The 115,343-nt window shown below is 64.1% G+C and carries 94 protein-coding genes and 1 tRNA gene (2 of these 95 running past the window's edge); 56 read left to right on the top strand and 39 right to left on the bottom strand.

Annotated features, from left to right (window positions below):
- Positions 1-2,665: the 5' portion of a DEAD/DEAH box helicase gene (locus F8197_RS21125; RefSeq protein WP_152883462.1), read on the bottom strand. Its footprint begins 488 nt before the window's first position; only the first 2,665 of its 3,153 coding nucleotides appear in the window; it begins with the start codon at positions 2,663-2,665; the stop codon falls past the left edge of the window.
- A gap of 226 nt (positions 2,666-2,891) precedes the next feature.
- Between F8197_RS21125 and F8197_RS21120 the strand changes: the two genes are divergently transcribed.
- The 3 genes from F8197_RS21120 to F8197_RS21110 all read left to right on the top strand — a co-directional run bounded on the left by F8197_RS21120 (position 2,892) and on the right by F8197_RS21110 (position 6,248).
- Complete coding sequence (locus F8197_RS21120; RefSeq protein ID WP_152883461.1) at positions 2,892-5,240, top strand: Tex family protein; 2,349 nt, start codon at positions 2,892-2,894, stop codon at positions 5,238-5,240.
- An 83-nt stretch (positions 5,241-5,323) separates the two neighbouring features.
- A complete protein-coding gene (gene grxD / locus F8197_RS21115) occupies positions 5,324-5,635 on the top strand; it encodes a Grx4 family monothiol glutaredoxin (RefSeq protein WP_019924147.1) in 312 nt (103 codons plus the stop codon).
- On the top strand, positions 5,628-6,248 hold the full coding sequence (locus tag F8197_RS21110) for a UbiX family flavin prenyltransferase (protein WP_152883460.1): 621 nt from the start codon (positions 5,628-5,630) through the stop codon (positions 6,246-6,248). Before grxD ends, F8197_RS21110 begins: the two co-directional genes overlap by 8 nt.
- Positions 6,249-6,352: 104 nt before the next feature.
- Here F8197_RS21110 and F8197_RS29200 read toward each other — a convergent pair whose 3' ends face one another.
- Together F8197_RS29200 and F8197_RS21105 are read right to left on the bottom strand one after the other, a co-directional pair.
- On the bottom strand, positions 6,353-6,484 hold the full coding sequence (locus F8197_RS29200; protein WP_255473013.1) for a hypothetical protein: 132 nt from the start codon (positions 6,482-6,484) through the stop codon (positions 6,353-6,355).
- 315 nt (positions 6,485-6,799) lie between these two features.
- Positions 6,800-7,207 (bottom strand): hypothetical protein, encoded by a 408-nt coding sequence (locus F8197_RS21105; RefSeq protein WP_056142892.1) that lies wholly within the window; start codon positions 7,205-7,207, stop codon positions 6,800-6,802.
- Positions 7,208-7,474: 267 nt separating this feature from the next.
- Here F8197_RS21105 and F8197_RS21100 point away from each other — a divergent pair, with 267 nt between their 5' ends.
- The 6 genes from F8197_RS21100 to F8197_RS21075 all read left to right on the top strand — a co-directional run bounded on the left by F8197_RS21100 (position 7,475) and on the right by F8197_RS21075 (position 14,088).
- Positions 7,475-7,882, top strand: coding sequence for a MerR family DNA-binding transcriptional regulator (locus F8197_RS21100; RefSeq protein ID WP_152883459.1), 408 nt, complete (start codon positions 7,475-7,477; stop codon positions 7,880-7,882).
- 94 nt (positions 7,883-7,976) lie between these two features.
- On the top strand, positions 7,977-9,161 hold the full coding sequence (locus F8197_RS21095) for an isovaleryl-CoA dehydrogenase (protein WP_152883458.1): 1,185 nt from the start codon (positions 7,977-7,979) through the stop codon (positions 9,159-9,161).
- Between the two features lie 33 nt (positions 9,162-9,194).
- Positions 9,195-11,021, top strand: coding sequence for a bifunctional isocitrate dehydrogenase kinase/phosphatase (aceK, locus tag F8197_RS21090; protein ID WP_152883457.1), 1,827 nt, complete (start codon positions 9,195-9,197; stop codon positions 11,019-11,021).
- Positions 11,014-12,234 (top strand): acetyl-CoA C-acyltransferase, encoded by a 1,221-nt coding sequence (locus F8197_RS21085; protein WP_152883456.1) that lies wholly within the window; start codon positions 11,014-11,016, stop codon positions 12,232-12,234. The genes aceK and F8197_RS21085 overlap by 8 nt, the downstream gene beginning before the upstream one ends.
- A complete protein-coding gene (locus F8197_RS21080; RefSeq protein WP_152883455.1) occupies positions 12,219-12,887 on the top strand; it encodes an SDR family oxidoreductase in 669 nt (222 codons plus the stop codon). Before F8197_RS21085 ends, F8197_RS21080 begins: the two co-directional genes overlap by 16 nt.
- Before the next feature lie 73 nt (positions 12,888-12,960).
- Positions 12,961-14,088: an acyl-CoA dehydrogenase family protein gene (locus F8197_RS21075; RefSeq protein WP_152883454.1), complete on the top strand. Its 1,128-nt coding sequence runs from the start codon at positions 12,961-12,963 to the stop codon at positions 14,086-14,088.
- A 3-nt stretch (positions 14,089-14,091) separates the two neighbouring features.
- Here the strand turns inward: F8197_RS21075 and lepB are convergent, their stop codons facing one another.
- A complete protein-coding gene (gene lepB, locus F8197_RS21070) occupies positions 14,092-14,979 on the bottom strand; it encodes a signal peptidase I (protein ID WP_193333499.1) in 888 nt (295 codons plus the stop codon).
- 94 nt (positions 14,980-15,073) lie between these two features.
- Between lepB and F8197_RS21065 the strand changes: the two genes are divergently transcribed.
- Positions 15,074-15,655 (top strand): flavin reductase family protein, encoded by a 582-nt coding sequence (locus F8197_RS21065; RefSeq protein ID WP_152883452.1) that lies wholly within the window; start codon positions 15,074-15,076, stop codon positions 15,653-15,655.
- 361 nt (positions 15,656-16,016) lie between these two features.
- Here the strand turns inward: F8197_RS21065 and F8197_RS21060 are convergent, their stop codons facing one another.
- Positions 16,017-16,934, bottom strand: a complete 918-nt coding sequence (locus F8197_RS21060; RefSeq protein ID WP_152883451.1) for a YihY/virulence factor BrkB family protein — start codon at positions 16,932-16,934, stop codon at positions 16,017-16,019.
- Positions 16,935-17,083: 149 nt separating this feature from the next.
- On the opposite strand from F8197_RS21060, the gene F8197_RS21055 reads away from it, so the two are divergent.
- The gene (locus tag F8197_RS21055; RefSeq protein ID WP_056142874.1) at positions 17,084-18,322 is read left to right on the top strand and encodes a nucleoside recognition domain-containing protein; all 1,239 of its coding nucleotides are present in this window, start codon (positions 17,084-17,086) and stop codon (positions 18,320-18,322) included.
- Positions 18,323-18,333: 11 nt separating this feature from the next.
- Positions 18,334-19,944 (top strand): D-alanyl-D-alanine carboxypeptidase/D-alanyl-D-alanine-endopeptidase, encoded by a 1,611-nt coding sequence (dacB, locus tag F8197_RS21050; protein ID WP_193333498.1) that lies wholly within the window; start codon positions 18,334-18,336, stop codon positions 19,942-19,944.
- Between the two features lie 157 nt (positions 19,945-20,101).
- Here the strand turns inward: dacB and F8197_RS21045 are convergent, their stop codons facing one another.
- From F8197_RS21045 to F8197_RS21025, 5 genes are all read right to left on the bottom strand, one after another.
- Positions 20,102-20,836, bottom strand: coding sequence for an MFS transporter (locus F8197_RS21045; RefSeq protein WP_152883450.1), 735 nt, complete (start codon positions 20,834-20,836; stop codon positions 20,102-20,104).
- A gap of 100 nt (positions 20,837-20,936) precedes the next feature.
- Complete coding sequence (locus F8197_RS21040) at positions 20,937-21,803, bottom strand: N-acetylmuramoyl-L-alanine amidase (RefSeq protein ID WP_152883449.1); 867 nt, start codon at positions 21,801-21,803, stop codon at positions 20,937-20,939.
- A gap of 34 nt (positions 21,804-21,837) precedes the next feature.
- Positions 21,838-22,800: an N-acetylglucosamine kinase gene (locus tag F8197_RS21035; RefSeq protein WP_227012335.1), complete on the bottom strand. Its 963-nt coding sequence runs from the start codon at positions 22,798-22,800 to the stop codon at positions 21,838-21,840.
- 209 nt (positions 22,801-23,009) lie between these two features.
- Positions 23,010-24,626: a glycoside hydrolase family 10 protein gene (locus F8197_RS21030; RefSeq protein ID WP_152883448.1), complete on the bottom strand. Its 1,617-nt coding sequence runs from the start codon at positions 24,624-24,626 to the stop codon at positions 23,010-23,012.
- Positions 24,627-24,709: 83 nt separating this feature from the next.
- The gene (locus F8197_RS21025) at positions 24,710-25,990 is read right to left on the bottom strand and encodes an MFS transporter (RefSeq protein WP_019924167.1); all 1,281 of its coding nucleotides are present in this window, start codon (positions 25,988-25,990) and stop codon (positions 24,710-24,712) included.
- A 143-nt stretch (positions 25,991-26,133) separates the two neighbouring features.
- On the opposite strand from F8197_RS21025, the gene F8197_RS21020 reads away from it, so the two are divergent.
- From F8197_RS21020 to F8197_RS20975, 10 genes are all read left to right on the top strand, one after another.
- Positions 26,134-26,574 carry a YchJ family protein gene (locus F8197_RS21020; RefSeq protein ID WP_152883447.1) on the top strand — a complete coding sequence of 147 codons (441 nt, stop codon included), beginning with the start codon at positions 26,134-26,136 and terminating at the stop codon, positions 26,572-26,574.
- 39 nt (positions 26,575-26,613) lie between these two features.
- Positions 26,614-28,236, top strand: a complete 1,623-nt coding sequence (locus F8197_RS21015; RefSeq protein ID WP_152883446.1) for a carboxyl transferase domain-containing protein — start codon at positions 26,614-26,616, stop codon at positions 28,234-28,236.
- 9 nt (positions 28,237-28,245) lie between these two features.
- Complete coding sequence (locus F8197_RS21010; RefSeq protein ID WP_152883445.1) at positions 28,246-29,031, top strand: enoyl-CoA hydratase/isomerase family protein; 786 nt, start codon at positions 28,246-28,248, stop codon at positions 29,029-29,031.
- 23 nt (positions 29,032-29,054) lie between these two features.
- Positions 29,055-30,383: an adenosylmethionine--8-amino-7-oxononanoate transaminase gene (gene bioA / locus F8197_RS21005; RefSeq protein ID WP_193333497.1), complete on the top strand. Its 1,329-nt coding sequence runs from the start codon at positions 29,055-29,057 to the stop codon at positions 30,381-30,383.
- Position 30,384: 1 nt separating this feature from the next.
- Positions 30,385-31,584: an 8-amino-7-oxononanoate synthase gene (gene bioF / locus F8197_RS21000; protein WP_152883444.1), complete on the top strand. Its 1,200-nt coding sequence runs from the start codon at positions 30,385-30,387 to the stop codon at positions 31,582-31,584.
- The gene (gene bioD / locus F8197_RS20995; protein ID WP_152883443.1) at positions 31,575-32,432 is read left to right on the top strand and encodes a dethiobiotin synthase; all 858 of its coding nucleotides are present in this window, start codon (positions 31,575-31,577) and stop codon (positions 32,430-32,432) included. The genes bioF and bioD overlap by 10 nt, the downstream gene beginning before the upstream one ends.
- 43 nt (positions 32,433-32,475) lie before the next feature.
- Positions 32,476-33,525, top strand: coding sequence for a biotin synthase BioB (gene bioB / locus F8197_RS20990; RefSeq protein WP_056142848.1), 1,050 nt, complete (start codon positions 32,476-32,478; stop codon positions 33,523-33,525).
- 109 nt (positions 33,526-33,634) lie between these two features.
- Positions 33,635-35,659, top strand: coding sequence for an acetyl/propionyl/methylcrotonyl-CoA carboxylase subunit alpha (locus tag F8197_RS20985; protein ID WP_152883442.1), 2,025 nt, complete (start codon positions 33,635-33,637; stop codon positions 35,657-35,659).
- Between the two features lie 14 nt (positions 35,660-35,673).
- The gene (locus F8197_RS20980; RefSeq protein WP_152883441.1) at positions 35,674-36,606 is read left to right on the top strand and encodes a glyoxylate/hydroxypyruvate reductase A; all 933 of its coding nucleotides are present in this window, start codon (positions 35,674-35,676) and stop codon (positions 36,604-36,606) included.
- Between the two features lies 1 nt (position 36,607).
- Complete coding sequence (locus tag F8197_RS20975) at positions 36,608-37,519, top strand: hydroxymethylglutaryl-CoA lyase (RefSeq protein ID WP_152883440.1); 912 nt, start codon at positions 36,608-36,610, stop codon at positions 37,517-37,519.
- A 140-nt stretch (positions 37,520-37,659) separates the two neighbouring features.
- Here F8197_RS20975 and F8197_RS20970 read toward each other — a convergent pair whose 3' ends face one another.
- The 3 genes from F8197_RS20970 to F8197_RS20960 form a co-directional block, all read right to left on the bottom strand.
- Positions 37,660-38,397, bottom strand: a complete 738-nt coding sequence (locus tag F8197_RS20970; RefSeq protein WP_152883439.1) for a LytTR family DNA-binding domain-containing protein — start codon at positions 38,395-38,397, stop codon at positions 37,660-37,662.
- Positions 38,394-39,638: a sensor histidine kinase gene (locus F8197_RS20965; RefSeq protein WP_152883438.1), complete on the bottom strand. Its 1,245-nt coding sequence runs from the start codon at positions 39,636-39,638 to the stop codon at positions 38,394-38,396. The genes F8197_RS20970 and F8197_RS20965 overlap by 4 nt, the downstream gene beginning before the upstream one ends.
- A 145-nt stretch (positions 39,639-39,783) precedes the next feature.
- Positions 39,784-39,860, bottom strand: a tRNA-Pro gene (locus F8197_RS20960).
- A gap of 123 nt (positions 39,861-39,983) precedes the next feature.
- On the opposite strand from F8197_RS20960, the gene F8197_RS20955 reads away from it, so the two are divergent.
- Positions 39,984-40,670: a hypothetical protein gene (locus F8197_RS20955; protein ID WP_152883437.1), complete on the top strand. Its 687-nt coding sequence runs from the start codon at positions 39,984-39,986 to the stop codon at positions 40,668-40,670.
- 23 nt (positions 40,671-40,693) lie between these two features.
- On the opposite strand, the gene rsmI is transcribed toward F8197_RS20955, so the two are convergent.
- Positions 40,694-41,602 (bottom strand): 16S rRNA (cytidine(1402)-2'-O)-methyltransferase, encoded by a 909-nt coding sequence (gene rsmI / locus F8197_RS20950; RefSeq protein WP_056142826.1) that lies wholly within the window; start codon positions 41,600-41,602, stop codon positions 40,694-40,696.
- Between the two features lie 107 nt (positions 41,603-41,709).
- On the opposite strand from rsmI, the gene F8197_RS20945 reads away from it, so the two are divergent.
- The 5 genes from F8197_RS20945 (at position 41,710) to F8197_RS20925 (ending at position 45,253) form a co-directional block, all read left to right on the top strand.
- Complete coding sequence (locus F8197_RS20945; protein WP_373996929.1) at positions 41,710-43,017, top strand: penicillin-binding protein activator; 1,308 nt, start codon at positions 41,710-41,712, stop codon at positions 43,015-43,017.
- Positions 43,018-43,023: 6 nt separating this feature from the next.
- Positions 43,024-43,398 carry a YraN family protein gene (locus tag F8197_RS20940; protein ID WP_152883436.1) on the top strand — a complete coding sequence of 125 codons (375 nt, stop codon included), beginning with the start codon at positions 43,024-43,026 and terminating at the stop codon, positions 43,396-43,398.
- An 80-nt stretch (positions 43,399-43,478) separates the two neighbouring features.
- Positions 43,479-44,075, top strand: coding sequence for a phosphoheptose isomerase (locus F8197_RS20935; RefSeq protein ID WP_019924185.1), 597 nt, complete (start codon positions 43,479-43,481; stop codon positions 44,073-44,075).
- Complete coding sequence (locus tag F8197_RS20930) at positions 44,068-44,718, top strand: BON domain-containing protein (protein WP_056142822.1); 651 nt, start codon at positions 44,068-44,070, stop codon at positions 44,716-44,718. Before F8197_RS20935 ends, F8197_RS20930 begins: the two co-directional genes overlap by 8 nt.
- Before the next feature lie 4 nt (positions 44,719-44,722).
- Positions 44,723-45,253 carry a peroxiredoxin gene (locus F8197_RS20925; protein WP_056142818.1) on the top strand — a complete coding sequence of 177 codons (531 nt, stop codon included), beginning with the start codon at positions 44,723-44,725 and terminating at the stop codon, positions 45,251-45,253.
- Between the two features lie 3 nt (positions 45,254-45,256).
- Here F8197_RS20925 and F8197_RS20920 read toward each other — a convergent pair whose 3' ends face one another.
- The 7 genes from F8197_RS20920 to lipB all read right to left on the bottom strand — a co-directional run bounded on the left by F8197_RS20920 (position 45,257) and on the right by lipB (position 51,756).
- Complete coding sequence (locus tag F8197_RS20920) at positions 45,257-46,156, bottom strand: DUF3034 family protein (RefSeq protein WP_056142815.1); 900 nt, start codon at positions 46,154-46,156, stop codon at positions 45,257-45,259.
- A 21-nt stretch (positions 46,157-46,177) separates the two neighbouring features.
- Complete coding sequence (locus F8197_RS20915) at positions 46,178-46,657, bottom strand: group 1 truncated hemoglobin (protein ID WP_152883435.1); 480 nt, start codon at positions 46,655-46,657, stop codon at positions 46,178-46,180.
- A gap of 151 nt (positions 46,658-46,808) precedes the next feature.
- Complete coding sequence (locus F8197_RS20910; protein ID WP_152883434.1) at positions 46,809-47,471, bottom strand: uracil-DNA glycosylase; 663 nt, start codon at positions 47,469-47,471, stop codon at positions 46,809-46,811.
- Positions 47,472-47,488: 17 nt separating this feature from the next.
- A complete protein-coding gene (locus F8197_RS20905) occupies positions 47,489-48,184 on the bottom strand; it encodes a RelA/SpoT domain-containing protein (RefSeq protein ID WP_152883433.1) in 696 nt (231 codons plus the stop codon).
- Positions 48,185-48,189: 5 nt separating this feature from the next.
- Complete coding sequence (locus F8197_RS20900) at positions 48,190-49,296, bottom strand: ParA family protein (RefSeq protein ID WP_152883432.1); 1,107 nt, start codon at positions 49,294-49,296, stop codon at positions 48,190-48,192.
- Between the two features lie 735 nt (positions 49,297-50,031).
- Positions 50,032-51,024, bottom strand: a complete 993-nt coding sequence (lipA, locus tag F8197_RS20895) for a lipoyl synthase (RefSeq protein ID WP_152883431.1) — start codon at positions 51,022-51,024, stop codon at positions 50,032-50,034.
- Positions 51,025-51,054: 30 nt separating this feature from the next.
- Positions 51,055-51,756: a lipoyl(octanoyl) transferase LipB gene (gene lipB / locus F8197_RS20890; RefSeq protein WP_152883430.1), complete on the bottom strand. Its 702-nt coding sequence runs from the start codon at positions 51,754-51,756 to the stop codon at positions 51,055-51,057.
- Positions 51,757-51,932: 176 nt separating this feature from the next.
- Here lipB and F8197_RS29295 point away from each other — a divergent pair, with 176 nt between their 5' ends.
- The gene (locus F8197_RS29295) at positions 51,933-52,763 is read left to right on the top strand and encodes a LysR substrate-binding domain-containing protein (protein WP_152883429.1); all 831 of its coding nucleotides are present in this window, start codon (positions 51,933-51,935) and stop codon (positions 52,761-52,763) included.
- A 37-nt stretch (positions 52,764-52,800) separates the two neighbouring features.
- On the opposite strand, the gene F8197_RS20880 is transcribed toward F8197_RS29295, so the two are convergent.
- The 3 genes from F8197_RS20880 to F8197_RS20870 form a co-directional block, all read right to left on the bottom strand.
- On the bottom strand, positions 52,801-53,076 hold the full coding sequence (locus F8197_RS20880) for a DUF493 family protein (RefSeq protein ID WP_019924194.1): 276 nt from the start codon (positions 53,074-53,076) through the stop codon (positions 52,801-52,803).
- A gap of 395 nt (positions 53,077-53,471) precedes the next feature.
- The gene (locus F8197_RS28645) at positions 53,472-55,787 is read right to left on the bottom strand and encodes a DUF6600 domain-containing protein (protein WP_193333496.1); all 2,316 of its coding nucleotides are present in this window, start codon (positions 55,785-55,787) and stop codon (positions 53,472-53,474) included.
- 69 nt (positions 55,788-55,856) lie between these two features.
- Positions 55,857-56,495 carry a LysE family transporter gene (locus tag F8197_RS20870; protein ID WP_152883428.1) on the bottom strand — a complete coding sequence of 213 codons (639 nt, stop codon included), beginning with the start codon at positions 56,493-56,495 and terminating at the stop codon, positions 55,857-55,859.
- A 160-nt stretch (positions 56,496-56,655) separates the two neighbouring features.
- Between F8197_RS20870 and F8197_RS20865 the strand changes: the two genes are divergently transcribed.
- The 7 genes from F8197_RS20865 to ccoS all read left to right on the top strand — a co-directional run bounded on the left by F8197_RS20865 (position 56,656) and on the right by ccoS (position 66,474).
- A complete protein-coding gene (locus tag F8197_RS20865) occupies positions 56,656-57,591 on the top strand; it encodes a DUF808 domain-containing protein (protein WP_056142802.1) in 936 nt (311 codons plus the stop codon).
- 74 nt (positions 57,592-57,665) lie between these two features.
- Positions 57,666-59,759, top strand: a complete 2,094-nt coding sequence (locus F8197_RS20860) for an EAL domain-containing protein (protein ID WP_193333495.1) — start codon at positions 57,666-57,668, stop codon at positions 59,757-59,759.
- Between the two features lie 125 nt (positions 59,760-59,884).
- Positions 59,885-61,534 carry a PAS domain-containing methyl-accepting chemotaxis protein gene (locus tag F8197_RS20855; RefSeq protein WP_152883427.1) on the top strand — a complete coding sequence of 550 codons (1,650 nt, stop codon included), beginning with the start codon at positions 59,885-59,887 and terminating at the stop codon, positions 61,532-61,534.
- 11 nt (positions 61,535-61,545) lie between these two features.
- Entirely contained in the window at positions 61,546-62,976 is a 1,431-nt protein-coding gene (hemN, locus tag F8197_RS20850; protein ID WP_152883426.1) for an oxygen-independent coproporphyrinogen III oxidase, read from the top strand.
- Positions 62,977-62,981: 5 nt separating this feature from the next.
- Positions 62,982-63,707 carry a sulfite exporter TauE/SafE family protein gene (locus tag F8197_RS20845; RefSeq protein ID WP_152883425.1) on the top strand — a complete coding sequence of 242 codons (726 nt, stop codon included), beginning with the start codon at positions 62,982-62,984 and terminating at the stop codon, positions 63,705-63,707.
- Complete coding sequence (locus tag F8197_RS20840; protein WP_152883424.1) at positions 63,689-66,244, top strand: heavy metal translocating P-type ATPase; 2,556 nt, start codon at positions 63,689-63,691, stop codon at positions 66,242-66,244. The genes F8197_RS20845 and F8197_RS20840 overlap by 19 nt, the downstream gene beginning before the upstream one ends.
- On the top strand, positions 66,244-66,474 hold the full coding sequence (gene ccoS / locus F8197_RS20835) for a cbb3-type cytochrome oxidase assembly protein CcoS (RefSeq protein WP_082488772.1): 231 nt from the start codon (positions 66,244-66,246) through the stop codon (positions 66,472-66,474). The genes F8197_RS20840 and ccoS overlap by 1 nt, the downstream gene beginning before the upstream one ends.
- On the opposite strand, the gene kynA is transcribed toward ccoS, so the two are convergent.
- From kynA to kynB, 3 genes are read right to left on the bottom strand one after another with little or no spacing between them, the layout of a single operon-like run.
- On the bottom strand, positions 66,408-67,277 hold the full coding sequence (gene kynA / locus F8197_RS20830) for a tryptophan 2,3-dioxygenase (RefSeq protein WP_152883423.1): 870 nt from the start codon (positions 67,275-67,277) through the stop codon (positions 66,408-66,410). The genes ccoS and kynA overlap by 67 nt on opposite strands.
- Before the next feature lie 25 nt (positions 67,278-67,302).
- A complete protein-coding gene (gene kynU, locus F8197_RS20825; RefSeq protein WP_152883422.1) occupies positions 67,303-68,565 on the bottom strand; it encodes a kynureninase in 1,263 nt (420 codons plus the stop codon).
- 19 nt (positions 68,566-68,584) lie between these two features.
- On the bottom strand, positions 68,585-69,271 hold the full coding sequence (kynB, locus tag F8197_RS20820) for an arylformamidase (protein ID WP_152883421.1): 687 nt from the start codon (positions 69,269-69,271) through the stop codon (positions 68,585-68,587).
- A gap of 138 nt (positions 69,272-69,409) precedes the next feature.
- Here kynB and F8197_RS20815 point away from each other — a divergent pair, with 138 nt between their 5' ends.
- Positions 69,410-69,892, top strand: a complete 483-nt coding sequence (locus F8197_RS20815) for an Lrp/AsnC family transcriptional regulator (protein ID WP_152883420.1) — start codon at positions 69,410-69,412, stop codon at positions 69,890-69,892.
- On the opposite strand, the gene F8197_RS20810 is transcribed toward F8197_RS20815, so the two are convergent.
- Positions 69,889-71,178 carry an amidohydrolase family protein gene (locus tag F8197_RS20810; RefSeq protein WP_152883419.1) on the bottom strand — a complete coding sequence of 430 codons (1,290 nt, stop codon included), beginning with the start codon at positions 71,176-71,178 and terminating at the stop codon, positions 69,889-69,891. The two genes, F8197_RS20815 and F8197_RS20810, sit on opposite strands and share 4 nt — an antisense overlap.
- Positions 71,179-71,361: 183 nt before the next feature.
- Positions 71,362-71,832 (bottom strand): Lrp/AsnC family transcriptional regulator, encoded by a 471-nt coding sequence (locus tag F8197_RS20805; protein ID WP_019924208.1) that lies wholly within the window; start codon positions 71,830-71,832, stop codon positions 71,362-71,364.
- A gap of 309 nt (positions 71,833-72,141) precedes the next feature.
- On the opposite strand from F8197_RS20805, the gene F8197_RS20800 reads away from it, so the two are divergent.
- From F8197_RS20800 to F8197_RS20790, 3 genes are read left to right on the top strand one after another with little or no spacing between them, the layout of a single operon-like run.
- On the top strand, positions 72,142-75,105 hold the full coding sequence (locus F8197_RS20800) for a TonB-dependent receptor domain-containing protein (RefSeq protein ID WP_152883418.1): 2,964 nt from the start codon (positions 72,142-72,144) through the stop codon (positions 75,103-75,105).
- A 59-nt stretch (positions 75,106-75,164) separates the two neighbouring features.
- Positions 75,165-76,559, top strand: a complete 1,395-nt coding sequence (locus tag F8197_RS20795; RefSeq protein WP_152883417.1) for a M20/M25/M40 family metallo-hydrolase — start codon at positions 75,165-75,167, stop codon at positions 76,557-76,559.
- A 28-nt stretch (positions 76,560-76,587) separates the two neighbouring features.
- Positions 76,588-77,925: an amino acid permease gene (locus F8197_RS20790; RefSeq protein ID WP_152883416.1), complete on the top strand. Its 1,338-nt coding sequence runs from the start codon at positions 76,588-76,590 to the stop codon at positions 77,923-77,925.
- Positions 77,926-77,997: 72 nt separating this feature from the next.
- Here the strand turns inward: F8197_RS20790 and andAb are convergent, their stop codons facing one another.
- The 4 genes from andAb to F8197_RS20770 all read right to left on the bottom strand — a co-directional run bounded on the left by andAb (position 77,998) and on the right by F8197_RS20770 (position 82,085).
- Positions 77,998-79,218, bottom strand: coding sequence for an anthranilate 1,2-dioxygenase ferredoxin subunit AndAb (andAb, locus tag F8197_RS20785; protein WP_152883415.1), 1,221 nt, complete (start codon positions 79,216-79,218; stop codon positions 77,998-78,000).
- Positions 79,219-79,225: 7 nt separating this feature from the next.
- Positions 79,226-79,699 carry an anthranilate 1,2-dioxygenase small subunit AndAd gene (gene andAd / locus F8197_RS20780; protein WP_152883414.1) on the bottom strand — a complete coding sequence of 158 codons (474 nt, stop codon included), beginning with the start codon at positions 79,697-79,699 and terminating at the stop codon, positions 79,226-79,228.
- A 12-nt stretch (positions 79,700-79,711) separates the two neighbouring features.
- On the bottom strand, positions 79,712-80,980 hold the full coding sequence (gene andAc / locus F8197_RS20775; RefSeq protein WP_152883413.1) for an anthranilate 1,2-dioxygenase large subunit AndAc: 1,269 nt from the start codon (positions 80,978-80,980) through the stop codon (positions 79,712-79,714).
- Positions 80,981-81,056: 76 nt separating this feature from the next.
- On the bottom strand, positions 81,057-82,085 hold the full coding sequence (locus F8197_RS20770; RefSeq protein ID WP_152883412.1) for an AraC family transcriptional regulator: 1,029 nt from the start codon (positions 82,083-82,085) through the stop codon (positions 81,057-81,059).
- Positions 82,086-82,268: 183 nt separating this feature from the next.
- Between F8197_RS20770 and ccoN the strand changes: the two genes are divergently transcribed.
- The 6 genes from ccoN to F8197_RS20740 are packed head-to-tail and all read left to right on the top strand — an operon-like array spanning position 82,269 to position 87,397.
- Positions 82,269-83,693 (top strand): cytochrome-c oxidase, cbb3-type subunit I, encoded by a 1,425-nt coding sequence (ccoN, locus tag F8197_RS20765; RefSeq protein WP_373996928.1) that lies wholly within the window; start codon positions 82,269-82,271, stop codon positions 83,691-83,693.
- A gap of 13 nt (positions 83,694-83,706) precedes the next feature.
- Positions 83,707-84,321, top strand: coding sequence for a cytochrome-c oxidase, cbb3-type subunit II (ccoO, locus tag F8197_RS20760; RefSeq protein ID WP_152883411.1), 615 nt, complete (start codon positions 83,707-83,709; stop codon positions 84,319-84,321).
- A gap of 1 nt (position 84,322) precedes the next feature.
- The gene (locus tag F8197_RS20755) at positions 84,323-84,487 is read left to right on the top strand and encodes a CcoQ/FixQ family Cbb3-type cytochrome c oxidase assembly chaperone (protein WP_056142782.1); all 165 of its coding nucleotides are present in this window, start codon (positions 84,323-84,325) and stop codon (positions 84,485-84,487) included.
- Positions 84,480-85,454 carry a cytochrome-c oxidase, cbb3-type subunit III gene (ccoP, locus tag F8197_RS20750; protein ID WP_152883410.1) on the top strand — a complete coding sequence of 325 codons (975 nt, stop codon included), beginning with the start codon at positions 84,480-84,482 and terminating at the stop codon, positions 85,452-85,454. The genes F8197_RS20755 and ccoP overlap by 8 nt, the downstream gene beginning before the upstream one ends.
- Complete coding sequence (ccoG, locus tag F8197_RS20745; RefSeq protein ID WP_152883409.1) at positions 85,451-86,845, top strand: cytochrome c oxidase accessory protein CcoG; 1,395 nt, start codon at positions 85,451-85,453, stop codon at positions 86,843-86,845. Before ccoP ends, ccoG begins: the two co-directional genes overlap by 4 nt.
- A gap of 9 nt (positions 86,846-86,854) precedes the next feature.
- Complete coding sequence (locus tag F8197_RS20740; protein WP_152883408.1) at positions 86,855-87,397, top strand: FixH family protein; 543 nt, start codon at positions 86,855-86,857, stop codon at positions 87,395-87,397.
- 49 nt (positions 87,398-87,446) lie between these two features.
- On the opposite strand, the gene fnr is transcribed toward F8197_RS20740, so the two are convergent.
- Positions 87,447-88,205: a fumarate/nitrate reduction transcriptional regulator Fnr gene (gene fnr / locus F8197_RS20735; RefSeq protein ID WP_152883407.1), complete on the bottom strand. Its 759-nt coding sequence runs from the start codon at positions 88,203-88,205 to the stop codon at positions 87,447-87,449.
- A gap of 205 nt (positions 88,206-88,410) precedes the next feature.
- Here fnr and F8197_RS20730 point away from each other — a divergent pair, with 205 nt between their 5' ends.
- Complete coding sequence (locus F8197_RS20730; protein WP_152883406.1) at positions 88,411-89,607, top strand: putative peptide maturation dehydrogenase; 1,197 nt, start codon at positions 88,411-88,413, stop codon at positions 89,605-89,607.
- A 15-nt stretch (positions 89,608-89,622) separates the two neighbouring features.
- On the opposite strand, the gene F8197_RS20725 is transcribed toward F8197_RS20730, so the two are convergent.
- Both F8197_RS20725 and F8197_RS20720 read right to left on the bottom strand, forming a co-directional pair.
- Positions 89,623-89,895: an NHLP-related RiPP peptide gene (locus F8197_RS20725; RefSeq protein WP_056142764.1), complete on the bottom strand. Its 273-nt coding sequence runs from the start codon at positions 89,893-89,895 to the stop codon at positions 89,623-89,625.
- Positions 89,896-89,973: 78 nt separating this feature from the next.
- Positions 89,974-94,947, bottom strand: coding sequence for a hybrid sensor histidine kinase/response regulator (locus F8197_RS20720; RefSeq protein WP_152883405.1), 4,974 nt, complete (start codon positions 94,945-94,947; stop codon positions 89,974-89,976).
- Positions 94,948-95,169: 222 nt separating this feature from the next.
- Here F8197_RS20720 and F8197_RS20715 point away from each other — a divergent pair, with 222 nt between their 5' ends.
- The 3 genes from F8197_RS20715 to F8197_RS20705 all read left to right on the top strand — a co-directional run bounded on the left by F8197_RS20715 (position 95,170) and on the right by F8197_RS20705 (position 103,810).
- Positions 95,170-98,709: a response regulator gene (locus F8197_RS20715; RefSeq protein WP_193333494.1), complete on the top strand. Its 3,540-nt coding sequence runs from the start codon at positions 95,170-95,172 to the stop codon at positions 98,707-98,709.
- Positions 98,710-98,870: 161 nt separating this feature from the next.
- A complete protein-coding gene (locus F8197_RS20710) occupies positions 98,871-101,225 on the top strand; it encodes a catecholate siderophore receptor Fiu (RefSeq protein ID WP_152883404.1) in 2,355 nt (784 codons plus the stop codon).
- A 209-nt stretch (positions 101,226-101,434) separates the two neighbouring features.
- Complete coding sequence (locus F8197_RS20705) at positions 101,435-103,810, top strand: PEP-CTERM sorting domain-containing protein (RefSeq protein WP_152883403.1); 2,376 nt, start codon at positions 101,435-101,437, stop codon at positions 103,808-103,810.
- Between the two features lie 42 nt (positions 103,811-103,852).
- Here the strand turns inward: F8197_RS20705 and F8197_RS20700 are convergent, their stop codons facing one another.
- The gene (locus F8197_RS20700) at positions 103,853-104,089 is read right to left on the bottom strand and encodes a hypothetical protein (protein ID WP_152883402.1); all 237 of its coding nucleotides are present in this window, start codon (positions 104,087-104,089) and stop codon (positions 103,853-103,855) included.
- 515 nt (positions 104,090-104,604) lie between these two features.
- Here F8197_RS20700 and F8197_RS20695 point away from each other — a divergent pair.
- On the top strand, positions 104,605-106,533 hold the full coding sequence (locus tag F8197_RS20695; RefSeq protein WP_152883401.1) for a methyl-accepting chemotaxis protein: 1,929 nt from the start codon (positions 104,605-104,607) through the stop codon (positions 106,531-106,533).
- A gap of 113 nt (positions 106,534-106,646) precedes the next feature.
- Entirely contained in the window at positions 106,647-108,902 is a 2,256-nt protein-coding gene (locus F8197_RS20690; RefSeq protein WP_152883400.1) for a TonB-dependent siderophore receptor, read from the top strand.
- A gap of 103 nt (positions 108,903-109,005) precedes the next feature.
- Here the strand turns inward: F8197_RS20690 and F8197_RS20685 are convergent, their stop codons facing one another.
- A complete protein-coding gene (locus F8197_RS20685; RefSeq protein ID WP_152883399.1) occupies positions 109,006-110,304 on the bottom strand; it encodes an aminotransferase class V-fold PLP-dependent enzyme in 1,299 nt (432 codons plus the stop codon).
- A 115-nt stretch (positions 110,305-110,419) separates the two neighbouring features.
- Between F8197_RS20685 and F8197_RS20680 the strand changes: the two genes are divergently transcribed.
- The 3 genes from F8197_RS20680 to F8197_RS20670 all read left to right on the top strand — a co-directional run bounded on the left by F8197_RS20680 (position 110,420) and on the right by F8197_RS20670 (position 113,642).
- A complete protein-coding gene (locus F8197_RS20680; protein ID WP_152883398.1) occupies positions 110,420-111,340 on the top strand; it encodes a LysR substrate-binding domain-containing protein in 921 nt (306 codons plus the stop codon).
- Between the two features lie 221 nt (positions 111,341-111,561).
- Entirely contained in the window at positions 111,562-112,386 is an 825-nt protein-coding gene (locus F8197_RS20675) for a nidogen-like domain-containing protein (protein WP_152883397.1), read from the top strand.
- Between the two features lie 74 nt (positions 112,387-112,460).
- Positions 112,461-113,642 carry an aminotransferase class V-fold PLP-dependent enzyme gene (locus tag F8197_RS20670; RefSeq protein WP_152883396.1) on the top strand — a complete coding sequence of 394 codons (1,182 nt, stop codon included), beginning with the start codon at positions 112,461-112,463 and terminating at the stop codon, positions 113,640-113,642.
- Here the strand turns inward: F8197_RS20670 and F8197_RS20665 are convergent.
- Complete coding sequence (locus F8197_RS20665; protein WP_152883395.1) at positions 113,614-114,528, bottom strand: LysR family transcriptional regulator; 915 nt, start codon at positions 114,526-114,528, stop codon at positions 113,614-113,616. The two genes, F8197_RS20670 and F8197_RS20665, sit on opposite strands and share 29 nt — an antisense overlap.
- A gap of 100 nt (positions 114,529-114,628) precedes the next feature.
- Between F8197_RS20665 and F8197_RS20660 the strand changes: the two genes are divergently transcribed.
- Positions 114,629-115,343, top strand: the 5' portion of a protein-coding gene (locus tag F8197_RS20660) for an aldo/keto reductase (RefSeq protein WP_152883394.1). 296 nt of this gene lie beyond the right edge of the window; only the first 715 of its 1,011 coding nucleotides appear in the window; the start codon lies at positions 114,629-114,631; its stop codon lies beyond the right edge, outside the window.

The following is a 115,343-nucleotide window of genomic DNA, read 5'->3' as shown; positions in this document are numbered from 1 at the left end:
TTTGCATCAGGTCGATCAGCTTGGCCGAACCAGCGGTCTGCTTTTTCGACGACAGCGATTTCACCAGCCGGGGATCGCAGCACACCTGGCGCAGCTTGAGCAGCGCCTCGAGAATGACGATCTGGCTGCGCGCCACGCCCTTGCGGTCGATTTCGTCGCGCACTTTCTGGTCCATGGCCAGGCGCACGGTTTCGTACAGGTCGCGCTGGGCGCCGGTCAGTTCCACGCGACGCACCATCTCGGTCTTCGGCGGCAGTTCCTTGGCCACGTTGTCCTTGGTGCGGCGCAGCAGGAACGGCTTGATGCGGCGGTTGAGCAGGGACCGGCGCAGCGGATCGTCCTGGCGCTCGATCGGGTGGCGGAACACGGTATTGAAGCCCTTCTCGTCGCCGAGCAGGCCGGGCAACAGGAAGTGGAATTGCGACCACAGCTCGCCCAGGTGGTTTTCCAGCGGCGTGCCCGACAGGCACAGGCGGTGGCGCGCGCGCAGCAGGCCGGCGCTCTGGGCGGCCTTGCTGCGGGTGTTCTTGATGTAATGCGATTCGTCAAGGATGACCAGGTGGAAATCGTGCTCGCGCAGCTTTTCCTCGTCGCGCGGCAGCAAGGCGTAGGTGGTCAGGACCAGGTCGGCGCTGTCGATCTGGTCGAACTGCGCCATGCGGTCCTTGCCCTGCAACAGCAGCACTTTCAGGTCGGGGGCGAAGCGCGCCGCCTCTTCCTGCCAGTTGCCCATTAAACTCGTTGGGGCAATCACCAGGGCCGGGGCGGTCAGGCGTCCGGCTTCCTTTTCCACCAGGATGTGGGCCAGGGTTTGCACGGTCTTGCCGAGGCCCATGTCATCGGCCAGGATGCCGCCGAAGTTATATTCGCGCAGGAACTGCATCCACGACAGGCCATCGGTTTGATAGTCGCGCAAGGTGGCGCGCAGGCCGGCCGGGGTGGCGATGCGTTTGACGGCGCCGAACTGGTTCAGGCGCGCGCCCATGTCGCGCAGTTCCTCGCCGCCGGTCCATTGCATCTCGACATTGCGGGCCAGTTCATCGAGGCGCGCGGCATCGAGCGTGGCCATGCGCAGCGAGGTCTTGATCTTGTCGTTGAAATACAACTCGCCCAGGGTACCGAGGATGGGCTTGATGCGCGCCCACGGCAGCGCCACCCGGGCGCCGTCCGGCAAGGTGGCCAGCATCTGGTCCTCGTCGCCGTGGTGAGCAATGGCCTTGGGCGTGAAATCGTTGGGGGCGCCACGGATCAGTTGCACCAGCACGGGCAACAGCGGCACCCGCTCCTGGTCCACCAGGATGCCGAGCTCGAGGTTGAACCAGGTGTTGCCGCCGTCTGCCTCGTCGGGCGCCACGTCGGCATACCAGTCGCCCACGTCGCGCATGTCGTAGCGGTACTTGGCGGTCTTTTCCAGCTTCCAGCCGGCTTCCTTCAGTTCTGCCAGGCCGGCGCGAGCAAAGCGGATCCAGGCGGCCTGGTTGGGCAACAGCAAGCCGCCCTTGAGGCTGCTGAGCGGCAGCGTGGTGGGAGCGCTGAACGCGCGCTCGGCCAGCAGCGCCAGCGCGGCGGCTTCGGCCGCTTCGTCGCGCGCGATGATCTCGGTGACGTCGCCCTTCTGGCGCACCACGCGCTGCGACGGATCGAACGACACGCGCTCGCCGTCGTAGTCGAACGACAGCACGGCAAAGTCGTGCCAGCGTTGCAGCGAACCGTCGGCCAGCATGGCGGCGTCGAGCGTGAGCACGGGGCGCGGCTTGACGTCGTCGCGCAGGCGCTGCGGCAGCGGTTGTGGCAGCGGCATCAGCTGTTGCAGGCCGTGGGCCAGCAGCAATTGCGATACGCGCATCTTGTCGTGGTTGGTGAGCAGCGGCGCCTGCGCCACCAGCGCCTGCAGGTCAGCCAGCGGAATCGCGGCGCCGCCCTGGTTCAGTTGCAGCACGCCGCACGACAGGTTGTCGATATACCACGGCGGATCGGTCGGCAACATGTAATCGACCTGGTCGGCGCCGCTCTGGCTGGCATGGCGCGCGCCGGGCGCCGGTTGCACGGCCCAGCCCAATCGCAATCCTTTACCCTCTTCGCGCCAGGCCAGGTTGGCTTCGCGCAGCACGCCGCCTTTGAGCGGATACACCAGGCCGTTACCGACGTCGGACCAGGAGTTGGCCCACAGCAGCTTGTCCTGGTCGGCCAGCATTTGCAGCAGTGCTGCGCCGATCTTGCCGCGCGGCTCCGTGGCCGAACCGGTCTGCGAATTCTGGCCGCTGCGCATCGCGACAAAAAAGCGCACCAGGTCTTCGTCGCCCGCGACCAGGAAGTTGGGCGGCGCCGACAGCAGCGAGAAGATTTCGCTGACCGGCGTGGCCGCCGCGACGTCGCCGTTGGACCGCAGCCGCGCCTTGTACAGGCACAGCGCCACGTGACGGCCGCCGCTGGTGGGCGCCAGCACGTAGATCAGGCGGTACTGGGTTTGCTTGGGGTCGGCATCGACGGGCGGCGGCGTGAGCTTGGCCTTGGGATGCGCTGCCGCATCGACCCGCTGCAACCACGTGGCAACAGCGTACGAGAGTTGATTCGCAGGGGGCGTCAGGCGCGGAGGCACGGCCGGCGCCGTTGGAACAGCTGGGGCAGCTTTTACTTCGGAAGCGTCGTCGCGGGTAAAATCCATGGGTCGCATTGTTGTTCAAAGATGGTTCAAAAACGGCAACAGGCGATATTATCCGCCATACACGCGTTCGTGTTTGCGGATTCTATCGAAAACCCGCCATTCAATCGGTGTTTCCACGCGCATTAGTCACACAACCGCGCGCACACAGTCTGTTTGGGCTGTCAAGACTGGCACATTCGCCAAGATTGCGTATGATTCCGGGCTTGACTGCTCAGGATACCCGCTCATGTTGCCTTCCATCGAACAACGCCTCGCCCTCGAACTTGCCGCCAAACCGGCCCAGGTTTCCGCCGCCATCGCCCTGCTGGACGAAGGCGCCACCGTGCCGTTCATCGCCCGTTATCGCAAGGAAGCAACTGGCGGCCTCGACGACATCCAGCTGCGCCTGCTCGAAGAACGCCTGCGCTACCTGCGCGAGCTGGAAGATCGCCGCGCCGCTATCGTGGCATCTATCACCGAACAGAACAAGATGACGCCGGTCTTGCTAGATGCGGTCATGCACGCCGAAGACAAGACCCGCCTGGAAGATTTGTATCTTCCATACAAACAAAAACGCCGCACCAAGGCACAGATCGCCATCGAAGCGGGCCTAGCGCCGCTGGCCGACGGCCTGCTGGGCAACCCCGAGCTGAACCCGGAAACCGAGGCGGCCAGCTACCTGCGCGAGGCGTTTACGACGACCGATGGCAACAATCCCGGTGTGGCCGACAGCAAGGCCGCCCTCGATGGCGCGCGCCAGATCCTGATGGAACGCTTTGCCGAAGATGCAACCTTGCTGCAATCGCTGCGCGAATACGTGCAAGAGCATGGCATTGTCCAGTCGAAAGTTATTGAAGGAAAACAAGAAGAAGGCGAAAAGTTCGCCGATTATTTTGATTATTCCGAACCCCTGGCCAACGTTCCTTCGCACCGCGCGCTGGCGCTGATGCGTGGCCGCCGCGAAGGCATCCTCGACGTCGCGCTGCGCCTCGACAGCGAGCCGGAAAAGCCGAAGTGGGATGCGCCGCACAATCCGTGCGAGAGCCGCATTGCCGCCCGTTTCGGCATCAGGCAGCAGGGCCGCCCGGCCGACAAGTGGCTGGCCGACACCGCGCGCTGGACCTGGCGCGTAAAAAGTTTCATGCACCTCGATACTGAACTGATGGGCGCGCTGCGCGAAAAATCCGAGCTCGACGCCATCAATGTTTTCGCTACCAACTTGAAAGCCTTGCTGCTGGCGGCGCCCGCCGGCCAGCACGCGACCATGGGTCTCGATCCCGGCCTGCGCACCGGCGTCAAGGTGGCAGTGGTCGATGCCACCGGCAAGGTGGTCGATACCGCCGTGATCTATCCGCACCAGCCCAAGAACGACTGGGACGGTTCGCTGCACGTGCTGGGTAAGCTGGCCGCCAAGCACAATGTTTCCCTGATTTCGATCGGTAACGGCACCGCGTCGCGCGAGACCGACAAGCTGGCGCAGGATCTGATCAAGCGCCATCCTGAACAAAAAATGAGCAAGATCGTCGTCTCGGAAGCAGGAGCGTCAGTGTATTCGGCATCGGAATTCGCCTCGCGCGAGTTGCCGGACATGGATGTGTCGCTGCGCGGCGCGGTCTCGATCGCGCGCCGCCTGCAGGATCCGCTGGCCGAACTGGTAAAAATCGATCCGAAGTCGATCGGCGTGGGCCAGTACCAGCACGATGTGTCGCAAACCCAGCTGGCGCGCACGCTCGATGCCGTGGTCGAGGATTGCGTCAACGCGGTGGGCGTCGATGTGAATACGGCGTCCGCGCCGCTGCTGGCGCGCGTGTCGGGCCTGTCGGCGTCGGTGGCGCAGGCGATTGTCACGTACCGCGATGCCAAGGGTGCATTCACGTCGAGGAGCGGCCTGAAATCGGTGCCGCGCCTGGGCGATAAAACCTTCGAGCTGGCAGCGGGCTTTTTGCGCGTGACCGGCGGCGACAATCCGCTCGACGCGTCGGCCGTGCACCCGGAATCGTATCCGCTGGTGCAAAAGATCCTGGCCGACATCAAGAAAGATATCAAGGGTGTGATCGGCGAAGCCGCCCTGATCAAGTCGCTGAACCCCGCCAAGTACGCGGACGATAAATTCGGCGTGCCGACCATCACCGACATCTTAAAAGAGCTGGAAAAGCCGGGCCGCGATCCGCGCCCTGAATTTACTACCGCCACCTTCAAGGAAGGCGTGGAAGAAATCCGCGACCTGCGCCCGGACATGATTTTGGAGGGCGTGGTGACCAACGTGGCCGCGTTCGGCGCGTTTGTCGACATCGGCGTGCACCAGGATGGCCTGGTGCATATCTCGGCGCTGTCGAACACTTTTGTCAAAGATCCGCACGCGGTGGTCAAGGCCGGCCAGGTGGTCAAAGTCAAGGTGCTGGAAGTGGATGAAAAGCGCAAGCGCATCGCCCTGACCATGCGCCTGACCGACAGCGCCCCCCAGGCCGGCGCCCAGCCGCAGCAGCGCGCCGACCGCAACGACCGCAAGAGCATGGGCCAGCATCAGAAACAAAGCGCCCGCGAGGCAGCACCCAGCGGCAGCATGGCCGCCGCGTTCGCCAAACTGCGGGGCTAAAATTTGGAATGCGCTTTGCGATACGCGCAGGGCGCATTTCTTATAAAATGTCGCCATCTATTTACTTCATTACCGAGGCAGCTATGAGCGACGTACAATCCTGGATCAAAGAGACCGTGAGCAACACCCCGGTGGTGCTGTTCATGAAGGGCACTGCCCAGTTCCCGCAGTGCGGCTTTTCCGGCCGTGCCATCCAGATCCTGAAAGCTTGCGGTGTTGAAAACATTGCCACCGTCAATGTGCTGGAAGATCCGGAAGTTCGCCAGGGCATCAAGGACTACTCGAACTGGCCAACCATTCCCCAGCTCTACGTCAAGGGCGAGTTCATCGGTGGTTCGGACATCATGAACGAAATGTTCGAATCGGGCGAACTGAAAGCCCTGTTGAATGGCTGATCGCCCGCTGCGGCTGATCGTCGCCATCACCGGCGCCACTGGCGCCATCTATGGCGTGCGACTGCTGCAGCATTTGCAACATATACGGCGTGTCGAGACCCACTTACTGGTCTCGGACGCTGCCGTGCTGACCTTGCACCAGGAAACAGGGCTGCAGCGGCGCGATGTCGAGGCGTTTGCCCATGTCGTGCACAAGGTGCGCGATATCGGCGCGTCGATTGCCAGCGGTTCGTTCCAGTCGGATGGGATGGTGGTGGCGCCGTGCTCGATGAGGACGTTGGCATCGGTGGCGCACGGCTTGTCGGACAACCTGATCACGCGGGCGGCCGACGTGGTACTCAAGGAGCGCCGGCGCCTGGTGCTGATGGTGCGCGAAACTCCGTTCAACCTAGCGCACCTGCGCAATATGACGGCGGTGACGGAAATGGGCGGCATTATCTACCCGCCCCTGCCCGGCTTTTATCACAAGCCACAATCGATCGAAGAGATGGTGGATCACACCGTGGGCCGGGTGATCGACCTGTTCGGCATCGACCACGCACTGACGCCGCGCTGGCATGGCATGAAGCCGTCCGGCGCAGCACCCGGCTGCGACGAGAGTGAGCAACCGTAGCTGCAAACTCAGTTGCACCCGTAGTTGCAACCTCGGTCGCAAACTCATTCGCCACTTCAGCTGCAAGCTCGCCGGCAACCTCAGCCGGCCACGCCACCCGCTTCTTACCGCGCGCCGAAACGCAGGCCGTCTTCCGCTTTTTTCAGTTCCCTGGCTTCTTCCACCATGCGACGGTCGGCGATGCGCTTGCGCATGACTTCGGCATGTTTGGCGGCCGTCATGGGCGGGGCGGTCATTAATTCCTTCAGCTGCGCGACGTTGCTGTAGTTACTTTTCATATGGCTGCTCAAAGGCTGGACTCCAAGTAATCACGACCACTGCAACGGTATCAACTGACGTTGCAAGTCAGCGGTGCTGACGCCCTATTGTGCCTGAAATCGGTAACCGACCCATGACAATTCGCAAACGTACTTCAAATAAAAAAGTAACGTTGATGGACATCAATACCGCGTCCAGAATTCCGAACAAAAAGCGGAAAAGTCATGAAACAAGGTTCACACGGCAACAGTGCAACCGGCCTTTTCCGGCACTGCAAAAACCGCGCAAGTTTATTACTTTTGGTAGTTAACCCGCACCAGCATGCGAATAAATTCACGGGCAATTTGCTTGTGATGTTCATCTAGGCGCTGTAAATCGGCAATTAACTTGACGTCGGCCGACTCGAAGCGCGAGACACCGTTGGCGCCTTCGCCTTCCGGGGTGCCGTGTTCGGCGCCACCAAAGCGCAGCCATTCGGCAGGCACGCCCAGCCATTGGGCGATCATGCGCAGCTTCTCCTGGGTCGGTATCGCCTCGCCCACCAGCCATTTACGGGCTGCGTGGACGGTAATCGGTCGCCCGTCAAAGCGGATGTTGAACTCGCGCGCCAGCCGGGTGGGGCTGTCAGGAGAGTAATGGGCATTCTTCAGCGCTTGCTGAAGGCGCTGGCTAAAGCTTTCGCGTTCATTAGAGGAATTCATCGTTGCACTATTTCATGTTGCGTCATGAAAGTCAGTCTCTTGAAGCGGAGCTTGATTTGTGACGCTGTGTGGTTCTGAAGTTAACATTATCGGCTCTGCCAAAAGCAGGAGAGGTCCAGGGAGTGAGCGAATTTTATTTTGTTTTTTGCCGTTGTGGAACACTAAACTGTGGAGAGCGATAAATCAAGAAATGTCGCAAGTAGCGGCTGCCACGCTACAATGACCACTAACGTTAACGTAAGCGGAAATCCAACAATTATTTTGCCGATGTCCACCTATACCATTACCGAACTTGCCCGTGAATTCGACATCACGGCACGCGCCATCCGCTTCTATGAAGACCAAGGGCTGCTCAGCCCGTCACGTGAGGGCACTGGCGGACGCAACCGCGTGTACACGCCGCGCGACCGCACCCGCCTCAAGCTCACCTTGCGCGGCAAACGGCTGGGTTTGCCTCTGTCCGAAATCCGCGACCTGGTCGATATGTACGAAACGCCCAAGGATACGGCGGTACAGATGAACCATTTCCTGGGAGTGCTGGCACGCCACCGCGAGACCCTGGAGCAGCAGCGCGAAGACATCGAAATGACCTTGGCCGAGATCACCGCTCACGAAGAGGAATGCCGGCGGCTGATCGCGGCGGCAGCCGAGGGCAAGTCAACGCCCTCGGACTGAGCACGGTTGACGTTTACGTTAACGTCACTCAAGAGTATCATCGGACTTTCCAGGGAACGCCGATTCCCGCCCATGACAACAATGAGGAAGAGACATGCTCGATCTGCCCGGACTGACCTTTGACCACGGCGAGGACATCGCCGCCCTGCGCGCAGCGGTGCAGCAGTTCGCTGCCGCCGAAATCGCGCCGCGCGCGGCCGAGATCGACCGCTCCGATCAATTCCCGATGGACCTGTGGCGCAAGCTCGGCGACCTGGGCGTGCTGGGCGTGACCGTCGGCGAGGAATACGGCGGCGCCAACATGGGCTACCTGGCCCACATCGTGGCGATGGAAGAAATCTCGCGCGCCTCGGCTTCGGTCGGCCTGTCGTACGGCGCCCACTCCAACCTGTGCGTCAACCAGATCAAGCGCAACGGCACCGAAGAACAAAAGCAGCGCTACCTGCCCAAGCTGGTCTCGGGCGAATACATTGGCGCGCTGGCCATGTCCGAACCGAACGCCGGCTCCGACGTGGTCAGCATGAAGCTGCGTGCCGAGCTCAAGGGCGATCATTGGGTTCTCAACGGCACCAAGATGTGGATCACCAACGGCCCCGATGCCGACGTGCTGGTGGTTTATGCCAAGAACGACCTCGACGCTGGCGCGCGCGGCATGACCGCGTTCCTGATCGAAAAGACTTTCAAGGGTTTCTCGGTGGCGCAAAAGCTCGACAAGCTCGGCATGCGTGGCTCGCACACGGGCGAGCTGGTGTTCGAAGATTGTGTCGTGCCGGTGGAAAACGTGTTGGGCGGCGTGGGCAAAGGTGTCAACGTGCTGATGTCGGGGCTGGACTTCGAGCGCACCGTGCTCTCCGGCGGACCGCTCGGCATCATGCAGGCCTGCATGGATTCGGTGGTGCCGTACATCCACGAGCGCACCCAGTTCGGCCAGGCCATCGGCGAGTTCCAGCTGATGCAAGGCAAGCTGGCCGACATGTACTCGACCATGATGGCCTGCAAGGCCTACGTGTACGCGGTGGGCCAGGCGTGCGACCGCGCTGCCACGCCCGAGGCCGTGCGCAACCTGCGCAAGGACGCGGCCGGCGCCATCCTGTACAGCGCCGAGAAGGCCACCTGGATGGCTGGCGAGGCGATCCAGGCGCTCGGTGGCAACGGCTACATCAACGAATACCCGGTCGGCCGCCTGTGGCGCGATGCCAAGCTGTATGAAATCGGCGCTGGCACCAGCGAAATCCGCCGCATGCTGATCGGCCGCGAACTGTTTGCGGAAACCCGCTAGTCGCACCGGCGGCCAGTGACGGTGACATCCAACATGACCCAGGCCGCCTTCCCCAAACTGCTGCGTTCGCAAATCGCGTTCGATATCGCCCGTACCATCCTCGACGGTTTCGACAAGCACTACCGGCTGTTCCGCGAGACCAGCCGCCAGGCCAAGCGCTTTTTCGAGCTCGGCGCGTGGGCCGAGGCGCAGCACGCCGCGCGCGAGCGCATCGATTTTTACGACCGCCGCGTGCAGGAATGCGTGCAGCAGCTCGAAGACGAATACAGCCAGGCCGATCTGTCCGACGAGGTGTGGCAGGAGCTCAAGCTGCACTACATCGGCCTGCTGTCCGACCATGCCCAGCCCGAGCTGGCGGAAACGTTTTTCAACTCGGTCTGCTGCAAGCTGCTGCACCGCAGCTACTTCCATAACGCGTATATTTTCGTGCGGCCCGTGGTCTCCACCGAGTACATCGAAACGCGCGAACTCGCGCCCACCTACAAGGTCTATTATCCGGACGCCGATGGCGTGCATTTCGCTTTAAAACGCATCATCACCAACTTCCAGCTCAACGCTCCGTTCGCCAACCTCACGCGCGACGTGGAACAGGTGGAAGCGCGCCTGGCGCAGCTGTTCGGCGCCACCCGCATCGAAGCTAACCACCAGATCCACGTGCTCTCCAACCTGTTCTTCCGTAACAAGGGGGCGTACATCGTGGGCAGGATCATCAATGGCAACCGCGAGTACCCGTTCGTTGTGCCGATCCTGCACGACGCCAACGGCCATCTGGTCCTCGATACCGTGCTGTTCGATCCCGAGCAGATCACGGTGCTGTTCTCGTTTACGCGCGCGTATTTTTTGGTGGACATGGAAGTGCCGTCGTCGTACGTGCAGTTCCTGCGCACGCTGCTGCCACGCAAGCCGCGCAGCGAGATTTACACCATACTCGGCCTGCAAAAACAGGGCAAGACGCTGTTCTACCGCGACTACCTGCAACATCTGAAGCACTCGTCGGACCGCTTCGATATTGCGCCCGGCATCCGCGGGCTGGTGATGCTGGTATTTGCACTGCCGTCGTTTCCGTACGTGTTCAAGGTGATCAAGGATTTTTATCCGCCACCGAAGGAAACTACGCGCGCGCTGATCAAGCAGAAATATTTACTGGTCAAGCACCACGATCGCGTGGGCCGCATGGCCGATACGCTCGAGTATTCCAACGTGGCGTTTCCGCGCCACCGCTTCTCGGAGCGCCTGATCGCCGAGCTCGAGCAATTTGCACCGTCGATGGTGGAGATCGAGGGCGACCAGCTGATCATCAAGCACCTGTACATCGAACGGCGCATGGTGCCGCTCAATATGTGGCTGGCCCATGCCGAAAAGGACGGCGACGATGGCCAGCTCGAACACGGCATCGTCGAGTACGGCAACGCCATCAAGGAACTGGTCGCGGCCAACATTTTTCCTGGCGATATGCTGTACAAAAACTTCGGCGTCACGCGCCACCAGCGCGTGGTGTTTTACGATTACGACGAAATCGAGTACATCACTGACTGCAATTTCCGCGACATCCCGCAGGCCCGCACGGAAGAAGATGAAATGGCGTCCGAACCGTGGTACCCGGTCGGCAAGCACGATGTGTTTCCCGAGCAGTTCGGCCAGTTCCTGCTCGGGCATCCGAAGATCCGCCGCTTTTTCATGCAGCACCACGCCGACTTGCTCACCCGCGACTACTGGCAGGCGCGCAAGCAGCGCATTCTCGATGGCGTGGTGGAAGACGTGTACCCGTATCCGCAGCACATCCGCTTTTTCCACGATCATGTCACCAACACCCCGGCGGTTACACCGCCACCGTTTATGGAGATACTAGAAAATGAATGACCCGATTGTTATCGTGGGCGCAGCCCGCACCCCCATGGGCGCCTTCCAGGGCGACTTTTCCGGCCAGGCCGCGCACGACCTGGGCGCAGTCGCGATTGCCGCCGCCGTCGAACGCGCCGGCATCGATGGCCAACTGGTCGAGCACGTCTATTTCGGCAATTGCCTGATGGCAGGCCAGGGCCAGGCGCCAGCGCGCCAGGCATTATTGAAAGCGGGCTTGCCCACCTCCACCGGCGCCGTCACGCTGTCCAAAATGTGCGGCTCGGCGATGCAGGCCGCCATCTTCGCGCATGACCAGCTGATCGCCGGCAGCGCCGACGTGGTGGTGGCCGGCGGCATGGAGTCGATGACCAACGCCCCGTACCTGGTGCCCAAGGCGCGCGGCGGCTACCGCATCGGCCACGGCATGCTGCTCGATCACATGATGTACGACGGCCTCGAAGACGCCTACTCGCGCAACGAAAAAACCGGCGAAGGCCGCTCGATGGGCACGTTTGCCGAAGAGTGCGTGGCCAAGTACCAGTTTACCCGCGAAGCGCAAGACAGTTTTGCCATCGAATCGGTCAGGCGCGCACAGGCGGCCACCGTTGAGGGCTGGTTCAAGTGGGAAATCGCGCCCGTCACGGTCAGCAGCCGCACCGGCGACACGGTGATCGACCGCGATGAAGGCCCGCTCAAGGCAAAGCTCGACAAGATCCCGACGCTGCGCGCCGCGTTCAAAAAGGATGGCACCATCACCGCCGCCTCGTCGTCGTCGATCAACGATGGCGCTGCCGCGCTGGTCATGATGCGCGAATCGACCGCGCAGAAACTGGGCGCGACCGTGATCGCCCGCATCCACGGCCACGCCACCCACGCCCAGGCGCCGGACCTGTTTACCACCGCACCGATCGGCGCCATCGAAAAGCTGTACAAGAAAACCGGCTGGGCCAGCCGCGACGTGGACCTGTTCGAAATCAACGAGGCATTTGCTGCCGTGCCGATGGCCGCCATGCGCGACCTCGATATCCCGCACAGCAAGATCAACATCCACGGCGGCGCCTGCGCGCTGGGCCACCCGATCGGCGCCTCGGGCGCGCGCATCATCGTCACCCTGCTCGGTGCGCTCAAGCGCACCGGCGGCAAGAAGGGTGTGGCAGCGCTGTGCATCGGCGGCGGCGAAGCAACCGCCATGGCCATCGAACTGGTGGAGGCATCATGCCAACCGCTCTGATCATTGGCGCCTCGCGCGGCATCGGCCTGGAACTGGTCACGCAATACCGCGCCGATGGCTGGCGCGTGATCGCCACCGCACGCAAGGCCGAAGACTGCGCCGCCTTGAGCGCCCTCGGCGCCGAAGCGCACAAGCTCGACGTCACCGACGTGGAAGCCTGCGCCGGCTTGGGCTGGAAGCTCGATGACGAAGAACTCGATGTCGCCTTCCTCAACGCCGGCGTCTATGGCCCGCGCCACGATGGCTTTCCACAGCAGACAGACTTCGACAGCGTGATGCACACCAATGTGCTGGCCGCCATGCGCCTGCTGCCGATCATTGCGCCGCTGGTGGCCGGCAAGCGCGGCAAGCTGGCGGTGCTGTCGTCGCACATGGGATCGCTGAGCGAACGCAGCAGCCCCAGCGGCTCGCTGTACCGCGCCAGCAAGGCGGCGCTGAACTCGGTGCTGATCGATACCGCGCTGGTGTACGGTCCGCAGGGCGCCACGTGCGTGGCGTTCCACCCGGGCTGGGTGCGTACCGACATGGGCGGCGATGGCGCCGACATTGCGCCGCAGGAAAGCGCGGCGGGCATGCGCCACACGCTGGCAACTTTGCCGGCATCGGACCAAGCCGTCTATCGCAATTACGACGGCAAGCCGATCGGCTGGTAAGCGACGCCGTACGGCAGCCGAGCTCGCCACCTGCGCCGGTGGCGGGCGTCCAACACCATAACAACGAGACACCATGATACTGAGCCAGGAACACGACATGATCCGCGACACCCTGCGCACCTTTGCGCAGGAGCGTCTCGCCCCCAACGCCGCCCGCTGGGACAAGGAGCACCATTTCCCGAAGGAGGAGTTGCAGGAGCTCGCTGCCCTCGGCGCTTTCGGTGTGGCCGTGCCGGAAGCGCTGGGCGGCGCCGGCATGGATTACGTGTCGCTGGCCCTGGTGCTCGAGGAAATCGCTGCCGGCGACGGCGGCACATCCACCATCATTTCGGTAAACAACTGCCCGGTGTGCAGCATTGCCATGATGTACGCCAACGACCGCCAGAAGGAACAATGGCTGCGTCCGCTGGCGCAGGGCGCCATGCTCGGCGCGTTCTGCCTGACCGAGCCGCACACGGGCAGCGATGCAGCCGCCCTGCGCACCACGGCCACGCGCGATGGCGACGCCTATGTACTCAACGGCGTCAAGCAGTTCATCACCAGCGGCAAGTATGCGGACGTGGCCATCGTGCTGGCCGTGACCGACAAGGCGGCCGGCAAAAAGGGCATCAGCGCGTTCTGGGTGCCGACTGCCACGCCCGGCTACATCGTGGCGGGGCTGGAACAAAAAATGGGCCAGCACTCGTCGGACACGGCGCAGATCGTGTTCGAAAACTGCCGCATTCCGGCAGAAAACCTGATCGGCGAAGAGGGCCAAGGCTACAAGATCGCGCTGTCGGGCCTTGAAGGCGGACGCATCGGCATCGCCGCCCAGGCCGTGGGCATGGCGCGCGCAGCGTACGAGGCGGCGCTCAGCTATGCGCGTGACCGCGAGAGTTTCGGCAAGCCGATTTTCGAACACCAGGCGGTGCAATTCCGCCTGGCCGACATGGCTACCCAGATCGAAGCGGCGCGCCAGCTGATCCGCCACGCGGCGTCGATGAAGGATGCGGGCTTGCCGTGCCTGAAGGAGGCGGCCATGGCGAAGCTGTTCGCTTCGGAAATGGCCGAGCGCGTTTGTTCGGATGCGATCCAGGTCCACGGTGGCTACGGTTACGTGAGCGACTTCCCGGTCGAACGCATCTACCGCGACGTGCGCGTGTGCCAGATCTACGAAGGCACCAGCGATATCCAGAAACTGCTGATCGCCCGCGCCTTGTAGCCGTTACGGCTTGGGCGGCAACACGGCAACGACCTTGCCGACGATGGCGCTGGCGTGCACGAAGCCCCAGTAGCGGCTGTCCATGCTGTTGTCGCGGTTGTCGCCCATCACGAAGTAGGCGCCGGCCGGCACCCTGCAGCGCAAGATGCCGTTGGCGCTGACGCAGTCGGGCGGCAAGCCGTTTTGCTGATCATGGTAAATCGGCGCCGCCTCGGGGTTGATCACGATGTCGTGCTCTGACTGGCCCAACCGTTCGCGGTAGCGCTGCAAGTATTTCACTTGGTCCTTGTCGAGATAATCCTCGCGCCGCTGTCCGCGCGTGTCGCCACCGTTGATCAAGACGTGCTTGTCGCGGTACTCGACCACGTCGCCGGGCACGCCGACCACGCGCTTGACAAACACGTCAGAGGGCTCGCGCGGGCCATCGAAGACAATGACGTCGCCGCGCTCCGGCGCGACCGAGGGCGCACGCGTAATCAACTTCGCGCCATAAGTGGAGTAATGGCCATAACCCCACTTTTGCACGACCAGGTTGGCGCCCACCGCGACGGTGGGCGCCATCGAGGTAGATGGGGCGGTAAACGGTTCCACGACAAACATCCGCACCGACACCAGCACAATGGCCATGGCGGCGACCACGCCGATCAGGCCGTACCAGCGCGCATACCACGGCTGCGGCATCGCTTTTGCCCTGTCGGCCCGGCTTGCCAGCTGATAGGCCAGCACCGCGCTTGCCACCGCAAACACCAGGCTTGCCATGCCCATGATCGCCGAGCCGGGCAGCGTAAAACCGATACCGGCAAGTCCTAGCTGCAGCACGAACACCAGCACTGCCAGGCCCGGCCGTCCCAGGTACAGAAAACCCAGCAACGGCATGAAAAACGCGAGCACGGTGGCGACCCACCTTTTTGGTTTGTAAAGCACGACTACCCCGTCAACGTGTATATTAATCAGCAATCTTACTGCTAAAACATACTCAAAAACCATGACTGATTACATCGACTCTGTTCCACTGGAAAAAGCCTACCGCCTGCTCACTCACGGCCCGACCGTACTGGTCTCCAGCCGCCACGACGGCGTGGACAATGTGATGGCTGCCGCCTGGTCCTGCGCGCTCGATTTCGCGCCACCCAAGGTGACGGTCGTGATCGACAAGATCACCGCCAGCCGGGCGCTGGTCGAAGGCAGCGGCATGTTCGTGCTGCAAGTGCCCACCGTGGCTCAGCTGCAGTTGACCGAGCAACTGGGCACGACCAGCCTGGCGACCGAACCGCACAAGCTGCAACGCGCGCAGGCCAAACTGTTTCATCTCGACGGCTACGACCTGCCGTTCGTGGCCGGCTGCTCGGCCTGGCTGGCGTGCCGGCTGGTACCGGAGCCGCATAACCAGCAAACCTATGATTTGTTTATCGGCGAAGTCGTGGGCGCCTGGTCGGACACCCGCGCGTTCAAGGACGGCCACTGGCAGTTCGAACATGCCGATCCGGCCTGGCGCAGCCTGCACCACGTGGCAGGCGGACATTTCTATGCGATCGGCGAGGCGCTGGCCGTGACACCAGAAAAATAGAGGTGCTTCGAAAAACCGCGCAGTAGGTTTGTCGAGGTTCCCAGGCGAAAAAAAAGCCCGCTCAGCATCAGCTAGCGGGCTTCGTTCCAATGTATTACCAATGCTTTAATCGTACCGGTCTCCAGGGCTATCTGCCAAGTGAGGCGGTAATCTCAGGCGCCCATGCTATCTGCATGGTGCCCCTGACGTGTAAGTCGACCAACGTATTCGAAAGACAGCTGCGGCATCTGCGTCACCAGCGCGTTGAACTTACACTGTTCGTTGCGCGGCGCATTTGCCAGAGGTGGGACTGTCGGCACGCACAACGTGCAGACCTCAACCACGAACGTAGTGTAACACAGATATTTGTGCGGCGCACAAATTATTTCATTGGTGTTTCTTCGGTGGTCATCGGCCGCACGGTCCGGCGCGGCTTGTGGCGGCAGGCGCGTTCGAATTCCGAGATCACCTGGGCGCCGAACAGCAGCAGGGTCGCGCCGATTTCCAGGCTGAACATGACAATGATGGCGGTGGTCATCGAGCCATACACCACGTTGACCTGCGACAGCGTGGTGAAGTACCACACCAGGATGTGGCGCGCGCACTCCCACAGCAGCGCCGCCGTCACGCCGCCGATCAAGGCGTGCGACAGCGACAGCCGCCCCACCGGCATCACCAGGTAAATCGAGGTCAGCACCAGCACCTCGCCACCAAAACCGAGCATGTACAGCAGCACGCCGGAAACGCCCTGCAATGACCATTCGTAGCCGAACAGCGACACGCTCTCCTCGCCCATCACCTGCAAGCTGCCGGCCACCAGGGTCACCAGCAACATGCCCGCGCCCAGCGACAGGATGTAGCAGTAAGGCATGATGGCCGAAATCAGGAAGCGCCGGCGCTTGACCTCCACCCGGTGCTTGAAGATCACCGACATGGCGTTTTCCAGCACCGTGAATGCCAGCGAACTGAAGAAAATCATGCTGACCAGTAGCACGCCCCCCACCACGTCGCGGTGGTCGAGGAAATGCGAGACCTCCTCGACGATGGGGCCGGAATGGCCGGGCACCAGCCAGCCCAGGTAGCGCCCGACCGTTTCGAGCAACACGTTCTCGTCGATGACGTGGGACAGCGCCACCACCACCAGCATCAGCAGCGGCACGATGGACAGCAACGAGTAATAGGCGACCGCGCCCGCGAGCAACAAGCCCTGGTTGGCGCGAAAGCCCTTCAGGCATTGCACCAGGAAAGCCATGGGGTGCGTGATCACGTAGACCAGCCCCCTGCGATTAAGGAATTTCATTGCCTTATTCTACGCACAAGCCGGAGACAAGTATGTGCGGCGTCGCCCAGACTCCGGCGCCTGCGTGCCGCCCCATCCACATGGCGCGCGGCAGCGATCGCCCGTTATACTGCGGCTATCGCCCACTGATTCCGAGAAAATACGCATTTATGTCGCTCACCTATATCTGGTCTGGATTTTTCGTGGTCGGCTTGCTGGCCGCGCTGTTGCAATTCTTCTTCATGGGCGACACCGAGATTTTCAAGCGCATTGTCGATGGCACTTTTACTTCCGCCAAGTCCAGCGTGATGGACATCGCCCTGCCGCTGGCCGGCGTGATGACCTTGTGGCTCGGCATCATGAACATCGGTGAAAAGGCTGGCGCGGTCAACCTGCTGGCGAAGATTATCGCGCCGTTCTTCTCGCGCATCTTCCCCGGCGTGCCGTCGAACCACCCGGCCAACGGCCACATGGTGATGAATTTCTCGGCCAACCTGCTGGGCCTCGATAACGCGGCCACGCCGTTCGGGCTGAAGGCGATGGAAAGCCTGCAAACCCTCAACCCCAAGGCCGACGAGCCGACCGACGCCCAGATCATGTTCCTGGTGTTGCACACCTCGGGCCTGACCCTGATCCCGGTGGCCATCATGGCGCAGCGCTCGATCATGGGCGCAGCCGACCCGGCCGACATTTTTATCCCCTGCCTGATTGCCACCTACGTGGCCACCGTCACCGGCATCATCGTGGTATCGATCCGCCAGCGCATCAACCTGATCAACCGCGTGGTGCTGGGCTGGCTGGGCGGCATGACCGCCGCCATCCTCGGCATGATCTGGTACTTCACCGAGTACCTGACCAAGGCCGAGATCCAGAAGTTTTCTACCGTGTTCAGCAACCTGCTGCTGCTGACCGTGATCGTCGGCTTCATCCTCGGGGCACTGCGCAAGAAGGTCAATGTCTATGACGCCTTCATCGAGGGCGCCAAGGGCGGCATCGAAACCTCGATCAAGGTGATCCCTTACCTGGTGGGCATGCTGGTGGCGATCAGCGTGATCCGCAACGCCGGCGTGTTCAACTTCGTGGTGCAGGGCTTTACCTGGGTGTTTACCCACATGGGCATCAATACCGACTTCGTGCCGGCGCTGCCCACCGCGCTGATGAAACCGCTCAGCGGCAGCGGCGCCAAGGCCATGATGATCGACACCATGCAAACCTACGGCCCCGACTCGTTTGTCGGCCGCCTCGCTTGCGTGTTCAACGGCTCGGCCGATACCACGTTCTACATCGTCGCGCTGTACTTCGGTTCGGTCGGCATCCGCAAGACGCGTTACGCGATCTCGTGCGGCCTGATCGCCGACTTTGCCGGCGTGGTCACCGCCATCGCGGTCGCTTACCTCTTCTTCCATTGATCGGGCCGTTTATGTTGCGTCGTACCTTGCTTGCCGCCCTGCTGTTCATTGGCACCGTTCATGCCGCGCCGTTGCCGGAGCCGGTTGCACGGCTGATGAAATCGGCCAAAATTCCCGAGGCGGCAGCCGGCATCGTCGTCCTGCGCGGCAACACCGTGCTGCTGGCGCACAATGCGCAGCAGGTGATGCAGCCGGCATCGACCATGAAGCTGTTTACCGCCATGACGGCGCTGGAGCAACTGGGGCCGGTATTCCGTGGCCGTACCGAGCTGCGCAGCAGCGCCGACGTCGTGCAAGGCGTGCTGCAGGGCGACCTGATCGTGCGCGGCGGCGCCGACGCCGACCTCAACGAAGACGTGCTCCTGCACATGCTGCAAGCGCTGCGCAACCAGGGCATTACGGTCATCAACGGCGACGTCGTGCTCGACCGCACGCTGTTCCAGCCCGCGCGTCTCGACGTCGGCCAGCCGCCGTTCGACGAATATCCGTGGGCCTATTACAACGTCATTCCTGATGCGCTGCTGATCAACACCAACCTGTTGAAACTTGAGCTACGTGCGGTCGGCGGCCAGCTGTCGATCGTGACCATGCCGGAGATGGACAACGTCACCGTGCGGTCGGACCTGCGCATGACCGACGCCACGTGCGCGCAGTGGGAACAGGGCTGGCGCACGCCCGATTTCGTCCGTAGCGGCGACCGCATCGACGTCGTGCTGCACGGCAGCTTCCCGCGCGATTGCGTCAAAACCGTCAACATCAACGTGCTCGATCCGCACGATTACCTGGCGCGGCTGGTGCGCGCCACGTGGCGCAAGCTGGGCGGGACGATCGCCGGCACGGTGCGCGAGGCCAATACTCCGGCGCCGGTGTCGGCCGGATTGGCTAGCTCGGCCACGCCACAAACTGCGCAGCCGGCCGCTCCCTTGGGAACGCAGCAGTCCGTTGTACTGAACAACGCGCCGGCCAATGCCGATGCGGAAGACGGCGTGCCAGCCGCGCCGCCAACCACCACGTCCGTCGCACCGGTCACCACGCGCCTGCTGGCCGAACACGTCTCGCGCGCACTGCCGGAAGTGCTCCGCGACGTCAACAAGAACTCCGACAACACGCTGGCGCGCACCGTGTTCCTCAGCCTGGGCAGCCTGGAAGCCGACCCGGCGCTGGGCAGCCGGCCGCTGCCGCCGGACGGCCTCAACACCACTACCAGCGCGCGCGCCGACGCGGCGATACGCGCATGGCTGCAGCAGCACAATATCGACAGCACCGGCCTGGTGCTCGACAACGGCTCGGGCCTGTCACGCAGCGAGCGCGCGACAGCCACCCAGCTGGCCGGCGTGTTGCAGGCCGGATTAAAAAGCAACTGGATGCCGGAATTTTTGGCCAGTCTGCCGATCGCCGCCACCGACGGCACCATGCGCCGCCGCCTGAAAGACAGCCCCGCCGCCACCCGCGCCCGCATCAAGACGGGCAGCCTGAACGGCGTAATCGCCATTGCCGGCTACGTGCATGACGCCAACAACCAGCCGGTGGTGGTGGTGGCGATGCTCAACGACCCGCGCGTGGCCGGCGGTGCCGGGCGGGCGGTGCTCGATGCGTTGATTGATTGGGTGGCGCGGCAGTAGCTAGCGCGTTACCTTCCGGGCGCTAGCTCTTGGCATCGTCTAGTGGAGGGAAGTTCAAATTTCGTTGTTTGGACGCGGGACTTTCCGGCAAATCTTCCGTACCCAATGCTGTGATGATCAAGCAGCCGAATGAGCGTGCCCGCATCGAAAAGTACCTTCACTCCACACTCCGCATTTCAAGATGGGCATGGATCGGATCATCGAGGTCATTCCAGCTGTTTCCCTTGGGGAGACGTGCTGCGTTCAGGATATCCGTGATCGGTGTTTCGTCGAGTAACTCCCAGCCGGTGATCTTGAATTTCTCCAACGTCCATAGGCCATTTTCGCCGCGCAGCCAATCGCCGTTCCCCGTGACCCGCACCGGCAAGGAAAGATAATGCTGAATCAACTCCCGGGCCATGTCGCTATTTGCTTCGCATTTATGTACGGTGCCGTCCGCATCTTTGAGCCAAACGGGTATGGTCTGGTCCTTGCCACCAATGCGAATGACGACACCGTCCAATACACCGGCTTCTTTGACGCGGTAGGTTTTTTGGACCGGCGTATCCCTGCCCGGAAAAGCTAAAACCAGCGCACCAGCCGGCAAGTTGACGTTGCCAACCGCATGATCTGATTTCAGCATGCCGTTGATATTGTGGTACGTCCGTCGCAGGTCGTCCGGTGCAGCAATGGTATTCACCAGCCGCAAACGCGACTCGACTGAAGCCACGGCCTCGCGCTCAACCAGAGCATGCAATACCGCGCTGCCCTTTCTCACTTCCTTGAAATGCACGAACGCCTGGCTGCCATAGAGGGCTGCCAGCTCGTACAAGTATTCGGCCAGGCGAGACATGGGGATGGTCTCCGGGCTGAATACATCAATACTGAAGTCGAGTGATTGTGAGTTTTCCATGACAGGGCAAAAGATGCACGATATCAGCCACAGTATGAGCCAGATAGATCGAATGTCAATCAGATGCCGTTATTGAAACCAAGCACGCCCGCTATACGCCTTACTCCACCGGCGCAGTCTCCACACCCGCAGGCGCGGCAACAGGCGCCGCCGGCAGCACCGGCAGTGGGCTGGTCAGCACGTCCAGCAAGGCGGCGGTTTCCGCGTCCATGGTGCCGTCGAACAGCGTCGGGCGGTACTTGGTCTGGAATACGGCCAGTACGTTGCGCGTCGCCGTGTCGAACACGCCGGTCTGCGGCACGGCGTAGCCGATCTGCGCCAGGGTGCGCTGGAACCAGAAGACGTCGGGCAGTTGCTGCTGGTAGCCGGGCAGGCGTGCGGCCACGCGGCTCGGTTCGGGCCAGGTGATCAGGCCTTCGTCGGCCAGACGCTTCCAGGGGAACAGCGGACCGGGGTCGAGCTTGCGCTGCGGTGCGATCTCGTTGTGGCCGAGGATGTTTTCTGGGCGGATGTTGTGGCGTTTGACGATGTCCTTGAGCAGCAGCACCAGCTGGTCGATCTGGGCCGGCTTGAACGGATACCAGGCGCGGCCCTGCGGCGTGTCCTTGTAGCCGGGGTTGACGATCTCGATGCCGATCGACGCGGCGTTGAGCTGGTTGTAGATCTTCCAGTTGCTGTAGCCGGCGTGGTTCGACTGGCGCGACTCGTCCACCAGGCTGTACACGGTGGGCTGGTCGGCGTCGGTCACCAGGTAGTGCGCGCTGACGTCCTGCGTGGTCAGGATCTTGATCGAACGCGGCAGGTCCGACACCGTGTAGTGGACGATGATGTACTTGACGCGGTCGCTCTGGCCGCGCGCGCTCAGGGTGCGGTCGATGGCCAGCCCGGCGGGCGGCGGGGGCGGCACGGTGGCGCAGCCGGCAAGCGCCAGCAGGGTGGACAGGACGGTCAGCGTTACGATCTTCATTCGGTCATCTCGGGCGGTGGTGGCAGCAACATGCTCATGCGTGGGAGTGTAGTGCAATCCGCGCGGCCGCGTGGTGCGCCGGACCACTTATTTGCTGGAGTGAAAGCTCCGCCGGCAGCGCCGCGCGCATCGCCTGCACGATGGCCGGATGCAGCGTGGCGGCGCGTCCGCTCACGGCAATCGGCCGCGCGCCGTAGCGTCCCACCAGCGCCAGCGCGATACGCGCCAGCTCCTGACCGGCCTGCTCGAGGATGGCGCGCGCCACCGGATCGGTATCCGCCGCCTGCGCGACCGCCAGCGCCAGGCGACCGATCGCACCGCGATCCTGGCCGTAGATGAACTGGCGCGAGTACGCCCAGTCGCTGCCGCCCACGTGGTCGAACACCGCGCGCGCCAGCGGCGACTGTTCCCAAGCGCCCGGCTGTTCATCCTCGCGGCGCCAGATGTGGCGCATCGCTTCGCGCGCGATCCAGAAACCGCCACCGCCATCGTCCAGCGTGACGCCGCGGCCGCCGGCGCGGTGCAGGCGGCCCTCTTCGTCTATCCACGCCGCGATCGAACCGGTGCCAGCGTACACCAGGTACCCCTCTCCCGGCGCAAAGCTGGCCAGATAGGCGATGTCGATGTCGCTGCGCACGGTGACTGCTGCGGGGCTGAGGCCCAGTGCTTCGGCCAGCAGCAAGGCCGGAATGCTGGCGACGCGCTCGACGCCGGCCACCTTGGCGGGATCGGTGCGCGGCGCTTCGGCCGGCAGCACGGCCGAAGCGGTGGTTAAGCGATCCCCTGCGGCGGGTGCGATGCCCGGTGTTTCGGCTAGTAGCGAGACTGGCGCGGCAGAAGCGCCGTCGAAACCGGTCAGTCCGGCGCAGACGAACGAGGGAATGCCGGCCGCCCGTACCTGCGCGGCCAGATCGGCCAGCACGGTGCGCACTGCCGCAATACCAGCGGCAGACGCCATCTGGTTGGCGGAGATGCCGGCCACGAAGCCTTCTGCCATGATAGCTCCAACACCATCGACCAGCGCCCAACGCGTTTGCGTACCGCCAGCGTCGATGCCGAGCGCGGAGAACGGGGCCGGAGCGAAGACTGGTGCTGGTGCCCGCGCTGCTGCAACAGGTGCGGGTACCGGCAGTGCGGCTGGCGCTGGCAATACTGCTGGTGCTTGCGCCATTGCGCTTGCGGTAGCGCCTGGATCCACCTTCACCGTCATGCCTGCAGGCTGACCGTCACGCGCACGCTCTCGTTGCCGAGCCGGTCCACCGCGCTCACCACCACCGCCTGGGCGGCGCCGGCAACGGCGTCGTCGGGCAGCAGCAGCACCGTGCGCGACGAGGGTGCAACGGCGAAGCGCCATTCGGTGCCGTAGCGCGACCAGATCGCGTAATGGCTGACTGGCTTGCCGGCGCCGGCAAACAGGCGCAAGCCGGTACCGCCGGCTTCGCGCCGCGCGGTCGCTTTCGGTGCGGTGGGCAGGTCGGAACCGAGCCAGGGGGTGGCTGGCGCCAGCGCCGCGCTCTGGTAGGCGCGGGCGCGCAACTGGTCGGTGATGCCCTTGCGGTTTTCCATCAGTGGCGCGATGCTGAAATGCACATGGCCACGGGTGCCGGCGCGGGTGCGGGTAACGCCGATCTGCTTGACGATCTCGTCGGGCGCGAAGGACTTGGCACTGTTGTCGATGCGGCTCGTATACAAGCCCGGCCACACGTGGCGCGCATACGTGTTTTGCGCCAGCCAGTAGTCGAGCAGCACGCCAAACGCCTGCGGCGCCTGCGCCACCGGCCAGTACAGCTGCGGCGCCAGGTAGTCGAGCCAGCCGTTGTTGAGCCACAATTCGGCGTCGGCATACAGCTTGTCGTACTGGCTGAAACCGACAATACCGGTGGGCCGGCGGTCGGGCCGGCCGATGCCGAACGGGCTGATGCCAAAGCGCACCCAGCTTTTCTCGCGGTGGATGCCCTTGTACAGCGCCTCGATCAGCGCGTTGACGTTCTGGCGCCGCCAGTGCGGACGGTCGAGCGCGCCGCCGCCAAGCAGATACCGTTGCCACGACGGCTCGTCCGGGAAATCGAGTTCGCGGCGGGCGCCATTGCCGCCCTCGAGCGCCACGCCCTCGGCGCCGGCAGTATTGGTATTGTCGATCGGGTACGGATAAAAATAATCGTCGATGTGAACGCCGTCGATGTCATAGCGGCGCACCACGTCGAGGATCACGTCGAGCGTGCGCTGGGCGGCGGCCGGCTCGCCCGGGTCCATCCACAGGTAGCGGCCATACGTCTTGACCGCTTCGGGATGGGTAAACGACATGTGGTTGGACGCCAGCGGCGACTTGGCCGTGGCATGGCGCGCGCGGTACGGGTTGAACCACGCGTGCAGTTCCAGTCCGCGCGCATGGGCCTGCTCGATCCAGAATTGCAGCGGATCGTAAGTCGGGGCGCGGCCCTGCTGGCCAGTCAGGAACTCCGACCACGGCTCGAGCGCGGACGGGTAGATGGTGTCGGCGCTGGGCCGCACTTGCAGCACGATCGCGTTCAGGTTGAGCAGCTTGCAACGCTCGAGGATGGCGATGGCTTCGGCCTGCTGCTTTTCAGCAGTCAGATTACTGCGGCTGGGCCAGTCGATATTGGCGACCGTCGAAATCCAGGCGGCACGGAACTCGCGCGGTGCCGGTGGCGGCGTGACCAGGCTGGCCGGTGTCGGTGTGACCGGCGGCGGCAGTGCGCCAGGTGCAGCCGGCGCGGCGGGCCCTTCGGGCACGACCGCAGTCGGCGTGCTCGAGCAGCCCTGCATGATGGCAGCCACGGCGCCGGCCACGCCAGCGGTCAAGGTCAGCCGTTTCTTCGCATTAAATACCAAAACATTCCCCGATCCAATTGAGCGTCGTATTGTAATGCGGTCGCCGCCATTTTCTAGCCCTGCTTCTTACCGAATCCGGGCTTGATTTCCACCAGTGCAGTCATGAAAAAGGCGGGCAACGTTGAAATACATGCCCAGATGAAAAAGTTCTGGTAACCGAGCAGGTGTTGCAGCTTGCCGCTGATCATTCCTGGCAACATCATGCCCAGTGCCATGAAGCCGGTGCAGATCGCGTAGTGAGCAGTCTTGTGCTCGCCGTCGGCCACCATGATCATGTACAGCATGAAGGCGGCGAAGCCGAAGCCGTAGCCGAATTGCTCGACCGCCAGGCAGCCGGCAATCACTTCGATGCTGGTGGGCATGGCCGTGGCCAGGTACACGAACACCAGGTCTGGTACGTGCATGATGAACAACATCGGCCAGATCGCCTTTTTCAGGCCGAAGCGGGCGATCACGATGCCGCCAGCGATGCCGCCCAGCACCAGCGCCGCCACGCCAATGGTGCCGTACACCAGGCCGAACTCGGACGTGGTCAAGCCCAGCCCGCCCTGCTCGCGCGGATCGAGCAGGAATGGCGCCGCCATCTTGAGCAGCTGCGCCTCACCGAGCCGGTACAGCAGGAGGAAGCCGATGATGGACACGATGCCCTTCTTGCGGAAGAAACTGCGGAAGGTTTCGATAAAGTCCGTCCACAACGCGCCGGTCTTGGCGGTACTGTGGTCGCCCTGCGGGCGCGGCAGCACCAGCTGGTGGTACGCGCACAGCGCCAGGAAAATTGCTGCCGTGATGCCGAACACCACCGACCAGGCGTAGGCCGGATCGTTGCTCGACTTGATCAGTTCGCCAGCGAGGTACACCAGTCCGCCCTGCCCGGCGATCATCGCCAGTTTATAAAATGCGCTGCGCACGCCGACAAAGGCGGCCTGCTGGTGCTGCGAAGGCAAGCCCAGCATGTAATAGCCGTCCGAGGCGATGTCGTGCGTGGCGGAGGCAAACGCCATCAGCCACAGCACTGCCAGGCTCAGCGCAAAAAATTGTGGCAAATGCAAGGTAAAGGCGACCGCCGCCAGCGCCGCACTGGACACCAGCTGCATCAGCACGGTCCAGTGGCGCTTGGTGCCAAACAGGTCGACGATGGGCGACCACAGCGGCTTGAGCACCCACGGCAGGTATAACCACGAGGTATAAAACGCCAGGTCGTCGTTGGAGACGCCGAGGTTCTTGTACATCACGGTGGACAGCAGCATCACCGCCACGTAGGGCACAGCCTGGCTGAATGACACGCTGGGCACCCAGGCCCACGGGCTGCGTTGCTGCGTACTGCTTTGATTCATACGATATTCCTCCCGGCGCTAGTGTAAAGGCGGACCTCCGGGGCGGCACCTGTTATTTCTTCATCTGGTGTAACTTCGCGCCGGGCGCAAGCGCGCCATTTGGCGGATAATGCTCGCTTGTCAGACCTGCCCACCGTGCATCCATGTCCAAGAAGTCTTCCGCGCCCACCGGCTGCCCCTGCGGCGGCCCCTCGCTGGCCACCTGCTGCGGCCCGTACATAGACGGGTCCGCCATCGCGCCCACGGCTGAAGCGCTGATGCGCTCGCGCTATACCGCCTATGGCCAGCGCAACGAGCCGTACCTGCTGGCCACCTGGCATGCCAGCACCCGGCCGGCCGAGCCCTTGTTTGGTGCCGAGGAAAAACTGCAATGGCTGGGACTTGAGGTAAAATCTGCTTTACGTTTACGTCAACGTAAAGCAGAAGAGGCAGACCAGAATCGCGATACGGTGGAGTTCGTGGCACGGTTCAGGGTCGGCGGCCGCGCCGAGCGCCTGCACGAGATCAGCAACTTCGTGCGTGAACCTGACGCTATCGGTGGCGCCCTGCGCTGGTTTTACGTTGACGGACATTTTCCGCAATAAACCACACGACGCGTGCGAGACCACGCGCAAAGGAAAACCATGCCGCAGATCGACACCAAGCTCAATCCCCGTAGCGAAGATTTCAAGACCAATATCGCCGCCATGCAGGCGGTGGTGGACGACTTGCGCGCCAAGGTGGCCGCCATCGCCCAGGGCGGCGGCGCCGCTGCCAGCGCCAAACACGTCGCGCGCGGCAAGCTGCTGCCGCGCGACCGGGTGCAAATGCTGCTCGATCCGGGCACGCCGTTCCTCGAACTGTCGCAAATGGCCGCCTACGGCATGTACCAGGACGCCAATGGCGTCGATGCGGCGCCGGCCGCCGGCATCATCACCGGCATTGGCCGCGTGGCCGGCCAGGAATGCGTGATCGTCTGTAACGACGCCACCGTCAAGGGCGGGACTTACTACCCGATCACGGTCAAAAAACACCTGCGCGCGCAGGAAATCGCCGACCAGAATCACCTGCCCTGCATTTACCTGGTCGATTCCGGCGGCGCCAACCTGCCCAACCAGGACGACGTCTTTCCCGACCGCGACCACTTCGGCCGCATTTTTTACAACCAGGCCAACCTGTCGGCCAAGGGCATTCCGCAAATCGCCGTGGTGATGGGGTCGTGCACCGCCGGCGGCGCCTACGTGCCGGCCATGAGCGACGAGTCGATCATCGTCAAGGAGCAAGGCACGATTTTCCTCGGCGGTCCGCCGCTGGTGAAAGCCGCCACCGGCGAAGTGGTCACGGCCGAAGACCTGGGCGGTGGCGATGTCCACACCCGCCTGTCCGGCGTGGCTGACCACCTGGCGCAGAACGATTTGCATGCGCTGTCGCTGGCGCGCACCATTGTCTCCAATCTCAATCGCATCAAGCCGCAGCAGGGCGCCATCCGCCCCGTGGTGGAACCGAAGTACCCGGCCGAAGAACTGTATGGCGTGATTCCGGTGGACACCCGCAAGCCGTTCGATGTGCGCGAAGTGATCGCCCGCATCGTCGATGGCAGCGAGTTCGATGAATTCAAGGCGCGCTTCGGCGCCACGCTGGTGTGCGGCTTCGCCCACATCTTCGGCATGAAAGTCGGCATCATCGCCAACAACGGCATCCTGTTCTCGGAGTCCGCTGTCAAGGGCGCGCACTTCATCGAGCTGTGCGCGCAGCGCAAGATCCCGCTGGTGTTCCTGCAAAATATCACCGGCTTCATGGTCGGCCGCAAGTACGAAAACGAAGGCATCGCCCGCCATGGCGCCAAGATGGTCACGGCCGTCGCCACCGCTGCCGTGCCCAAGTTCACCGTCATCATCGGCGGCAGTTTTGGCGCCGGCAACTACGGCATGTGCGGCCGCGCCTTTTCGCCGCGCTTCATGTGGATGTGGCCCAATGCGCGCATCTCCGTCATGGGCGGCGACCAGGCGGCCAGCGTGCTGGCCACCGTCAAGCGCGACGGCATCGAGGGCAAGGGCGGCACCTGGTCGGCGGACGAAGAAGCCGCGTTCAAGCAGCCGATCAAGCAGCAGTACGAAGAGCAGGGCCACCCCTACTACGCCACCGCGCGCCTGTGGGACGACGGCGTGATCGATCCGGCCGATACCCGCACGGTGCTGGGCCTGGGCCTGTCTGCCGCGCTCAATGCACCGATCGAAGACACCAAATTCGGTATCTTCCGGATGTAAGGAGCGGCCATGACATACGACACCCTGACCATCGAACGCGCCGGCCACTTGGCTACCGTCACCCTCAATCGCCCCGACGTGCGCAATGCGTTCAACGAGGCGACCATCGCAGAACTGACGCAGGCGTTCGGCGCACTGGGCGCCGACGAGTCGGTGCGCGCCATCGTCCTGGCCGCCAGCGGCCCGGCCTTTTGCGCTGGCGCCGATTTGAACTGGATGAAAAAAATGGCGGGCTACACCCACGCCGAAAACCACGCGGATGCGCTGCAACTGGCCACCATGCTGCGCACCATCTACGAGTGCCCGCAGCCGGTGGTCGCGCGCGTGCAGGGCGACTGCTACGCCGGCGGCATGGGCCTGGTGGCCGCGTGCGACATCGTCGTGGCGGTCGATGAAGCGCAGTTCTGTCTGAGCGAAGTGAAACTCGGCCTGATCCCGGCCACCATTGCGCCGTACGTGATCAAGGCCATGGGCGAGCAGGCGGCGCGCCGGTACTTTTTGACGGCCGAACGCTTTACGGCCGCCACCGCGCTGCACATCGGCTTTGCCCACGAAGTGGTTAGCGGCGCTGCGCTCGACGCCACGTTGGCCGAGATTGTGAAAGCGCTGGTCAACAACAGCCCCGCCGCCGTGCGCCAGGCGAAAACGCTGGTGCGCGAGGTGGCGGGACGCCCGGTCGATGATGCGCTGGTGGACGATACCGCCGCGCGCATCGCCGCCATCCGCGCCTCGGAACAGGGCCGCGAAGGCGTGGCGTCGTTCCTCGAGAAACGCAAGCCGGCCTGGCTAAATTAGGAAATAAACGTATTGGAGTTGTTTTGGAATTGAATAATCAAAGCGAATGGGTTACCCGCAGCCTGCGCAGCGTCTGGCATCCGTGTACCCAGATGCAGCACCACGAAACCGTGCCGCTGATCCCGGTCAAGCGCGGCCAGGGTGCGTGGCTGTACGACCATGAAGGCCGCCGCTACCTCGACGCCATCAGCTCGTGGTGGGTCAACCTGTTCGGCCACGCCAACCCGCGCATCAACGCGGCGTTGAAGGATCAACTCGATACTCTGGAACACGCAATGCTGGCCGGCTTTACCCACGAGCCGGTGATCGAGCTGTCCGAAAAACTGTCGGCATTGACCGGCGGGGTGCTGGGCCACAGTTTCTACGCCAGCGACGGCGCCTCCGCCGTGGAAATCGCCCTCAAGATGAGTTTTCACTCGTGGCGCAACCACGGCAAAACCGACAAACAAGAATTCGTCTGCCTCAAGGGCAGCTACCACGGCGAGACCATCGGGGCGCTGGCCGTTACCGACGTCGCGCTGTTCAAGGACGCTTACGGCCCGCTGCTGCGCGCCTCGCAAACCGTGATGTCGCCGGACGCGCGCCAGGCCCGCGACGGCGAAACCGCCCAAGATATCGCCCGCCGCGCCGCCGCCGATGTCGAGCGCCTGTTCCAGGAAAAATCGGAAAAAATCGCCGCCATCATCATCGAACCTCTGGTGCAATGCGCCACTGGCATGGCCATGCACGACCCGCTGTACCTGCAACTGATGCGCGCACTGTGCGACCAATACTCGGTGCACCTGATCCTCGACGAAATCGCCGTCGGCTGCGGCCGTACCGGCACCTTCTTCGCCTGCGAGCAGGCCGGCGTGTGGCCCGACTTCGTCTGCCTGTCCAAGGGCATCAGCGGCGGCTATCTGCCGCTGTCGCTGGTGATGACGCGCGCCGAGATCTACCAGGCGTTTTACAGCAATGACGTCACGCGCGGCTTTTTGCACTCGCACTCGTACACCGGCAACCCGCTGGCGTGCCGCGCCGCCCTGGCTACCCTGCAAATCTTCGAGGAAGACGATGTGCTGGCTGCCAACCGCATCAAGTCGGCCAAGCTGACCGCCGCCCTGCAACCGCTGGCGCAACACGCCAGGGTGCGCAACTTCCGCAACCGCGGCATGATCTGGGCGTTCGATGCGATTGACGCCACCCCGGATTTTTCGCGCCGCTTCTTTGCCACGGCCGTGGAACACGAACTGTTGATGCGCCCCATCGGCGCCACTGTGTACCTGATGCCGCCGTACATCCTGGACGACGAAGAAATCGCCGGCCTGGCCGCCAACACGCTGGCCGTGTTCGACAAAACGATGGCAGGTTGAGATGAAGCTGCTTGCCCAACTCTCGCACCAGCTGCAAGCGCTCGACGAACGCAGCCTGATCCGCCGCCGCCGCACGGTCGATACGCCGTGCGGTCCGCGCGTGACGGTCGATGGCCGCGAACTGCTGGCCTTTTGCAGCAACGACTACCTGGGCCTGGCCAACCACCCGGTGCTGGTCGAGGCGTTGCGCGAAGGCGCCGCGCGCTACGGTGCCGGCAGCGGCGCTTCGCATTTGATCAGCGGCCATGCACGCCCGCACGCGCTGCTGGAAGACCGCCTGGCCGATTTCGTCGGTGCGCACCTGGAGCAGCCGCGCGCGCTCACCTTCTGCACCGGCTACATGGCCAACCTGGCCATCATCAGTGGCCTGACGGCAGGCGACCGCGATGCCGAGATTTTTTCGGAGTCGCTCAACCACGCCTCGTTGATCGACGGCGCCCGCCTGTCGCGCACCCGCGTGCACGTGTACCCGCACGCCGACCTGGCCGCGCTCGAGGCCATGCTCAAGGCCAGCAACGCTGCCACCAGGCTGGTGGTCACCGACAGCGTGTTCAGCATGGATGGCGACCTGGCGCCGCTGCCGGAACTCCTGGCGCTGTGCGAACAGCACAACGCCTGGCTGGTGGTCGATGATGCCCACGGTTTCGGCACGCTCGGTGCGCGCGGCCACGGCGCCCTCGAACACTTCGACCTGCGCTCGCCGTACCTGGTGTACATGGGCACCCTGGGCAAGGCGGCCGGCATCGGTGGCGCCTTTGTCGCCGCCCACGCGACGGTAATCGACACGCTGGTGCAAAAAGCCCGCCCGTATATCTTCACCACCGCCGCGCCGCCGGCCATGGCCCATGCGCTGCTGGCCAGCCTGGACCTGATCGAGGGAGCGGAAGGCGCCCAGCGCCGCGCCCACTTGCAGGCATTGGTGGCACAATTGGACGATGCCCGTACCGGCCTGCAGTTGCAACGCTGGCAACGCCTGCCGTCGGCTACCGCGATCCAGCCCATCCTGATCGGCGATAATGCCGAAACCATGCGCGCCGGCGCCGCCCTGTACGAGCAGGGACTGTGGGTAGGCACGATCCGTCCCCCCACCGTGGCGCCGGGTACCGCGCGCCTGCGGGTAACGCTCTGCGCTGGCCATAGCACCACGGAAGTGGCGCAACTGAGCGCCGCGATCAATGCACTGGAAAAGGAATGGACATGAATCTCGACGCCCCCCTGATAGTCGATACCCCGCCGGCGGACGCCGAAGTGACCGGCGAGGTCGTGCTCGACCTGGAGGCCGATGCCACTGATGAGGCCAACGCCCAGACCGCAGCATCGGCCGCCGTGGCGGCAGCCGCCCTGCCGCCGCGCTTTTCCTGCTTCGTCACCGGCACCGACACCGAGATCGGCAAGACGCTGATCTCGTCGGCGATGCTGCACGCGCTGGTGCAAGCGGGCGTGCGCGCCTGCGGCATGAAGCCGGTGGCTGCCGGCGCCGAACTGCGCGACGGCGTATGGCACAATGACGACTGCGACCAGTTGGCTGCCGCCGGCAATGTCCACCTGCAGCCATCGATCACCACGCCGTTCCTGCTACGCGAACCTGCCGCGCCGCACATCGCCGCCGCCCTGGAAGGCGTGGAGATTTCGCCGGTGCCGATCCTGGCCGCGTACGTGGAAATCAACGCCGCGTCCGACGCCGTGGTGGTGGAAGGCGTGGGCGGCTTCCGCGTGCCGCTCAACGACGAATTCGACACCGCCGACCTGGCCGAGCAACTGGGTTTGCCGGTGGTGCTGGTCGTCGGCCTGCGCCTGGGCTGCATCAGCCACGCGCTCCTGACGGTCGAAGCGATCGCCGCGCGCGGCCTGGTGCTGGCGGGCTGGGTGGCCAACGAAACCCAGGCCGACATGGCGTTTGCCGACGAAAATATCGCCGCACTCGAGCAGCGCATCGACGCACCACTGCTGGGCCGCGTGCCGCGCCTGGAACAAGCGACCGCGCAAGCTGCCGCCGCTTATCTCGACTTCACGATGCTGCCCGATTGGCCGGCACAGAAAAACACTTGAACTACGCACCTAAGCCAAACACTTGATCCACGAAGGAAAACCGATGTCCACGAACACTCTCCAAGAACCGAAAGTCGTCGCCCTGCACCGCCCGACCGCCGCCATCACCCTGCCGCCGGCAGCCACCTGGCCGATCGACGACGTGCTGGCGCTGTTCGAGCTGCCGTTCAATGACCTGATGTTCCGCGCGCAGCAAACCCACCGCGTCAACTTCCCGGACGGCGACGTCGAACTGGCCACCCTGCTGTCGATCAAGACCGGCGGCTGCGAAGAAGACTGCGGCTACTGCCCACAGGCAGCGCGCTACGACACCGGCGTCGAAGCGAAAAAAATCCTCGACATCGACACCGTGCTGGCAGCGGCCCAGCAGGCCAAGGACAACGGCGCCACGCGTTTCTGCATGGGCGCAGCCTGGCGCAGCCCGAAAGAGCGCGACATGGACAAGGTCGAAGAGATGGTGCGTGAAGTGAAGGCGCTGGGCCTGGAAACCTGCGCCACCCTGGGCATGCTGGAAGAAAAACAGGCGCAGCGCCTGAAAGATGCCGGCCTCGATTACTACAACCACAACCTCGATACCGCGCCCGAGTTCTACGATAACGTGATCTCCACCCGCGAATACCAGGACCGTCTCGACACCCTGGGCCACGTGCGCGAAGCGGGTTTAAAGGTGTGCTGCGGCGGCATCGTGGGCATGGGCGAGACGCGCCTGCAACGCGCCGGCCTGATCGCCCAGCTGGCCAACCTCAATCCCTATCCCGAATCGGTGCCGGTCAACCACCTGGTGCAGGTGGAAGGCACGCCTTTGTTCGGTATCGATCCGCTCGACCCGCTCGAATTCGTGCGCACCATCGCGGTCGCGCGTATCACCATGCCGAAGGCGCGCGTGCGTTTGTCGGCGGGTCGGCGCCAGATGGGCGAAGCCGTGCAGTCGATGTGCTTCCTGGCCGGCGCCAATTCCATCTTCTATGGCGACAAGCTGCTCACCACCGACAACCCGGAAGCGAACGACGACCGCGAGCTGCTGGCCAAGCTGGGCCTGAAAACCCGTGGCACCGTACTGGAATCGGCGCCGAAGGAGAAGTGCGGCTGCTGACCAGCGGCGTGTGAACCAGCGTGACAGCCGGCGCATGCATTACCAGAGCGGTGCCGGTGTTCGACCTCCATAAAAAAACTTCCAGCCACGAGCTGCAAAGAGAGAGACGATGTTTACCAAAATTCTGATCGCCAACCGTGGTGAAATCGCCTGCCGCGTCGCCGCCACCGCGCGCCGCCTGGGCATCAAGACCGTCGCCGTCTATTCGGAGGCGGATGCCAACGCCCTGCACGTCGCCAGCTGCGACGAAGCGATCCTGATCGGACCAGCGCCAGCCAAGGAAAGCTACCTGTGCGGCGACAAGATCATCGCCGCCGCCAGGGAGACCGGCGCCCAGGCGATCCACCCCGGCTACGGCTTCCTGTCCGAGAACGCCGATTTTGCCGAGGCGTGCGCAGCGGCCGGCCTGGTGTTCATCGGCCCGCCGGCGTCCGCCATGCGCGCCATGGGCTCCAAGTCCGCCGCCAAGACGCTGATGGAGCAGGCCGACGTGCCGCTGGTGCCCGGCTACCACGGCGACCAGCAAGACCCCGACTTCCTGCACGCACAGGCCGACCGCATCGGCTATCCCGTCCTGCTCAAGGCTTCGGCCGGCGGCGGCGGCAAGGGCATGCGCGTGGTGGACAGCTCGGCGCAATTCAAGGACGCGCTGGCCTCGTGCAAGCGCGAAGCGATCAGCTCCTTCGGCGACGACCAGGTGCTGGCCGAAAAATACCTGCAACGCCCGCGCCACATCGAAATCCAGGTGTTTGCCGACTCCCATGGCAACTGCATCTATCTGTTCGAGCGCGATTGCTCGGTGCAGCGCCGCCACCAGAAAGTGCTGGAAGAAGCGCCGGCACCGAACCTGCCGCAGGAACGCCGCGCCGCCATGGGCGAGGCGGCAGTTGCTGCCGCGCGCGCGGTCGGCTACGTGGGCGCCGGCACGGTGGAATTCATCGCCAACCAGGACGGCTCGTTCTACTTCATGGAGATGAACACGCGCCTGCAAGTGGAGCACCCGGTTACCGAAATGATCACCGGCACCGACCTGGTGGAGTGGCAGCTGCGCGTGGCCGCCGGCGAGCCGCTGCCCAAAACGCAGGCCGAACTGGCGATCCACGGCCACGCCATCGAAGCGCGCATCTACGCCGAAAATCCCGATAAAGGATTCCTGCCGTCGATCGGCACCTTGCGCCACCTGGGCACACCGGCCTCGGTGATGTTCGAACTCGGTGGCGACGCCAAGGCGCCAGCCCCGGTGCGCATCGACTCCGGCGTGCGCGCCGGCGATGCGATATCGCCGTTTTACGACCCCATGATCGCCAAGCTGATCGTGTGGGGCGCCAACCGCCAGCAGGCGCTCGCGCGCATGGCGCAGGCGCTGTCGCAATACCAGGTGGTGGGCCTGACCACCAACGTCGCCTTCCTCAAGCGCCTGGTGCAAAGCACGGCGTTTGCCACCGCCGATCTCGATACGGGCCTGATCGAGCGCAATCACGACATCCTGTTTACGGCCGCACCCGAGGCGCCCGCTGCGGCACTGGCCCTGGCCTGCGCCGCGCTGATGGCGTCGGAACAAGGCAAGGCGGCCAGCCAGGGCAACCACCCGGGCGACCCGTGGAGCAGCGCCACCGGCTGGCGCCTGAACCAGCCGTACCTGCGCGCGCTGTCGTTCAGCGACGAATTCGATTACACCGCGCACCTGAGCTACCGCGCCGACGGCTGGCTGTTCAGCACCGCTGCCGCACCGGACGCGCAGGTGCTGCAACTGACTGCGCACCACGGCGACGACTACGCCATCCGCCTCGGCGAGCAGACCATCCACGGCGTGGTGCGGCGCGACGGCGACGTGCTGCACGTATTCACCGGCGGCGCCCACTACCAGCTGACGTTCCACGATCCGATGGCCCACGCGGGCGAAGCGGAACTCGATACCGGCAGGCTTACCGCGCCCATGCCGGGCAAGGTGGTGGCAGTGCTGGCGGCCAAGGGCCAGCAGGTCAAACGCGGCGAAGCGCTGGTGATCATGGAAGCGATGAAGATGGAGCACACCATCGCCGCGCCGCACGACGGCGTGATCGACGAGATCCTGTACGGCGTGGGCGACCAGGTGGCCGACGGCGCGCCGCTGCTGGCGTTCAAAACGGAATAACACGGGAGCACACCATGCGCATACTTCTGCACCGCGCCGACGGCAGGACCGAGCCGTGGCTCAAGGATTTTTCGAAATACCTGCCCGAAGCGGAATTCGAGATCTGGCATGCCGGCGAAAAAAGCCAGCCGTGCGACTACGCGGTGGTGTGGTCGCCGCCCGAAGCCATGCTGCCCGAGCTGGCCCAGGTCAAGGCCATCTTCAACACCGGCGCCGGCGTCGATGCGCTGCTGCGCTATGGCGACGCGATCCCGCGCGAGATCCCCATCATCCGCCTGGGCGACGCCGGCATGGGCCTGCAGATGGCGGAATATGTCACGCACGCGGTGCTGCGGTACTTCCGCCGCTTCGACGACTACGAGCGGCAGGCGCGCGCCGGCATCTGGGCCGCGCTGCCGCCATACAACCGCGAAGACTTCGCCATTGGCGTGCTGGGACTCGGTGCGCTGGGCATGCGCGTGATCGAAGCGCTGGCGCCGTTCGGCTTCCCTTTGCGCGGCTGGAGCCGCACCGAGAAGCGCATCGACGGCGTGCAGTGCTACCAGGGCCTCGATGGTCTCGACACCTTCCTGCGCGGCAGCCGGGTACTGGTGTGCATGCTGCCGTTGACGCCCGAAACCAATAACCTGATCGACCGCTCCAACCTGGGCAAGCTGCCGGCCGGCGCGTACGTGATCAACGTGGCGCGCGGCGCCCACATCGCCGAGCCGGAACTGCTGTCGTTGATCAAGTCGGGCCACATCGCCGCTGCCACGCTCGACGTGTTCCGCAACGAGCCGCTGCCCGCGCAGCACCCGTTCTGGCAGGAGCCGCGCATCACCATCACGCCGCATATTTCGGCGCTCACGCTGCGGCGCGAAAGCGTGCAGCAGATCGCCGACAAAATCCGCAGTTTCGAAAGCGGACAACCGGTCGCCGACATCGTCGACCGCAACCTGGGATACTGATATGGCCATCTTGCCAAAACAAGTGAAAATCGTCGAAGTGGGACCGCGCGACGGCCTGCAAAACGAAAAGGAAAGCGTACCGGCCGCCGTCAAGACGGAGCTGGTCAACCGCCTGTCCGGCGCCGGTTTCCGCAACATCGAAGCCGCTGCGTTCGTGTCGCCCAAGTGGGTGCCGCAAATGGCCACCAGCGCCGACGTGATGGCCGCCATCGACCGCCGCCCCGGCACCATCTATTCCGCCCTCACGCCCAATATGCAGGGTTTTGACGCGGCATTGGCGGCGCGCGCGGACGAGGTAGTGATTTTCGGCTCGGCCTCCGAGGCCTTCTCGCAAAAAAACATCAACTGCTCGATCGCCGAATCGATCGCACGCTTCGACAGCGTGGCGCAGGCAGCCAAGCAGCATGGCCTGCGCCTGCGCGGCAGCATCAGCTGCGCATTCGGCTGCCCGTACCAGGGCGAGGTCTCGCCCGAGTCGGTGGCCGACGTGGTGCGCCGCATGCGCGACCTCGGTTGCGACGAAATCGACATCGCCGACACCATCGGCGTGGCCACCGCGCGCCAGACCCAAACCGTGATGGAACGCGCCGCGCGCGAGTTTTCCATCGACGCGCTGGCCGGTCACTTCCACGACACCTACGGCCAGGGCCTGGCCAATATCTACGCCAGCCTGGAAGTGGGCATCTCGATCTACCACTCGTCGGTGGCAGGACTGGGCGGCTGCCCCTACGCCAAGGGCGCCACCGGCAACATCGCCACCGAGGACGTGCTGTATATGATGGAAGGCCTCGGCATCGAGACCGGCATCGACCTCGATATCGTGGCCGACGCGGGCCAGTTCATCTCGCAATTCCTGGGCCGCAAAAGCGCCAGCCGCGCGGGCAATGCGCTGGCAGCAAAGCGCGCCGGCTGAGCCCATTAGTTCCAGTTAGGGAACCTCGAAAAACCGTAGCGAGCGGTTCGTTATCGTCGGGAGTAGCGGAAGCGTACGGAGGTACGCTGAGCAACGGAGCGGCGATAGCGGACCGCGCAGCAGGTTTCTCGAGGTTCCCGCTACATCTGCCTGAATTGGCGCGCATAAGCCTCACTCACCGCCAGCGTTTCACGCCGGCCGCGCAGGTGGATTTCCAGGGCCGCGCCCTGGCGCTCGATCCGGTCCACCGCCTGCAGGTTGACGATGGCGGCGCGGTGGATCCGGGTGAACTGCGCCGGGTCCAGTTGCGCCGCCAGATTCTTGAGCGGCACCCGTATCAACGCTTCGCCGCTGGCGGTCACCACGCGCGTGTACTTGTCCTCGGCCTGGAAGTACAGCACCTCCCCCACCGGCAGCAGCCGCACCGACGATCCCGACGACGCCTTGATCCACTTGAGGAACACCGGGACCGGCGCCGGCATGGCCTGCCGCCATACCTCGGGCGCGATCGCCTGCACGCCATCGCCGCGCGATTTGAGCCGCTTGATGGTATGCAGCAGGCGCGCGGCGTCGAGCGGCTTGACCAGGTAGTCGCATGCGCCAGCCTCGAACGCATGCAGCGCGTGTTCCGCATACGCGGTGACGAACACGATCTGCGCCGACGGCGGCACATGGCGCGCCACCTCGATGCCGTTCAGGCCCGGAATCTGGATGTCGAGGAAGACGATGTCGGGCCGCAGCGATTCGAGCAGCGCGACCGCTTCGATGCCGTTTTCCGCCATGCCGGCAAGCTCCAGTTCCGGCCACAGCGCCGCCAGCTGGTCGGCCAGTTCGGCGCGTAACAGCGGCTCGTCTTCGACGATCAGCGCGCGCATCATGCGCCCTCCCCGGGTACCACCAATATCGCCTGCACGCCGCCCGTTTCAGGCGCTACCACCGTCAGCGAAGCGCGCGCGCCATACAGCAGTTGCAGGCGTTCGTGGATATTGGCCAGGCCCACGCCCTGCCCCGGCTCGTCGCACAGGCCGGCGCCGTTGTCGGCCACCGTCACGCGCAAAGCGCCATCGTCGAGCGTGGCGCGGATCACGAGTTCGCCGGGCCGGGTGGCGCTTTCCAGGCCATGCTTGATGGCGTTTTCCACCAGCGAGATCAGCATCGCCGGTGGGAACGGCAGCGCGCGCCCCGCGTCGTCGGCCTCGATACGGAAGCTGAGCCGCTCGCCCATGCGGATGCGCATGATGGCGAGATAGTCGGCGGCCAGCGCCAGCTCGCGCCCCAGCGTTGACGACACGCGGCGCATGTCGGGCATGGCGTTGTGCAGGTAGCCGACCAGGTGGTCGAGCATCTGCTGCGCCAGCGCGCTATCGGTGCGCACCAGGTACTTGAGGTTGGCAAGGGTGTTGAACAGGAAGTGCGGCTCCACCTGCGCCTGCAGGGCAGCCAGCTTGGCGTGCAGCGCGGCGCGCTCCAGATCGCGTTCGCGCTTGAGCAGTTGCGCGATATCGTGGCGGCGTTTGAGTTCGATACGCAGGTGGTCGGCCACGACCTGCACCGCTTGCCATGCTTCGCCGCGCTGCACGTAAAAAAAATCGAGGCCGAAGCGGCCACGGATCTCGATGTTTATCGGCGGCCACGGCTGTCCGGGCTGCCCCGCCTGACCGCTGACGATCACCTCGATGCGCCGCCACAGGAATAGCGAGCGCGGCGGCGCCAGCGTAATGCGCCCCTTGAACGGACGGTACGAAAACGCGGCAGGACCGACATAGCCGAGCGCGCGGCCCAGGGCCAGGCCGGACAGGGTTTCGGCGCAGGCGTCGAAGGTGGTGAGCGGGTCGAGCGGCGAGATGATCGCCAGGCGTGGACTGGTGGAGATCATTTGCGGCGTGAGCGCGATGCCGGCCTCGCGCAATTCGAACAGGTAGCGCCGGCTCAGGCTGATGCTTGCCAGCGCCAGCAGCATGTAGTCGAGCAACAGCCACGGTCCGCCTATCAGCGCCAGGACGGCCAGGGGCAACGCCGTCCAGGTCAGGTGGCGCAACAGGGTTTGCGCGTGGTAGCGCCATACCAGGCGCGGCTCGTGGGTGATGGACGAAAGCGGGGGGATGAACAATGGCGTCATGCCGGGATTCTACGCCGGCGCCAGGCGCGGCGGCTGCCGGTGCGATGGAGGGCCGGTTTCGGCCGATGAATACGGTCCAACACAGAACCGTCGCCGGAATGGAAAAATCCCGCCTGACGTTGCCATCAGGCGGGATTTTAAATTTTGGTCGGAGTACAAGGATTCGAACCTTGGACCCCCTGGTCCCAAACCAGGTGCGCTACCGGGCTGCGCTACACTCCGAAGAAGCAAGATAATACAAGCTGCCGCCCCCTCCGTCAAGGGCGTCATAAATATTTATGTCATTTACTGGTGCAAGACAGTGGAACTTACATAAAATGCATGCACCCAAACAAAGGACCGGCCATGAGCATAGTGTTGTCGACAGAACCGATGCGTCGCCGCAACGTCGTGCCGGGCATCCTGGTGTCGCTGGCGCTGCATGCGGCGCTGATCTTCGGCTACCGCCTGGCCGCACCCATGCCGCCCCCGGAGCTTTCCCCCAACCGGACCATGACCGTGTGGCTGCTGCCCACGCCTGCGCCTGCTGCGCCCGCCATTCCAGCGCAGTCGGAAATGGCGCCACGGCTGGCAACGCAGACGGCGGCTACCCGCGAACGCAGGGACGCGCGCGAAGAAGGCGAGCGCAGCCGGAGCCGCCAACGAACGCACGAGACGCCCGTTCATGACCGCCCGTCAGCGGCCATCACTGCCGCCACGCCGACGCCCGCCCCGACCGACACCACCGTGGTGGCCGACACCGCCAAGCCGGCCGGCGCCGATTACGATCCGCTGCGCGCACCGGCGGAACCGAAACCTTTCGATATCGAGGCAGCACGCAAGGCCGCGCGCAAGGTGGCGGTGGAAAAGCCGGCGCCAGGTACCCTGGCCGCGCAGTTGCAAACGCATCCGCTTTATCCGGAAGATGACCGCAACAAGCTGGAGAAAGACATGGCGCGCGCCGGCCGGCCCGACTGCCTGAAGAGCGGCGGCAACCTGCTGACGCCGTTATTCTGGCTGCTCGACAAGAAAGACCATGGCTGCAAGCTCTGAGCAGCCGAGATACTGCCTGACGCTTACTGTTCCTGCTTGAACGTCAGCGCCAGTTCGTACAAGGCATTTTTCTTCTTGCCCGTGATTTGCGCGGCCAGCCCGGCCGCCTGCTTGACCGACAGCTCGGTCAGCAAGACCTTGAGTATCCTTTCCGCCTCGGCATCGCCGGCCTCGTCCTGCGCGGGCGCACCGGCCAGCAGCACGACGAACTCGCCCTTTTCGCGGTGGGCGTCGGCACGGATCCAGGCTTCGGCCTCGGACAGCGGGCAGCGGTGGATTTCCTCGAACATCTTGGTCAGTTCGCGCGCGAACACCACTTCGCGCTCCGGCTCGAACACGGCTGCCAGCGCGGTGGCGCAGTCGAGGATGCGGTGCGGCGCTTCATAAAACACCATGGTGGCGGTCACCGTGCGCAAGGTGGCGAGAAAATTCTCGCGCTGCTTGGCCTTGGCCGGTAAAAAGCCGACAAAATAAAACTGGTCGTTGACCAGGCCGCTGGCCGACAGCGCCGTCACCGCCGCCGAGGCGCCGGGCAGCGGCAGCACGCGCAAGCCGGCCGCGCGAACGGCCTCGACAATGCGCGCACCGGGATCGGAGACGGCCGGCGTGCCGGCGTCGGAGACCAGCGCGATGCGCTCGCCAGCCTGCAGGCGCGCGATCAGGGTCTCGGCCACTTCGCGCTCGTTGTGCTGGTGCGCGGCGATCAGCGGCCGGTGCAGGCCGAAGCGCGTCATCAGTTGTGCGGTGTTGCGGGTGTCCTCGCACGCGACCGCATCGACCAGGCTTAAAACGTGCAATGCGCGCACACTGATGTCGGCGACATTGCCGATGGGGGTCGCCACGACGTACAAGGTTGCGCTAGGATAGGTCTGGTGCGCTGTTTCTTCCAAGACAGGAAGGGCGGAAATGGCGCGGGTAGTATTTTCAGACATATCGTGGTCAGTAAATGGAATGAGGGGGCAGCATGAAAAAAATGAGGTTGTGCGCGGCAGTTGCCGCATTGGCGGCGCTGGCATTGATGAGCGGGTGCGGCTCGTCCGTGCCTATCATTATAAGCCCGCCACCGGCGCCCGCTCCCGTGCCGTTGCCGCCGCCACCGCCGGAACCACCACCGCCGGCAGCGGAAGTGTTCGCCATCGCGATGCCGGGGGCGGCCGCCCAACCCACGCGCGCACCTGATACCGACCAGCTGCGCACCGAGAATGCCACTGGCTACCGGCCAGCGGACGACGCCACCAAGCCGTCCGGCGCGCCGGTGCGCATGGGCTTGATCCTGCCGCTGCGCTCGGAGACCCTGGGCGCCGCCGCCGAAGCGCTGCGCGCCGGCTTCATGGCGGCCTGGGAACGCGACCGCGACAACATCACCATCACCGTGGTGGAAACGGGCGACGTCGCGCAAGACATTTTATCGAGCTACGCCCAGACCCTGGAAGCGGTTGACCTCGTGGTCGGCCCGCTGGCACGCTCGGCGGTCACTGCCGTGGCGACCAGCCCGCTGGTGACCAAGCCCACCATCGCTCTCAATCACCCGGAAGGTTACGGCACGGCCAACGCCACCCCGCTGCCGCAGCAAATGCTGCCCATGGGCCTGTCGATCGAGGAAGAAGCGCGCCAGGTGGCGCAATGGGCGGCGGCCGAGCAGCCCGGCGCCAGCGCCATGATCATTACCACCAGCACGCCATGGCAGCGCCGCATCGCGGCAGCGTTTGCCGCCCACTGGCAGCAACTGGGCCAGCAGGTGCGCATGGTGGAACTGAGCGCCCCGAACAATTACCTGAGCGACCCGGAACTGGTGCAACTGCGCGCACGCCTGCAACAGGACCCGCCAGGCTTGCTGTTTTCGGCCATGGGTGCCGACCAGACCCGCCAACTGCGCGGCGCGCTGAACAGCGGCCTGGTGCATGAAGCGGACGAGCCGGTGATCAGCACCGCCGACGGCTTGCCGGCCACTCCTGCCGCACCGGTTGCCCCCACCGGCTTTGCCGCCCTGCCGCTGTACGGCACGTCGGCGCTGAACGCCGGCGGCGGCATGAATTCGCCCACCAACGAACTCGACGGCGTGCGCCTGCTTGACCTGCCATGGCAGGTGCAGCGCGACCATCCGGCGGTGATGGTCTATCCGCACCCGGTACAAGCCGGCACGGCCGACATGGAACGCCTGTACGCGCTGGGCATCGACGCCTACCGCGTGGCGCGCGAAATCAGCCGCAAGCCGGCCGGCCGTTTCAGCATCGACGGTGTCACGGGACGCCTGACGGTGGACTTCGGCCAAGGCCCGGCCCGCTTCGAGCGGGTGGAGCAGCCGGCCGTGTTCCAGCACGGCGTGCCGCAAGCGGTCCAGCAGTAACCAACCATGGCGCCGCCCCGCGCGCCGAGCGGACGGCGCACCGCGCAACAGCAACTGGGCCAGCAAGGCGAAGACCGCGCGCTGGCCTACCTGGTGGCGCAGGGCCTGATGCTGGTCGAACGCAATTTTCGCTGCAAGGCCGGCGAGATCGACCTGATCATGCGCCACGGCGCCCACCTGGTGTTCGTCGAGGTGCGGCGCCGAGCCCCGAGTGGTTTTGGCGGCGCGGCCGCCAGCGTCACCCATCACAAGCAGCGGCGGCTGGTCCATGCCGCCCAGTACTACCTGCTACGCCACCGCTCTCCTCCACCGTGCCGCTTCGACCTGGTTGCCCTTGATGGCGATCAGCTGGAGTGGCTGCGCAATATCATTACGCTTTAAGCCCTTCTTCAGCGCAGATGTAAGCATTTTTAACAGGTCTTGTCCGGGGTTTCGGATGACTGCACTATAATCAGCACACTATGACAAATCAACGCATCCTGGCGCACTTCCACGAAAGTGCCGAACTGAAAATCCAATCGGCCACCGTGCTGGCGCCCCATATCGCCCAAGCCATCGACATGATGTTTGCGGCATTGTCTAACGGCAATAAGATTTTGGTGTGCGGCAACGGCGGCTCGGCTGCCGACGCCCAGCATTTCGCCGCCGAACTGGTGGGGCGCTTCGAACGCGAACGCTTCCCGCTGCCCGCCATTGCGCTTACCACCGACACGTCGATCCTGACCGCAGTGGCCAACGACTACAGCTACCGCGAAATCTTTTCCAAGCAGGTGCAGGCGTTCGGCCAGTCCGGCGACATCCTGCTGGCGTTTTCCACGTCCGGCAATTCGGGCAACGTGGTGGCTGCCATCGAAGCGGCGCTCGAGCGCGAAATGCGCATCGTGGCGCTGACCGGCAAGGGCGGCGGCGAGATCGGCAAGATGCTGACCGATGCCGACGTCCATATCTGCGTCCCGGCCGACCGTACTGCCCGCATCCAGGAAGTGCACCTGGTCTGCATCCACAGCATTTGCGACGGCATTGATGTCGCCCTATTCGGAGGAGATGTGAATGAGTAATTCCCGCACTATCTGGACTACACTGAAACGCCCGCTTGCCATGAGCGTGCTGTGCCTGGCCACCGCTGCTACCCTGTCCGGTTGCGTGGCGCTGGTTGCCGGCGGCGCCATCACCGGTACCCTGGCCGCTTCCGACCGCCGCACGTTTGGTGCGCAAACCGAGGATACGTCGATCCAGTTCAAGGGTGCGAACAAGCTGCGCAATGTGCTCGGCAGCGATGCCCACGTCAACATCAACAGCTTCAACCGCCGCGTGCTGTTGTCCGGCGAAGTGCCCGACGATGCCGCCAAGGCCACCGCCGAGCGCGAAATGGCGTCGGTCGAAGGCGTGCTGTCGGTGATCAACGAGCTGGAAGTGGCCGGCCCCGCCAGCTACACCTCGCGCTCGAACGACACCATTATCACCGGCAAGGTCAAGGCCAGCCTGGTGGACGCCAAGGATATCTCGGCCAATTCCTACCAGGTGGTGACCGAGCGCGGCGTGGTGTTCCTGATGGGCCGCGTGACCCAGCGCGAAGGCCAGATCGGCGCCGATATCGCACGCGGCGTCTCGGGCGTGAGCAAGGTAGTCAAGGTCTTCGAATATATTTCTGAAGACGAGTGGAAATCGTACCAGCCAAAGCCTGGCGCTTCGGCGCAATGATGCCATGAGCACGACCACTGCATTGCCGGAGTCCTCGCGCGCCTGGGTCAAGCCGCTGATCGCTGCCGTGGCGCTGGCCGTAATCGGCGCGGTGGCCTACGTCACGCTCAGCAAGCGGCCGGTGGCGCCCGAGGTCACGTTCGTCACCATCAAGGGCGAAAAGATTGCGCCTGCAGACCTGCGCGGCAAGGTGGTAATGGTCAACTTCTGGGCCACCTCGTGCACCACCTGCGTGGCCGAAATGCCGCAGATGGTCGAGACCTACAACAAGTTCAAGGACGACGGCCTGGAATTCGTGGCCGTGGCCATGAGCTACGACCCGCCCAACTACGTGGTCAACTACGCCGATACGCGCAAGCTGCCGTTCAAGGTGGCGCTCGACACCGACGGCTCGGCCGCCAAGGCCTACGGCGACGTCTCGATGACGCCCACCACCTTCGTCATCGCCAAGGATGGCAAGATCCTCAAGAAATACGTGGGGCAGCCCGATTTTCCGGCGCTGCACCAGTTGCTCTCCACCTCGCTCAAGGGCTAAGTCTCAAAAGCCGGCCTGTACCGAGAGGTAGAGGCCGCGCTGGGTCTTCGGATTGAAGACCGTGATCTTGCCCAGATTCGCATACGCTGCCGTCACCGACACATGCTTGGTCGGGAACCACGCCACGAACGCATCGTAATACGCCTTTTCCGGATCGACGCCGAGGTTGTGCGGCTTGCGCCGGTACTCCGCGCCCACCGCCAGGTGGCGGTTGATCAGGTACGCGGCCGACACTTCCGGCATCACCTTGCGGCTGTCGCCCTGGTCGCCGCCGAAGCCCAGCAAGCCCATCTGGTTGGCCTTGGTGGCGCGCAGGGTCAGGTTCAGCAGCAGGCTTTGCTCGAGCAGGATCTTGGTGGCGGCCACGTAGTAGTCATAGCCGCTGTCGTCCTTCGCACCGAGCTGGGTGACGCTGGTCACGCCCAGCGCGCCGAGTCCCTTCACGCCCTTGTTGTCCTTGTACATGGCCCCCACCGCGATCTGCGGCAACCAGCTGTCCTGTTCGTACACGGCATCGCCGGTCAGCTTGACCTTGATGCCGAGGATGTCCTGCTTGAGGATGAGGTTGTCGAGCGGCGCCAGGCTGCCCTTGAACGACTGGCTGGCCACTGACAATTCCACGCGGTCGGCCAGGCCGATCGCCACGCCATAGGTGTCGAGCTTGTAGTCCTGGGTGCTGATATACGTGTAATGGGCGTTGGCGCCCCAGCTGTCGCGGGTGCCATAGCCGGTGATCAGGGCCCACGGCACGATGCCGCCACCGCCGGCGCCTTCCACCTGGCTGACGCCGCCGGTGGCCAGCAGCTTGCCCATGTCGGGCGAAGCCTGGGATTGGGCGGCGGCGCTGCCAGCGCTTGACGCCATCAGGATTGCGAGAGTGAGCCTGGCGATGGAAAATGTCATGAGGATGCTCCTGGCGGCTGCTTACTTGGTGACGATGGCGCGCTGCATGGGCGCAAGCTTGGCCACCAGCTTGTTGGCGACGCTGTTCGGGACGTTGTGGCGTTCCATGGCGATTTGCAGGTCTTCGGTCAGCGCGTTGAACATGGCGTTGGTGATTTTCAGATCCTGGTGCACGGTGGTCATGTCGCGCACGGTGCCCACGCCGTCCATGGTCTTGTCGCGGTATTTACCGGTGTACTTGCACGGCCCACCGGCGAACTCGCAGATCTGCTCCTGCAGGCGCACGTTCAGTTGGTCCATGTCGAAGTCGGCGAAGTTGTCCTTGATGCGCGGATCGGCCAGCACCAGCGGGATGAAGGTATCGACGATTTTCTTGATGCCTTCCTTGCCACCGAGGCCCCGGTAAACGGTGTCGTCGGCATAAGGTGTTTGCGCCACGGCCAGCGAGGACGCCAGCAGCAAGCCTGTCATGACGGCGGCTACGCGCGAAAGTAGTTTCATGTCGGTTCCTCAGCAGGGAAAATAGGGAATATCCCTCCGACAATTTATCAGCTTATGCACGTCGATCGGCCATTTGTTTGCTTGAAATCAACACTCTCGGATTGCCAGTTGTGGCTTGCTGAACACGCCGCCGATGTCAGCGCGGCTGGCATCAGGCCCAGCGGATCGGCGCCTTGCCGTGGGCGGCCAGGTAATCGTTGGTCCGCGAAAACGGCTTGCTGCCGAAAAATCCCTTGTGGGCCGAGAACGGCGACGGATGCGGCGAGGTAATCACCAGGTGCTTGTTGGTATCGATCAGCGCGCGCTTGGCAATTGCGTAACTGCCCCACAGGATGAACACCAGGCCGTCGCGATGGTCGGACAACCGCGCGATGGCGCTGTCGGTAAAAGTTTCCCACCCCTTGTTCGCATGCGACCCGGCCTGCCGTGCACGCACGGTCAGCACGCTATTGAGCAAAAACACGCCCTGCTCGGCCCAGTCGGTCAGATCGGTCTGGCGCCGTTCGACGCCGGTATCGTCGCGCAATTCCTGGAAGATGTTTTGCAGGCTGGGCTGGGGCCGATTGCCGTCCGGCACCGAGAAGCAGAAGCCCATGGCGGCGCCAGGCGTGTGGTACGGATCCTGGCCGAGGATGACAACCTTGACGGCATCGAACGGCGTCAGGTCGAAGGCACGGAAGATGTTTTTACCGGCCGGGCAGCAAGGACCGGCAGCGTACTCTTCCTTCACAAAGGCGGTGAGGCTTTGCCAGTACGGTTGCTCGAACTGGTCTTGCAGATGGGCTTTCCATGATGGTTCGATGCGGACGGTCATTGCGGGCCCATTGATAATCACTTTTCCATTGAATGAACCTTAAATATAGCATCTGCAAGCCGTGAGCCGGTTGAAACCAGCTTGGATAGCACCCGTAGTTGCTCGATATTGGCCAAATTGTCTGTAGCTGCGGGGTAATTTATTGAGTGATCAATTTCACCCCAAATTTCCTCAAACAATGTCCTAACTTGGACTTCGCAGCAAGTTCCATCTAGGCTATTCGCTGGCGCGATTAAAAAATGTACGCTCGTATAATATGATGGTTTAACAGAAGTACGAATTTTAAATCTACTAAAATAATCCACAGTTTCTGGATCCCAACTATATGCAACAGGCTTTTCTAATAGCTTCCAATTTTTTGCTTTTATTTGCCTTGTAATAAAATTAAATATTTTTTCAAATTGTTCTTGATGCAGATGAAGTATTCTCAAACCTGAAAAATCAGTAATTTCAGATAATGCATTCTCAGTAGTAATTACCTTTCCAGCGGCACGCTTTCTATTAATTTTTTCAAGAAGATGTTTTTCGTCTTTTGTTCTAGACCTTACTGAATGAATAACCGCAGGTATTCCAGTATTTAGTTTTGGGTCAGAAAGAAAAGCACTAGACACAGATTGCGCAAACAATTCAAACAATCGCTGTTTTTCTTTAAAAACTTCTACAATATCTTTTGCCGAATCCTCAGGAATTTTGAGAGCATCATCTTTTTTCATTCTTTTTACTCCAGAGATTCAATTCGCTGTATCAGTGCATTTGCGAAATCAGTATATTTTGCCTGAGTTTTTAAAATATCCGGTTTTTGACCATTAATAGTATTTTGATGCTCCTTATCTATCTGGTCTAACGCAGGAATTTTCCACATAGGCACTCGGTAATGCTGAGCCAGAGTAGGAAAAGTGTTATGACTATGCATAATTGATTCTCCGCCAATTGGCTCACCTAAAACGGAATCATCGATATTAATACGTAGATCATCTCCAATATATTGGTGAATAATATTGGGTATCTGTAGAGCATATTTCAAATGTGCTTGTGCAAGATTCCATTTGGAACTATGCTTTGTGTATTTTTTAGCATTATATATAGTATAACCAATAAATTGAACAAAAGTTTTTGGGAATAATTTTCTTTTATCCGTAGATATTAACTTGTATATTATATCAAATTCCTCATGCCATTTTGTTAAGCTACTTCCAATATTTCTAATTCCGTATAATGAAAACATATCTGGGGCAGCTGGAACAAAAAATCCATCAACAGTAGAAATAATAGTTTTATTTAATGACCCAAGACTTGGCGAAGTATCGACAATTACATAATCGTATTTGTATTTTTTTCCATACTCTTCCGCTATAGCCCGAATACGCGTTATTGTACGAATTGCGAGTGCGTCCCCCCGATAAGCATCACTCCACCGGGAAGAAATTTTTTCTTCAAATGCATGAATCGAAAGTCGCCCCGGTATCATATGTAATTCTTTTGTTATTTTTAATGGCGGGGGCAACTTTTCATATTCGCCCGTACCATCGATTGTAGGCATCAAAAGATAGTGTAACGATCTAGGTTTGTTATTTAAAGCTTGAATTTTCTTTAAAGGAGTAGACTTCATAAACTCTTCAACGCCCATCTCGATACATAAATCCTCGTCCTCCCATATTTTGTGAATTTCTTCAACGGAAAGTGTGTATATTGTCAAGTTGCACTGTGGATCTGCATCCATCAATAAAACTTTGTATCCTAACTCACTCAACGAGTGGGCCAGATGATAAGTAAGAGTGGTCTTTCCAACCCCGCCTTTGTTATTAAAAACTGAGAGAATTTTCATATTTTTCCCGTATGCACAATAAAAAAATAGTATCACTGATATTTATTTTTGGCAACATGCAGAAAGATTGCCGATGTAAATTCATCATTCTGATACATTAGTTTCGATTTTTTACAACAAAGTGTGAAGGAAGGTGTAGAAGCACGCTTGATATTAAATCTTCAGGCCAGATAATTTTGTAATTAATTTCCTGGTAAGCAAACAATCGAAACAACGGCTCACAATTAATATTGCCAAACTATTATTTTACTCAGCATGTCTTCTTTTCGCCTGAACTTTTTCCGAATGAACGCGTGTGATCAGGAGGTCGGGGCGACGCGCAGTGTGCACGAACGCCTCTATCTGATCGCAATAAAGTCTATCTCGGGTACTCAGTTGATATAGTAGCGAAATGATTGGCAACTCGGGTCGGACTTTTCATCAAGCCAGTTTGCATATGGTGGGAGCGGAAGTAGGGGAACTATGCGTGCCAAATGGTAGGCCTGATTGCGCCCGAACAGCACTGCTTATCAACTCCTTGATTTGCAATTGCTTCATTGATAGGGACTGTGGACATATATCCTCCTTAGGCATTCGTTTGATTATGCCAGCCAGGGGAAAAGTGAATCGACGCGCGTGTGGGTTCGGCGACTTGGGAGTAGTGACGCACAGCCACCATTCTTGTGCACCAATCGAGGAAATTTGATTTCCCCGATTGGACGCAGAGGATCTTACAACCTACACCTACCGAGCAAATCAGGCGTTGACTGCTGCAGCCAGCACATTGTGTGCCTGCTCATCCGCATGGTACGAGCTGCGCACCATGGCGCCGACGGCGGCGTGGCCGAAGCCCATTTTGTAGGCTTCTTCTTCGAACATCTTGAACACGTCGGGGTGCACGTAGCGGCGTACCGGCAAGTGGCTGTTCGATGGTGCCAGGTACTGGCCGATGGTCAGCATGTCGATGTCGTGCTCGCGCATGTCGCGCATCACTTGCAGGATTTCCTCGTCGGTCTCGCCCAGGCCGACCATCAGGCCGGACTTGGTCTTGACGTTCGGGTACAGGGCCTTGAAGTCCTTGAGCAGCTTGAGCGAGTGCATGTAGTCGGCGCCCGGGCGTGCTTCCTTGTACAGGCGCGGCACGGTTTCCATGTTGTGGTTCATCACGTCCGGCAGGCCGTCGGCGAAGATCGCCAGGGCTTTCTCGAGGCGGCCACGGAAGTCGGGCACCAGTACTTCGATTTGCGTCAGGGGCGACAGGTCCTTGGTCTTGGTGATGCACTCGACGAAGTGGCCGGCGCCGCCGTCGCGCAGGTCGTCGCGGTCCACCGAGGTGATCACCACGTAGTTCAGGCGCAGCTTGGCGATGGTGTTGGCCAGGTTCATCGGCTCGTTGACGTCGAGCGGGTCGGGACGGCCGTGGCCCACGTCGCAGAACGGGCAGCGGCGGGTGCACTTGTCGCCCATGATCATGAAGGTGGCCGTGCCCTTGCCGAAGCATTCGCCGATGTTCGGGCAGCTCGCTTCTTCGCACACGGTGACCAGCTTGTTCTCGCGCAGGATGTCCTTGATTTCGTAGAAGCGGCTCGATGCCGAGGCGCCCTTGACGCGGATCCACTCCGGCTTTTTCAGCCGCTCCACCTGCTCGACCGGCACGATCTTGATTGGGATGCGCGACGTCTTGCTGGCGCCTTTTTGCTTTTCGCTCGGGTTGTAAGCGGGAGTGCTGGAGGTGATCTCAGTGGTCATTTGGCTGCATGCCCTCGCGGGCTGGTTTGGTTATTCAGGTTGTACGGCTGGTTGCGGAACGGGGGCCGGGGCATCGACAGGCACAGCGAGCACCCGTATCAATTCCTCGGCCAGTTGCTGCTGCACGTCGGCCAATTGCGCGTGGGCGCCGACGGTGCGCATATCGACGGTTTCCAGCCCGGCGTAACCGCACGGGTTGATCCAGGAAAACGGCGCCAAGTCCATTGCGACATTGAGCGACAGGCCGTGATACGTGCAGCCGCTGCCGCGCACTTTCAAGCCCAGCGCGGCAATCTTGGCGCCGCGCTTGGGCCCGTCCGCCATATAAATGCCGGGCGCGCCTTCAATCCGCTCACCGACGAGATTATACGCCCCTAATACATTGATGATCGCCTGCTCGATTTTATGCACGAACTGGCGCGCATACAGCTTGCCGCCCGGCTTGTTGCGGCGCAGGTCCATCAGCAGGTAAATCACCACCTGGCCGGGGCCGTGATAGGTCACTTCGCCGCCACGGTCGGTCTGCACCACGGGGATGGCGGTGGCGCCGGCCAGCAGGTGGCCACGGTCGGCGGCCAGGCCCAGCGTGAACACCGGTGCGTGCTCGACGATCCATAGCTGGTCGCGCGTGTCGGGCGTGCGGGCGTCGGTGAACGCGCGCATGGCGGCAAACGTGGTGTCGTAATCGGCAACGCCGAGGTGGCGGATCTCGGGAGTGGTGGGGGACGTCATGCCGCCATTATAAATCAGCCGGCGTGGCGGCAACCGGCTCCGGCTAGCACGGCACCGGGTCGATTTCGGTTATTGGTTAGTTTTATTCACATGGTAAACATTGCCGTATCGCCTGTAGCTGCGGTATATTCGGCTTTTCTTGCCAGTTTTATTCACAAAGTTATCCACAGACCCAGATGAGCGCGAACCGCCGCCTGCCGAATTTTTCCGCCCTGCGCGCCTTCGAGGCGGCGGCCCGCCACGAGAATTTCTCGCGCGCGGCGGAAGAGTTGCGCCTGACGCACGGTGCGATCAGCCACCAGGTGCGGGCGCTGGAAGAGGACCTGGGCCGGCCGCTGTTCGTGCGCCATGGCCGGCAAGTGAAAATAACTCACGAGGCGCAGCAGTTCGCGCAGTTCCTGGGCAAGACTTTCGATGCCATCGGCACCGCTGCCGACGCCCTGCGCCCGGCCGCCGCTGCCACTGCGCCATTGATCCTGGCCGCACCAGCCTGGTTTGCCGCGCGCTGGCTCACGCCCCGCCTGGGCGGATTCATCGAACTGCATCCCGAGATCGACCTGGTGCTGCACACCACGACGCCGCCGGCGGACCTGGCGCGCGCCGGCGTGGACGCAGCAATCGTGTTCGACCTGGGACGACATCCGGGCATGGTGGTGGAGCGTTTGATGGATGAGACACGCTACCTGGTAGTGAGCGCCCACTATGATGCTGGCGCTCACGATCCGGTGCTGCTTTCGTCGGAATTGCAAGGAGGGGAGTTGCTGCGCGCCGTGCTGGCGGGCGCGGGCGAGGCGCTGTTGCACCACGTGGTGGCAGCGCCCGAGATTGCCGCCGGACGCCTGGCGCGGCGGCCCGGTGCGGCACAGGCGTGCGCGGAGGCGTATTACCTGGTGTCGCCGCCGGGGATGGCGGAGCGCCCGCAGGTGGCGGCGCTGCGGCGCTGGTTGCACGACGAGATCGCCGCCTTCCAGCGCCAGCAGTTTGGAACGTATTCCAGCAGGGAATGAGGCGCTGCTTGCGCCGCCTCCCTGCAGAGACAGGTTCTTACATGACGATCTTGACCATCGGGTGCGCCGACAGCTCGGAGTAGAGTGCGTCGAGCTGTTCGCGGCTGGTGGCGCGCACGGTCACGGTCAGGCCCGTGAAGTTGCCCTTGGACGAGGGACGCACTTCCATTTTGCCTTCGTGGAAATCCTGGTCGTGTTTTTGCACGACCAGCACGATGGTCGGTGCGAAGTCGATATGAGTCGGCCCCATCACCTTGATCGGAAAGTCGCTCGGGTACTCGATGAGGGACTCGGTCGGTGGGATCGCTTGCATAATCATTCCAATCTATTAAGAAAAACCGGCGGGCATCGACGTGACGCCGCCAGCCTGCATTGTAGCCAAAGTTGCCGGATGCGAGGCCAGAGACCGATATGGGGTCGCCGCGTCCAAAAAAAAGCCAGCCTGGTAGGCTGGCAAAAACTATTCTCTCGGGAATATCGAAAATAGTTGGGGCAAAGTGGTGGGGTCTGGATGGCGTTGCGCGGTGCGGATTGGTCCGCTGCTCTGACGCTGCCACCCGTATCTGCAATGTGGCAACTGTAAGCAAAGGCTTACCCGGACGCCACACGAATGTGATGAACTGCAGTTTAAGGGAGTTGAAATGCGCAGGAGCGGGACCGAACCTGTCCATGACGGAACAGGCCCTCCCTCTCTCGCGTGCCTCATGGCTAGTTTTGATCGTGCGCAGGCCGGTCGCGGTGCTGGCGGCTCTGGCCCGGATCGGGCCGTTGCTGCGGCTGGGCCGCCGGCGCAGGTTGCGGCGCCGGCTGTGCCTGGGGCTGCGGACGTTCCTGCTGCGGCCGCTCAGGACGCGATTGCGGACGCTCCTGTTGTTGTGGACGCTCCTGCTGCGGCTGGAAACGGGGCCGCTCCTGCTGTTGCGGGCGTTCCTGCTGGGGCTGGAAGCGTGGGCGTTCCGCTTGCTGTGGCCGCTCCTGCTGCTGCGGGCGTTCCTGCTGCGGCTGGAAGCGTGGACGTTCAACCTGCTGTGGCCGCTCCTGCTGTGGCTGGAAACGTGGTTGCTCGGGCTGCTGAGGTTGCAGTTGCGACTGTGGCTGCTGTGGCCGTGGCTGCTGCGACGGCTGTTGAGCCTGCGGCTGCTGTTGCGATTGCCTGTCTCGCTCACGCTGGCGCCGCTCGTCCTCATCGCGCTGGCGACGGTCATTGTCGTCGCGCTGGAAACGGTCGCGGGTGTTACCGATCTGCAGTACCGGCGCCGGCATCAGCGCGCCATTGCCGGCACGGCCGCCATAGGGACGCGTATGGATCTCGACGCCCACGTCGCGCGGATTGATGGTCTGCGCTGGTGCATCGGGCGTACCGATCTGGTTCGGCGGCAAGGTGCTGATGGTTTGCGGCCGGCTGTCGTTACGCGGCAAATCATTGCGCGGATTATTGCCAGCGCGCGGATTATTATCGTTGCGCGGATTATTCGGGTTGTTGTCGTTGCGTGGATTGTTATCGTTGCGCGGGTTGTTACCAAAGCGCGGGTTGTTATCGTTACGTGGATTATTGTCACCACGCGGATTATTGTCATTGCGCGGATTATTGTCATTGCGCGGATTGTTGTCCGCGCGTGGGTTGTTATCGTTGCGCGGGTTGTTGCCAAAGCGCGGATTGTTATCGTTGCGTGGATTATTGTCAGCGCGCGGGTTGCTGCCATTGCGCGGATTGTTGTCGAAGCGGTCCGGGCGGCCATTGCCGTCGCGGTCCTGCCAGTTGCGGTTGGTCTCGATGCGGCCTGGGCCGGCGGCCGGACGCGGCGGCGTTGCCGGCGTGACCAGGTTGCCCTGCTGCGGACGCGGCACGAAATGGTCGCCGCGATTGACGCGGATAATGTTGCGTCCCTCGAACTGCGCGCGTGGCAGCACGGTCAGGCCGTCGCGGCCGCCGTTTCGCCCAACGTCATGATCGCCACGGGGCGTAAACGACTTGCCCTTGTAGCTCCAGCTCAAGCGCTGCTCGTAGCTGGACGATACCCGGTAGCCGGGCACGAAGCGATCGCGCGGCGTCAGCGGGTACCAGCCCAGGCCGGGTCCCTGGTTCGGACGGTTGACGCCGCCCACCCAGCCCACCAGCGCCGGCGCCCACACGGGACGGCCGGCCGGACGGCCCGGCGCCCAGTACCAGCGCTGACGCACCGTCACCCAGCGACCGTAGTGCGATGGCGCGTAACCCCAGGGGGCGTTATCGACCCAGGTCCAGCCCCACGGCGCCAGCCAGGTCCAGCGGCCGTCGCGGTACGGCGCCCAGTCGGCAGCCACATTGCGCGGCGCCCACAAGGGGCCGTACTCGACGTTCTCGGTCCAGCTGCCGTGACGGTCCAGTTCTTCATAGCCGGTCATGCCGGTGGACACATATTGGGTAGTAACCACGACGTCGGCCAGGCGGTCGCGCTCGTCGGCCCAGACATCGAAACCGTCGCGCCGCGCCACCGTCGTGCGCACGTCCTCGGTGGTCACGTCCACCTGGCGGCCAGGATTGACCGTCACCGACGAACCGGCGCCATCGACGCGGGCGATGCCGGCCAGCACGCTGATCTGGCTGGTGTCGGGCACCCGTTCCACGTCCACCCGCAGCAGACCCGGCTCGATCATGGTGATGCGCGCCTGCGGCGTGGTCAGTTCGAAGTCGCGCAGCAGGTCGGCATTGCGCACCCGGATGCTGGCGCTGCCGTAGTTGAGGCGCAAGCGCAGCAGGTCGTCGTCGAGCTGGGTGATTTCGAGATCCGAGTCGCCATCGAGCCGTACCGCCGTGGAGCCGATGCGAAACTCGGTGCGGGCGCCGCTGGCGGTGACCAGGTGGCTGTTGGCCGTCACCGGCCAGTTGAGGCTGGCGGCCACCGGTTCATCGTCCCCGCTCAGGGTAACCTGGCCCTGCACCGCTGAAATGCGCCCCACCGCTGCCGGCAGGTCGGATTGGGCCTGGGCCAGGGTGCTCAAACCGGCCAAGGCGGCCAGCAGGACGGTGGGGATGATGTTCATGGCGTCTCCGTTAGTAATGGGGATTTAACGCGGCAACAGACGGTTCGCCTACACGGGTTACAAATAATTTCAAGTTGCCGAGCCACGTTTGACGAAAAAGAGCGCCGCCCCCACGCCCATCAGCAGCCCGCCGAACACGCGGTTCTGCTGCTTGACCGCGCGCGGGTCGCGGAAGAAGCGCTGCATCGACGAGGCCAGCAAGGCGTAGCCGTGCATCACCACCAGGTCGATCGCACACATGGTGGCGGCCAGGATCAGCAGTTGCGGCAGCAGCGGCGAACCTTGCGTAATGAACTGCGGCAGCACGGCCACCATGAAGATGATGCCCTTGGGATTGGTGGCATTGGTCAAAAAGCCGGTGAGGAAGCGCTTGCGCGCTGACGGCACCACCACTTCCAGCTGCGCATGCTGCGCGCCGATGGCCACCCTGGCGCGCCACTGCGACAGGCCCAGGTAAATCAGGTACAGCGCGCCAACGGTCTTGACCACGTTGAACGCCAGCTCGGACGCCAGCAGCAGCGAGCCGACGCCAGCACCGGCGATGAAAAAGATCAGCAGCAGACCCGTTTGCAGGCCGAGGATGGTGGCGCTCGCGCGCCGCACGCCATAGGACAAGCCATGCGACATCGACAGCACCGCGCCCGAGCCGGGTGAAACGGCAATAATGCAGGCGGCGACGAAAAATCCCAGCCAGACGGCAAAGCTCATGATGTAAATCCCATGGTTAACTCCGGCGTCAGCGAAATGCTGCGCGGTAACGCACATTGTAGCCGCGTCGCCATATCGCCGCCGGCTCGGCTTGGGTTAAACTTGCTGCTTCTATAATAAGGATCACCATGACCACTTTCACCACCCGAGGGAGCCGCTGATGGCCGGCACCAGCCTGTTGGCGCTGATCGACGATATCGCCACCATCCTCGACGACGTCACCGTGATGACCAAGGTCGCGGCCAAGAAAACCGCCGGCGTGCTGGGCGACGACCTGGCGCTCAATGCGCAGCAGGTGTCCGGCGTGCGCGCCGCCCGTGAAATTCCCGTGGTGTGGGCGGTGGCGGTCGGTTCGCTCAAGAACAAGGCGATCCTGGTGCCGGCAGCGCTGGCAATCAGCGCCTTCCTGCCGCAGGCCATCACACCGCTCTTGATGATCGGCGGCCTGTACCTGTGCTTCGAGGGCTTCGAGAAAATCGCCCACAGCGTGCTGCACAAGGAAGAAAAAGCCCAGCGCAAGCAGGAACTGGTGGCTGCCGTGGCCGATCCCGACGCCGACCTGGTGGCGCTGGAAAAGGAAAAGATCAAGGGCGCCGTGCGCACCGACTTCATCCTGTCGGCCGAGATCATCGTCATCTCGCTCGGCAGCGTGGAAGGCAAGCCGTTCATGGAACAGGCGCTGGTGGTCATCCTGATCGCGCTGGTGATGACGGTGGGCGTGTACGGCCTGGTCGCCGGCATCGTCAAGATGGATGACGCCGGCCTGTACCTGAGCAAGCTGGGCAACGCCATCGTGCGCGGGCTTGGCCGCTTCCTGCTGGCCGCCGCGCCGGTGCTGATGAAATTCCTGTCGGTGGTGGGCACGGCTGCCATGTTCATGGTCGGTGGAGGCATCCTGGTGCATGGCATTCCCGGCAGCCACGACGTGGTGCACCACGCGCAAGAAGTCATGGCCGGCGTGCCGACGATCGGCCCGGTGCTGTCCTTTATCACCGAAAGCGTGATTGGCGCCGTGACCGGACTGGTGGCAGGCGCGCTGGCGCTGGCGGTAGTGACCGTGGTTGGCAAGCTCTGGCGCACAACCAGGAAGGCCTAAAACTCCGACTTCCTGCGGAACTTTCCGTCTGGTAGCAACTCCAAGACCAGAACAATCGGTTTTTGGAGTGGAGCATGGATTTTCGGCATTTAAGGATGGCGCTGGACGCGGCGCGCATGACGATTTGGGATACTTTCATTCATGACGGCACGGTGGCGAGCAGCACCGTCAACTGGCAGGGTGGCGGCCAGCGCCTGCTCGGCCTGGCCCCGGGCCAATTGGCGCAGCCGTTTAACGACTTTCTCAGCTATGTCCATGTGGACGACCGCGATACCCTGGTCCATACCATGCAAGAGGCCGTGGACAAATGTACCGGGTACGAAGTCGAGTACCGCGTGGTATGGGACGATGGCAGCCTGCACTGGCTGGCCGCCAAGGCCCACATGCTGTGCAACGCCGACGGCGCGCCCACCGGCACCCTGGGCATCATCTGGGACATCACCGAGCGCAAGCTGAACGAGGAGGCCACTGCGCGTGACCGCGAAATGGCGGCGGTGACGTTGCGCGCCATCGGCGAGGGCGTGATCACCATCGACCCGTACGGCAAGACCGAATACCTGAACCGCACCGCCGAGCAACTGACCGGCTGGCGCAACGATGAAGCGCGCGGCCAGGACATCGCCACCACCCTGCACCTGACCAACGAGGCCGGCGAACCCATCGCCGAGCACGTGGCGTTGCAATGCCTGCGCCTGCGGCAAACGGTGGCGCCCGCGTCCGACAACCAGCTGGTCACGCGCGAAGGGCGCCACATCGCGGTCGAGGAATCGGCCTCGCCGATCTGGTCCGACAACGGCGTGCTGCTGGGCGTGGTGGTGGTATTCCGTGACGTGAGCCACGAGCGCAAGCTCACCCGGCAATTGTCGTGGAACGCCACACACGACACCCTCACCGGCCTGATCAACCGGCGCGAGTTCGAGGTGCGCATCGCCGAGGCCCTGCACAGCGCCAAGGACGAAGGCCATGTGCACGCCATGCTGTACATGGACCTCGACCAGTTCAAGATCGTCAACGACACCTGCGGCCACGCCGCCGGCGACCTGCTGCTGCAATTGCTGGCGCGCATGCTGCAAACCCAGATGCGCGATTCCGACGTGCTGGCGCGCCTGGGCGGCGACGAGCTCGGCGTGCTGCTGCCGCGCTGCCCCACCGACCAGGCGCGGCTGATCGCCGAGGGCTTGCGGCAGTCGATCCGCAATTTCCGTTTCGTCTGGCATGAGCGCACCTTCGAGCTCGGCGTTTCCATCGGCATGGTCGAAGTCACGCGCCACAGCAAGTCGATGACCGAACTGCTGATGGCGGCCGACCAGGCCTGCTATCTGGCCAAGGAGCGCGGCCGCAACCGCGTGCACGTGTACCGCGACTCCGACCAGCGGCTGGCGCGCCGGCTCGGCGAGATGCAATGGGTGTCGCGCCTGAACGAAGCGTTCGAGCAGCAATACTTCCGCCTGTACACGCAGCCCATCGTCGGCTTGGGCGAGACCGGCAGCGAACACCTCGAGGTGCTGATCCGCATCCAGCCGGCCAAGGGCGACCTGATCCTGCCCGGCGCCTTTATTCCCGCCGCCGAACGCTACGACCTGATGACCGCCATCGACCGCTGGGTGATCCGCGCCGTGTGCCGCCATGCCGGCGCTGCTGCTGCTGCTGCCGCTAACGCTGCCGCGGACACAGCGGGAGCGCCCTCCCCCGTCATCGAATACTCGATCAACCTATCCGGCACCTCGCTCGGCGACGACAGCCTGCACGACTATATCGTCGAGCAGTTCCGCGAATTCAACGTGGCGCCGCAGCACATCTGCTTCGAGATCACCGAAACGGCCGTGATCGCCAACCTGATCCGGGCGCAGGAATTCATGGCCAAACTGAAGGCGCTCGGCTGCCGCTTTTCGCTCGACGACTTCGGCAGCGGCCTGTCGTCCTTTGCCTATCTCAAAGCGCTGCCGGTCGATTTTCTCAAGATCGACGGCGTGTTCATCCGCGACATCGCCACCAATTCCATCAACCGCGCCATGGTCAAGGCCATCAACGAGGTGGGCCACGTGATGGGCCTGCGCACCGTGGCCGAATACGTGGAAGACGACACCACGCTGGCCGTGGTGCGCCAGCTCGGGCTCGACTACGCCCAGGGTTACGCGGTAGGCACATTGCAGCCCCTGCACAGTTGATGCAATACAGATAACACCACCTGCGACAATCCCGGAAATTTTGATCTACATCAATAAAATTGCCTGACGGACTCCGTACACTGGTCACACCTATTGTGATAAAGCAACAACAGCCGGAGAGTGCGATGCGCAACAACCAACCCGTCAGCAACCGCGAAGTGGAAGTCCTGGACGACCAGGCGATCGTTTCCAAGACCGATATGAATGGCAACATCGTCTATGTGAACCCGTATTTCACCCAGATCAGCGGTTTTACTGAAGAAGAACTGATCGGCGCACCGCAGAACATCGTGCGCCATCCCGATATGCCGGCCGAAGCGTTTGCCGACCTGTGGGAATCGATCAAGGGCGGTACGCCATGGACCGGCATCGTCAAGAACCGGTGCAAGAACGGCGACCACTACTGGGTGCGCGCCAACATCACCCCGATCCGCGAACATGGCAAAACCATCGGCTACATGTCGGTGCGGGTCAAGGCCGAACGCCACCAGGTGGCCGAAGCCGAAGAAGCCTATCAAGCCATCCGCGCCGGCGACGGCCATGGCATCCGCATCAAGAACGGCCAATTGATCCGTCCCGGCCTGGTGCGCCTGCTGGCGCGCCTGTCCCACGTCTCGCTGGGCATGCGCATCTGGCTCGCCACCAGCGTGGTCAACGTGCTGCAGCTGGGCGTATGCGTGGCCGCGCTGATGGGCAACGAGGGCCACAGCTATGCCATCTTCGGCGCCACCTTCCTCGGCCTGTTGATCAACATCTTCCTGTGGTACACCTTGCGGGTCTCGATGCTGGCGCCGCTCAAGCAGGCGCTCGAGGGCGCCCGGTCGATCGCCGCCGGCGACCTTACCGCATCGTTCGACACCCATGCCACCGATGAAGTGGGCCAGCTGCTGCGCGCGCTGCAGCAGATGAACAGCAACCTGATCGCCACCATCCGCGACGTGCGCATCAACGTGGAAACCATGGCCGTGGCCACGCGCCAGATTGCCGCCGGCAACGCCGACCTGTCGGGCCGCACCGAGGCGCAGGCCGCCAGCCTGGAAGAGACGGCATCGTCGGTCGAACAGTTCTCGGCCACCGTCAAGCAGAATGCCGACAATTCGGCGCAGGCCAACGACCTGGCCGTCAGTGCCTCGCACGTCGCCGTGCAGGGCGGCGAAATTGTTGCCGACGTCATTGCCACCATGGACGAAATCAACACCTCGTCGCGCAAGATCGTCGATATCATCGGCCTGATCGAAGGCATCGCCTTCCAGACCAATATCCTGGCCTTGAACGCGGCCGTGGAAGCAGCCCGTGCCGGCGAACAGGGCCGCGGCTTCGCGGTCGTGGCCGGCGAAGTGCGCAACCTGGCGCAGCGCAGCGCTACCGCCGCCAAGGACATCAAGAACCTGATCGACGTTTCGGTCGGCAAGGTCAGCGCCGGCATGGTGCAGGTCGACCGCGCTGGCGCCACCATGAAGCAGGTGGTGTCGTCGGTACAGCAGGTCACCGCCATCATGCGCGAAATCTCGGTCGCCTCGCACGAGCAGAGCATCGGTGTCGACCAGGTCAATTCGGCCATCGCCCACATGGACCAGGTCACGCAGCAGAACGCCGCGCTGGTCGAGGAAGCGGCAGCGGCCACCGCCAGCCTGGCCGTGGAAGCGGGCGGCCTGACGCAGGCGGTCAGCCTGTTCAAGTTCGGCCGCGCACCATCGCGGGCCAGGGCCAGCAACGGTAGCGGCAAGGCCGGCCGCCCGGCCGCCAAAACGGAAACCCGGCGCCTGGCAGCCTGAGAGCCACCATCATGTCTACCTCCAGCATTACCGCGTCGGCCATCGACGCGGTCGAATTCGACGCCGCCATCATCAGCAAACTGAGCCAGTCCGGTCCGCGCTACACCTCGTACCCGACCGCCGACCGCTTCGTCCCGGACTTCGGCTACGGCCAGTTCCTGGAAGCGGTGGCGGGCCTGCGCCTGCGCCGTAGCCAGCGCCCGCTGTCGCTGTACATCCACGTGCCGTTCTGCGACACCATCTGCTACTACTGCGGCTGCAACAAGATCGTCACCAAGGATCACAGCAAGGCCGCCACCTACCTCGGCTACCTCAAGCAGGAACTCGACATGCAGGGCCGGCTGTTCGCCGGCATCGGCCAGATCGAGCAGCTGCACTTCGGCGGCGGCACGCCCACCTACCTGAGCGACCGCCAGATGGGCGACCTGATGACCTACCTGCGCGAGAACTTCGACTTCGCGCCCGATGCGCTGGGCGAATACTCGATCGAGATCGACCCGCGCACCGTTACACCGGAACGCATCCACTCGCTGCGCGCGCAAGGTTTCAACCGCGTCAGCCTGGGCGTGCAGGATTTCGATCCCGAGGTGCAGCAAGCGGTCAACCGCATCCAGCCCGAAGCGGAAACCCGGGCCGTGATGGCGGCCGCGCGCGACGCCGGCTTCCGCTCGATCAGCATCGACCTGATTTACGGCCTGCCCAGGCAGACCATGGACACCATGGAGCGCACGCTCGACAAGGTGATCGATGCCAGCCCCGACCGCATCGCCCTGTACAACTACGCCCACCTGCCGCATTTGTTCAAGCCGCAGCGCCGGATTGCGGACGCCGACCTGCCCACCGCCGCCGTCAAGCTCGACCTGCTGGCGCTGTGCATCCGCCGCCTGTGCGCGGCCGGCTACGTGTACATCGGCATGGACCATTTCGCCAAGCCCGACGACGAGCTGGCCGTGGCCCAGCGCCAGGGCCGCCTGCAGCGCAATTTCCAGGGTTATTCCACCCGCGCCGAGGCCGACCTGATCTCGTGCGGCGTCTCGGCCATCAGCGCGATTGGCGCCACCTACAGCCAGAACGAAAAGACGCTCGACGCCTACTACGAAAAGCTCGACGCCGGCGTGCTGCCGATCACGCGTGGCGTCAAGCTCGATCACGACGACCTGCTGCGCCGCATCGTAATCCAGAAGCTGATGTGCAATTTCGAACTGTCGCTCGCCTCGCTCGAGCAATCGTTCCCGATCACGTTCCGTCATTATTTTGCCGCCGAACTGGAACAACTGGAGGCGTTTGCGCAGGACGGCCTGCTCACGGTCGATCACGAGTGGATCAGCGTCACCCCCAAGGGCCGACTGCTGATCCGCAATATCTGCATGGTGTTCGACCGCTACCTGGCCACCGCAAGACTCGATAGCGCGCAACCGCTGCGCTACTCGAAAACCATCTGACCGCCATGGCCGTCCAGCTGCTTCCCGTGTTCCTGGTCGGCCTGGCCGGCAGCATTCATTGCGTGGGCATGTGTGGCGGCATCGTCGGCGCGTTATCAAGCAGCGCCAGCAAGCCCGCCACAACGCTTAAGCGGGTGCTGGCCTATAACACCGGCCGCATTGCCAGCTACATGCTGGCCGGCGCCATCGCGGGCGGCCTGGCCGGCGGTGCGCAAAGCCTGGCCGATCTGGCCGGCGTGCAGCTGGGCTTTTACTGGCTGGCCAACCTGATGCTGGTCGCCCTGGGCCTGCACCTGATGAACGCCTGGCGCGGCCTGGCGTGGTTGGAACAAGGCGGCCGCCTGCTGTGGCAGCGCGCGCAGCCGGTCATCGCACCGTGGATGAAAACCCTGCTGCCGGTGCAGAAGCCGCAGCAGGCGCTGGCGCTCGGTGCGCTGTGGGGCTGGCTGCCGTGCGGCATGGTGTATAGCGTGCTGCTCACCGCCATGCTCAGTGGTGACGCCTTCGACGGCGCCGCCGTGATGCTGGCCTTTGGCCTCGGCACGTTGCCGATGCTGGTCGGCCTGGGGTTGATTGGCGCGCGCGTGCAGCGCGCCATGCGCCGGCCGCTGGTGCGCATCGCCTGCGGCGTGGCGGTGCTGGGATTTGGTTTGCTGGGACTGCTGCGCGCCGGCGGCGGTGATGGCATTACGCCGGAATGGATCACTATCTTATGCCTGACACCCCACTGACACAACGCGCGGCGAGCGCGCACGCTGGCTGCTATCACTGCGGCGAACCGGTGCCCTCCTCCGCCAACTGGCCTGTGGATATCGACGGCGTTATCCACACCATGTGCTGCCCCGGCTGCGCAGCGGTGGCGCAGACCATTGTCGATCTGGGGCAGGCGTCGTACTACCGCGACCGTTCGTCGTTTGCCGCCAGCGCCGGCAACGCCCACCTGCTGCCGCCCGAGCTGCAACTGTACGACAATGCCGACCCGCGCTTCGCCCGCGACGACGACACGCGCGAGACCACTTTCGCGGTCGAAGGCATCCGCTGCGCCGCCTGCGTGTGGCTGATCGAACACCGGCTGGCGCGCCTGCCGGGCGTGGAAGCGGCCCAGCTCAACGTCGCCACCGAGCGCCTGTACGTGCGCTGGCGCCCGGCCGACTGCCGCCCCGGCGACATCCTCGCTGCGCTGCACGCGATCGGCTACACCGCATATCCGTACGATGCCGGCCGCCACCAGGTGCAGCAGCGCCAGGCCGCGCGCACGCTGGGCCGCCAGCTGTTCGTGGCCGGTCTGGCGATGATGCAGGTGATGATGTACGTGGCGCCGGCGTATATGTCCAACGGCGACGGCACGCTCGATCCGGCCATGGCCTCGCTGATGCAGTGGGCCAGCCTGCTGCTCACGATACCCGCAGTCAGTTATTCCGCGCTGCCGTTCTGGCGCGGCGCCCTGGCCAGCCTGCGCACGCGTACCCTGGGCATGGACGTGCCGGTGGCGCTGGGTATCGCCGCTGCCTTCGGCGCGAGCGTGATCGCCACCGTGCGCGGTACCGGCGAAGTATGGTTCGATTCGGTCACCATGTTCATCTTCCTGCTGCTGTGCAGCCGCTGGTACGAGCTGCGCGCGCGGCGCCGCGCCGGGGCCGCGCTCGAACGGCTGCACCACGCGCTGCCGGCATCGGCCACCTTGCTGGCCCAGTATCCCGACAGCCGGGGCGCCACGCTGGTGCGCGCGGCCGCGCTGCAAATCGGCGACGTCATCATGATCAAGCCCGGTGAGGCGGTGGCGGCCGACTGCGTGGTGGTCGATGGCAGCACGTCGCTCGACCTCTCGCTGCTGTCGGGCGAAAGCGCGCCCGTGGCAAAAGACACCGGCGCAGCGCTACCCGGCGGCGCCATCAACGCCGGCGCCGTGGTGCTGGCGCGGGTAACGCGGCGGGCCCAGGACAGCACCATGTCGAGCCTGGTGAAACTGATCGACCGCGCGGGACAGGGCAAGCCGCGCATCGCGCTATGGGCTGACCGCGTGGCGGCGTGGTTCGTGGCGGGGCTGCTGCTGTTTGCCGTCTGCGCGTTCGGCTTCTGGTCCTGGCACGACGGCAACCTGCTGCGCGCATGGCCGATCGCCATCGCGGTGCTGGTGGTGTCGTGTCCGTGTGCACTGTCGCTGGCCACGCCCACAGCGCTGGCCGCCGCCACCGACCGCCTGCTGCGCAGCGGCGTGCTGGTGACCGGCGCCCAAACCCTCGAAACCCTGCACCGCGCCACCCATATCGTGTTCGACAAGACCGGCACCCTCACCCACGGCCGCCCGGTGCTACAAGCGACCGTGCCACTGGGCGCCATGCGGGCCGGCTTTTGCCTGCAAGTGGCTGCCGCGCTCGACGCCGGCAGCGCCCATCCGCTGGCGCGCGCCATCGTGGCGGCAGCCGTCACGGCCGGCGGCGGGCGGCGCGAAGACTGGCACCCGAGCGCAGTGCGCGAAGTACCGGGCTGCGGCATCGAGGCCGTGCTGCATAACCGGCGTTACCGGCTCGGCAGCGCTGCTTTCGTGGCAGGGATCGCGGGAGCTGCCAGCCCAACCCCAATGACGGCAAGCGCCGAACTTGCGGACATGCCGGAATACGCCGGCCAGCCTGGCACCGGCCTGGCGCCAACCCACCAGGTAGCCGACGGCGCAACCCCGGTGTACCTCGGTGCGGAGGGCCAATGGCTCGCCTGCCTGCAATTGCACGACGGCCTGCGGCCCGACGCCCAGGCCACGGTGGACTACTTCCGCCGCACCGGCAAGACGGTGGTGCTGCTTAGCGGCGACCATGATGTGCTGGCGCGCCGCGTCGGCGACCAGCTCGGGATCGGCACCACCGTGGGCGGCTACCTGCCCGAGGAAAAGCTGGCGTTTGTAAAACAGTTGCAGATGAAGGGCGCGGTGGTGGCGATGGTAGGCGACGGCATCAACGACGCCGCCGTGCTGAGCGCGGCCGACGTGTCGTTCGCGATGGGCGAAGGCGCCGCGCTGGCGCAGGCCCATGCCGACGCGGTGCTGCTGGGCGGCCGGCTTGGCGCCGTGGCCGACAGCGCCCGCGTGGCTGCGCGCACCATGCGCGTGATCCGCCAGAACCTGGCCTGGGCCAGCGTGTACAACGTGACCGCGATTCCGGCGGCAGCGCTGGGGTTACTCAATCCGTGGCTGTCGGGCGTGGGCATGGCCGCCAGTTCGGCGGTGGTGGTGGCCAACGCGCTGCGGCTGCGCCGCGCCGGCAAGGCGTCGTAATGGAGGCGCTGCTGCTCTTGATTCCCCTGAGCGTGCTGCTGGTGTTCGTCGCGCTATGGATTTTTTTCCGCGCGTCCGACGACGGCCAGTTCGACGACCTGGTGGGGCCGGGCCTGCGGGTGCTGCAGGATGACGACCGCCCGCACCATGCCGCCCCGGAAGATCAGAGCTCTGTTCTAAGTTCAAATAGTTCTGGGAATAGCACCACGTCGAGCATCTTGCGCAAGTAGTTGACGCCATCGGTACCACCAGTGCCCATCTTAAAGCCGATCACGCGCTGCACCGTGGTGACATGGCGGAAGCGCCACAGCCGGAACGCGGTCTCCAGGTCCACCAGCTTTTCGGCCAGCTCGTACAGCGGCCAGTACTCGCCCGTGTTTTGGTACACGGTGGTCCACGCAGCCTTGACCGAGTTGTCGGATTTGACCGGCTGGTCCCACGGTCCCGCCAGGCGCGCGGCATCGACGGCCAGGCCGCTGTTGGCCATCACCATGATGGCCTGGTCGTAGATCGACGGCGCCTCGAGCGCGCGCTTGAGCACCGCGTACGCTTCCGGCTTATGCTGGTGCACTTGCAGGTGGGTGGCGTTCTTGTTCCCGAGCAGGAATTCGATTTCGCGGTACTGGTGCGACTGGAAGCCCGACGACGCGCCCAGGTACGGGCGGATTGCCGTGTACTCGGGCGGCGTCATGGTGGACAGCACATCCCACGCGTGCACCAGCTGGTTCATGATGGCCGCCACGCGCGCCAGCATTTTCATCGCGGCCGGCAGCTGGCCTGCCGCGATATTGTCGCGCGCGCCATGCAGCTCGTGCAGCATGAGCTTCATCCACAGCTCGCTGGTCTGGTGCTGGATGATGAACAGCAGCTCGTTGTGCTCGGGCGAGAGCGGGTGCTGGGCCGACAGGATGGTGTCGAGCGACAGGTAGTCGCCGTAGCTTATGTCTTTTGAAAAATCGAGCTGGGCGCCGTGGTAGTCGGCTGGCTGGCTCGTGGCGGGCGCTGCGGCGCCGTGGGATACCGGACATTTCATGGTGTGCTTTCGTCTGTCGTAGGGATCAGGTTACCGCATCGCGCTTGGCATCGACCTGGTAATCGCGGCGGTCGAGGATATCCTTCAATACCATCACCGCGCGCCACACGTCCTGGTACGTGGTGTACAGCGGCGTGAAACCGAAACGCATCACCTGCGGTTCGCGGTAGTCGCCGATCACGCCGCGCGCGATCAGGGCCTGCATCACCGCGTAACCGTGCGGATGCATGATGCTGACCTGGCTGCCACGCTCGGCGTGGGTGCGCGGCGTGATCAGCTCCAGCGGATGGTCGGCGCAGTGTTCTTCGAGCAGCGCGATAAACAGGTCGGACAGCGCCAGCGACTTGGCGCGCAGCGCCGCCATCGGCACCTGGTGGAAAATCTCCAGGCCGCATTCCACCAGCGCCAACGACACCACCGGCTGGGTGCCGCACAGCGCGCGGCCGATGCCGGCCACCGGTGCATACGACGGCTGCATGGCGAACGGCTGGCGATGGGTCCACCAGCCGGTGAGCGGCTGCGAAAACTGTTCATGGTGGCGCTTGGGCACCCAGATGAACGCTGGCGAACCGGGGCCGCCATTGAGGTACTTGTAGGTGCAACCGACCGCGAAGTCGGCATTGGCGGCGTTCAGTTCCACCGGCACCGCGCCGGCCGAATGGGCCAGGTCCCAGATCGCCAGCGCGCCGGCGGCGTGGATCTGCGCGGTGGTGGCGGCCATGTCGAACATGCGGCCGGTGCGGTAGTTGACGTGGGTGAGCATGACCACCGCCACTTGCGCGCCGGCGTCGCCGCTGAGCGCGGCCGGCAGGTCGGCCCACGAGTCGAGCAGTTTCAGTTCATAGCCGCGTTCGAGCCAGCCCAGCAGGCCCTCGGCCATGTAGATATCGCTGGGAAAATTGTCGCGCTCGGTGATGATCACGCGCCGGCCGGCGCGGGAAGGATCGGCCGCCTGCATCTTGATGGCGGCGGCCAGCGCCTTGAACAGGTTGACCGACGTCGAATCGGTGACCACCACCTCGTCCTCGGCAGCGCCCACCAGCGGCGCCAACAGTGAGCCAAGGCGGCGCGGCAGGTCGTACCAGCCGGCCGTGTTCCAGCTGCGGATCAGGTCGTCGCCCCACTCGGCAGCAATCACCTGCTGCGCGCGCAGCAAGGATGTCTTGGGCCGCGCGCCCAGCGAATTGCCGTCGAGGTAAATCACGCCGTCGGGCAGTGCAAACTGGGCGCGCTGGGCGGCCAGCGGGTCGGCGGCGTCGAGCGCCAGGCAATCTTGTTCGGTGGTCATGGAAGTCTCGTGGTTGAAGTTATCGGGTAAAGGCAAAAGATGGCGGCGATACGTCACCGGGCAGCGCACGCAACACCGCGCGCACCGGGCTGGCGTCGAGCCCGCGCAATTTGAGCGGCAGCGCGATCAGTTCGTAATCGCCGGCCGCAATCTCGTCGAGCACCACGCCTTCCAGGATGGCCATGGCGTGGCGCCGCACGGCGTTGTGGCTGGCCATGGTCTTCGAGGTTTGCGGATCGATCGACGGCGTATCGATGCCCACCAGGCGCACGCCGTGCCAGGCCATCAGGTCGATGGCGCCGGCGGCGACGGCGATGAACTGTTCGTCCCACGCCGACTGCGGCGCCCGGGCATAGGTTTTGAGCAGCACCCGCGCCGGCGTGTTGTGCAGCATGGAAGCAATGTGGCGCGCTTCCACCACGCCGCCGGCAGCGATGCCCAGCACGCTGCAATCGATCACGCGGCACGGTCCCAGGTAAGGGTCGAGCGCCACAGCGTCGATGGCTGCGCCAGCGCTGTCGTAGTGCGACGGCGCGTCGCAATGGGCGCCGGTGTGGGTGGACAGCGTGATCTGGCTCACCTGCACCGGGCATTGCTCGTCCATCTGCCAGGTGGTGCGGGCGCTGAACGGGCTGTCGCCGGGCCAGACGGGAATCGCCGGTGACAGCGTCGGACTGATGTCCCAGATGCGGTGCGTAGTGGTCATGAGAGCGTGGTGGTGAAGGGCTGCGACAGGTATATTCTAGAGCACGAAAGAACTTTTTTTTCTGCAAAGATCGGCGCAAAAAACGTCGATATTGATCTATTATTCGATTTATCTACTTAAAAACCGCAAAATATTTCAATGAAACTGGATCTGGTCGATATAAACATTTTACGGACCCTGCAACAGGACGGCCGCATCAGCAATGCCCGGCTGGCCGAGCTGGTGTTCCTGTCGCCGTCGGCCTGCCTGCGCCGCGTCGGTCTGCTGGAAGAAGCGGGCATCATCCAGGGCTACACCGCCCGCCTCGACGCCGAACTGCTGGGACTGGACGTGGAAGCGTTCGTCATCATCACCATGCGGCGCGACACCGACCAGTGGCACGAGCAGTTCGTTGCCGCCCTGCCGCAGTGGGAAGAGGTGGTGGGCTCGTTCGTGGTGACCGGCGAAGCCAACTACATGCTGCGGGTACGCGCGCGCAATCTGAAACACTATTCCGACTTCGTGATGAACAAGCTCTACAAGGTGCCCGGCGTGCTCGACATCCGCTCGCACATGGTGCTGCGCAATCTCGGCGAATCGGGCGTGCTGGGCACCAGCCTGCTGCAGCAGGACGAACGTTAGTCGGCCTTGACCACCTTGCCGCCCTTCATCACGAACGAGACTTTTTCCAGCGTGCGGATGTTGGCGATCGGGTCGCCCTTGACGGCAATGATGTCGGCATAGCGACCCGGTGCGATGCTGCCGATGTCCTGTGCTGCGCCGATCAAATCGGCGGCGTTACGGGTGGCCATCAGGATCGCATCCATCGGCGTGATACCGGCCTGTACCAGCAGCGCGAATTCCTCGCCGTTGCCGCCGGTCTGGTCGGTGCCAAACGCCAGCTTGACGCCGGCGCGGTAGGCCACGCCGGTGTTTTTGATCGTGCCGGGTGCGACGATCTTGGCCTTGGCCGCCGACGAGGGCGGCAGGCGGTCGGGATGCTCGATCGCCACTTTCAAACCACGATTGGCCACCAGCAGGGTCGGGACGAAATACGTGCCGTTCTTTTTCATGATCTGGAAGCTGTCGTTCTCGGCAAACGTCACGTGCTCGACCGAATCGGCGCCCAGGCGGCTGGCCTGCTCGATGGCATCCTTGCCGTGCGCATGCGCGGCCACCTTCATGCCCAGCGCGTGCGCGGTGGTGACCACGGCCGAGACTTCGGCATCGGTCATGGTCGTGCGTTTCGGATCGTCATTGATGCTCAGCACGCCGCCGCTGGGCATGATCTTGACCAGGTCGGCGCCTTGACGATGCAGGCGGCGCACGGCTTTGACTGCTTCATCAGCTCCATCGATCACGGCCTCGTCCCAGTGGGCGTGATCGAGCTCGGGATCGAGACCGTTGCGCTTGTCGCTGTGGCCACCAGTCGGTCCCAGCATATTGCCCGACACGTACATGCGCGGGCCCGGAATCACGCCTTCGGCAATGGCTTTTTTCAGGCCCACGATCACCTCGGTATTGGTGCCCAGGTCGCGCACCGACGTAAAGCCCAGATTGAGCAGCATATTCGCATTGCCCACCGTGCGGAACGCCTGGTCGGTCGAAGACGACGTGAAGCGCTGCGCCAGTCCGCCACCCTGGCCGATGATGCCGCCGGCCATGTGCACATGGCAGTCGATCAGCCCCGGCAGCACGGTGGCCTGCGACAGATCGACGATCTCGGCGCCGGCCGGGGTCACGAAGCCGCTCCGCACGGCGGTGATGCGCTCGTCGGTGACCAGGATGGACATCTTGTCGGCCACCTTGCCGGAGACGGCGTCGATCAGGTGGCCGGCGTGGATGACCACGTCCTTCGCAGCAGCGGCGGAAGACCAGCACAACAGGGCAGCGGCAAGCGCGGTAAGAGGGAGCGACTTCGATTTCATCGGTGGGTCCTTAGGTGGGAGACGACAGGATACGCACGGCGCGTCGTGAACGGCGCCGCTGGCTCGTGGTGTAAGAAATTTTACTTGGCTAGCAGAAAAATAGTGTTCTTATTTTTCCGGCGAAGCGGACGGATTCGGAACATTGGTCCGAATCCGTTGCGGTTGACAGAACAGTTGAACCTGTCAGACCGCTTTGGCGCGCCAGTGCGCCGCCGCCGTCAGTGACGAACGCGACTTGATGGTCTTGAGGCAGATCATGGTGGTCGAGCGCTGCAAGCCGGGCAGCAGCGACAGGTTGTAGCGCAGCAGGTCGTCCAGCGTATCGACGCCCTCGCACACGACCTTGAGCAGGTAGTCGGCCTCGCCCGCCATCGACAGGCACTCGATCACGGCCGGGTTGGCCAGCGCGGCCGCTTCGAACTCGGCACGGCGGCCGAAGTCGATCATCACCTGGATATAGGCGGTCAGTTTCAGTTGCAGCAGCTGGGGTGCGATGTCGGCGTGGTAGCCGCGGATGGTGCCATTCTTTTCCAGCGCCTGCACGCGGGTCCAGCACGGGGTTTTCGACAGGCCCACCTCCTCGGCCAGGTCGACGAACGATTGCCTTCCATCGCGTTCGAGGGAAGCCAGGATGGCCAGGTCGTATTTGTCCAAGGGTTCTCCAAAATGTTGAAAAACAAGCAGGCTTCCTGTGCCGCTTATCCGGCACGGGATGATGATCCAAATATACAACTAAATCAGAACAATATTCCAAAATTTCTGATTTTTCTCGGATTAAAAGAATAAAAATTGCTTGCATATCGATATCATGTATTTCCATATCGCGAGCCGCAACAAACGATCCGCCCGACCCGCCACCAGCGGGCCCCGGGGTGAGGGACAACGATCGCCACAACGACCAGGTGCCATCCGGAAATAAACCACACGTTCGCTTCAAAGACGTTTACTAACCGGGGGAACCTCATGAGCAAATCAGGAAAACGCAAGGCGCCACGACCGCGCTCCACGCAACCAGCCGCACCGCTGCCCAGGAAGCTGTCCGGCTCCCTGCGCGTGGCCACCGGCCTGCTGCTGCTGTCCGGCAGCGGCTACGGCTATGCCCAGACGACCGCGCCGGAGGCTGTGCCTGCCGCCACTGCGGCAGCGGCCCCGGCCACGGCAGAACCCGCTGCGGTGGAAACCGTGATCGATACCGGCGCCAGCGTGGTAGTGAGCGCCTCGCGCATCGACCGCGCCGGCTTCAAGGCCCCTACCCCCACCACCGTGATCGGTGGCGCGGCCATCGCCCAGCGCGCGGCGGTCAACGTGGCCGATGTGCTCAATGAAGTGCCGGCGTTCCGCGCCACCAATTCCGCCACCAGCGGCACCACCAGCACCGGCGTCAGCTTTACCGACCTGCGCGGCCTCGGTTCCAACCGCACCCTGGTACTGCTGGGCCGCAACCGCCTGCCACTGACCTACAACGGCAACATCGCCGGCGCCGCCGGGGTGGACCTGAACATGGTGCCGACGTCGCTGATCCAGAGCGTGGACGTGGTGACCGGCGGCGCCTCCGCCGCCTACGGTTCCGATGCGGTCGCGGGCGTGGTGAATATCCGCCTGAAAGACCGCATCGACGGCGTGCAGGGCTCGGTCCAGTACGGCCAGACCGGCCAGGGCGATGCCCGCGACAAGACCGTCAGCCTGGCCGGTGGCACCACGTTTGCCGACGGCCGCGGCCGCATCATTGCCGGCGGCGAATACAACGACAACAGCGGCGTGCGCAATTACTACGAGCGCGACTGGGGCCGCGAGGAGGTGTCGGCCTTTGCCGTGCCCGGTACCCGCGCAGCGGGCGTGCCGGCCAACCTGATTGCCAGCGGCGTACGCATCGGCAACATGACTTCCGGCGGCCTGATCCAGAACGTGGCCACCAATCCGGCCGCCCTGCGCGGCCAGCAGTTCATCTCCAACGCCGATGGCACCGTGGGCATTGCGCCGTTCGCCTACGGCCAGTACGCGACCGGCACCACCATGATCGGCGGCGGCGCTTACGGCAACAGCATCTATGGCCCGTTCGCGCTGCGCACACCGGTCGAGCGCGCATCGTTCATGAGCAAGCTGTCGTACGACATCACGCCCGATATCACCTTCTACGTCGAACCGTCGTATGCGCGCAGCAAGGGCGGTGGCACCAGCCAGATCTATTTCAATCCCGCCGTCTCGATCGCGCGCGACAACGCCTACCTGCCTGCCTCGGTGGCGTCGCAAATGGGTACATCGGCGCTGCGCGTGGGCTATTCGGGCAACAACCTCGGCGCGCCGCAACTGGAAAACCTCAACGAGGCGGCGCGCCTGGCCACCGGCCTGCAAGGTTCGTTCGGCGACACCTGGAAGTGGGACGTCAACCTGCAAAAGGCGCGCAGCAATTTTGAAAAAACCACGTCCAACGTGGTGATCAACGCCAATATGCTGCGCGCCATCGATGCCGTGACGGTGACCGCCGCCAACGTCGGTACGTCGGGCCTGGCGCTCGGTTCGATTTCCTGCCGTTCCACGCTCACCGCGCCGGCCAATGGCTGCGCACCGGTCAACCTGTTGGGCAGCAGCACGCCGTCGGCGGCAGCGGCCGCATACATCCTGGGCCAGGCGCGCTTCAAGCAGGTATCGGAACTGGAAGAGGCATCGGCCAATATCCAGGGCGAACCGTTCTCCAGCTGGGCCGGCCCGGTCTCGATTGCCGGTGGTTTTGAATACCGCAAGGAAAAACTGTCGTCGTCAGCCGATGCGCTGTCGTCCGCCGGCGCCTTCAACATCAACAACGTGCAGCCGATCAATGGCGACCTCAGCGTGAAAGAGGTGTACCTGGAGACGCTGGTGCCGCTGGCAGCAAAACTGCCCGGCATCCATGCGCTCGACTTCAACGGCGCCGTGCGCCGCACCAGCTACTCCACGTCCGGCGACGTCACTACCTGGAAAGCTGGCCTCAGCTATTCGCCGACCGCCGACTTCCGCCTGCGCGGCGCCCGCTCGCGCGATATCCGCGCACCGAACCTGTCCGAGCTGTTCAGCTCGCGCAACTCGGCCACGCAATCGCTGTTCGATCCGCGCGCCGCGTTCAACAGCAGCTACGTGATGACGGCCTACACCGGCGGCAACACCGCGCTGCAACCGGAAAAATCGGACACCACCACGCTGGGCATCGTGTTCGAGCCGACCTACCTGAAACGCCTGAGCATGTCGGCCGACTACTACAAGATCGACGTGAAAAGCGCGATCACCACGGTAGCGTTCCAGACCCTGATCAACAACTGCCTGCGCGACGGCAAGACCAGCGACTGCCAGTACATCACCTTTGCTGCCGACAACTCGATCGCGGCAGTGTCGGGCGTGAACGCCAACGTGGGCGAGCTGCGCACCCACGGCGTCGATCTGCAACTGGCGTATGCCCAGCCATTGCGCGACCTCAGCGACAAACTGAACGGCACCGTCAACGTCGCGGTGCAAGGCACCAAGGTGTTCGAGCTGTGGTCGTCCGGTGACGTGACCCCGGCCACGCCCAACGGCGTTAACCGCGCGGGCCAGACCGGCGTGACCGGCGGCATCCCGGAATGGTCGTGGAATGTCAGCGCCACCTACAAGCTGGGCCCGCTGTCCACCACCGGCCAGCTGCGCTACATCAGCCGTGGCCACTACAACAACGCCATGATCGGCCCGGACGATGCCAACTACGCCGCCACGCTGGCCAACAGCATCGACAACAACATCGTGCCGTCGGTAACCTACTTCAACTGGCGCGGCAGCTACGAGCTCGGTGGCAAGGGTTCGCCGGAAGTGTTCGTGGCCGTCAACAACGTGTTCGACCGGGCGCCACCGCTGCCGGCCAATGGCGTCTACTATGACGTGCTGGGCCGCAGCTTCAGCCTCGGCCTGCGCGCCAAGTTTTAATCGCACCAGTGCGCGTCCTCCGGGACGCGCTTTGTTATTTCAGCGGACAGGAATCATTGATGAAGAAAAAACTCGTAGCCAGCTTGCTGCTGGCCGGCCTGCTGGCCACCGGCGCCCAAGCAGCTCCCGCCCCCCTCACCGCGCAACAGCAAACCTTCCGCGCCATCTACCAGCAACTGGTGGAAATCAACACCACCCACTCCGCAGGCGATACCACCAAGGCGGCGCAAGCGATGCGCGAGCGGCTGCTGGCGGCCGGCTTCAAGGCCGACGACGTGCAAGTGATCGCCCCGTTCGAGCGCAAGGGCAACCTGGTGGCGCGTTTCAAGGGCACGGGCAAGAAGAAACCGCTGCTGCTGCTGGCGCACATCGACGTGGTGGAAGCCAAACGCAGCGACTGGACCACCGACCCGTTCATCCTGCAGGAAAAGGATGGCTATTTCACGGCGCGTGGTGCGGTCGATGACAAGGCCATGGCGGCCGCGTTCGTTTCCATCCTGGCGCAGCTGAAGACCGAAGGCTTCAAACCCGAGCGCGACATCGTTCTGGCGCTGACCGGCGACGAGGAACGCGGTGGCGTGCCCAGCAACGGCGGCCGCTGGCTGCTGGAAAACCGGCGCGACCTGGTGGACGCCGAGTTCGGCATCAACGAAGGCGGCCGGGGCGAACTGAAAAACGGCAAGCCGTTCGTGCAGATCTTGCAGATCGGTGAAAAGAGCTTTGTGCAGGCCGAGTTCGAAACCAGCGGTCCCGGCGGCCACAGCGCCCGTCCTACCCCGGACAACGTGATCTACAACTTGACCGCTGCGCTGGGCCGGCTGCAACAGTACCAGTTCCCGGTGCGCCTGAACGACGCCGCGCGCATGTACTTCGAACGCAGCGCGCCGTTGCAGCAGGGCGCCGTGGCGGACGACATGCGCGCGGTGGCCAGGGGCACGCACGATGCGGCCGTGTTCGCGCGGCTGTCGCAGGACCCGAACCTGGTGGGCCTGCTGCGCACCACGTGCGTGGCCACCATGGTCAATGCCGGCCACGCGCCGAACGCGCTGGCGCAAAGCGCCAAGGCCATCGTCAACTGCCGCCTGCTGCCCGACGAACAATTCGCGTTCGTGGAGGCGCAATTGAAGGCGCTGGGCGGCGACAAGGTAAAAGTGACGGTGCGCGCCGAGAGCGAGCAGGCGCCGTCGTCGCCGCTGCGCCCGGACGTGATGGCAGCGGTGGAAGCACTGACCGCGCAGATGTGGCCCGGCGTGCCGGTGGTGCCGACCATGGGCGTGTCCACGACCGACAGCCGGCTGTTCCGCGCGGTGGGCATACCGATGTATGGCGTGTCCGGCTTGTTTGTCGATCCGGCCACCGTCAATGCCCATGGTTTAAACGAGCGCATCGGCGTGAAGGAACTGTATGATGGACGTGAATTTCTGTACCAGCTGGTCAAGCGTCTGACGCGTTGAACCGCCCTGTCAACCCATAAAAATTCTCATGAAAAATGACAATACGCTCAGGCGCGGCTTGAGCAACCGCCACATCCAGCTGATCGCGCTGGGGGGCGCCGTCGGCACCGGCTTGTTCCTCGGCGTGGCCCAGACCATCAAGCTGGCTGGCCCGTCGGTCATCCTCGGCTATGCGATCGCCGGCATCATGGCCTTCTTCATCATGCGCCAGTTGAGCGAGATGGTGGTGGACCAGCCGGTGGCCGGCTCCTTCAGCCACTTCGCCAACCGCTACTGGGGCTCGTTCGCCGGCTTCGCCTCGGGCTGGAATTACTGGATCCTGTACGTGCTTGTCAGCATGGCCGAACTCACTGCTGTCGGTATCTACGTGCAGTACTGGTGGCCGGGCGTGCCGATGTGGGCGTCGGCGCTGGGCTTCTTCCTGTTGATTAACGCGGTCAACCTGCTGCACGTCAAACTGTTCGGCGAGATGGAGTTCTGGTTCGCCATTATCAAGGTGGCGGCCATCATCGGCATGATCGGCTTCGGCGGCTATCTGCTGATCAGCGGCAGCGGCGGTCCGCAGGCCAGCATCACCAACCTGTGGGCGCTGGGCGGCTTCTTCCCGCACGGCGTGGGCGGCATGGTGATGGCGATGGCCATCATCATGTTCTCGTTCGGCGGACTGGAACTGGTCGGTATCACGGCGGCCGAAGCCGAGTCGCCGGAAAAGACCATCCCCAAGGCCACCAACCAGGTCGTTTATCGCATCCTGATCTTTTACGTGGGCGCGCTGGCGGTGCTGTTGTCGCTGTACCCGTGGAGCGACGTCCAGCAAGGCGGCAGCCCGTTCGTGCTGATCTTCCAGGCGCTCGACAACGGCTGGGTGGCCTCGGCCCTGAACGTGGTGGTGCTGACGGCCGCGCTGTCGGTGTACAACAGCTGCGTGTACAGCAACAGCCGCATGCTGCTCGGTCTGGCGCTGCAAGGCCATGCGCCGAAGACGCTGGCGCATGTGAATAATCGCGGGATTCCGGTGCACGCACTGGGCGTGTCGGCAGCCGCCACCGCCCTGTGCGTGGTGGTCAACTACGTCATGCCGGGCAAGGCATTCGGCATGTTGATGATGCTGGTGGTGGCGGCACTGATGATCAACTGGGCGATGATCAGCATCACGCATTTGAAGTTCAGCAAGAGCAAGGCGGCTGCCGGCGAACGGACCAGCTTCCGCAGCTGGGGCCAGCCGTGGACCAACTACCTGTGCCTGGCCTTCATGGCCGGCATTGTGGTGATCATGTACCTGACGCCCGATACGCGGATCGCGGTGTACATGATGCCGGCGTGGGTGGCGGTGCTGGGGATTTGCTACAAGTTCAAGCAGAAGTAACTTTGGGGCGTATGACCTGCTGGTCATGCGCGCAAAAAGGGATTCCCGCGCAGGCGGGAATCCCTTTTTTTTTCAGCGCTTGGCCGGGAGGTCGGCCAGCGAAAGAAAGGCGTCGGCAAAGAATTGCGTTGCCGGCAGGCTGCGCTCAAGGCAGAAGCTGGTACGGGCGGCGGCCACCATGGGCGGGGCGCCGCAGGCATAGACCTGGTGCACGGCCAGGTCGGCATGGTCGTCGAGCACCGCCTGGTGGACAAAGCCGGTGCGGCCTTGCCAGTCATCGCCGTCGGCAGGTTCCGAAACTACCGGAATGTACTCGAACCATGAAAGTTCGGCCGCCCATTGCAGGCACAGCGTGTGCTGGTACAGGTCCGCTGCCTTTCTGCCGCCCCAGTACAACGTCACCTTGCGCGCATTACCTCGCGCGATCGCCTGCTGCATGATGGCTTTGACCGGTGCGAAGCCGGTGCCGCTGGCCAGCAGGATCACCGGCGCCTCGCCACTGCGCAGGTAAAAATCGCCGGCCGGGCCTTCCAGCGCCAGCCGTTCGCCGGCTTGCAGCGTGCCGAAGACGTGGTCGGTAAAGCGACCGCCCGGCAGGTGGCGAATATGCAGTTCCAACGTGTCGCCGCCGCCCGTGCTTGCCATCGAGTAGCTGCGACGAACGCCGCCATCGAGCAGCACGTCGAGGTACTGGCCCGGCAGGTAGGCCAGCGGCGCACCGCTGTCCTGGTGCAGGCGCAGCACGGCAACATCGGTGCCCACTTTATCGATGCTGGCGATGCGTACCGAGAGCGTGCGGCTTTCCGGCAATTGCATTGCGGATGCCGGCGCTGCAGCGGGAACCACGCCGGAACACGCACCGCCACAGCCGCCGGCCGCAGCCGAGGCGTCAACGGCAGTAGCCGCCGTACCAGTACTGGCACCAGCGCCAGCAAACTCTGTCGCGCTACTGGAGGCAGCACCGGCATCGGCAGCCGCCGGCTCGGCCACATCGACCTCCACCCTGCCCGCCACCACCCGCACCGAAAAACTGCGCACTGCGGTGGTGATCGGCGCCGAGCGGGCGGCGCCGCTGCGGATATCGATCAGGCCCTGGTGCAGCGGGCATTCGACGCAGCCATCTTCCACGTAGCCATCGGACAGCCGGGCATTGCCGTGGCTGCACTTGTCGCGCAGCGCGTACACGTCGTCGCCGAGGCGGAACACGGCCAGCGGCTGGCCGCCGGCCTGTTTCGCCACCGGCGTGTCTTCGCAAAATTCGTCGGCCGCGCCGAGATCGATCCAGGTCGTCATGGCGGCCTCAGATCGGCGTAGCCAGCAGGGTGGCCACGCGCGAGGTGTCGTAGATCACACGCTTGGACTGGTAGCGCCAGCCGTCCGGCGTGCGCACCACCACGTCCAGGTAGCGGCCCGCCTGGTACACGAACGATTCTCCATCCTGCAAGGTTTGCACCACCACGTAGCTCGACTCGGTTTCCACGGTGTCGGCATCGATCACGCGCATCTGCATGCCCGACGTCATGTGGCGGTAGCTGTGCACCTCGTAGATATTGGCGTGGCGCAGCGACAGCACGCGGTCGCGCAGCATGCGCTTGCTGTCGCAGTAAATGATGCCAATCGGCAGGCCGGCGTCTTCGTTTTCGCGCGGGACGATTTCGTAGACACACTCTTCGGTGAAGAAGTCGGCCCACTGCTCCAGGCGGTCGTTGTCGAGCGCGCTGATGTACTGTTGCTGCAGCTGGTGCAACTCGAACCACAAGATCACTTGTTCCATGTTCATTCCTCCTTAAAACGCCATCAGCTTTTGGTAGCCCTGCCAGAACTTGCGGATCAGGCTTTCGGTGATCAGCGTGTCTTCCTGGTCCGGCTTGTCATTCGACATTTCGATCACCGAGCACGAATCGGGGTCGCGCCGCGTGCCGCGCTGGACCATTTCCGTCGCTTCCGTGTCTTCCATCGAGATATAGCCGGCCGGCCCCACCAGGTTGGCCTGCTTGATGCGCAGTGCGCGCATTTCCGGGGTGTCGTCGGCGTAGCCGAAGAAGTGAAAGATCAGTTCGAAATTGTCGGGGCCCTTGGTCAGCAGCTGGCGCGCCACCAGGGTGTTGTGGATCTGCTGCACCACCAGTTGCGGGAAGATCGGCTGGATGTGGTTGGTGGTGTTCTCTTCGAACTCCTGGATCTGGCCCAGCACCGACGGATCTTCCAGTTGAAAACCTTCGTCGAACGAGCGGATCGCCTGCTGCTTGTAGGCGTCCGAGGTTTCTTCCTGGTTCTTGGTGGCGGTGATGATGCTGTGCAGGCCGTGGCGCTTGTCGGCAATCGACCGCGCCTTCATGCCAACCCGGAAAATGTTGAAGGTCGTGTGGAACAGGTGCAGCAGGCTGGCGTGGTACGGGTCCTTCACATTTTCCAGGTACAGCTTCCAGTTCGATTTCGAGTACTGGCGGGTGCAGCCAAGGTACACGATCGGCTTATGAAAAATGCGGTCGAGCCATGGCGTCATCTCGGCGCCCAGGTAATCGACCAGCGGCTCCACCGTCTCGCTGAAGGTGGCGAACACCAGGCCTTTGTAGCTGTCCACGCGCAGCTGGCGCAGGCCGTGGCACTTCGGATCGAAATCCTTGGGCATGCCGGCCATGCCGTTCTGGCCGCGGCGGAACGGCACACCGAGCAGGTTGCCGCGCTGGTCGAAACTCCACTGGTGGTAGGCGCAGCTGTGCGAGCTGGCGTTGCCGCGCTGCTCGCGGCACACGGTGGCGCCCCGGTGCGAACATTTGTTGACCCACGCGGCCAGGCTGCCGTCGTCGGTGCGGGTGACTACCACCGGGGTGTCGCCGACAAACGTCGATTTGAAATCGCCGGGGTTGATGATTTCCGCTTCCAGCGCCAGGAAATTCCAGACCGGACCGCGAAAAATCTTTTCCTGTTCGCGCTCGTACACTTCCTGCGAACTGAACACTTTGTACGGCGTGCGCGAACCGTCGGTGCGCGGGAACTGCACCAGGGGATGCACCGTGGCCGGTGCGGCTGCTGCTTCGTCTAGATGGGACATGGGACCTCTCCGTGTGGTGGACTCGATGAATCGAGTCTAGGGAAGAGGCCCCGGCGCTGCTAGCCGGATCTGGCAATCATGAAGCAGGCGCCATCCGTTTCTGGCTACGTGGCAAATGGCCATGGCGCGCGCGGTAGTACGCGGCAAACCGTCCGGCGTGGCCAAAGCCGAATGCGAGCGCGGTGTCGGCCACGCCGGCTTCGGCATGCGCCTGCAAATGGGCGTGGGCGGCGTCGAGCCGCATATTGCGCAGCAGTTCCATCGGCGACACACCATGGTGGCGCTGGCACAGCTGATTGAGACTGCGCACGCTCATGCCCGCTGCCAGCGCCAGGTCGGCCAGCGCGACCGGCGCGCACAGCTTGCTGCGCATGTAGCGCTCGAGCGCATCGAGCCGCTTGCCGGCGCTGCCGTCGGTCAAGCCCTGGCCCGCTGCCGCCGCCTGCGCATCGGCAGCCACCTTCGGCGCGCCCTGCCCCTGCTGCGCCAGCAGGAACAGCGCCACGTTGCGCTCGTAGTGATCGATCCACGCCGTGTGGCCGGATTCGGTGGCAGGCAGCGCCAGGATGCTGAGCAGCGAGTGCAACATCATTTCCCAGTGCTGTCCCAGGGCCGGCGCCAGCAGCAGGCCCGGCGCCAGGGCGGGCAGCGCGCCCGGTGCACCGGCGCCGCGCGTGGCCTGTCCCTGCATCTCGCGCAGCAGCGCGTGCGGCAGCTTGACGATCAGCTGCTCGGAACCTTCGCCCCACACCATGCGGATGTGCCTTTTCGGTGCAATGATCGCGGTGCGTCCCTGCGGCACGGCCACCCGGTGACCATCGCAGTCGAACTCGGTACAGCCCTTGAGCGACGTATGCACCAGCGCGAAATCCTCGAACGGACGCGGCGTCACTTCCACCTCGGCGCCATAGCGCAGCGCCATCATCTGCAAGCGGTTGATACGCGCCTGGTAGAGGGCGGTATTGACGGTGCCGCGCCGCCATTGCAGGTCGTGGTCGGCCAGCGCGCTTGCCACATGCTGGTGCGTGGCCACCTTCTCATCGGAGTGAAATACGCAGCCTTGGTACAGTTTGGACAAGTTCAGCGATTCGACGAGCGTGTGCATGGTGCATCCAGTGATCGGCAATAGGGGACGCCAATTGTTTGCAATATTCATGCCCAGCGCTGTGTGACACGCTGGCCACTGTACTTAATTCATCCGGGCAATTTTGATTCACATCAAGGATTTTTGAGTTTCAGACGCTTACCCTTCGGGCTATCAACTTGACATTACCCGGGGAGAGCTTGTGTGGAGCTAGCATCGAATTACAACTACAAGGTCGTGAAGCAATTCGCGATCGCCACCGTGATCTGGGGCATCGTCGGCATGCTGGTGGGGGTGATCATCGCCGCCCAACTGGCCTGGCCCGCGCTGAACCTCGACATTCCATGGCTGACCTACGGCCGCCTGCGGCCGCTGCATACCAACGCGGTGATTTTCGCGTTCGGCATCTGCGGCCTGTTCGCCACGTCGTACTACGTGGTGCAGCGCACCTGCCAGGTACGGCTGTTTTCCGATAAATTGGCGGCCTTCACCTTCTGGGGCTGGCAGGCCGTGATCCTGCTGGCAGTGGTCACGCTGCCGATGGGTTATACGCGCGGCAAGGAATACGCCGAACTGGAATGGCCGATCACGATCCTGATCGCGCTGGTGTGGATCGCCTACGCGGTCGTGTTCTTCGGCACGCTGGTCACACGCAAGGTTAAGCACATCTACGTCGCCAACTGGTTCTTCGGCGCCTACATCCTGGCCGTGACCATCCTGCACGTGGTGCAGGGCGCCAGCATGCCGGCCAGCCTGACCAAGTCCTATTCCGCCTACACCGGCGTGCAGGACGCCATGATCCAGTGGTGGTACGGCCATAACGCGGTGGGCTTCATCCTCACCGCCGGCTACCTGGGCATGGTGTATTACTTCATCCCCAAGCAGGCCGAGCGCCCCGTGTACTCGTACCGGCTGTCGATCGTCCACTTCTGGGCGCTGATCTTCACGTACATGTGGGCCGGCCCCCACCACCTGCACTACACGGCGCTGCCCGACTGGACCCAGTCGGTGGGCATGGTGTTCTCACTGGTGCTGCTGGCGCCGTCGTGGGGCGGCATGATCAACGGCATGATGACGTTATCGGGCGCCTGGCACAAGCTGCGCACCGACCCGATCCTGAAATTCATGATCGTCTCGCTGTCGTTCTACGGCATCGCCACCTTCGAAGGTCCGATGATGTCGATCAAGACCATCAACGCCCTCTCCCACTACACCGACTGGACCGTGGCCCACGTGCACGGCGGCGCTCTCGGCTGGGTCGGCTTCATCACCATGGGCTCGATCTATTACCTGATTCCGCGCCTGGTAGGCGAACAGAAAATGTACAGCGTCAAGCTGATCGACCTGCACTTCTGGGTGGCCACCATCGGCGTGGTGCTGTACATCGCCGCGATGTGGATTGCCGGCGTGATGCAGGGCCTGATGTGGCGCGCGGTCAACCCCGACGGCACCCTCACCTACACCTTTGTCGAAAGCGTGAAAGCGACATATCCGTACTACGCGGTACGGGTGCTGGGCGGCTTCATGTACTTCAGCGGCATGTGCGTGATGGGCTACAACACCTGGATGACCCTGCGCCGCCGCGCCACCGTCATCGCCCCCATCCCTGCCCTGGCTGCGGCCCATTGAACCCGGAGTGCCCATGAAATTCTCACATGAATGGATCGAAAAAAACCCGTGGCTGCTGATCGCCCTGGTCACCCTGGTGATCAGCGTTGGCGGCGCCGTGGAAATCGTGCCGCTGTTCTTCCAGAAATCCACCACCGAGCCGGTGGCAGGCCTGAAACCCTACAGCCCGCTGCGGCTGACGGGCCGCGACATCTACGTGCGCGAAGGCTGCTACAACTGCCATTCGCAGATGGTGCGCCCGCTGCGTGCCGAAACCGAGCGCTACGGCCATTATTCGGTCGCTGGCGAGTTCGTCTATGACCGGCCGTTCCAGTGGGGCTCCAAGCGCACCGGGCCCGACCTGGCGCGCGTGGGTGGCCGCTACAGCGACGAATGGCACCGCACCCACCTGGCCAACCCGCGCGACGTGGTGCCGGAATCGAATATGCCCAACTACCCGTGGCTGGCCAAGACCAAACTGGTGCCGCAGGACGTGGTGCCGAAGCTGCGCGCGCTGCAGCGCCTGGGCGACCCGTACACCGATGCCGAGATCGCCGCCGCGCCGGAAGAACTGAAGGACAAGACCGAGGAAGACGCCCTGATCGCCTATCTGCAAGGCCTGGGCACATTAATCAAAACAAGGAACTGACATGGCTATCGAGAACCTGTTTGACCAGGCCAGCAGCGTGATGACGGTGGTGTCGTTTGTCACGTTCATCGGCATCGTGTGGTGGGCCTACATCCACCACAAGGAAACCGATTTTACTCAGGCCGCACAAGCCCCGTTTGCCGACGAGGAGTTTGACCATGGCTGACTTTACCAGCGGCTTCTGGGACTACTATATCGCCGCCATCACCCTGCTCGGCATCATCGGTTGCGGCATCCTGCTGTGGGCGCAGTCAAAAGCGCGGGTGGGCAAGCGCAGCGACATCAATGTCGATACCACCGGCCATATCTGGGACCAGGATTTGACCGAGCTGAACACGCCGATGCCGCGCTGGTGGATGTGGCTGTTCTACATCACCATCGTCTTCGCGCTGGTGTACCTGGTGCTGTACCCGGGCCTGGGCAGTTATGCAGGCAAACTGGGCTGGAGCTCCACCGGCAACTACCAGACCGAACTGAAACAGGCCGAGGCAGAATATGGTCCGCTGTTCGCCCAGTACCAGCAGCAGGATTTAAAAACGGTGGCGGCCGATCCGAAGGCGCGCGCCATCGGCGAGCGCCTGTTCCTCACCTATTGCGCCCAGTGCCACGGGTCCGACGCGCGCGGCAACAAGGGTTTTCCGAATTTGACCGACAAGGACTGGCTGCTCGGCGGCACGCCCGAGATCATCAAGCAGACCATCCTGCACGGGCGTACCGGCGTGATGCCGCCGATGGGCGCGGCCGTGGGCAGCGAAAAGGATATCGAGAACGTCGCCCATTACGTGCTGAGCCTGTCCGGCTCGACGTCCGATCCGATCAAGGCGGTGTTCGGCAAAGCAAAATTCGGCGCCTGCATGGCCTGCCACGGCGCCGACGCCAAGGGCAACCAGGCACTCGGTGCACCGAACCTGACCGACAAGGTCTGGCTGTTCGGCGGCAGCGCCGACACCATCATGGAAACCATCCGCAACGGCCGCGCTGCCACCATGCCGGCGTTTGGCGACTTCCTCGGCGACGCCAAGGTGCACGTGCTGGCTGCCTACATCTGGAGCTTGTCCAATGATGTGACGCAGCCGGCGCCAGCGCCAGCAGCCAAGCCGGAACCGGAACCGGAACCGGGACCAGCAAAATGAGTGCGCCCGAGACACAAGTCATCAAGATGTATGCGGCGCGCGAGGAAATCTACCCGCGCGAAACCTCGGGCCGCTACGCCCGCCTGCGCTGGCTGTTCGTGTGGCTGACGCAGCTGGCGTTTTACGGCACCCCGTGGCTGCTCTGGAACGACCGCCAGGCCTTGCTGTTCGACCTGACCACGCGCAAGTTCTACATTTTCGGCATGGTCTTGTGGCCTCAGGATTTCATTTACCTGGCGGTGCTCCTGATCATCAGCGCGTATTTGCTGTTCCTGGCCACCGCCGTGGCCGGGCGCGTGTGGTGCGGCTTCACCTGCCCGCAAACTGTTTATACCGAAATCTTCCTGTGGATAGAACGCCGCATCGAAGGCAAGCGCAGCGCGCGCATGCTGCTCGACCGCCAGCCCTGGTCCGCCGGCAAGCTCGGAAAAAAAACCGCCAAGCACCTGGCCTGGGGCGCAGTGGCGCTGTGGACCGGCTTTACCTTTGTTGGCTACTTCACGCCGATCCGCGAGCTGATGGTCGAGGTGCAGACCTTCGACTTCGGTCCCTGGGAATGGTTCTGGGTGCTGTTCTACGCCTTTGCCACCTATGGCAATGCCGGCTGGATGCGCGAGCAGGTGTGCAAGTACATGTGCCCGTACGCCCGCTTCCAGAGCTCGATGTTCGACCGCGACACCCTGATCATCACCTACGATGCCAGGCGCGGCGAACCGCGTGGTCCACTGGTGCCACGCCGCAAGCAGGCAGCCAGTACCGGCGGCGCCTGCATCGACTGCTCGATGTGCGTGCAGGTGTGCCCCACCGGCATCGACATCCGCAACGGCCTGCAATACGAGTGCATCGGCTGCGCCGCGTGCGTCGATGCCTGCAACGGCGTGATGGACAAGATCGATGCGCCGCGCGGCCTGATCCGCTACGCCACCGAACGCGCGCTCGACGAACACCTGACACCCACCGAAATCCGCCGCCGCACCTGGCGTCCCCGGGTGCGCATCTACACCGCCGTGCTGTGCCTGATCGTGGCCGGCGCCGGCGCCGCCCTGTACCTGCGCGTGCCACTGAAAATGGACGTGATCCGCGACCGTGGCGCCATGGGCCGCGAAGTGGAAGACGGCATGATCGAAAACGTCTATCGGCTGCAGATCATGAACACCACCGAGCGCGCCCACACGTACAGGATCACCGTCGCCGGCATCGACACGCTGGCCCTGGTCACGCCCGCTACCGTGCGGCTGGACGCGACCGAAACGCGCGGCGTACCGATCCGCCTGCGCACCGCGCACGGCGCCGCACACAAGGGCTCGAACAAGATCGAAGTGGCGCTGACATCGGTGGACGATCCGGCGCTGCATGTGAAAGAAACTGCGGTCTTCATTGTGCCGCGCTAGGAGATCACCATGCACCATTTACACAGCACGGTCACGCCGTGGTACAAGCAGCGCTGGCCGTGGTTCCTGATGCTGGGCCCGGCCATCGTGGTGGCCGGCAGCGTGTTTACCGCCTGGCTGGCGTTTTCAACGCCCGACCCGGTGGTGGTCGGCGATTACTACAAGCAGGGCAAGGCCATCAACCAGGACCTGAGCCGCGACCGCGTGGCCAGCGCCATGGGCCTGTCGATGACGATCGGGTACGACGCCAATCGCGGCGCGCTGACGGGCCAGGTGCAGCGCGCCAGCGGCGACGGCATCACCGAGCGCCTGCGGCTGCGTCTCGCGCACGCGACCTTGCCCGACAAGGATATCGAAGCGACCGTGCTACCCGATGCGGCGGGCCGCTTCGAACTGCCACTGGCCATGCTCGAACGCAGCCGCTGGGTGGTGCTGGTGGAAGGCGAAAAACGCGACTGGCGCCTGGCCGGCGCGTGGACGTGGCCGAAGGAGCGCGGGGTAACCTTGGTGGCGGATGTGGCGCCTGTGCAGCAGCAGGCGCCGGCGCAATAGCCGCACAATAGGCGCCGGGGCACAGGCATGCCTCTGGCGCGCTATCAGTTCAACCGCAAGTCTGGGTACCGGCCGTAATCGCCTTGAGCGTTTGCGGCTGCAGCAGTTCGATTTCGCGGTTGCTTACCCGGACCAGTCCTTCTTTCTTGAACTTCGACAGCAGGCGGCTGATGCTTTCGATGGTCAGGCCCAGGTAGTTGCCGATCTCCTCGCGCGACATGCGCAGCTGGAACGCGTTGGGCGAGTAGCCGCGTGCTTCGTAGCGCGACGACAGGTTGACCAGGAAGGCGGCGAAGCGCTGGGTGGCCTGCATATTGCCGAGCAAGAGCATCACGCTTTGCTCGCGCGTGATTTCCTGGCTCATCATGCGGTGGAAGTGGCGCAGCAGGGTCGGCATTTCGGCCAGCAGTTGCTGCAGGGTGGCGAACGGAATTTCGCACACTTCGCTGTCTTCCAGCGCCACCGCCGTGCAATGGTGCAGGTCGGTGCTGATGGCGTCCATACCGAGCAGTTCGCCGGCCATCTGGAAGCCGGTGATCTGCTCCGCGCCTTCGCGGTTGACCTGGTAAGTTTTGAAGTGGCCGAGGCGGATAGCGTACAGGTTCTGGAACGAATCGCCAATGCGGAACAAGGTATTGCCGCGCGCGACCTTGCGGCGGCGGCCGATGATCTGGTCGAGCCGGTCCATGTCTTCGTTACCCAGTCCCATGGGCAAACACAGCTGGTGCATGCTGCACGTGGCGCAGCTGGCTTTGAGGATGTCGATTGTGGCGCCGGGCAGCACCAGCGATGGCAGGTCTTTGATCATGTCCGCTAGTGTAGACCATGATGCGCCAGGATGGTGCGATGCCGCACTGCCACCATCGGGTATTCCGACGTGCATTTCACTTGCATTGTGCAAGCAAATGGCCGGTGAAAATTCCGCCCGTCGCCACTTTCCCGCTGGCGAAGGATGCGCTAGACTGGCCCTCGTTATTGCCGATTTCTCAACTAGAGCAGGAGAGATAAAGACCATGAATCTACGCCGCTGCGCCGTGCTGTACCTCGAACCCCGCGAAGAACTGGACATCGACTGGACCGCCTTGTTTGCCGGCACCAGCACCCTGGCGGCCAGCACCCGCTGGCTGGCGCTGGCGCCGCACCTGGACCGCGAGATCGAAGTCGATGCGGCCGACCTGGCGGCACTGGCCGCAGTTGGTTCATCGGTATGGACCGCGCGCGCTGAGGTCGTCGAACGCCATGGCGCGGCAGTCGTGGACCGGCTGCTTGCGCACGGCCTGCTGCTGGCCGAGGACCAGGGCCAGCAGCAAGAGCAGGCCAATGCGCAGGACGCCCTGCGCGAACGCGACGACACCTTGCGCACGCTGCACTGGCGGCCGCTGGCGGCGCTGGCGCACACGTTCTCGCGCTGGCACGACGTACGCAGCGACACCGGCATGGAGGCGCCCAGTTTCGAGGAACTGCTCGAACGCCACGGCAATCCGCCACCGCCGGTGCAGCAGGTGGCCAGCATCGGCGCGGCGGTGCCGCTGCCAGCGCCCGCCGGTTTCCTCGACGAGGTACTGCTGCGCCGTTACACGGGCCGCAACTACGACACCAGCGCCAGCCTGCCGCTGGCGGTGGCGGCGCGCCTGCTGCAACGCACGTTCGGCGCCCAGGAACTGCGCCACATCGGCCCGCATGCCAACGTCCTGAAAAAGACCAGCCCGTCGGGCGGCGGCCTGCATCCGGTCGAAGCGTTCGTGCTGGTGCAACGGGTGGACGGCCTGGCGCCGGGCTTGTACCACTACCATCCGCTCGACAACACGCTGGTGCCGCTGCGCGCGACCACGCAGGACGAAGCGGCGGCGCTGGCGCTGCAAATGGTGGCAGACCAGTACTGGCTGGCCGGCGCGGCGATACAGGTGGTGATGGTGGGACGGGTGGAGCGCTCGTTCTGGAAATACCGCAACCACCAGAAGGCGTACCGCGCAATATCGCTCGATGCCGGCCACCTGTCGCAGACGTTTTATCTGCTGGCCTCGGAAGCGGGCTTGCCGGCGTTTATCACCGCCGCCATCAACGACATCGATATCGAAACCATGCTGGGGCTGGACCATCTGCGCCACGCAGTGATTGCCGTGTGCGGTTGCGGCGTGGCCGCGACAGGCGCGCGCGAGATGGTGGAACTGCGCTACGGTGAAACCGGCCTCGGCCCGGTGGCAGAGTAGCCGGTCAAGAGTTGATCAGGAGGCCAGGCGCGACACCGATACGCCGGACAACATGAAGAGCACCATGCCGTTCTCGCCGATCTGCTTGCTTGCCAGGGCGGCATGGTCGGCGGCGGCCGCATCCTTGGACGGCAGGCGGCGCGCGGCCGGTACCTTGGCCGGATCGAGCTTGATGCCAAGCGTGTCCAGGGCGCGTACCGGGTCGTTCTGCATGCGGTCGCGGAAGCCATCGTCGGTGGCCAGTTTGGCGAGCATGGTGTTGAGCTGATCGAAATTCTGTTTAAGCATTGTGTACTCCCTCAAGGTGGATAAAAACAATGTGCTGCCCGACCATCCTACGCCGAACTTAGCGGATTCACAACGTGTTTAACGGTCGCCAGGGTCCGCTGCGCGGGCCGCATCGAGCACTGTCGCCAATGCCGTGTCGAATGCCGCCAGCGCAGACACGGCCTGGTCCGGTGCGCTGCGCAATTGCAGCTCGAGGATGCCGCTGCAGCGGTGCAGCTGGCCCATCGACAGGTTGCCGGCTGCCCCCTTGACCTTGTGGACCAGCAGCGCGGCCTGCTCGGTATTGCCGGTGCCGATGGCAGCGGCCAGTTGCGCCGGCGTGCCAGCGAATTCCTCCACGAATTTCTCCAACAGTACCGTGAGCAGGCGGCGGTTGCCGCCCAGCCGCGCCAGCGCGGCGCTGGTGTCGATGCCAGCGTCGATGCCGGACTCGCTGGCCAGGCCGGCCGCGCTGCCCCCGCCGTCCGCGACGCCGGCTTGCGCCTCTGGCACCGGTCCCGGTCCCGGTTCCGGTGCCGGCAGCGCCGGCGCGGCGCGGCCGATGATCCAGCCGGCCAGCACCTCGAACAGCCGTTCCGGTTCGATCGGCTTGGTGATGTAGTCGTTCATGCCCATGGCCAGGCTGTTTTCGCGGAAGCCCGGCACCGCGTGCGCGGTCATCGCGATCACCGGCAATTGCGCGGTCGAATGGCGTGCGCGAATCAGCGCGGTCGCTTCGTAACCGTCCATCTCCGGCATCTGGATATCCATCAGCACCGCGTCGTAGCGGCAGGCTTCGACCATGCGCACCGCCTCCATGCCGGTGGCGGCCAGGTCCACCTGCAGGCCGCCGCCGAGCAGCACCTCGCGCGCGACCTGCTGGTTGATCTGGTTATCGTCCACCACCAGCACGCGGGCGCCGGCCAGGCGCTGCGCCGCCGCCGACAGCATGCGCGGCGACAAAGGCGCCACGGCGGGTTCGTCGGCGGCCAGGCCCAGCGCCTGCGCGATGGTCAGCAGCATGCGCGTGCGGTTGACGGGCTTGGCCAGGCAGTGGCGGATGCCGAGCTGGCCGGCCGCGCGCATGGCCGCCTCGCGCCCGTACTCGGTGGCCATGATCACGATCGCGGGCGCACCCGGCGCGGCCGCCTGGCGCAGGCGCCGCACCGTGTCGACGCCGTGGGCGCCCGGCATGTCCCAGTCCAGCACCACCACGTCCACCGGCTCCGGCGCCAAATAGGCATCCACCGCCGCCGCCGCCGCGTCGGCTGACCCGGCGGTGGTCACCGGCAGGCCGGCGTCGCCCAGCTGCTGGGCGAACATGGTGCGCACCACCGCGCTGTCGTCCACCACCAGCACCCGCGTGCCGGCCAGCAGCGCCAGCAAACCGGGCGCATCGTCGTGCCGCGCTGGCAGGCTGGGCAGGGCGACGCTGAAGTGGAAGCGGCTGCCTTGCCCCGGCGTGCTGTCGACGCCGATCACGCCGCCCATGGCGCGCACCAGCTGCTGCGAGATCGCCAGGCCCAGCCCGGTGCCGCCGTACAGGCGCGTGGTGCTGCTGTCGGCCTGGCTGAAGGCGTGGAACAGGCGCTGCTGCTGCTCGGCGCTGATGCCCACGCCGCTGTCGCTGACGGCGAACCGCAGGCGGTCCCCGTCCGGCCCGGTCTCCCGCCTTACCTGCAGCACGATCTCGCCGCGCGCGGTGAACTTGAGGGCATTGCCCACCAGGTTGATCAATACTTGGCCCAGGCGCAACGGATCGCCGGCCAGGCGCGCCGGCACGTCCGGGTCGGCCCAGGCCACCAGCTCCAGGCCTTTTTCCGCCGCGCGCCACGAAAACAGGTCCATCACCTGGTCGAGCACGTCCGCCAGATCGAAGGGCACGCTTTCCAGCGCCAGCTTGCCCGACTCGATCTTGGAAAAATCGAGCACGTCGTCGATGATGCCCAGCAGGTTCTTGCCGGCGCGGTCGATCTTGTGGAAATAATCGCGCGGCTTCGATGGCAGGTCGAGGTGCGCACCGAGCCCGGCAAAGCCGAGGATGGCGTTCATCGGCGTACGGATCTCGTGGCTGATGTTGGCCAGGAAGTCGCTCTTGGCGCGGGTGGACGCTTCGGCATCGGCGCGCGCCTGCTGGATGGCGCGGATCGCATCGGCTTTCTGGAAGGCCGAGATGAACGGCTCCTTGAGCGCCTTGAACATGTCCAGGTCAGCCCCGGCAAAGGCCTGCTGCTGCTCGAACACCAGGTAGCCTTGCACTGCCTCGCCGTTGCAGATGCGTACCGCCAGCACCGTGCCGGCGCCGCTCAGGTACATCTCCGGCATGACCAGCTCGGCGCCTGCGACCAGCAGCGCGTGGGTCTGGTCCAGTGTCATGGCCGCGCAGGGCGGGACCACGCTGGTCTGCCAGCTGGCGTGTACCTTCAATTGCCCGGTGCCCGGCTCGCGGATCAGCGCGCAGGCGCCGCTGACGGCGCCAATCGCGCTCGATTCGAGCAGGATCGCCTGCAGCAGCGCATCAAAATCGAGCTGGTCGTTGATTGACTTGACGATGGCGTGTACGCGCGCCAGGTGGCGGGTGCGGGCATACACCTCCTGCTGCAACTGCAGCTTGGCGTGCTCGAGCTGGCGGATACGCCAGCGGTACAGGCCCCAGCCCAGCAGCAGGATGCCGAGCGCCGCGCCGGAGCGCGCCCACCAGGTCTGGTACCAGGCCGGCAGGAAGCGCAGCGCCATGGTCAGCTCGTGCGGGCTCCAGGCGCCGTCGCGATTGCTGCCGCGCATGTGCAGGCGGTAAGTGCCGGGCGCCACGTTGGCATAGGTGGCGATGCGGTGGCTGGCATCGGCCTCCACCCAGTCCTTGTCGTAGCCCTCGAGGCGAAACGCGTAGCGGTTGCGGGCGCTGGCGGAATAGTCGAGCGAGGCGATTTCGATATTGACATTGCGGGTGCCAGACGGGATTTCCAGGCCGGGACCTTCTGCCGCCAGCAAGGGCGCCGGCGCCACCTGGCGTGTATCGAGCTGGACATTGCTGACCACCAGTTGCGGCTGGTAGTTCCAGCGCTGCACCGGCGTCTGCCGAACCACCACGTAGCCACCGGAGGTGCCGAACACCGGCTCGCCCTGGGCGGTGCTGGCACCGGCGCCGCCGAAATAGGACTGGAACACCAGGCCGTCGGCACGACCGAACAACTCCACGCGCAAGGTCTCGGTGTCGATCACGGCGATGCCGTTGCCGCCCGACGCCCACATGCGGCCGCTGGCGTCGAGGCGCAGCGAACTGGCGATCTTGCCGAACGGGCCGGCGCCGACGGCGGGCCGCAGAAAGCGCGGCTTGCCGCCGGCGGTCTGACCGTCGAGGATGGCGATGCCGCCGCTGTTGGTGGCCACCCACAACCGGCCGCGCCGATCGAAGGCCAGCGCGTTGATCAGGCCCTGTGGCAAGCCGTCGCTGCGATCCGGTTCCGCCAGGATCTGCTCGGCGCGGCCGGTGGCCGGATCGAAGCGGTTCAGGCCGTTGCGGGTGCCTACCCACAGCATGCCGTCCGGCGCTTCCAGCACGGTGGTGACGCGGCTATCGGTAAGGGCGCCGGCGGTGGCCGGGCCCTGGCGGTAGGCCTGGACCGTGGCGGCGCGCGGATCGTAGCGCAGCAAACCACTTGGCGTGCCCAGCCATAAATCGCCGCCGCGCCGCACGATGCTGCCGATGCGCGGCAACGGCTCGTGGTGCGGCAACGGCACCCGCCGCACCCGGCTGCCCTGGCCGCTGGTGTGGTACAGCCCGGCGAGGGTGCCGATCCACGCCTCGTTCGGTTCGGCTTCGGTCATGGCCAGAATCAGGCTGCCGGGCAGGGCAGTGTCCGGCAGCAGCGGGTCGGGCCGCAGGCCGGCGCGGCGGGTGGCGTCCGGCGCGATCAGGTCGATGCCCTGGTCGGCCAGCGCCACCCACAAGCGCCCGCCCTGGTCGGTCATGAAGGCGGAGGCCGAAATCTCCGGCAAGCCGACGCCGTCGAAGATGGTGCTGAAGGTACGGTTGCGCGGATCGTGGGTGTCCACGCCGCGCTCGTTGGCGACCCACACCAGGCCGCTGCGGTCGCGCCACAGCGCCGCCACCCGATTGCTGGCCAGGCTGACCGCCACCGCCGGCCGGTGCGTGATGCGGCGATGGATGCCGGTGGCATCGAATTCGATCACACCGTCGCCATAGGTGCCGGCCCACCACTGGCCGGGCACGGTTTCGGTCAGCGACAGTACCATCGCCTGGCGCCGGCCCTGGTCCGCCAGCGCCAGCAGGCGCGCACCGGCGGTGGCCGCATCGGCGCCGGCAAAACCCACGCCGCTGCGCAGGGTGCCGAACACCACGCCGCCTTGCGGATTCTGGCTCAGCGACAGCACCGCGTCACCCACGCCGGCGATGTCCGCGATCCGGCCGCTGGCCGCGTCGCGCCGCGCCAGGCCGGCGTCCGAGCCGATCCACAACACGCCGTCGCGGTCGAGCAGCAGGGCGCGGACCTGGTTGGCGCGCTGACCACCGGGCGCCGCGTCCGGGCGCCGGTGGTGGCGCACCTGGCCGGCGGCGTCCACGTAATCGAGGCCGGCGGCCGTGCCCACCCACAGGCCGCCGTCCTTGTCGCTGGCGATCGCATACACAGTCGGGCTGGACAGTGCGCCCGCCGCCACCCGCACGAAACGCTCGCTCAGCTTGTCATACCGGGCCAGGCCGTCGATGCTGGTCCCCACCCACAGCCGGCCTTGTCCGTCCACGTGCAGGGTCTGGATGAAGTCGCCGGGCAGCGAATGCGGATCGTTGGCGTCGAAATAGAAGTTGCGCATCTGGTAGCCATCCCAGCGGCCGAGCCCTGCCTGGGAGCCGAGCCAGATGAAGCCGTCGCCGTCCTGGGCCATGCTCATCACGACCGGGCTGGGGAAATTGCGCTCGGCCGGCGCCAGATGCTCGAACACGACCGGCGCCAGCGCATGCCAGCGATCGGTATCGGGGGCCGCGCGCAGCGGCGCAGAAGCCAGTCCGGCTAACAGGACGGCGGTCGCAAGGGTAAGGACGGTCGGGTTCACCACAAATCAGGGCCAGAGTACTGTGAGTTTCCCCGACGCCAACGTGCACAGGGTAATGCATCGTAAAGCAAAGCCCGCACTTGCGCCATTGCAAGTACGGATTGCAAGTCACACGCGATTCAATTGTGTGTCCATCGCAATCCTGTTGCCATTCTTGAACTTTGATAGGAAAATTCCTGTTACTCCTGGTTTTCTCCCTCGCAGCCCTCGCACAAGGACGACATGAAACCACTTGGGATCAAGGCGAAAGTTGCACTGGCAACCAGCATCACCTCGATCCTGATGATCGCCCTGGTGACCGTGGTTCAGATGCAACGAGTCAAGCACGATTTCGCCCGGGTGCTGTTTACCCAGCAAACTGCACTGGTGGCCCGCACTGCCGAGGAACTCGACGACAAGCTGACCGCGCTGCTCGAGATCGTTGCCTTTTCCGCCCGCAAGCAGCCGCTCGAGCTCGGCACCTCGGCCGAACGCCTGCGCGCCTACTACCAGGACCGCGCCATCCTGTCGCTGTTCGACGAGCTCGTGGTGTATGGCGCCGACGGCAAGGCCGTGGCCGACTTGCCGGTGGTGCCGGGCCGGGTGGGCATGGACGTGTCCGACCGCGCCTACTTCAAGCAGGTGATGTACACGCGCAAGCCGATGATCACCGAGCCGGTGCTGGGCAAATACCAGCGCGAACCGATCGTGCAGGTGATCGCGCCCGTGCTCGACGCGCGCGGCGAGGTGGTGTGCATCCTGTCCGGCGTGCTGCGGCTGTACAAGAACAACTTCCTCGGCCACCTGCGCCACGCCACCGTGGGCGCCAGCGGCTATTATTTTGCCCTCACGCGCGGTCCCAAGCCGGTGTACGTGCTGCACCCGGACCCCAACCGCCTGCTGCAGCCGCGCGGCGGCCAGCTCAACGGCGCCACCACGCTGGCGCTGGCCGACGGCTTCGAGGGCACGGTGGACAGCGTCGATACCGAGGGCCGCGAAGTGCTCAACAGCTACAAGACGCTGAAGTCGGTGGACTGGGTGCTGGGCACGTCGCTGCCGGCCGCCGAAGCCTACGAGGCGTTCGACGGCGTACTCGCGCGCCTGCTGCTGTGGGGCGGTCTGGCCTCGCTGCTGACGGCGCTGCTGGTGGGCGGCCTGGCCGCGCGCCTGCTGGCGCCGCTGGTCAAGCTGCGCAACGCCATCGGCGCGCTGCGCGGCTCCACCACCGAATTCGTGCCGCTGCCGGTCCATGCCGACGACGAGGTGGGCCAGCTGACCACCGCGTTCAACCACCTGATGCGCGAGCGGCAAGCCGCCGATACCCGCCTGCAAAGCGTGCTCGAGTACGCGCCCAACGCCATCCTGGTGGTGGGCATGGATGGCCGCATCGAAACCGCCAACCGCGAGTGCGAACGCTGCTTCGGCTACCCGCGCGACCAGTTGCTGGGCCGCGCGATCGAGATGCTGGTGCCGGCGCCCCTGCGCGATCGCCACACCAGCCACCGCGAACATTTTTTTGCCGAGCGCCTCAGCGCCGAGCCGGTGCGCATGGGGCGCGGCGCCGTGCTGCACGGCCTGCGCCAGGACGGCACCGAGTTCCCGATCGAGATCAACCTGAGTGCGGTGCGCACCGACCAGGGCACCAAGGTACTGGCGGTGATCGCGGACGTGACCGAGGCGCACCGCTTGCGGGTGGAAGCGGCTGCGCGCACCGAGGAACTCGAGCGCGAGCGCGACCGCGCCGAAGCCGCCAACCGGGCCAAGAGCGAATTCGTCGCCAACATGAGCCACGAGATCCGCACCCCGATGAACGCGGTGCTGGGCATGGTCTATTTGCTTGGCAACACCCAGCTGACGCCGCAGCAGCGCAAGTACCTGAACATGGTGCGGGTGTCGGGCCAGTCGCTGCTGGGCATCCTCAACGACGTGCTCGACTACTCCAAGATCGAGGCGCGCCACATGGCGCTCTCACCGGTCGAGTTCAACCTCGACGACACCATGAATTCGCTGGCCACCACCATGACCATGAACGCCGGCGACAAGGAAATCGAGCTGGCCATCGCGGTCGATCCGGCCGTGCCCAAGCTGCTGCGCGGCGACGCCCTGCGGCTGCAGCAAATCCTGGTCAACCTGGCCGGCAACGCCATCAAGTTCACCGCCGCCGGCGAGGTGGTGGTGTCGATCGGCCTGGCCGAATGGTCTTCCGCATCGCAGGCGCGGCTGCATTTCGAAGTACGCGACACCGGCATGGGCATGACCGAGCAGCAGCTGGGCCAGCTGTTCCACGCGTTTTCGCAGGGCGACCAGAGCATCACCCGGCGCTTCGGCGGCACCGGCCTGGGCCTGGCGATCACGCGCCGCCTGATCGAGCTGATGGGCGGAGAAATCGCGGTCAGCAGCAGCGAGGGCCACGGCTCGCGCTTCTGGTTCGAGTTGCCATTCGAAGTGCTGCCCGAGAAGGGAGAGGAGCGGCGCCGCCCTGCGATTGGCGAGCTGCGCATGCTGGTGGCCGACGACAGCGACACCAGCCGCACCCTGATCGCCCAGATGATCCGCGCCTGGGGCTGGCAGGCGGACGAAGTGGCATCCGGCACCGAGGCGCTGGCCCTGTTCCGCGCCAGCCTGGATGCACAGCAGCCGTACGACGTGGTGCTGGCCGACTGGCACATGCCCGGCATGGACGGACTGGCCACGGCCAAGGGCATCCGCGCTGCCGCGCCCGAGGGCGGCCAGCCAGTAGTGGTGATGGTCAACGCGTTTGCCCGCGACCGCCTGGAGGAAATTTCCGCCGCGCCCGAGGTGGACGTGGTACTCGTGAAACCGATCACCAGCTCCAACCTGTTCGACGCCCTGCACGAGGCGCTGGTGACCAACGGCGAAACCGGGCTGCAAATGGCGTCCGGCCAGGGCATCGAAGGGACGCTGACCGGTTGCCGCCTGCTGCTGGTCGAAGACAACGTGGCCAACCAGGCGGTGGCTTGCGGCATGCTCGAACTGGCCGGCGCAACGGTGGACGTGGTGGACAACGGCCAGCAGGCGGTGGACCGCATGAGCACGCGCCAGGGAGAATATGACGCGGTACTGATGGACATGCAGATGCCGGTCATGGACGGCTTCACCGCCACCCGCATCCTGCGCCAGGAACTCAAGCTTACCTTGCCCATCGTGGCGATGACGGCCGGCGTCCTCGAAGCGGAGCGCGAGCGCAGCGTAACGGTGGGCGTGACCGCCTTCATCCCGAAACCGATCGAGGTCGAGGAAATGCTGGCGGTGCTGCTGCGTCACCTGCCTAAAAAAGCGGCAGACGAGCCGGTGCCTGCGCCTGCTGCGCTGCCGCACCCTGCGCGGCCTCACGCCGCCGTCAAGCTGGTGGCAGCTCCGGTGCCGGCACCGGCGACGGGAACGGTGCCCGGTGCCGGCAGCGAAGCCGACATCTTCAACGTGGACAAGCTGATGCGGGTGATGGGCAAGGACGCCAAGGGCAGGGCGGTGATGCTCAAGATGGTGCGCGGCGCCATCGAAGGCGGCATGACGCCGGCCGACGAAGCCGGCACCGCCATCGCCGAGGGGCGCTTGCGCGATGCCGCCCGCCAGTTCCACGGCCTGCGCGGCGCGGTCGGGGTGCTCGGCGCACGGCGCCTGATCCAGGCCACCATGGATGCCGAAGACGCAATCGTCAAGGAAGACGGCGCGGCGATCGCCGCCGGCTACCAGGCAGTGCGCACCGAACTGCAGGCCACGCTGCACCAGGCCGGGGCCTGGCTCGCCCTTCAGCCGGATTGACAGAAAGAAAACTCATCTACATTTGCAGAAATACCACACGTAAACGATATTGATAACAATTCGCATTTACGAAATGCAGCGCCATCGTTACAATCTCACGGATTAATCGAATAACAACCGGCATTCGAGCCGTCCTAACTATCCGACCGAGAGATACCGTAATGATCAAGAGCCGCAAGCACGCGCAGTCCCGTTTCAACCAACACATGAGCGCCGCCCTGGCCGCGATGCTGCTGCCGGTGGCAGCGCACGCCGTTGCCGCCGCCGATGAGCAGGCCCAAGCCCCGCAAACCCTGTCCGAAGTCAAGGTACAAGGCGCTGCCGAAGACACCTTCAAGGCCGACCGCGCCGTCTCGGCCAAGTACACCGAAAAGCTGGTCGATACCGCCCAGACCATCACCGTGATCAAGAAGGAGCTGATCGAGCAGCAGGGCGCAGTCTCGCTGACCGAAGCGCTGCGCAACACCCCGGGTGTGGGCGCGTTCTTCCTCGGTGAAAACGGCAACACCAACACCGGCGACGCCATCTTCATGCGCGGCTTCGACACCTCGGGCAGCATCTACGTGGACGGCGTGCGCGACGTCGGTTCGATCACCCGCGACATCTTCAACATCGAGCAGATCGACGTCCTCAAGGGCCCGGCCGGCACCGACAACGGCCGCAGCGCGCCGACCGGTTCGATCAACCTGGTCAGCAAGCGTCCGCAACTGGAGGACGCCTACCTCGGTTCCGCCACGGTCGGCAGCGGCAAGCAACGCCGCGCCACCGCCGACGTCAACCAGGTGATCAATGCAGACAGCGGCACCGCGTTCCGCCTCAATGCTCTGGTGCAGGACAGCGAAAACCCGGCACGCGACATGATCAAGAACAAGCGCTGGGCCGTGGCGCCATCGCTGGCGTTCGGCCTGAACGGTCCCACCCGTTTCTACCTGAACTTCCTGCACGTCAAGCAGGACAATATTCCCGACGGCGGCGTACTGACCATCGGTCTGCCCGGCTACACCCCGCCCTACCTGGCCGCCGCCACCACCGGCACCCCGGCCGCCATTGCCGCCAGTGCTGCGGCTGCCGCCGCCGACCGCATCCGCCTGGCCCCGCTGGCCACCGCGCCGCGCGTCAATCCGAAGAACTTCTACGGCTCGGAGAAGGACCACGACAACGTCACCGCCGACCAGTTCACGGCCCGCCTGGAACACGACTTCGCCAACGGCGTGAAATTGCAGAACACCACCCGCTACGGCAAGAACAAGCAGGACTACCTGCTGACCGCGTTCATGGCCACCTCCGCCAACCTGATCGTCACCGGCACGCCCGACACTTGGACCATGGCCCGTAGCACCCTGACCTACAAGGACCAGACCAACAAGGTGCTGACCAACCAGACCAACGTCACCGCCGAGTTCGGCACCGGCGCGGTCAAGCACACGCTGGTGGCCGGCCTGGAATTCATCACCGAGAAACAAACCAACTACACGCTTGCGACCACCGCAGGTACCGCCATCACCCGCACCAGCATCTACAACCCGAATCCGGCCACGCCGCAAACCTTCACCTATGCCCGCACCGGCGCGCAAGCGGTGGGCAATACCGACACCCAGGCCGTGTACCTGTTCGACACCGCCAAGTTCGGCGACTGGATCATCAACGGCGGCCTGCGCCTGGACCACTTCAGCACCACCTACGATTCGGTGGCCATCCAGGGCACGGCCACGCCGCAAACCATCCCGGTCGGCACCCGCATCGCCACCAACCTAAAGGTCGGTGACACGCTGGTCAACGGCAAGCTGTCGGCACTGTACAAGCTGACGCCGGAGAGCAGCGTCTATGCGCTGGCAGCGAGCTCGAAAGCGCCACCGGGCGGCACCAACTTCTCGCTCAGCGCCAACGCCAACAGCGCCGCCAACCCCAACTACGATCCACAGGAAACCACTAACTACGAGTTCGGCGGCAAATGGGATCTGCTGCAGCAAAAACTGTCGCTGTCGGCAGCGGTGTACCGCACCACGGTGAAAAACGAAGTGGAGCAGGATGCCACCAGCGGCACCTACTTCCAGACCGGCGAGAAGCGCAACCAAGGCGTGGAACTGGGCGTGACCGGTGAAATCACCCGTGGCTGGCTGGTGAGCGCAGGCTACACCCGCATGTCGGCCAAGGTCACCAACGGCCGCGCCGTGGCGGCCGACGGCGAAGTCTACCTGGCCTACACGCCGAAGCAGTCGTTCACGTCGTGGACCTCGTACACCCTGCCGTTCGGCCTGACCGTCGGTGGCGGCGTGCGCTTCAACGACCAGCTGCGTCGCGGCACCGACGGCGCCGTGGGCACTCCGTCCCATATCGATTCGTACTGGGTAGCCGACGCCATGGCCAGCTACCCGCTCAACAAGCACATCGACCTGCGCCTGAACGTGTACAACCTGACCGACAAGGAATATGTTGCGGCGATCAACAAGTCCGGTTACCGCTACACCCCGGGCCAGCCGCGTTCAGGCAGCCTGACGGCCAATATCAAGTTCTAAGCCGCGCGCTGCCTGGCAGCCCCAAAGCCCCGCCGGTACCGGCGGGGCTTTTTCATTTTTGCACAACGTTGTTTTACGGTCCTGTCAGCGGATTTTGATGCAATAAAGAGTAGATAAATAAATAACGTTCATTACAATGCTTGCACGGGCGGCTGGCATGCGATTGCAACGGCATCTGTGCAAAGCCTCCCCACTTCAGGGAGGCAACCATGGCATACCACCATCCGGCGTCACAGCCGTCTTCACCTATCTCATCGAACCGGCTGCGCACCGTCCTGCGCATGATTCCCCTGGTCTGCGCGGCCTGGTGCGGCAATGCGCTGGCGGTGGACGTGATCTACCAGGGGCCGCCTGGCAGCAGCGGCCTGGCCGGCGCCACGCCCGGCGCGCCCGGTACCGCTGGCGGCGCCGCGCCGTCCGCCCCGTACCTGCTGTTTGGCGCCGATCCGGCCAATACCCTGCTGGTCAGTGGCGGCGCCGGCGGCGCGGGCGGTAACGGCGCCAATGGCAATACCGGTCAGACCGGGGGCGCGGCTGGCGCTGGCGGCGCCGGCGCCGACACCTCGGCCGAGTTATCGGTGGCGGCGCCAGCGACCGGCGCCAGCCTGGCGGTCACCGCCAACGGCGGCCTGGGCGGCAACGCCGGCCAGCCGGGCAGCGGCGCCCAGACCGGGGCCGGCGCGGCAGGCGGTGTCGGCGGCACAGCGTTCGCCAACGGCGTGCTCACCAGTTCGGGCAGCGGCGCCGTGCAAGGCGTGGCGCAGGCCACCGGCGGCCAGGGCGGGCGCTCCACCGGCGTACTCAACGGCGCGGCCGGCGGCGCGGCGCTCAGCAACCTCACGACGGTCGCACTGGGCAGCGGCGCGGCCAGCGTGCGATCGATTGCCACCGGCGGCCAGGGCGCCGCCGCCAATATCGACGGCACGAACGGCGGTGCGGGCGGCAATGCCTCGGCCAACGCAGGCGTCGGCAATCCCAACGCCACGCTGTCCTCCTACAGCCAGGAAGTGCGCGCCATCGGCGGCGCCGGCGGTCATGCCAACCTCGACTTTGACAACGCCCCCTTCGCCTATGGCGGCAACGGTGGCGATGCCGCCGCCAACACCAGCAGCGCCTTCAACAGCAGTACCGGCACGCTGACGCTGGTGCAGAGCGCCACCGGCGGCGCCGGCGGCGATACCGTGTTCGCATATGCCGGACGCGGCGGCAACGCCACGTCCACCATTACCAGCGGCCTGGGCGGCGCACTCAACGCCAGCGTCGACAGCACCGCCACCGGCGGCATCGGTGGCAACGCTGCCGGCAACCCGTTCAACGACCCGATATCGGGCGCACCGGGCGCGGGCGGCAATGCCACCAGCACCGTCTCGCTCGCAGGCAACGCACCGGCCGCCGGCAGCTGGAACGCGGTGATTGCCGCCACCAGCACCGCACTGGCAGGCTTGCCCGGCATCGGCGCCTTCTCGGGTGGCGGTGGCACGGCCGATGCCACCGTGACGGTGGCCGGCTACGGCCGCGTGACCGGCACCGCGCTGGCCACCGGCGCGTACGGCGGCAACGAGGGTGGCGCCGGCATTGCGCGCGCCACGGTCGATTCCAGCTACAGCGCGGTGGCCAACGCCACCGCCAATGGCGGCGGCGCCTTCTTCAACCCGGGCGCGGCGGCCACCGCGCGCGCCGATGCCCGTTCGGCCTGGCATGCGAGCGCCGACGCGGTCGCCATGTCCGGCAGCGGCCGCTTTGGCAATACCGAGGCGGGATCTGCCATCGCCCAGGCCTCGGTCACCCGCGCGCTTGGCATGCCGGCGCCGCCTTTGCCGCCAGCGTCGCTGCTGGCGCCAGAAGCGCGCGCCCACGCGGTGGCCAGCTTCCGCGGCGGCGAAGTGCTGGCGCGCAGCAGCTACAGCGATGCCAGCGTGGGCGCCGCGGTGGTGGCCACGGCCGGCTCGGCCCAGCCGGCCGAGTTTTACCAGCCCGAGGCATACAGCGCGGCCAATGTCGGCGGCGCAGCCTACGGGGCGTGGACGCCTGATCCCGCCGTCGGCATGGTCTCCTCGTATGCCAGCGCGCTGCCCGATCCGGCTTCGCTGTCCACCCTCCTGGCGGCCTCGCCCAACATCGCGGCAGCATTCGACGACGCCCAGTTCTTGGGCGCGGGCACCATGGGCGCGATGTTCTTCCCGTTCAGCGCCACGGCGCAGTTCAGCGTGCCGTTTACCGCCGGCCGCCACCTGCTGCTGGGATTGGGACTGCCGTTCGTTTCGGAATTCGATACCGCCAACTTCGAATTCTCGGTCAGCAATGGCGCCACCAAACTGTACGCGGGCAGCTTCAACAGCCAGGACCAGGCCGCGCTGTTCTTCTCCGATAACGTGCTCGACCTGGGCGTATTCAACACCAGCACGCTCGACCTGCTGGTGCGCTTCTCGTTCAACGGCGGCATCTACGGCTTCAACTACGTGCTGGGCGCCGGCGACGCCCTGACGCCGGTGCCGGAGCCGGGCGCCTGGCTGATGCTGGTGCTGGGCCTGGCGCTACTGGCCTGGCGCGGCGACGTATGGCGCCGAATGCCCGCGCGCGTTTGATCTGGTGCAGACATCGGGGAGCGGGGTGCGGCCGCAGGCTTGCTACCGTGGCTTGCGCAGCACGGACCAGCCCAATCCGAGTATGAAAATACCCGCAACGAACAATGCTCCCCAATATGCATAGAAAAAGCCTGGGTCAATATGTCGGTAGACCATGTTCAAGGTTTGATCTTTACCGCGCAGCTCCAATGCTCCGTCAAAAAAAACGCGGACCAGGTAGATCAGGAAGGACGTGCCAGCAACTACGCCTATCCAACCTAGTGATTTCAGCAACAGCATACGAACTTCCTCTAAAGCAACCACTACACATAAAGAGTATCACACCATCAGGGTCTGCGGCTCTCGTCGATTTTCTTTTCAACAGTGCAACATGCCCCGCAGCACCAGGGTTTGTCCATAGATGCTGCCGCTGGGGGACTGAACAAAGACAGCACCAACAGCATCCAGGGCAGGCAGGCACGCCATCTAACAATATTTGTTTCAAGATTGTTTGAATTTTTTCGACGCCTATCCTGCAACACCATCGGTGAAATCGCTTGCCACCAATCCCGGCCCCATGACATGATCAATGTCAGACTTTTGCTTCCGGGTTCTCCGGAATGGGACTGCAATGGCTTGTGTGGTTGGCTTGTCCGCGAAATACCTGGCGGCGCGCCCCGGCGCCGCGCCACACAACGCCCTCGATCACCCCTTGCATGCCGCTAGCTGTCACAGCGGTCATTTCCCGTCTTTTCCCCTTGCATGCCACGGCCATTTCCCTGGCAGGCATGCGCACATCCGTTTCAGGAGCGACTATGTTTGCAAACATGAAGGTGGCGGTACGGCTGGCGATCGGTTTCGGCGCGGTGGTGGTGTTACTGCTGGCGCTGTCGGCGGTCAGCCTGAACAGCATGGCGGCCTTGAATCACGACGTCAGCCTGCTGATGGACGACCGCTATCCGAAGGTCATGCTGGCCAATGAAGCAGCCACCCTCACCATCGACAATGGCCGCCAGGTACGCAGCATGATGCTGGCCACCAGCAACGAGGAACGCGAGCGCTACAAGGCGACTGCCGAGGCCAATCGCGTCAAGGTGGCCGAAGCGCTGGCCCGGCTCGACAAGCTGGTGGCCAGCGACAAGGGGCGCGAACTGTTCCGCGAGATCACCAGCAAGAGCAATGCGCTCAATCCCGCCTATGTCGAACTGTATGCCTTGATCAAGGACGATCCGAAAGCCGCGCTCGAGTACATGAAGGACCAGTTCCTCGTCGCCAATAGCAGCTACCTGGCGGCGCTGGAAAACCTGGTCAAGCACCAGACCTCGCTGATGGAACAGGACCGCCAGCACGCGGCAGATAACTATGACAGCACGCGCAACACGGTGATCGCACTGGTGGTGGGCGCGGTGGTGATCGCGATCGGGCTGGCGTGGGCCATCACTGCCAGCCTGGTGCGTGGACTCGGCGGCGAGCCTGCCTATGCGGCCCAGGTGCTGCGGCGCATTTCCGATGGCGACCTGTCCAGCGACGTGCTCACCCGGCCCGGCGACAAAGGCAGCCTGCTGTTGACGGTCAAGGAGATGGTGGCCAAGCTCAAGCAGGTGATCGACGGCCAGCGCACGGTGGTGGAAGCGGCCAATCGCGGCAACTTCGATTCCCGCGTGGACCTCAATGGCTTGCAGGGCTTCCAGCGCGACATGGGCGACGGTCTCAATCAACTGGCGGCCACCACCGGCGCCAGTATTGCCGACGTGGTGCGGGTGATGGGCGCGATGTCCGACGGCGACCTCACGCAAACCATCGACAAGCCGTATGAAGGCGCGTTCGGCGAACTGAAAAAATACGCCAATACCACCGTGGCCAAGCTGGGGCAGGTAGTCGCCGAAGTGAACGCCAATGCCGAGGGGCTGGCCGCCGCGTCCGAACAAGTGAGCGCCACCGCCAACTCGCTGGCGCAAGCCGCCAGCGAACAGGCAGCGGGCGTGGAAGAGACCTCGGCCTCGGTCGAACAGATGACCGCATCGGTAGCGCAAAACACCGACAACGCCAAGGTGACAGACGCCATGGCCAGCCGCGCGGCGGTGGAGGCGACCGAAGGCGGCGAGGCCGTGCGCTCGACGGTGACGGCCATGAAGCAGATCGCCGCCAAGGTGCTGATCATCGACGACATCGCCTATCAAACCAATTTGCTGGCGCTGAACGCCGCCATCGAAGCGGCCCGCGCGGGCGAGCACGGCAAGGGCTTCGCGGTGGTGGCGGCCGAGGTGCGCAAGCTGGCCGAACGCAGCCAGGTGGCCGCCCAGGAAATCGGCGAAGTCGCCACCAGCAGCGTCAGCCTGGCCGAGCACGCCGGCCAGATGCTGGGCGCGATGGTGCCCAATATTCGCAAGACGTCCGACCTGGTACAGGAAATCACCTCGGCATCGGAAGAGCAATCGGCGGGCCTGGCGCAAATCAATTCCGCCATCGCCCAATTGAGCCAGACCACCCAGCAAAACGCCGCCGGCTCCGAACAACTGGCCTCCACCGCCGAGCAGATGAGCAGCCAGGCCGAAGAACTGCAACAGGCGATGAGTTTCTTCCGGGTGGCGGGCAGCCTGAAAAGCACCGCCGCCTCATCCAGCAGCCACGGCGCCAGCCGGCAGCAGCCCCGCCCGTCATCCGCCCCACGCCACGCCCCGGCGCCACGGCAACAGGAGTTTGCGTCCACCGGGCCGGATGAAACCAAGTTCGTGCGGTACTAGTTTGGTCGCAACATAGCCGGGTGGTTACAGCCCGGTAGCGTAGACGTAGTCACAATTCCTATTTATAATTGCGAGTGATTCTCATTTAGATTACTCAACATTCAGGAGTTGTGATGTTCCACCGCGCAGACAAACCTTTTTCATCCACCCCAGTCTTGCGCCCCGTGCGCCTGGCGGCCCGACTGGCGCTGCTGTGCGCGAGTGCGGCCATCACGTTCCCGCTGGCCTACGCTGCGGACGCACCAGCGCCGGCAGATGCAGCCGCCGGTGCGGAGGCCGACCGCGACACTTTGCTGCCCAGCGTGACGGTCACCGGCACCAGCGACCGTGTCACCACCGAGAACTCGGGTTCGTTCGGCAGCCGCAAGACGTCGATCGTCAAGGGCCTGGAATCGGTGCGTGAAATTCCGCAGCCGGTCACCGTGCTCACGCGCCAGTTCATCGAAGACCGCGCGCTGCTCAACCTGACCGACCTGATGCTGGCCACGCCCGGCATCGCGGTTGACTACACCGACAGCGAGCGCATCACGTACCACTCGCGCGGCTACCAGATCGACGCCATGCAAGTGGACGGTTTGACCATTACCCAGGGCGGCTCGGCCTTCGCCCAGCCCGATGCGGCCGTGCTCGACCGCGTGGAAGTGCTGCGCGGCGCCTCCGGCATGTTGCGCGGTTCGGGCAATCCGTCGGCCACTGTCAACATGGTGCGCAAGCGTCCCACGCGCGACTTCCAGGCATCCGCCACTGGCGTGCTCGGTTCGTGGGACCGGCGCCGCGCCGAAGGCGATATTTCGGGCGCCCTGAACCAGGCCGGCACCGTGCGCGCGCGCCTGGTGGCCGTCAAGGAAAAAAAGGACAGCTTCCAGAAGGCGATGAAGGAAGACCGGCAAGTGCTGTACGGCGTGGTGGAAGCGGACCTGACGCCCGACACTGTGCTCACCGCCAGCCTGCAGCGCACCGAACTCGATGCCACCGGCTCGTGGGGCGGCATGCCGGCCAAGCTCGATGGCTCGTCGATGAACCTGCCACGCGACACGTTCCTGGGCGCCGCCTGGAACCGCTGGAACCGCGCCAACGAACAGGCGTTCGTGGAGCTCGAGCAGCGTTTCGACAATGGCTGGACCGCCAAGGCCAGCGCCGGCTACCTGCACCTGAAGATGGACCCGAACGGCTTCAAGCAGTCGTACATCGCGCGCCCCACCGGCAGCAAGGACGATTACCTGTTCGGCGTGACCACGTCGCAGTACACGGGCGACGACAGCCAGCAGGATAATTACTCGCTCAGCGCCAACGGCCCGTTCACCCTGCTGGGCCGCCAGCACAAGCTGGTGGTGGGCGCGGAAGCCCTGCGCACGCGCACCGTCGCGACGGCCGGCCTGGGCAACCAGTTCCCGCTCAATAACGTCGATATCCGCAACTGGGACCCGTACACCACGTACCCGGAAAACAACCTGGTCACCATCAACACCCTGAAGCCGACTTTCGTCCAGCAGCAGGGCGTGTATGCAACCACCAGCCTGTCGCTGATGGACTCGCTCACGGCGCTGGCCGGTGTGCGCCTGAGCTGGTACGAGTACCGCGCGCCGTCCGCCCCCGCTACCAGCTACAAGGTGGAGCGCCAGACCACGCCGTTTGCCGGGCTGGTGTACGACATCACCAAGAAGCTCAACGCCTACGTCAGCTATACCGAAATCTTCACGCCGCAAAACGTCAAGGACGTCAACAACAACATGCTCAAGCCGATCACCGGCGAGGACTACGAAGCGGGCCTGAAGGGCGAATTCTTCGGCGGCAAGCTCAATGCATCGGCTGGCGTGTTCCGCATCAACAACGTGGGCCGCGCGGTGGAAGACTCGACGGGACCGGCTACCTGTGCGCCGTCGAACCCGACCGGCCGCTGCCGCATTGCCGGCGGCAAGACCGAGAGCGAAGGCTGGGAAGCGGAGCTGTCGGGCGAGCTGGCGCCGGGCTGGAACATCCAGGGCGGTTACACCAACACCCGCACCAGGTACGTGGTCGATACCGCCGCCAACACCAACCAGCCGCTGCGCGCCATCGATCCGCGCCACCAGTTGCGCTTCTTCAGCAACTACCGCCTGAGCGGCCTGCTCAAGGGCTGGACCGTGGGTGGTGGCGCCAACATCCAGAGCGACGCCACCGTCACCGGCAGCGGCTTGACCGCGCGCCAGGGCGGCTACTCGGTATTGAACGCCATGGCCGGCTACCGCTTCAACGACCGTTACTCGGTGCAGGTCAACGTCAACAACCTGGCCGACAAGACCTACTACAAGCGCTTCGCGCCGACCGGTCTGGCCTACTACTACGGCGATCCGCGCAACGTGGTGGTGACGCTGCGCGCGGCGCTCTGATTTAATTATTTATATCGTTTATACGGAATATATGGTTTATATCGTATAAACGGTTTATATAAATAATTTTCAGCTGTTTTTTGCCTCCGATTTTTACCTCAATTCAGGTGGTGATTTGACGGATGGCGGCGGTAAATTTGTCGAGTTCTGCGGTGGTGGTGAACAGTGCCGGGGTCACGCGCAGGCAGGCGCCGCCTGCCGCGCCTTTGCGCGGGACCGTGAAGATGCCGTACTGGTCGATGAGCGTTTTTTGCAGGGCCACGTTGTCGTCAAAACTGGTCTTGCCGGCCAGGCGCAGCGACGTGACGGCGCCGCTCATGTCGTCGGGGGCCAGAATTTGAACCTTGCTGCTGCCGCGCAGTTGCGCTACCCAGTGGTTGCGCAGGTGCAGCAGGCGGGCGCCCTTGTTGCGGGTGCCCATGGCGTCGTGCTGGCGCAGCGCGGCGGGGATGGTCATCAGCGCAGCGACGTTGACGGTGCCGGCCAGCACGCGCGCACGGATGTCGGTCGCCGGGTGGTCGGCATTGCCCAGGTGGATGCCGATCGCGCTCAGTCGCTCCTTGCGGATGTGGATGAAACCCAGGCCCAGCGGCGCGCCGATCCACTTGTGCAGGTTGCCGCCGACGAAGTCCGCCTGCAGGTCCGGCAATTGATAGTCGAGCTGGCCCCACGACTGCGCCACGTCCACGATCACATCGACGCCGCGCGCCTTGGCCATCTTCACCAGTTCGGCAATCGGATACACCAGACCGGTGCGGTGGCTGATGTGGGTGAGCAGCAGCAGGCGCGTGCGCGGATGCGCCTTGAGCGCCTGCTCGTACACGTCCAGCACGCCCTGGCGCGTGGCCGGCTCGGGCGTGGTGACCACCGCCACCGTGGCGCCGCGCCGCGCGGCCAGGTCCTGCATGGCGTACTGCATCGAATCGTAGTCGAGGTTGCCGTACATGATGGTGTCGCCGGACTTGAGCAGCTGGTAGTTGCTGATCAGGTTTTGCAGCGATTCGGTGGCGCCGCGCGTGAGCGCCACCTCGTCGGTCGGCACGCCCAGGTTCTGCGCCAGCGTGGCGCGGATCGCCTCGATGCCCTGGCGGTCGAATTCGCGCCGCAGGAAGTACGAGTTGTCGCGGTTGAGGCGGTCGATATGGCGCTTGAAATCGTCCGATACCGCGCGCGTCATGATGCCGTAGTAGGCGTTTTCCAGGTTGATGAAGTCGCCGCTGACGTCGTAGTGCGACTTGATGTCACGCCAGTACGCTTCGTCGCGCACGACCTGTGCGACCGGGCCGGCCGGCGCCCGTAATGGCTGATCCTGCGCCTGCAGCGCTGGCGTGGCGCCAACGGTACCAGCGGTGCTGGCGGCAACGAGGGAACCCTGCAGAAAGGTGCGGCGGCTGATGGTCATGACGGTCCTGTATGGTGATGGGCGATCGGAACATTGTAGGCAAACGCCAGCGCCGTGCTTGTGGCGCGACTTCGCAAACTATAAACTGGGCTTATACCCTGACCTGATCACTCCCATGCTGCTCCGTGAAATCGAGATCTTCCGCGCCGTGATGACGGCCGGCTCCGCCAGCAAGGCGGCGCGCCTGCTCAACCTGACGCAACCGGCCGTGAGCCTGTCGCTGCGCAAGCTGGAAACCCATGCGGGACTGGCGCTGTTCGAGCGCGTGCGCGGCAAGCTGGTCCCCACCCAGGAAGCGCACGCGCTGCTGGCCGAGGTGCACCGCTGTTTCGTCGGGCTCGACGCCATCGAGCACCGGCTGCGCAGCCTGCGCCAGTTCGGCGTCAACCGCATCCGCATCGCCTGCCTGCCGGGCATGGGCGTGGGTTTTCTGCCGCGCGTGCTGAGCGAATTGAAGCTTAGCGAGCGCAAGGTAACGGTGTCGTTGCAGATCATGTCGTCGCGCGACGTGCGCGCGCGCCTGCTGGCGGGCGAGGCCGATATCGGCCTGATGGCTGACGAGGTCAGTGCCGATGGTCTCGAACACTCGGTGTTCGCACGCTACAACGGCGTGGTGGCGCTGCCGTTGAAACACCCGCTGGCGCGCAAGAAGGTGATACGCCCGAGCGACCTGGCGCGCTACCCGTTTTTGGCGCTCAATCCCGAGGACGGCGCCAGCGTGCGGCTCGACGCCATCTTCCGCGCCCATGGCGTGGTGCCCGAGACCGTTGTCGAGACACCGTATACGATCAGCTTATGCGAGCTGGTACGCCACAACGTGGGTATCGCCATCGTCAACCCGGTCACCGCGCTCGATTACGCGGGCCGCGATATCGTGCTGCGGCGCTTTTCGGAAACCCTCGCCTATGGCTGCCAGCTGGCCATGCCGGCAGGGCGGCCGCTGACACCGTTCGCCCAGCAATTGCTGGCCACCATGCGCACGCGGCTGGCGGCCGACCTGGCCGGGCTGGACGCGTGGCTGGAAAGAAATCACTGAGGTGATCAATTTGAATAAATGATGAGTCCGGTTACAAAGTGTGAATATATAAAGTTTTCAATATGATATCTTTCTCGATATAAAAATATTGTATTTATATAAACCAAATGCTAGGGGAAACTTCAGTTTCAGCAATGCATTTTATATTTCCAAATAAAAATTGGATTTAAAAAATGTCCGTTTCTGAAACTGCTACATTTAATTCACCAACCGGAATCTTCATGAAAAAAATCACGCTTTGCGCCTTGCTGTCGCTGTTCGCCTTCTCCAACTACGCCGCTGCCGGCCCCGTGACCAGCGGTTTTAATAACCTGGGTACCGTCGCGGTGTGCGACGATTGCTATACCCCCGAAGTGACGCTCGGTTTTAATGCCAATTATTTCGGCAATACTTTCGATACCACGTATGTCAGCAATAATGGTTATGTCACCTTCGGCAGCGGGCAGGGCACTTATACGCCTACCGGACTGACCGCCAATTATCTTGGCGCTCCGATCATCGCGCCATTTTTCTCCGACGTCGATACCCGGGCGGCGGCCGGCGGCACGGTTACTTACGGCAATGGCACCTACGCCGGCCAGAACGCCTTTGGCGTGACCTGGAACCAGGTCGGCTACTTCGCTTCACGCGACGACAAGCTCAATACCTTCCAGCTGATCCTGGTCGACCGCAACGCCACCGGCGCCGGCAACTTCGACATTTATTTTAACTACGACCAGGTGCAGTGGGAAACCGGTGAAGCGGACTCTGGCGTAGGCGGCCTCGGCGGCATTTCGGCCTCGGTGGGCTTTGCCAACGGCAGCGGCGCGGCCGGCACCTACAACCAGCTGGCCGGCTCGCTGGTCAACGGCGCGCTGCTCGATGGCGGCATCCACTCGCTTGCCGCCGGCTCCAACAACGGCGTCACCGGCCAATACCTGTTCCAGGTGCGCAATGGCGTGATCACCGCCGTGCCGGAACCGGAAACCTACGCCATGCTGGTTGCCGGCCTGGGCCTGGTGGGCGCCATGAGCCGTCGCCGCCAGCGCAGCAAGGCCGCCGTTTGATGCGCTAGCACCACCTCGCGTACACTCCCTGGCAACGCCGCGCCGCCCGGTGCGGCTTGCTACGGGAGTTCACAGTGCCATTACCGATCACCAGCGTCGCTGCCGACGACACCGCGTTCTGGGACGCGGTCCGCGCGCAGTACGCCCCATCACCCGACTTCATCAACCTGGAAAACGGCTACTTCGGCATGCCCGCCAACCCGGTGCGCGCCGCCTTGCGCCGCTACCAGGATGAAGTCGATGCCGAAAGCAGCTATTTCCTGCGCCAGCGCTGGCCCGGCCGCCTGGCACAGGTGCGCCAGGCGCTGGCCGCATTCACCGGCGTCGATGCCGATGAACTGCTGATCACGCGCAGCGCCGTGGAGTCGCTCAACATCGTGTTGCAGGGCTATCCGTTCGTACCCGGCGACGCCATTGTGTACTCCCACCACGACTACGACAGCGCGCTCGACATCGTCGCCACCCTGGCTGCACGGCGCGGCGTGGCGCCGGTGCCGGTGGACGTACCGCTCGATCCGGTCAGCGACGCCGCCATCGTGGCCGCCTACGAATCCGCCATCACGCCGCGCACGCGGGTGGTGCTGCTCACCCACATCGTGCACCGCACGGGCCAGATCATGCCGGTGGCGGCGCTGGCGACCATGGCGCGCGCACGCGGCATCGACGTCATCATCGACGCCGCCCATTCGTTGGCGCAGCTCGACTACCGGGTACCGCAACTGGGCGCGCAGTTCGTCGTCGCCAACCTGCACAAGTGGGTGGGCGCGCCGCTGGGTACGGGGCTGCTGTACATCGCGCGCGAACGCATTGCCGACATCGCGCCGTTTTACGCCGACACCACCCACGCCGCCGGCGATATCGACAAGCTGGGGCACGTGGGCGCGGTGCCGCCGGCGCCGGTCATGGCGATCGAGGACGCGCTGGCGTTCCACGCGCAGATCGGCACGGCCAACAAGGAAGCGCGCCTGCGCTGGCTGGCGCGGCGCTGGATGGACGCGGTGCGCCACGTGCCCGGCGTGCGCCTGTACACGCCCGCCGATCCGGCGCGCCACTGCGCACTGGGCGCCTTCGGCATCGACGGCATGGCGGCGGCGGACGTGGCGCAACGGTTGATGGACGAGCACCGCATCTTCACCGTGGTGCGCCAGCTGGGCGAAGTGTCACTGGTGCGGGTAACGCCGCACGTCTTTACGCGCGCGCAGGATGTCGATGCGCTGGCGGCGGCAATTATCGGGCTGGCGGCGTCATCGCGGTGACGCCATCGAGCAGCATGGCGCGGAAGTCAGCCACCAGCGGCCGCAAATTGATGCGGTGCCAGGCCACCCATAGCGGCGTGCGGTAGCTGAACCACGGCAGTTCGCGCAGCACCACGCCGGGCGGCGCCTGGTGCCGCAAACCCTGCTGCACCATGGCGATGCCCAGACCCGCGCCGACCAGGCCCAGCGCCGTCATCGGCTCGGTCGCTTCCATGCGCACGTGCGGTGTAAAGCCGGCCCGCGCGCACTCGGCGATGAAGTTGTCGTGCTGGAGCGCGGTCTCCTTGTGCCGCACCAGGATCCAGTCCTGCGCCGCCAGGTCGGCCGGCGCCAGCGTGGGCAATGCGGCCAACGGGTGCGAGTCGGGCAGCGCCAGCAGCATCGGCTCGCTGCGCACCAGCGCGCAATCGAGATCGGCGTCATCGGGCGCCGGCGGTTCGCATAACAGGGCAATATCGAGGCTGCGCTGACGCAGGCCCTCGACCTGCTCTACCGAATGCAGGTTATAGAGCGCCACGTGCACCTGCGGGCGCTCGGCGCGCAGCGTGCGCAGGCCGTCGGGCAGCACGCCGGCGTGCATGGCGCTGTCGATGTAGCCGATGCACAGCCCGCCCTCGTCACCGCGGCCCAGGCGGCGCGCCATGGCTTCCAGGCGCGTGGCATGAACCAGGAAGGCGCGGGTTTCAGTCAGAAAGGTACGGCCGTCGCGGGTGAGGCGGATGCGCTGCAAGCTGCGCTCGAACAGGGTCAATCCCAGCTTTTCCTCGAGCTGGGCGATCTGCCGGCTCAGCGGCGACTGCGAGATGTGCAGGCGCTCGGCAGCGCGCCCCACGTGTTCTTCCTCGGCCACGGCGACGAAGTATTGCAACTGGCGAATATCGAGCATGTCAGACCCAACAGGACTTAAGGTGAGCAAATTATGTCTTGGACGGTCTGTTAAAGTCAATCTACACTGGTCTCATTCACTCATCCACCAGGAGAACCCCATGAGCATTCGTGAACAACTGCAAGGCAAACTCGGCTTCGGCACCGCCCCGCTGGGCAATATGTACCGCGACATTCCCCCGGCCGAGGCGATCGCCACGGTCGATGCGGCCTGGGACCAGGGCATCCGCTTTTTTGACACCGCACCGCTGTACGGCGCCGGCCTGGCCGAGATCCGCCTCGGCGAAGCGCTGGCCCGCCGGCCGCGCGATGAATACGTCCTGAGCACCAAGATCGGCCGCGTCATCCTCGACGAGCTGGAAGACCCGCTGGCACGCGACATGGGAGAGAAGGGCGGCCTGTTCGAGTTCGGCCTGAAGAACAAGATCGTCAACGACTACAGCGCCGACGCCACGCTGCGCTCGATCGACGCGAGCCTGCAACGCCTCAAGACCGACCGCCTCGACATCGTCTGGGTACACGACGTGGCCCAGGATTTCTTTGGCGACGAATGGCTGGCGCAATACGAGATCGCCCGCACCGGCGCCTTCCGCGTGCTGGACCGCCTGCGCGACGAAGGCGTGATCAAGGGCTGGGGCCTGGGCGTGAACCGCGTCGAGCCGCTGGAGTTGACGCTCGACCTCGACGAACCGAAACCGGACGCCTTCCTGCTGGCCGGCCGCTACACGCTGCTCGACCACGAGCGCGCGCTGCAACGCCTGATGCCGGCCGCCGCCGCGCAACACGTGGACATCGTGGTTGGCGGTCCGTACAGCT

The organism is Duganella sp. FT27W, assembly GCF_009295655.1.
Taxonomy (GTDB): Bacteria; Pseudomonadota; Gammaproteobacteria; order Burkholderiales; family Burkholderiaceae_D; genus Rugamonas; species Rugamonas zoogloeoides.
Note: the sequence above shows the minus strand (reverse complement) of the source record. Positions and strands in the feature narration are given on the sequence as shown.

Coding starts and splice junctions, on each gene's coding strand:
- F8197_RS20900 (WP_152883432.1), bottom strand. CDS start 49,296: ATGAAAATTCTCTCAGTTTTTAATAACAAAGGCGGGGTTGGAAAGACC.
- rsmI (WP_056142826.1), bottom strand. CDS start 41,602: ATGTCTGAAAATACTACCCGCGCCATTTCCGCCCTTCCTGTCTTGGAA.
- F8197_RS20680 (WP_152883398.1), top strand. CDS start 110,420: ATGCTGCTCCGTGAAATCGAGATCTTCCGCGCCGTGATGACGGCCGGC.
- F8197_RS21015 (WP_152883446.1), top strand. CDS start 26,614: ATGCCGCAGATCGACACCAAGCTCAATCCCCGTAGCGAAGATTTCAAG.
- F8197_RS20870 (WP_152883428.1), bottom strand. CDS start 56,495: ATGAGCTTTGCCGTCTGGCTGGGATTTTTCGTCGCCGCCTGCATTATT.
- F8197_RS21010 (WP_152883445.1), top strand. CDS start 28,246: ATGACATACGACACCCTGACCATCGAACGCGCCGGCCACTTGGCTACC.
- bioD (WP_152883443.1), top strand. CDS start 31,575: ATGGACATGAATCTCGACGCCCCCCTGATAGTCGATACCCCGCCGGCG.
- F8197_RS20915 (WP_152883435.1), bottom strand. CDS start 46,657: ATGAAACTACTTTCGCGCGTAGCCGCCGTCATGACAGGCTTGCTGCTG.
- F8197_RS20985 (WP_152883442.1), top strand. CDS start 33,635: ATGTTTACCAAAATTCTGATCGCCAACCGTGGTGAAATCGCCTGCCGC.
- F8197_RS21120 (WP_152883461.1), top strand. CDS start 2,892: ATGTTGCCTTCCATCGAACAACGCCTCGCCCTCGAACTTGCCGCCAAA.
- F8197_RS20930 (WP_056142822.1), top strand. CDS start 44,068: ATGAGTAATTCCCGCACTATCTGGACTACACTGAAACGCCCGCTTGCC.
- F8197_RS20795 (WP_152883417.1), top strand. CDS start 75,165: ATGAAGAAAAAACTCGTAGCCAGCTTGCTGCTGGCCGGCCTGCTGGCC.
- F8197_RS29200 (WP_255473013.1), bottom strand. CDS start 6,484: ATGACCGCCCCGCCCATGACGGCCGCCAAACATGCCGAAGTCATGCGC.
- F8197_RS20700 (WP_152883402.1), bottom strand. CDS start 104,089: ATGCTGTTGCTGAAATCACTAGGTTGGATAGGCGTAGTTGCTGGCACG.
- F8197_RS20855 (WP_152883427.1), top strand. CDS start 59,885: ATGCGCAACAACCAACCCGTCAGCAACCGCGAAGTGGAAGTCCTGGAC.
- F8197_RS20975 (WP_152883440.1), top strand. CDS start 36,608: ATGGCCATCTTGCCAAAACAAGTGAAAATCGTCGAAGTGGGACCGCGC.
- F8197_RS21060 (WP_152883451.1), bottom strand. CDS start 16,934: ATGAAATTCCTTAATCGCAGGGGGCTGGTCTACGTGATCACGCACCCC.
- F8197_RS20845 (WP_152883425.1), top strand. CDS start 62,982: ATGGCCGTCCAGCTGCTTCCCGTGTTCCTGGTCGGCCTGGCCGGCAGC.
- grxD (WP_019924147.1), top strand. CDS start 5,324: ATGAGCGACGTACAATCCTGGATCAAAGAGACCGTGAGCAACACCCCG.
- F8197_RS20755 (WP_056142782.1), top strand. CDS start 84,323: ATGGCTATCGAGAACCTGTTTGACCAGGCCAGCAGCGTGATGACGGTG.
- kynB (WP_152883421.1), bottom strand. CDS start 69,271: ATGACCACTACGCACCGCATCTGGGACATCAGTCCGACGCTGTCACCG.
- F8197_RS21100 (WP_152883459.1), top strand. CDS start 7,475: ATGTCCACCTATACCATTACCGAACTTGCCCGTGAATTCGACATCACG.
- F8197_RS20665 (WP_152883395.1), bottom strand. CDS start 114,528: ATGCTCGATATTCGCCAGTTGCAATACTTCGTCGCCGTGGCCGAGGAA.
- F8197_RS20685 (WP_152883399.1), bottom strand. CDS start 110,304: ATGACCATCAGCCGCCGCACCTTTCTGCAGGGTTCCCTCGTTGCCGCC.
- F8197_RS20965 (WP_152883438.1), bottom strand. CDS start 39,638: ATGACGCCATTGTTCATCCCCCCGCTTTCGTCCATCACCCACGAGCCG.
- kynA (WP_152883423.1), bottom strand. CDS start 67,277: ATGAAATGTCCGGTATCCCACGGCGCCGCAGCGCCCGCCACGAGCCAG.
- ccoG (WP_152883409.1), top strand. CDS start 85,451: ATGAGTGCGCCCGAGACACAAGTCATCAAGATGTATGCGGCGCGCGAG.
- F8197_RS20905 (WP_152883433.1), bottom strand. CDS start 48,184: ATGAAAAAAGATGATGCTCTCAAAATTCCTGAGGATTCGGCAAAAGAT.
- andAc (WP_152883413.1), bottom strand. CDS start 80,980: ATGTCCCATCTAGACGAAGCAGCAGCCGCACCGGCCACGGTGCATCCC.
- F8197_RS20695 (WP_152883401.1), top strand. CDS start 104,605: ATGTTTGCAAACATGAAGGTGGCGGTACGGCTGGCGATCGGTTTCGGC.
- F8197_RS21080 (WP_152883455.1), top strand. CDS start 12,219: ATGCCAACCGCTCTGATCATTGGCGCCTCGCGCGGCATCGGCCTGGAA.
- F8197_RS20955 (WP_152883437.1), top strand. CDS start 39,984: ATGAGCATAGTGTTGTCGACAGAACCGATGCGTCGCCGCAACGTCGTG.
- F8197_RS21110 (WP_152883460.1), top strand. CDS start 5,628: ATGGCTGATCGCCCGCTGCGGCTGATCGTCGCCATCACCGGCGCCACT.
- fnr (WP_152883407.1), bottom strand. CDS start 88,205: ATGATCAAAGACCTGCCATCGCTGGTGCTGCCCGGCGCCACAATCGAC.
- F8197_RS20935 (WP_019924185.1), top strand. CDS start 43,479: ATGACAAATCAACGCATCCTGGCGCACTTCCACGAAAGTGCCGAACTG.
- lipA (WP_152883431.1), bottom strand. CDS start 51,024: ATGACCACTGAGATCACCTCCAGCACTCCCGCTTACAACCCGAGCGAA.
- F8197_RS20725 (WP_056142764.1), bottom strand. CDS start 89,895: ATGCTTAAACAGAATTTCGATCAGCTCAACACCATGCTCGCCAAACTG.
- aceK (WP_152883457.1), top strand. CDS start 9,195: ATGACCCAGGCCGCCTTCCCCAAACTGCTGCGTTCGCAAATCGCGTTC.
- F8197_RS20860 (WP_193333495.1), top strand. CDS start 57,666: ATGGATTTTCGGCATTTAAGGATGGCGCTGGACGCGGCGCGCATGACG.
- ccoP (WP_152883410.1), top strand. CDS start 84,480: ATGGCTGACTTTACCAGCGGCTTCTGGGACTACTATATCGCCGCCATC.
- F8197_RS21020 (WP_152883447.1), top strand. CDS start 26,134: ATGTCCAAGAAGTCTTCCGCGCCCACCGGCTGCCCCTGCGGCGGCCCC.
- F8197_RS20865 (WP_056142802.1), top strand. CDS start 56,656: ATGGCCGGCACCAGCCTGTTGGCGCTGATCGACGATATCGCCACCATC.
- F8197_RS20740 (WP_152883408.1), top strand. CDS start 86,855: ATGCACCATTTACACAGCACGGTCACGCCGTGGTACAAGCAGCGCTGG.
- F8197_RS20940 (WP_152883436.1), top strand. CDS start 43,024: ATGGCGCCGCCCCGCGCGCCGAGCGGACGGCGCACCGCGCAACAGCAA.
- F8197_RS20800 (WP_152883418.1), top strand. CDS start 72,142: ATGAGCAAATCAGGAAAACGCAAGGCGCCACGACCGCGCTCCACGCAA.
- F8197_RS20920 (WP_056142815.1), bottom strand. CDS start 46,156: ATGACATTTTCCATCGCCAGGCTCACTCTCGCAATCCTGATGGCGTCA.
- F8197_RS20710 (WP_152883404.1), top strand. CDS start 98,871: ATGATCAAGAGCCGCAAGCACGCGCAGTCCCGTTTCAACCAACACATG.
- F8197_RS20770 (WP_152883412.1), bottom strand. CDS start 82,085: ATGCACACGCTCGTCGAATCGCTGAACTTGTCCAAACTGTACCAAGGC.
- F8197_RS21085 (WP_152883456.1), top strand. CDS start 11,014: ATGAATGACCCGATTGTTATCGTGGGCGCAGCCCGCACCCCCATGGGC.
- F8197_RS20925 (WP_056142818.1), top strand. CDS start 44,723: ATGAGCACGACCACTGCATTGCCGGAGTCCTCGCGCGCCTGGGTCAAG.
- andAd (WP_152883414.1), bottom strand. CDS start 79,699: ATGGAACAAGTGATCTTGTGGTTCGAGTTGCACCAGCTGCAGCAACAG.
- F8197_RS21095 (WP_152883458.1), top strand. CDS start 7,977: ATGCTCGATCTGCCCGGACTGACCTTTGACCACGGCGAGGACATCGCC.
- F8197_RS20815 (WP_152883420.1), top strand. CDS start 69,410: ATGAAACTGGATCTGGTCGATATAAACATTTTACGGACCCTGCAACAG.
- F8197_RS20970 (WP_152883439.1), bottom strand. CDS start 38,397: ATGATGCGCGCGCTGATCGTCGAAGACGAGCCGCTGTTACGCGCCGAA.
- F8197_RS20980 (WP_152883441.1), top strand. CDS start 35,674: ATGCGCATACTTCTGCACCGCGCCGACGGCAGGACCGAGCCGTGGCTC.
- F8197_RS20840 (WP_152883424.1), top strand. CDS start 63,689: ATGCCTGACACCCCACTGACACAACGCGCGGCGAGCGCGCACGCTGGC.
- F8197_RS29295 (WP_152883429.1), top strand. CDS start 51,933: ATGAGCGCGAACCGCCGCCTGCCGAATTTTTCCGCCCTGCGCGCCTTC.
- F8197_RS20715 (WP_193333494.1), top strand. CDS start 95,170: ATGAAACCACTTGGGATCAAGGCGAAAGTTGCACTGGCAACCAGCATC.
- F8197_RS21035 (WP_227012335.1), bottom strand. CDS start 22,800: ATGGCAGAAGGCTTCGTGGCCGGCATCTCCGCCAACCAGATGGCGTCT.
- F8197_RS21040 (WP_152883449.1), bottom strand. CDS start 21,803: ATGAAGATCGTAACGCTGACCGTCCTGTCCACCCTGCTGGCGCTTGCC.
- F8197_RS21065 (WP_152883452.1), top strand. CDS start 15,074: ATGACTGATTACATCGACTCTGTTCCACTGGAAAAAGCCTACCGCCTG.
- F8197_RS28645 (WP_193333496.1), bottom strand. CDS start 55,787: ATGAACATCATCCCCACCGTCCTGCTGGCCGCCTTGGCCGGTTTGAGC.
- lipB (WP_152883430.1), bottom strand. CDS start 51,756: ATGACGTCCCCCACCACTCCCGAGATCCGCCACCTCGGCGTTGCCGAT.
- ccoO (WP_152883411.1), top strand. CDS start 83,707: ATGAAATTCTCACATGAATGGATCGAAAAAAACCCGTGGCTGCTGATC.
- F8197_RS21105 (WP_056142892.1), bottom strand. CDS start 7,207: ATGAATTCCTCTAATGAACGCGAAAGCTTTAGCCAGCGCCTTCAGCAA.
- dacB (WP_193333498.1), top strand. CDS start 18,334: ATGTTGCGTCGTACCTTGCTTGCCGCCCTGCTGTTCATTGGCACCGTT.
- F8197_RS20910 (WP_152883434.1), bottom strand. CDS start 47,471: ATGACCGTCCGCATCGAACCATCATGGAAAGCCCATCTGCAAGACCAG.
- kynU (WP_152883422.1), bottom strand. CDS start 68,565: ATGACCACCGAACAAGATTGCCTGGCGCTCGACGCCGCCGACCCGCTG.
- andAb (WP_152883415.1), bottom strand. CDS start 79,218: ATGACGACCTGGATCGATCTCGGCGCGGCCGACGAATTTTGCGAAGAC.
- F8197_RS21045 (WP_152883450.1), bottom strand. CDS start 20,836: ATGGAAAACTCACAATCACTCGACTTCAGTATTGATGTATTCAGCCCG.
- F8197_RS20675 (WP_152883397.1), top strand. CDS start 111,562: ATGAAAAAAATCACGCTTTGCGCCTTGCTGTCGCTGTTCGCCTTCTCC.
- F8197_RS21025 (WP_019924167.1), bottom strand. CDS start 25,990: ATGAATCAAAGCAGTACGCAGCAACGCAGCCCGTGGGCCTGGGTGCCC.
- F8197_RS20690 (WP_152883400.1), top strand. CDS start 106,647: ATGTTCCACCGCGCAGACAAACCTTTTTCATCCACCCCAGTCTTGCGC.
- bioB (WP_056142848.1), top strand. CDS start 32,476: ATGTCCACGAACACTCTCCAAGAACCGAAAGTCGTCGCCCTGCACCGC.
- F8197_RS20790 (WP_152883416.1), top strand. CDS start 76,588: ATGAAAAATGACAATACGCTCAGGCGCGGCTTGAGCAACCGCCACATC.
- ccoS (WP_082488772.1), top strand. CDS start 66,244: ATGGAGGCGCTGCTGCTCTTGATTCCCCTGAGCGTGCTGCTGGTGTTC.
- F8197_RS21055 (WP_056142874.1), top strand. CDS start 17,084: ATGTCGCTCACCTATATCTGGTCTGGATTTTTCGTGGTCGGCTTGCTG.
- F8197_RS21075 (WP_152883454.1), top strand. CDS start 12,961: ATGATACTGAGCCAGGAACACGACATGATCCGCGACACCCTGCGCACC.
- bioF (WP_152883444.1), top strand. CDS start 30,385: ATGAAGCTGCTTGCCCAACTCTCGCACCAGCTGCAAGCGCTCGACGAA.
- F8197_RS20705 (WP_152883403.1), top strand. CDS start 101,435: ATGGCATACCACCATCCGGCGTCACAGCCGTCTTCACCTATCTCATCG.
- hemN (WP_152883426.1), top strand. CDS start 61,546: ATGTCTACCTCCAGCATTACCGCGTCGGCCATCGACGCGGTCGAATTC.
- F8197_RS20730 (WP_152883406.1), top strand. CDS start 88,411: ATGAATCTACGCCGCTGCGCCGTGCTGTACCTCGAACCCCGCGAAGAA.
- F8197_RS20880 (WP_019924194.1), bottom strand. CDS start 53,076: ATGCAAGCGATCCCACCGACCGAGTCCCTCATCGAGTACCCGAGCGAC.
- F8197_RS20810 (WP_152883419.1), bottom strand. CDS start 71,178: ATGAAATCGAAGTCGCTCCCTCTTACCGCGCTTGCCGCTGCCCTGTTG.